Here is a 91,774-nt window from a genome sequence, read left to right as displayed (position 1 = left end):
CGGAGTCGAACCGAGGTCCACGGATTTGCAATCCGCTGCATAGCCACTCTGCCAAGGCGCCTCAATACCCTTTAAGGCTCTCGCTGATTTCTCTGCGTTCCTCTTGGGTACGGGATGCATTCTACGGATTCGAACTTGTTCGTCAACACTATTTTTAATTTTTTAAATCGTTTGTCTAATTTACAGCCAAAACGAACAAAAATCGTTATTTCTCATCACTCAATGATGCTAGTAACACTGAATTACCCCACAAACCTAGGCAACAGATCGTTCCATATCGAGGTAACATCGACCTTTCAAACTAGGATTATGCGCCTATCACTCATATCGCAAAGATTAATCTTCATTTTGTGAGCTTAACTGAATCGACGTTGAATATGAAAAAGCCCATCGGTGATGGGCTTTTTCATTAATGATGCTGTTTATCGAGCAAATCGTCTTTGGCCGCTAACAAATATTGCGCCATCGACCAGTAGGTTAATACGGTCGCGGCATACAATGCCACGTAGCCTAACCAAATCATCCAGTCATCGTAACGCCAAATGAGTACCCACAGTGCAAACATCTGACTAACGGTCTTGACTTTACCAACCCATGAAACAGCCACACTCGCGCGTTTGCCAATCTCAGCCATCCACTCACGCAGTGCAGAGATAATAATTTCTCGCGCTATCATGGTCACGGCGGGGATCGTTATCCAGATAGAATGGAAATGCTCAGTAATCAAAATCAGTGCCGTGGCTACTAACACTTTATCAGCGACTGGGTCAATAAACGCACCAAAGCGAGAAGTTTGCCCCAACTTCCTCGCCAACATGCCATCTAGCCAATCGGTAAAACCCGCGACCCAAAACACCATCGCGGCGGCGAAAGGAGACCAGCTGTAAGGTAGATAAAACACAACGACAAAAACTGGTATCAAGAATAGTCGCAACAAAGATAATATGTTGGGGATGTTTAAACGCATATTTTTTAAGGCTCTTTTGTTTGCGTATGGCTCGGTTGACTGCTTCCAAGCAGCGTCTTATGGTGCGGGATTTTTACTATTGTTTCAATGCTTGATAGATGTTTTCTGCCAAAGATTGACTGATTCCAGGTACTTTGGCGATTTCTTCAACACTCGCCCGCTTGAGCTCTTGTAGACCGCCCATATATTTAAGCAGTGTTTGACGACGTTTTGGCCCAACACCTTCAATACCTTCTAGTGCACTGGTTCTACGGGTTTTCCCGCGCTTGGCTCTGTGACCTGCAATCGCGTGATTGTGGCTTTCATCACGAATATGCTGCATAAGATGCAGGGCTGGCGCGTCACTGGGTAAGTTGAACTCATCCCCTTGTAGGGTAATCAATGTTTCCAAGCCTGGCTTACGTGTCACGCCTTTAGCGATACCAATCAAGACTGGGCGTTTTGGCCAGTCATTCCAGTAACGCGCGATAATCTCATGGGCGCGATTAAGCTGCCCTTTACCACCATCAATGAAAACGATGTCTGGGATTTTTTCAACATCTAACTGTTTTGAATAACGTCGCTCAAGCACCTGCCCCATTGCGGCGTAGTCATCCCCTCCGGTAATACCTGAGATATTGTAGCGACGATATTCTTGTTTAACCGGGCCTTCTTGATTAAACACTACACATGACGCAATCGTGCTCTCGCCCATGGTGTGTGAGATATCAAAACACTCCATACGTAGAATACTTTCTAAACCCAACAGTTGTCGAAGCTCTTTAAAACGCTGAGAAATGGTCATCTTGTGATTAATCTTGGTCGTGATGGCGGTCAGTGCATTGGTATTGGCCAACTTAAGATATCGCCCACGAGTCGCCGTTGGATTGACCTGAAATGTGACTCGGCGCCCTGCGATCTCAGACAACGCATCAGCTATAGGCTGCGTTTCATCGGTCAATTCTTGGTTTAAAATAATCCGAGTCGGAATCGTGCGCGCTTCGTTATGGCTCAAATAATACTGACTAAGGAAGCTATAAAACACTTCTTGCGATGTAGTATTACTCGGAATTTTAGGAAAATGACTACGACTCCCCAGCACTTTGCCCTGCCGTATCATCAGAATATGAATACACGCAATACCGTTCTCCTGAGCAAAACCGAGTACATCCATATCGTCCATCGAGTCTTCCGAGACAAACTGTTGCTCTTGAATACGGCGAATCGCGTGAATTTGATCGCGAAATTTGGCTGCTTGTTCAAAGTGCAGGTGTTGACTTGCCTGCTCCATCTTTTCGACCAGCGAAGCCAGCACTTGTTTGTCTTTACCTTGTAAAAACAGCCGTACATAACCCACCAACTCATCATAGTCGAAATCGGAAATAATCGTACTAACACAGGGGGCTGCACAACGGCCAATTTGGTACATCAAACAAGGACGGGTCCGGTTACTATAAACCGTATCTTCACACTGCCTTACTGGAAATATTTTCTGAATAAGGTGAAGCGTTTCACGCACAGCACCAGAATCAGGGTAAGGACCAAAGTACTCTCCCTTGCGCCTTTTCGCCCCTCGATGCATCGATAGTCTGGGGTGTTTGTGAGCGCTGATAAAGATATACGGGTATGATTTATCATCACGTAACAGCACATTGTACTTGGGTAAGTACTGTTTTATGTAGTTATGCTCTAAGATCAAAGCTTCTGTCTCGGTGTGCGTCACCGTGACATCAATTTTGGTAATATTGCTGACTAAGGCTCGCGTCTTCTCGCCGTCAACTTTGGCGCGAAAGTAACTCGAAAGACGCTTTTTTAGATCTTTAGCTTTACCGACATAGATCACCACAGCATCGGCGTTATACATACGATAAACGCCGGGCTGATTAGTGACGCTTCTTAAAAAAGAAACAGAATCAAATTGAGGCATGGTTATAAGTTTAATTACAAGATCATCTTTAAAGCGTTTCGGTATCTATCATGCCATGACGAATTGCAAGATGAGTCAGTTCTACATCACCACTAATATCGAGTTTGTTAAACAAACGATAACGATAACTGTTGACCGTCTTAGGGCTAAGACTAAGCTGCTCGGAGATGTCTGTCACCTTCTGACCTCTCGTAATCATCAACATAATTTGTAGTTCACGCTCGGACAGTTCAGCAAATGGATTGTCCGATGCCGAAGAGAATTGGCTTAAGGCCATCTGTTGGGCTATCTCGGGAGAGATATAGCGTTGTCCACTATTAACCAAACGAATAGCATTCACCATTTCATCTGGACCTGCGCCTTTAGTCAAATAGCCTGCGGCACCAGCTTGCATAACTTTGGTCGGAAATGGGTTTTCCGTATGAACCGTTAACACGATAATTTTAACATCTGGATTAAAACGCAGAATTTTCTTGGTCGCCTCTAAGCCACCAATACCTGGCATATTCATATCCATTAAAATGACATCTACGTGATGATTACGACACCATTTTACTGCTTCTTCACCGCTGTCAGCTTCCCCTGCTACGTTCATTCCACGGACGTCTTCAATAATACGTCGTATCCCTGTGCGAACCAGCTCGTGATCATCTACAAGGAAAACATTTATCAAACTTGTATCTCCACACTTTTTCATTCGCTCTGTACCCACAAATGTGGTCTACAGCATAGCTGCCTAGTATATCTATAATTTAAAATCGAGTTCATGTGAATATGTGCTGAAACGCAAACTTTAGCAAGCACTTCTTAGCAAAACTGCTGCCTGATACCATATTGATATATTAATCAATAGCTTAGACTAAGGTGGAAAAAGATTTTACTTTTCAGGTCGCGACACGTTATTCATAAGCGATGTCTTGAAAATGTCATCAATTTCTATTATACCTATTTCTGTGTAAATGAAAGATGTTGCACTTAAACGCCATCTAATTGGTGAAATATAATGCAAAAAGGATAGGTTATGAAAAAGCTCCTCGCAGTGGCAGCTCTTGCTACAACTCTACCGTTATCAACGGTAGCAATGGCTGACTCAGATATCGGTTGTGGACTCGGTACAATGATCTTTGACGGACAATCAGGCAAAGTGTTTAAAGTTCTAGGCGCAACAACCAACGGAACATCAGGCAACCAAACTTTTGGTATCACTTTTGGCACGCTTGGTTGTGATGGCAATGGCACCATCTCTTCATCTCAAAAGTTGGCACTCTTTATCGATGGCAATATGGATAATCTTGCTCGTGACATCGCAAAAGGCGAAGGTGAGACTCTGGCGACACTGTCAGAAGTTTGGGGAATTAATGAAGCAGACAAATCTGCTTTCAATACACTCGCTCAACAAAACTTCGCTGAAGTATTTCAGTCTGAGAATGTGACTTCAAACGAAGTGTTCACTAATCTAAACACATTAGTCGCAAACGACTCTGCATTAACGGCTTACGCAATTTAAGCCGCTGTAACGTAATGAAAAAGGTGTTCATGTGAACACCTTTTGTTTGATCTAATCACGTTTGAAAAGTTAAGCGCTTTATTAGGGTCTGTTGACCTTTCGAGCTAATTTTTGCGGCACGTTGTTGGAAATTGATACAAGACATCGGCTTTGACGTGTGGTTACTCTACATAAAAAGCCGATAACGCAGTAGAAATGAACCACAAAGGCTGCCCGAAGGGTTCGGCTAGAATTGTTTTATACTTTGTTAAGCCGTATTGACTAAGAATAACTAGGCGACATACTTCTTGCCGCGCCTAAAACGATTCTATCTCGAACAAAAGTTAACCGCGAAAGATAAACAGACCCTAGTCATAACGTTAGATTTAGAGTCTTTAACTATTCTTATGGATTGAATGCCTGCCCCAATGACGTTTTCCTCTTTTTACCGTACTTTCCTAGTCAGTGTGTTGACGATACCTTCAGCCTACGCCGAAACTAATTTCGATATAGATTCACTTGCCAAGGATCCTTATTGGTTAAAGCTTGGCCATTATTTACCATCGCCCATATTTGGTTCTAAGAGCCGTGTCGACACAGACCACTTTTTTTTATCGCCAAATGGTAAAACCTCACCCAAAGCAGAACTGACGGCGACCATTTCAGCCTTGTATAACCAAGACCATGAATTAGCAATGACAACGCAGTGCCAATATCCGGCAAGATTTACCTGGCTAGAGCAGCAGCAAGGGCGAACCGCCGAACTCGATTGTCCACAATTAGAAACCTGGCGTGATGTCCTCGATCCTGCAGGTATGACGTTGGTCTTTCCTACGGCATTTATGAACAATCCGTCATCTATGTTTGGTCATACTTTACTGCGCGTGGATGCAAAAGACCAAACTCGGCATAAGGAGCTCGTTGCCTTTGCAATTAATTTTGCCGCAGAGCCACAAACTAACGACAATGCTGCGCTGTTCGCATTAAAAGGATTAATGGGCAGTTACCCTGGTCGCTTTACTGTAATGCCTTACTATCGAAAAGTACGAGAATATAATGACATCGAGTCAAGAGATATATGGGAGTACAAACTAAATTTGACCGAGCAAGAGGTCAATCGTGTCTTGCTCCATTTATGGGAAATGCAACGCGCTGAGTTTGATTATTACTTTGTTGATGAAAACTGCTCTTACCAACTACTGGCATTGTTGGAATTAGCAAGAGATGATTTATCATTAATTGCAGACTTTCCTTTACACGCTATCCCATCCGATACCGTTGAAACCTTGGCAAATCATGGTTTACTCGACCAACCTCGCTATCGAGCTGCATTTGGTACCCGTTTACTTCACCAATCGGATAACATGGATACTCGCTTGTTTGAAGCTGCGAAGTTAGCCAAGCAAGGTAAATACCCATCTGCTGAACAATACAGCGACAAAGAACGTGCCGCTATTTTTGAATTCGCCTACGAGTGGCTCAACTATGAGTTATATGACCAAGGTTTAGAGCGTGATCCTACGGCTAAACAGCTCACTGACCTTCTGTATCAGCGCAGCAAAATTCGGGTAGAGTCCCCTTTCCCTCCCGTCGTAAAACCTGACATTTCGCCAGAACAAGGCCACGCTTCCGCAAGAGTGGGGGTTAGCTATCAATACAACAATCAGTTCTCAAATAAGGCAACACTTGAATGGCGCGCTGCCTATCACGATTTACTCGACTCTCAAGCTGGATTTATCCCAGGCGCGCAGATTAGCTTCTTAGATACCCAATTCAGTTTTGATCAACACGGCAGCAGTCGACTGGATAGGCTTTACTTGTTCGATGCTATGGCACTCGCCCCTTCAAATCGAGTTTTCGACAGTTGGGCATGGAATATTCGTACTGGTTATGATCGCAAACCGGACCAATATAAACTGGCAAGTCGTTGGTTTGGGCAAGGAGGATTTGGTAAAGCATGGGGTGATCCACGCGACCTGCATGCGTACAGTTTATTATCCGCAGAACTCAGCGGTGGAGCACTGACAGACTATGATGCCGTTCCTGGAGCAGGCATAGAAACAGGTGTGCTGTATCAGCTTGGTGACTCACATAGACTAGCCCTTCAAGGCCAATATTTAAGCCTTTTTAACACTGCGGCGAAACAAAATGCTGTCGCAACAGCAAGTTGGCACTGGGCAATCAACAGAAACTTCGCTATTCGCAGCCAGTTCTCCTACACACATTGGCTCGATGAAGAGGTCAGTGGCAAAATCACAGGATATTTATACTACTAGTCAGCAATATGTTAGACTCAAAAAGCGAAACACTGTGTTAGAGTTTCGCTTTTATTTTACAGTAACTAAATGAAAATTGACCAAGGCTTCTTACTTACTCGTCAAGCACGTGATGTTTCCGCCACCACTCAAATTGATTTATGGCTTATCACTGAGCAAGGGCCAACTCAACTGATCATTGAGGGAGAAAAACCGGTTTTTTTCATCGCACAAAGTGCCAAGACGCAAGCTCAGTCCATCGCTCAACAGCAAGGTATTGCTGCCACCTTTGTGGCACTCGAACTAAAAGACTTTGACGCAACGCCATTGACGGCGTGTTATACGACCTCAATTAGACAATCTCAATCGTTAAGCCAGCAACTCAAACAACACAATATTGTCGTTCTTGAAGATAACATTCGCTTGGCTGATCGCTTTTTGATGGAGCGTTTCATTAAGGGAAGCCTTGAGTTTACTGGCAACAAGCAAAATCATTCTGGCTATACGCGAATCACCCAGCCTAAATGCCGTAGTGGCGATTTCACCCCACAACTCAACGTTGTTTCGCTCGATATAGAGTGCTCAGAGAAAGGCGTGCTTTACTCGATTGGTCTCGATAGTCCAATGGACAGCCGCGTGATCATGATTGGTAGCCCACAACACGTCGACGATACTCCTGTCCAATGGGTCACCGATGAGAAAGCTCTCTTGCTGGCTCTCGTGGACTGGTTTTCTCAATTTGATCCAGATGTCATCATTGGCTGGAACGTCATTGATTTTGATTTCCGATTACTGCATAAACGTGCTGAGTGGAACCAAATCAAGCTGGCAATTGGCCGAGCAAAGCAAAACAGCTTCTTCCGTGCCTCGCAAACCACTCAGCAAGCATTTATCACCATCCCTGGTCGAGTGGTCATGGATGGTATCGATACGTTAAAAACGGCGACTTATCATTTTCGTAGTTGGTCTCTGGAGTCCGTCTCTCAGCATTTACTCGGGGAAGGAAAACAAATTCATAACGTACATGACCGCATGGACGAAATTAATCGTATGTATCGTCACGACAAGCCTGCACTAGCGAAATATAATCTGCAGGACTGCATATTGGTCAATCGAATTTTTGATCATACCCACTTACTCGAATTTGCTATCCAACGTTCTAAGCTTACCGGCGTCGAGCTCGATCGTATTGGCGGCTCAGTCGCCGCGTTCACTAACTTGTACTTACCACAGATTCATCGCGCAGGTTACGTTGCCCCTAACCTAGAACCAGAAAACTGGATAGCGAGCCCCGGCGGTTATGTAATGGATTCGATCCCGAATTTGTATGACTCCGTGTTAGTGCTCGATTTTAAAAGTCTTTACCCCTCAATCATTCGCAGTTTTTTAATTGATCCTATGGGCCTTATTGAAGGACTACAGCTAGAAGTTGGAAAAAAAGAGAACCAAGCAGTACCTGGCTTTCGTGGCGGTCAGTTCCATCGCCATCACCATTTCTTACCGCAGATGATCGAAAACTTATGGGCGGCAAGAGATGTGGCGAAGAACAACAACGAGAAGGCTTTCTCCCAAGCGATAAAGATCATCATGAATTCCTTTTATGGTGTGTTAGGCTCATCCGGCTGCCGTTTCTTTGATACACGTTTGGCATCGAGTATCACGATGCGAGGTCACGAAATCATGAAACAAACCAAGCAACTTATCGAGCAGCGCGGTTACCAAGTGATTTACGGCGACACTGATTCAACCTTTGTTTCTCTTGGCGGCGAATACTCACAACAACAAGCTGACGCGGTTGGCAATGAATTGGTCGACTATATCAACCATTGGTGGACGACTCATTTAGCCGACACGTACAGCCTTAAGTCGATATTAGAGATCGAGTATGAAACGCACTATAAGAAATTTTTAATGCCGACCATACGGGGCCAAGAGACGGGGTCAAAAAAACGTTATGCCGGCCTTATTGGTGAAGGCGCATCTGAACGGATCGTGTTTAAGGGCCTCGAAAGCGCTCGCACCGACTGGACACCGCTAGCGCAAGAGTTTCAACAAAAGCTCTATTCGATGATATTTCACGATCAAAACCCAAGTGATTATGTTCGCGAATTTGTTGAGCGGACAAAAACCGGCGAATTTGATCACAAGCTCATCTATCAAAAACGCTTACGTCGACGATTACATGAATATCAAAAGAACGTTCCACCGCAAGTGCGCGCCGCGCGTATGGCCGATGAAATCAATGCACAACTTGGACGACCACTACAATACCAAAATAAAGGACGCATTGAGTATGTCATCACGATCTCTGGACCAGAGCCGAGTAAATATCAAAAAAGTGCTATCAACTATCAGCATTACATCGACAAACAACTCAAACCCGTTGCCGAAGCGATCTTACCCTTTATCGGTATAGACTTTACAACCTTAACTGAACCACAACTCGGGCTGTTCTAATCCCCGGTATAAATTAAACACAAAATGAATATTAGCCGATTCTAAATTCTGTTTTTTTATATTGCTTAACTAACCAGTCACCAAATCCATCCAAAATTCCTATCACCGAGCGTTTGGCGACTAGCCGCCCTGACAACAAAATGACTAATCGGTCCACTTCGACTTTTTTGTCGGGGTAGTAGCGCAAAAAGACTTGGCCGCACTCGATAGGGTTTTCAAACCAACGTTTATCTTTGTACATCACTAGAGAATAACTGGCTCTGAGAAGCTTTTTAGCGATGATTTTTTGCGCTCTAATCTGATCTTCAGGCTTATCTGCTCGAGCAATTCGATTGCGATACACCGCGACCCAATCTTCCACATCCATATTCCATTGTTTAGCAATCTCCCAACTCGGCTCATAATCACCAAAACACTCAGAAAGATCTTCGCCATAGATACAAACCGCACAGTGGCGCAGTTGAAACCCCCATGAAAAAATACTGTCGAGACTCGCGACTTCACTGACCAAGGCTGTTTTGAAACTAACTTCGGTGACAAAAGGATACGCTTTTTGAAAACGCCAACGAATCGAGTTGAACAAGGTGGTTTTTATTTCGCTGAAATTACCTTGAGTTACCACGATCACATCTAGGTTCGATTGACCAGGTTGAGCCGTTTTACGCGCGACGCTGCCATACAAATATAAACTGTGTAGATTATCCCCTAACCCACTCACCATAAAGCTCACCAAGGCGTCAATCACTGGTTGGTACTGAGGTTGAAAGGCTTCGTTGGTGTCGATGGTGGATAGATGCATTTGATTGTTAAAAAATTAATCGGGAATACGTGCTTTTATGTTCGCTCAGCGCGATAGATCAATCAAGATATTCCTTCCGTTATTGTCTCGATATATACTACTCAGACTAACTCACATACGAAGGAAATTGTTCATGCCAAAGGCGAGTGAACTGAAAAAAGGTTTTGCGATTGAATCAAACGGCAAAACGCTACTAATCAAAGATATTGAAGTGACGACTCCTGGTGGCCGTGGCGGAGCAAAAATCTATAAGCTTCGTTGCACTGATTTAACAACTGGTGCGCGCGTTGATGAACGTTACAAATCTGACGATGTGGTCGACACCGTGGATATGTTTAAACGTGCATCAGCTTTCTCTTACGTTGATGGTGACGAATACATCTTTATGGATAATGAAGATTTCACACAATACACCTTCAAGCAAGATGAGATTTCCGACGATTTAATGTTCATAACGGAAGAGATTCAAGGCCTTCACATTATCTTGGTTGACGGCAAGGCTGTCGGTCTTGAGTTGCCTGCTTCTGTAGAGCTAGTGATTGAAGAGACGGATCCTTCGATTAAAGGGGCTTCAGCCTCTGCTCGTACCAAGCCTGCGCGTTTTGCAACGGGCCTGACTGTACAAGTTCCTGAGTATATTGCCACTGGTGATCGTGTCATTATCAATACCACAGAACGTAAATACATGAGCCGAGCATAAAGATGGCGGAATTGATCTCTTACGACGAAGCCATTGATATCGCTTACGATATCTTCTTGGAGATGGCACCGGACAACCTAGACCCTGCTGATGTTATTCTTTTCACCGCGCAGTTCGAAGAGCGTGGCGCTGCAGAGTTAGTCGAAACTGGTGATGATTGGCAACAACATGTGGGCTTCGAGGTCAACAAAGAGACCTATGCTGAAGTTCGTGTTGGCTTGGTCAACGAACAAGATGATGTCTTGGATGATGTTTTTGCACGCCTTCTGATTAGCCGCGACCCAGAGAATAAATTCTGCCACGCACTTTGGAAGCGTGATTAACCGTCAGAGTGCTAAATAGCAAAACGCCCCGCAATAGTTGGGGCGTTTAAATATCTCGCTGATTTACCCGTAAAGATAAACAGATGAACCATTTCGGTTAAGATACGTTAATCATTAATCTCAATATTCTCAACGCGAGCTTTCAATTTCTGACCTGGGCGAAAGGTCACAACGCGACGAGCGCTGATTGGAATGTCTTCACCGGTTTTGGGATTTCGACCTGGGCGTTCGTTTTTATCACGAAGGTCAAAGTTACCAAAACCAGACAGTTTTACCTGTTCGCCACTTTCTAGTGCTTTACGAATTTCTTCGAAAAACGCCTCAACCGTATCCTTGGCATCCCGTTTACTGTAACCAAGCTTTTCAAACAGGTTTTCAGCCAAATCGGCCTTTGTGAGCGCCATAAAACTTTCCTCAAAGCTGTGTTAAACATTGTCACCTCAAGGCGACACCCTAACTTTCGCTAAGCCAATCAACGACATATCGGCTTTACTTTGGAAAGTGTATGACAAGCTTATGATTTTCGCCAACTTTTTTATACAATGAGCACTATTTCATTATAAAAACAATAGGATAGCTCACCATGAAAACAGGATTTTAAGCGACTAATACAATAATGAAGCTTAAAAACCAGAGTTTTAGATTGCTAATGACAAAATGGTCGATACATTCCTCCAAAGAACAGTGATTATGCGAATAAGGCCTTGATGTGGAATAGAAAACTCAACTTACGCCTGACAACCCAATCACCATACAAAAAGTCTAAAGAATAGAAAATAGCCGGAGAAACTTCACTACTTCAATCTACCTACTAAAACTATCCTAGCCTCAAGTAAAAACTGAAAATGACGAAAATATGTGCATCACATCACTGATATAAATATTGACCTTATCAAAGTGATTTTTTTATAGAAATAGAGTTGCATAAAAACGGTTCTCCATGAATACTAACCAACTAAATTATAAAAACTTACTAACAACAGATGTATGGCTAGATTCAATAATTCAACCTCAGCTGAATATGAGGTCAAGGACGAGCAGTATGTTCTATTCGAGCAAATTGAAACCCTTTTTGGTGTAGACAGTAACCACTTTTTCAAACACGTGTTGAATGAACGTCTGTCTCAAGTTTGTGTGAAAAACACCTCACTTCGCTTTAAAAACATCGCAACACAACTGAAATCCCCTCATTATCTCGCCTGTGTTGACGACCCGTTAGTAACTGTACCTAGTCAATGGCACCACTTGGAAATAAGCGCTTTAAAGCTGTTCGACGATTGGGCACAAGCTTGGTGTGCTTTCAATATATGGCTAATTAAGAAGAAATATCAACAACAGCCTAACGCTTTACGGCTAAACGACACACCTGATTTTAGCCAAAATGAAGAGGATTACGTTGACGGCGTCATTGAAGAAATAGAGAACCATACAAACCTATATTATACTCTTCACTGTCAATACGCTCTGCAATTGCCTGATGCAGCGATGCTCATTAATCTCAGTACTTTTGTTTGGGAACAACATTGGTATGAGATGCTTTACGAAATAGACGTGTCTGCACGCGGGACTCATTTTGTACTTACACAAATCATTGGCAGCCTTCCATTGCCTGTGATTGTTTCAACCGCCAAAGTAAATCAGAACACTGACGCAAATAATTGGCTCTATTTCTCACCGTTCTTTCAAACCAATTGCTGGCGACTCATTAATCAAGATAGTGTAAAAAAGCGATTAATTGAGCTTAACCTCTTGTCTTCAGCAGCTTGTATACAGGATACTTCCTCTGTCAATTATGAAAATACTTTGTGGCAAAATATTATTGACCATGAAAAGTGCTGTGAGATCATCAGACTCACCGTCAGTGGCAAACAAAATCACAAAATATTCTACCTGTATTTATCGCAAAAAAGACTGATGGCGCAACTACAAACTCGCGGCTTCCAGATCGCTTTCGTTGTTATTGAACAACCACTTATGGTGCATTACTATCACAGCATACAAGAGTGTGCTTACTTACCATTAAGCTATAGCGAAACATCAGATTCAGGTTATTCAGCCTATAAAGGCCTTTGGTTTATCGACCAACTGAACAAAGCGCTATCTGAATGTAATTACCGAAGTTATAAAACAGGGGCAATTAATCAACTGAAGCGACATAGACAACATAGACAAGAGCTTAATTATGCTTAGTTACCTCGCGGAACAACTATTTTATCCTAAAGCAATCGTCTTGATCATAACCGCAATACTTGTCTTTGTCTGGGCGGGATACTTCTGCACGGCGTTGGCCAAAAAACAGGGGATTAATAGCTTACAGCAATACCGACATTATATTGCTTACACCTTAGGACTCTCTATTTGGATATTGAGTAATGCCTATTTCCATACTGGACTACTTGTTGAGTGGGGGGCAGAGGTCGGCGCAAAAATGGCGCTTGTGGCCAACTTGTCTGCACTGCTCGCGTTTAGCTCTGCGTATTATTTTTCTGTTAAGTTGAAAAGTCATTACACAAATAAACGTTCAAGTTTTTGGCAACACGCTATCGCCGGATCAACCATACTCTTCTGTGTCGCGATTAATTTTGTTCCTGATCTTATGATCCAAGGTGTAGTCATTAATGGCCCAAGTCAATTCACATTGGAATTTGGTGAATACACAAGGCCTTTTTTTATCGGACTCACGATATTGTTCGGTATGACTTTCATTAACCTTCTCTCAATTAAACAAAGTAGTAACCGCATTAGACGTACTCGAATCAACTACATGATTCTTGGAATGACCATTTTCATGGCGTCCACAGCCGTCATCCAGATGGGCTTTACCTACTTCTTCAATAATTTTTCGCTGACATGGTTACCGCCAGCTTTGTCGGTAAGCGAAATGCTGTTTATGGGTTATGCGATTTTAGCATCTCGCTTTTATAGCTTAAGGTACCTATGCCTTATTTCTCTGTCTCTGCTGATAACCGCCGCGGCTTATACCCTTGCTGTCGGACTGTTTGTCCCACTAAATTATATCAATACGACCGCGATAGTACTGACTATCATGGCGATTGGTATGTCTTGGCCCCATACATCCAAAATGGTCAGAACATGCCTAAGCTGTGCTCTATATGGATCAAGGGTATCTCCAACAGAAAAAATTGCTCAATTGGAAGATGAGTTCCAAAAATCCCCCAGCAAGGCCATCGAGTCTCTTGCAACGTACTTAGGGGTACCCAGTGATAAACTAAAGCTATTGGACGACTATCAAGGGGCGAACATATATCGCTCTTACTTTGAAAGCCACAGAACACCACTCGTTATTGACGAGCTAGAAGACGCCATCGAGCAAACGAGTAACCAAGAACTTTCTACTTTGCATAAAAACATGAACCAAATGGAATCTGCCTTAGTTCTGCCGATCTATGAAGGAAAGAACAAGTTATCTCATGTATTGGTTTCTAGTCACAAACAAGGCGGAGTTAACTTCTCATTCGAAGAACTCAAAGCCATGGAACGCGTACTCGAAAAGGTGCAGGTTCACATCAACTACGAGAGAAAAGTTCGCCAATCACAGGCATTGGCCAATTCGATCGCTCATGAGATGAGAAACCCTCTCGCGCAAGTTCAATTTGAATTTGAATCACTTCACCAAAAGCTGCTATCACCAAATAGCGCCGACAACTTGCTGCAGCACGTCAGTAAAGGCAAACAGGCCGTTAAACGTGGCCGCCAGCTGATTGATATTATTCTGCGAGAAGTAAATAGTTCATCTCTCGACCAAGAGCCGTCAGAAGCGACATCGATTGCTCACGCAATTAATCACGCGATCAATCAGTATGGTTTCGATAATGATGATGATCTTAAGCGTATATCCATATTGACTGAACAAGACTTCGTGGTGAAAATCAATGACACCCTATTCAACTTCGTTCTGTTTAACTTACTGCGTAACGCCATTTACTATTTTGATTCCTATCCAAACAGTAAAATAGAAATTTATACACAAAAAGGCCAGTACGAAAATCATGTTGTGTTCCGTGATTCAGGCCCAGGCATTCCTGAAAGCCTATTAAATCGAATATTCGATGATTTTTTCAGTCACAACAAAAGCGGTGGTAGTGGTTTAGGTTTAGGCTATTGCCAACGTGTTATGCATGCCTTTGGTGGCTCTATCAGTTGCGAGTCCGAGCCTAACAAGTATACCGAATTTACTTTGACGTTCCCTGCAACCAATATGACCTTGGACCAAGTCGCCCCGTTTGAACCCATCACTAATTCAACGTCAGTAAAGCGCACATCCATTAGACCGACTCCAGTGGTAGCGCAGCAAACAAGAGCAAACTTAGCCTCATCGCCGATCATATTGGTGGTTGATGATAAAGAGATTCAACGCGCTCTGGTTAAGCTCTATCTGGGGCAACTGGGCTATAGTGTAATATTGGCTAACAATGGTAAAGTGGCGATTGAAATCATTCATAACAACCCTATTGATCTCGTCTTTATGGATATCCAAATGCCTGTAATGGATGGTTTTGAAGCCGCAAGTATCATCAAACAAAACTACCCAACTATTCCTATTATCGCACTTTCTGGAGAATCAGCCGCGAGAGATATTCAAAGAATGAGCGAACTTATGGATGGGCGGTTGAGCAAACCAACCACCAAGCAAGCTTTGAATTCAATACTCGACTCAATCTTCACGCTAGAAGCTGATTAAAGTCAAAATCGTGGCATTTTGGGCCTCATTTTGCCACTAAAATTAAGAGTGTCGCCGAAAGAAAGCGTCCCCTGGAAAACTCTTTCTTTCGCAAAACATTGTATTTTAGATATTAAAAATAAAAGCCAGTTAAATGTCACAACGTCATTGTTAGAATGGCATCAAATATGCTGGTCATAACTATCAAACATTAGCGGCAAACTAACATATGGCCGCGGCATAAGAGGTACGTTATGGAAGTTCAACGCCACACCTATTACCGACTTATCCATCACGGTATTAAAAGCTTACTCGTCGAACGTGTCGGTCATTTCACTGAATTGGACTACCATCAATATCTAAATGGTATGACGGGAAAATCAAGCTGTTTTTCGATGAGCGACGAAGAGTTACAATTCACAATAGATAGCTTACGCGATGAAGGTTACCTAGAAGATTACCAGCGTATATTGAACTTTTCATCCAACTAACACGCCATTTAATATCAGTATGCCCTTTGTCAATACTTATGTTTTGGTTAGACTGAGGGCTGCTTTCATCAGATTGGCCTTACCCATGAAACAACTGCTCGACTTTATACCATTAATTATATTTTTCATATTATACAAAATACACGGTATCTATGCCGCGACTGGTGCCCTTATCGTTGCAACGACAATTCAACTCATCATCACGTATTGGATTTATAAAAAAGTCGAAAAAATGCAATTAGTTACTTTTATGATGGTAGCAATTTTTGGTGGCATGACCTTGTTCCTACACGACGATAACTTCATTAAATGGAAAGTGACCATCATTTATCTGGTCTTTGCTTTCGGTCTGGCTATCAGTCACCTGCTTGATAAATCTGTCTTTAAAAACATGCTTGGTAAAGAGTTAACCCTACCCGATTTCGTTTGGACCAAAGTAACCTGGGCTTGGGTTGTCTTCTTCACTCTATGTGCAGGGCTCAACGTCTATGTCGCTTTCGAACTTCCTCTTGATGTTTGGGTAAATTTCAAAGTATTTGGCTTACTTAGTGCGACCTTCGGTTGGACACTGGTCACAGGCGTGTATATCTACCAACATATGCCTAAGCAGGACAACGAGGCTAGTTCTAGCGATTAAACTCACTTTTTTGCTACAATCTCATTTTTTTAGCGGCCAACTTAGTCGCTGTATTCCTATCGCGGATGTCAATATGAACCAAGAAAAGCAAACCCCCAAAGGACAACTACTTCTACGAACCCTCGCCATGCCCGCAGATACCAATGCTAATGGCGATATTTTTGGTGGGTGGATCATGTCACAACTCGATCTCGCTGGTGGCATTCTGGCTAAAGAAATATCATCAGGCCGAATCGTGACTGTCTCTGTTTCAAGCATCACGTTTAAAAAACCTGTACGTGTTGGCGATGTGGTATGTTGTTACGGAGAATGTACTAAAATTGGTCGCACCTCGATGAGCATTGATCTCGAAGTGTGGGTAAAACCTGTCAAAGAAAACGGGCTAGAAGATCGTTATATGGTTTGCGATGCGACATTTAATTATGTCGCGATCGATAGCAAAGGTAGACCAAGGCCAATCTTGTAAGCTATACAACGATATTAATCTTTATCGTTCAACACTTTTAAAAAGCGCCGATTAGGTAAAGTAATCATAAAATCATTAGTATAAGGAAGTCAGTTATGTGGTACGTCATCTTTTCACAAGACGTAGAAAACTCTCTTGAAAAGCGTCTTAGTGTGCGCTCAGCTCATTTAGCTCGTTTGCAAAATCTGCAAAATGAAGGTCGCTTATTAACTGCGGGGCCTATGCCAGCTATTGATTCCGACACCCCTGGGGAAGCCGGTTTTACTGGATCAACGGTAATCGCCGAATTTGATTCACTGAAGCAAGCACAAGCATGGGCCGATGCAGACCCTTATATTGAAGCAGGTGTTTATCAAAGTGTTATCGTAAAACCATTTAAGAAAGTATTCTAATGATCACTTCCTCAGTCAAAACATCAGTACTATTAGCCATACTCGTCGCTCTTCTCACAGGGTGTTCATCGGCCGAGAGGGAGAAACAGCGTCACCTTGCAATGGTTGCAGAGAATCGTGCCAGTTTTCTCGCTTCAGAATTACCGATTGAAGCGGGACCACTATCCATCCTCAGAGCAACGGCTAAGCAAACCACGATCGAAATTATGATGGTATATAATCAGGAAGCTAAAGGGGCGAAACCAATCGCTCAAGTACTTAAAACAAGTATTCGTACTTACTGCGACAATCCTGAAACTAAGGAGAACCTTGATGTGGGTTTAAGTTATCGAATCAAGATACGTAATAGCCGCGGTCAACTGATGGCCGATGAGCACATTACGTCTCAACGATGTAGCCAACTTAATCAGTAATGAGAATTGGAGCCATTACAGCCATCAAGTGTTAATCCACGATACTGGCATAGCTTGTTCCTACCCTACTTACTAAGCCATAATGTCGACATGTAACTGCAAATAAAGAAAGCCTCTTATTTATAACTAGGGCCTGCTGACCTTTCGAGCTGATTTTTGCAGCACGTTGTGGGAAATTGATACAAGGCATCGGCTTTGACGTGTGGTTACTCTACATAAAAAGCCGATAACGCAGTAGAAATGAACTATAAAGGCTGCCCGAAAGGTTCGGCTAGAATCGTTTTATGCTTTGTTAAGCCGTATTGACTTAGCATACTAGGCTACATACTTCTTGCCGCGCCTAAAACGATTCTATCTCGAACAAAATTTAACCACGAAAGATAAACAGACCTTAGGCTTTATTACAAATCATTCTATGAATTTTTTATTGCACGGAGTCGCTCACGCCAACATCACAATTACCATTAAATCAAAACGATAGATTTCAAACTATTTTTACTGTGAATTTTTGTCACTGTGTTTTATGTCAAAACGCTCATTTTTCACTCAAAGCATATTGACGCCTGCCGGTTCAACTCCTAATTTTTCATATTATTGTCACAACTAGGAGGATCACTGCATGAAACGCGCAAGCAACTCGTACCGTCTACAAATGATTAAAGAAGTCGCCACTCACCAACAACGGCTCAAAGGCACGGATCAGATGGCGAGTTATATTCAACACCTTCTCGATGATCAACGGCACGATGCTAAAACCAACGAGTTTAATCACCGATTTTCTGGTTGTCACTTTGATGAACACGCTGGTGGTTGGGTCAGTGACCATTGGGGGCTTAAATAAGTTGATTAAAATCTATCGCGCTGAGAGGTTCTTGCTCAAGACGATACAGAATCTCTCTACGTTGATGCTCTGGTAGTTGATACCACTGATAACGCTCCTCTCTTGATCGACCGCAGCCAATACACATCCCCGAGCGATTCGTTTGACATACCCCAATGCAAGGGGTATCGCATGAACTTGGTATCGTCATAGTAAACCTACCAATAGAGTACACGACAGTTAAGCTATAGCTAATAGAGAGAAAAGTGTAAACCTTCTGATTTTAAAAAAGATCTTGTTGTGGGTTATCATCAAGGTTAGATGGTATGTTTTCAACACGCTGTTGTTTTATTTTACGTAAGTAGCGTTGTCGACAGAGTTTAATCACATGCAGTTGCTGTGTTGGGGTCATTGTTAGCCAGGTAAAGCGCTCTTCCCTTTTGCGCATGCAACCCTGACAATAACCTTTATCATCAACGCTGCAGACGCCAACACAGGGGCTAGGGACGGTGAAAAACTCTAATTGTTCCAAACAATTTCTCACTATAGGTTGAGGCGATAAAAACACTCTACGTCATATATAACTTCATGTTTATCAATAGGTTTTAATATGTGACCGAGACCAAACTATGACTTGGTATTGACAAAAATACACTTATATTCACTATACTGCTGTCACTGCGCCATCCATAGTGGTGTGTTTATCAATTTATTGGAGTTGACAATATGAAGCTTAGCCCAAAAATATTACTTGCCGCAATTAGCCTCCCTTGGGTTGTTACTGCGTGTACCTCGAACGGTGACAACACCCCTCAAATTACGGCACAGGACCTCCAACATCATAATTGGAAGCTAGTAAGTATTAATGGTAACCCGATTAAACCAACAGAAAATCAGACTGCGCCACGCTTAGAGATTGGCGAAAAAATGACCGCCAATGGCAATGCAGGTTGTAATAACTTCTTCGGTCAAGCGGAACTGAATGAAAATAAATTTCGCATCGAAAAAATGGGCATGACAATGAAGATGTGCGTCGGCGATCTGATGGATGTTGAGCAAGCTTTTTCACAAACACTGTCTAACTGGAGTGATATGTCACTGACCAAGGATAGCATGGTGCTTAAAAACGACATCCATACACTGACTTTTAAACTTAGCGACTGGAAAAACTGATCGTTATAAATCTCGTTTTGAAGCAGCCCAAGTGGCTGCTTTTTTGTATTCGTTCATCTCTGTGCAAACATCTCTACAACATTCCTCTCAAATCTATAATAAATCACTCTTTTTTAAGTCATAATGAATAGATAACTAAACTACCCCGGTCTAGTAACCTAACCGATATAAATAACTCAACTAACAGGGACGATTATGATAAGGCTAATCACGTTACTCTCCTCCGTTGCACTCTCCTTCTCTGCCATAGCAACAGAGAATTGGCAGCAAACGCTTAACGAAGCCAAAGGGCAAACTGTCTACTTTCACGCATGGGGAGGTAGTCAAGAAATCAATCGTTACATTCAATGGGCTGGTCAAGAGATTAAAGCCAACTATGGCGTTGAACTTAAACATGTAAAAGTCACCGATATCGCCGAAACAACCACTCGCTTAATTGCCGAAAAAGCCGCAGGAAAAAATCGCGGTGGTAGCGTTGATATGGTTTGGATTAATGGTGAAAACTTTAAATCAATGAAGGATAACCAACTATTGTTTGGCCCTTTCGTTGCAAACCTGCCTAGCTGGCAATATGTCGATAAATCATTACCTGTAGACGTCGATTTCACCGAGCCGACTCAAGGGCTAGAAGCACCATGGGGAGTAGGACAGTTAGTATTTATTCACGATAAGTTATCGCTCAATAACCCACCACGTTCGTTTTCTGAAATGCTCAGCTATGCCAAGGCGTACCCAAACCGTCTAAGCTACCCACGGCCTCCTGAGTTTCATGGCACCAGTTTTCTCAAAGCGCTCCTCATTGAACTAACGGACTATGACCAAGCACTTTCAGAACCCGTTGACCCCGAGCGCTTCCAACACGTGACGGAGCCTTTGTGGAACTACCTTAATCAGTTTCATACTGTCGCATGGCGTGGCGGTAAGCAGTTTCCAGCCGGTACATCAGAGTCAATACAACTGCTCGATGATGGTCAAATTGATCTCGCGCTCACTTTTAACCCTAACTCCGTCTACTCCGCACAAGCAAACGGAACACTGGCACCGAGCACTCAAGTCTACGCTATGGAACAAGGAGCATTGTCGAATATTCACTTCCTTGCCATACCATGGAATACCAACGCTGCCGCTGGTGCTCAAGTCGCGATTAACTTTTTACTCGGTCCTGAAGCCCAGTCACGTAAAGGTGACCTCAATATTTGGGGAGACCCATCAGTATTGAGTCGTCAATACTTAACGGGTTCGGCGAAAGAGACGCAGCAATTTAAGTCAATTGACGAACCGCACCCAAGCTGGCAAGCCGCTCTTGAGAAAGAGTGGTTGAAACGCTACGGAAGCTAGCCCATACCATGTTAAGAACGTTGTATTGGATTCTTATCGCCGTCTGCATCCTTCCGACCATCCCGGGATTACTCGGGGTGGTTGTCTCTGCGCTGGGTTACATTCCCCCGGTTGGCTTAAACCAATTCTCTTTTGACGGTTTTTATGCCGTATTCGATTGGCAAGGGGTAGAAAAGTCCATTGCTATAACAATATATACCACCCTAGTGAGTTGCTACCTTGCTTGTATGATCACATTCGCTGTCTTACAGGCGACTTGGCACAGCAAGTTTTGGCGCAAAGTAGAAGTGAGCTTGGCACCACTTCTCGCCATGCCACACGTCGCGTTTGCTATTGGATTTGCGTTTCTGTTTGCCCCTACAGGCATGGGGATTCGAACCCTTAGCCAATTGTTCGATTATGACCCAAATACTCAATCCGTTGAGCAGTTAGCATGGCTAGTGAAAGATCCCATTGGCGTTGGTTTGATCGTTATGCTCGCACTCAAGGAAGTGCCATTTTTGCTATTGATGAGTATTCCTATCTTAAACCAGTTAAATGTTGATAAATATGAGAAGCTGAGTCACTCATTGGGTTACAATAACACTCAAACTTGGTGGAAATGCATTTTCCCTCAATGGTTGGCTAAACTACGCTTCCCCCTCTTTGCTGTGATTGCTTATAGCCTCTCGGTAGTAGACGTTGCGTTAATTATTGGGCCAACAAATCCACCTACCTTTGCCGTTCTCGTTTGGCAGTGGTTTAACGATCCAGACCTCTCACTGCTGCCCCGTGCTGCCTCCGGCGCTGTGGTTTTGTTTCTGATAGCCTCAATATTGATTGGTTTTACTCGCTCGGTGGAGTGGTTTATAACCAAAAGATGGCGAAGTTGGCAAATCTCTGGTCGTGGCGGGATCGCCTTACCAGGCAAGAGTCTATTTAGTATCATTACGTTATTAACGTTACTCATGGCCCCGCTATTAATTATGTGGAGCTTTGCCCAACGTTGGCGTTTTCCAGATTTACTCCCAAGCCAATACAGTTTACGCTTTTGGCAATACGAATGGCTCAGTGTCGCAAGTACCGTACAGCAAAGCATGCTGATCGCGATGATGAGTGCCAGCATCGCGTTAATACTCGGACTGGTTGCTCATGAATACCACCTTCGTCACCGTTGGCGTATACCCAGCTATGTCATTGCTATCCCCATGTTAATTCCACAACTATCGGTTTTGTTTGGTATGCAAGTCGCGACCTTGTATGTCAGTAGTGGCAACTATTTATTTTGGGTTATTTGGTCGCATGTTTTCTTTGCCTTCCCATTTGTCTATTTATCGCTTGATGGGCCATGGCGAAGTTTTGATAATGGCTTAACTCGCGTGGCTTTAAGTTTGGGTAAATCTCCACTTCAAGTCTGGTTTAACATCAAATTACCACTGCTACTCCCTGCCGTTGCCTTTGCGTGGGTGGTTGGTATCAGTGTTAGTTTGGCACAATACCTCCCGACCCTAATGTTGGGCGCAGGACGCATCAGCACCATTACAACCGAAGCGGTTGCGTTATCAAGCGGTTTTGATCGACGTGTTACCGCCATTTACGCTCTGTGGCAAGCGTTGTTGCCTCTGCTGTTTTTCTCATTTGCGATTTTGCTTAGCCGTTTACAGGCCAAATATCGCCGATTGTCTATAAAAGGTTTACTGTCCAATGAGTCTGTGTCTCGAAAACCTCACCATTCATAAAATCAATGGTGACCCATTATTCCCTGCATTGAATATCACAGTGCCACCAGGAGAAATTGTGACCTTAATGGGGCCAAGTGGGTGCGGAAAATCAACCCTATTGGATACGATTGCAGGTCATCTGAGTGCGGAATTTCGCTATTCGGGCGCAATCACACTACACGACATCAAGCTAGATAGTGTTCCAGCACACAAACGTGAAGTAGGAATACTGTTTCAAGACGATTTACTTTTTCCACATTTATCGGTTTGGGAAAATCTCGCATTCGCTTTACCAGACTCAGTGAAAGGCGCCGAACGACAACAGCGGGCAACACAAGCACTCAACAACATTAATTTAACCAAGCTTGCTTACTCGTACCCCGAACAAATTTCAGGTGGCCAACGTGCGCGAATTGCATTAACACGCATGCTACTGGCAGAACCAAAGCTAGCTTTACTTGATGAGCCATACAGTAAATTGGACAAAGATCTCAGGGTTCAATTTCGAACTTGGGTCGTAGAACAGCTCAAACAAGCCAATATCCCAACGTTAATGGTTACTCACGATGAAACCGATGTTGCTTATGGTAGTCGCTGCTTAACGTGGCCATGGGAGAATAGCCATGCTTGATAGAGTGAGTGTTAAACTAATTCGTGCTCCCCTTGCTGTGAGTGCTAAAGGACTCAACCGTTTAGGAGCTACCGCCAACCAAACCACGCTGTTTGGTTTTGCACTCGGGGTATGCGCTTTTCCAGCCGTGGTCACGGAACACTATCTCGTCGCTTTGTTGTTTATCGTCTTAAACAGAATCTGTGATGGGCTGGATGGCGCTCTGGCCCGCATTCAAGGCATCACCGACGCAGGCGGATTTCTCGATATTTGCCTCGATTTCCTATTTTACTCTCTGATCCCGTTTGGTTTTGCTTTAGCTAATCCAGAGCAGAATGCGCTCGCGAGCGCGTTTTTAATTTTCTCTTTTATTGGCACAGGTTGTAGTTTCCTCGCGTTTGCAGTGATGGCAGGTAAACGCGGCATTGAAAACCCTGTGTATAAAAACAAGTCACTTTATTACATGAGCGGTCTGACAGAAGGGACTGAAACCATTGGTTGTTTTGTTTTTTTCTGCCTATTTCCACACCACTTTGCCCTCATCGCCTATCTGTTTGGCGCCGCGTGCTGGTTTACCACCTTCACCCGCATCTACTCAGGGTTTTATACTCTCAACCGTTAACACGGCAATATTTTCATTGTTTATTCTTTTACATGGGATGATGGCCGCTAGGGATAGTACTCAGTTAAGACCAAGCAAAATGATCAGAAAAACAGAAAGCGCCCTGAGGCGCTTTAATCATTTGAAACGCAACACCTTTAGCGCCGCTTCGTTGTCAATATCTGCAAACTCTGGCGGATTGTCTAAGCGTTCGACAAAACTCAGTTGAGGCGCTTCTTGTTGCATACTCTCAATCAAAAAGTCACTCGTCACCTGAGGCGAATTCACACATGCGATCACTTCCCCACCATCGCAAAGCAACTCAGGAAGGCGGCGCAGTATCCGTTTGTAATCCTTAGTTAAAGCGAAACTGCCTTTTTGAAACGAGGGTGGATCGATGATGATTAAATCATACGGCCCTAAACGCTTGATTTTGCCCCATGAACAGAAAATATCGTAAGCCAAAAACTTCACTTGGTTGAGGTTATGCTGGTTTAAATGATGATTGTCACGCCCTTTACTCAACGATGATCGCGCCATATCGACGTTGACGACCTGATCCGCACCACCGTCAATGGCGGCAACCGAAAAACCGCACGTGTAAGCAAATAGGTTCAAAACATTTTTTTGGCTCGCATTGACTTTGACCCAATCGCGTCCAAAGCGCATATCAAGAAACAAACCGAAGTTTTGATTACGACCAATATCAAGCTGGTACTTAAGCCCTGACTCTTCGACGACCGGACGATTGTCAAGCTCACCCCAGATAATTTCGGAGGGCGCACCTTGTGCATATCGGTGTTGTACAACAATCGCACGACCCTTTTTTTCCTGCCATAGACTGGATTGAGTCAGCAGATCAAGACCTTGTTTCAGCGCGGTAACGAATGTCTCGTCAACGCCTTTAAAGACACTGACGATTAATTGGCCTTGAATCCAATCACAGGTCAATTGCTCTAATCCTGCAAATCGGCGGCCACGGCCATGAAACAGACGGCGCACCTCATTAGGCGCAATGGCGAGTTGCTGAGTCAACTGTTGGAAAAAAAGTGGTAATTGTGACGCTTGCATTGCGTAGTCTGCGTCTATTTGTTTATCGTCGGCCATGATAACTCCCATGGTTTAAGCCAGGTTTCAATGCCCTGACTGGTAATTTCTTGATGCCATTTTTCGCCCAAATCAGCATAGTTGCGAGGATCGCAAACAAAACAGTACTCTTGTTGCTGATATTGAAAACGCAGCACGAAGGCGTGTAGGTAACCACGATCGGCAATATTTGACGGGTTGTAAGTCGGATCGCCTACAATCGCAGAGCCCACCGACTTCAGCGCAACTCGTATTTGATGAGTCTTGCCAGTATGGGGCTTGCATAAAAAAAGCCTCTCTCCCGGCTCGGATGCCAAAGAGAAAAACTGTGTCACAGCAGGATTGTCATGAGTGTTGATAAGCTTCCAAGCAGAGCGGCGAGAGCGTTGCATATCGCCACTCACTAGCCCTTGCTTTTTCTTTGGTTTTTTACTGCCGATCGCCAGATAAAATTTGGCGACCTGCCGCTTGGCAAACTGCTCGCTCAATTCTCGCGCTGCTTTGTTATTGCGACCAAGTAACACAATTCCCGAGGTCATTTTATCTAAGCGATGAATCAAATAAAGCTGCTGATCGCCGCTCTCTTTGGCGACTTCCTGCAGCAACATCGTTTCGCCATTATCTTTGTGTACTGAAACATTAGGATGTTTATTAATGACCAAAAAATCGTGGTGAATGTATAAAATATCAAACATTGGCATGGCTCCGTTTCGGAGGCAAGAGTATACCGTTTCTCACGCTGAAAACCAGTTCACGCTGAGGGCAACTCAGCAAAATAAATCTTACTCGCCCCCATAAAAAAGCCTCCAACGAAGGAGGCTTTCGGTAACATTTTACTTGGCGAATTATAGCTTCTTAGAGAAGATACCCGCTAAAGCGATAATGCCGATACCCAGTAACATGATTTCGCCTTTACCGCTGTCGAAACCAGACTTGATCCCCATAAAGGCAACAATTGCGATTGCCACAGGAATGACGTATTTAACTAGGCTGTACCATAGACCAAAGAGAGGGAAAGATACTTCACCATCGTTGGTCACTTCTTTCTCAAGCTCAGAGCGAGATAGACGCCAGCCAGCAAAGATACATACCAACATACCGCCAACCGCTAGGAAGATCTTATCCGTCAGTAGATCGAAGATATCAAACGCACCAGTACCAAATAAGGTAGGGCCAACACCGCCAAGCGAAAGAGAAGCAAACACACACAGTGATGCCATCACAGCGCTAGCACTGATAACCGCTGTCGAACGCTTGAGGCCTTTCTCATCAATTAAGTAAGAGACCACAACTTCCAACAGTGACACTGAAGAGGTCAACGCCGCGACTGTCAAACCGATGAAGAACATCAGTGCCAATAATAGGCCAATAACGCCCCCCATCTCAGCAAACAGTTGTGGAACCACTACGAAGACGAGACCTGGACCTGCCGCAGGCTCCATGCCAAATGCGAACATTGCAGGGAACATTGCCACACCAGCCAGAATAGCGACACCGGTATCCATTGCCGTCACCATACCCGTCGTTTGTACTAGGTTCTCTTTCTTCTTCAGGTAAGAACCGTAGGTCATCATACAACCCATACCAAGAGAGAGAGAGAAGAAGGCTTGGCCAAGCGCGGCTAGAACCACGTTGCTGTCAACTTTAGAGAAATCCGGCATGAATAGGAATTCTAAACCCGCCATCGCGCCCGGCAGCATCAAACCCTTGACTGATACCACGATCAAGATCAAGAACAGCAGTGGCATTAGGATCTTACCCGCTTTTTCGATACCGCCTGAAATGCCTTTCATAACGATAGCAATGTTAAGCATCAAGTAAATACCCATCCACATCAGTGGTTGAACAGGATCAGAGATAAAACCGCCAAAGCTATCACCAATCGCTTCAGGGGTACTTAATAAACCGCCACCCACTTTGAAGATATAAGCGAGAGCCCAACCACCTACCACTGGGTAAAAACCCATGATCAGTAGGCCACTGAGAACCCCCATCACACCAGTAAATGTCCAACGACGATCGGTCGATTTAAAGGCACCTACTGCTGATAGACCTGTCTTACGACCAATAGCGAACTCTGTCAACATCACGCTAAAGCCGATAAAAATTACAAAAATCAGGTAGATTGCAACGAACGCGCCGCCGCCACTCTCTCCTGCTGTGTACGGAAATTTCCATATATTGCCCAAACCAACAGCAGAACCTGCTGCAGCCATAACGAAGCCTAATTTAGACCCCCAGTTATCACGGGGCTGTGCACTTGTACTTGTAGCCACGGTTACTCCATTAAATCGTTTTTTAAGTTGTGTTTGCTTCTGTTAGGCGTCTAAAAAATGTTCGTATAATTATTTTTACACTTAATAGAATTATCAACGACGCTAACGTTATGGCAAGTAAACCAGTTTAGGAATAAAATTGAAAGTCCATTTAGTGCATTTTCCCACCACAAATGTAATTATTATGTTTAAATGCTGCTTTTTTGGTCTTTAACATTCAGCATGCACCACTATCTAGTTTACACTCCCGTAACATCATTGCTCTTTTTGCAGACAATTGCACTTACTGACCTTGTTCTTACAAATCATGCTTGTTCTCACCCTCTCTCGGTTCTAAGATTGAAGGGCATATTTTTACCTAGGTTACTGAATGGAAAAGTTTTATCACTTTCTCACACTGGCAAGCATTGTCTTTTACTGGATACTGGTCGCTGGGGTGACTATTCGTGTAGTGCTCAAACGTCGAGCTGTCAGTGTATCTTTAGCTTGGCTGATGATCATCTACATCATCCCAATCGTCGGTGTCGCTTGCTACTTTTTATTTGGTGAACTAAATCTTGGCCGAACTCGAGCAGAGCGCGCCAAACAGATGCTCGCACCATTTGCGGAATGGTTTTCCAACTTAAATGATTGCAACGCACACTCACCCGAAAGCTTTGGTCGGCATATATATCGCATTGATGAGCTGTGTAACAATCGTTTAGGTTTACCGGCTTTATCCGGTAATTCATTGTCACTGCAAAATTCGCCTGAGCAAATTCTCCATTCAATCATTCAAGATATCGAAAATGCTCAATCGAGTATTCGCATGGTATTTTATATTTGGCATCCTGGCGGCCTTGCAGATTCAGTGGCATCGGCCCTAATCCAAGCTACTAAAAGAGGTGTCAGCGTTAAGTTATTACTCGACTCCGCTGGTAGCCCGCGTTTTTTCCGCAGTGAATGGTACAAAATGATGCGCGGCGCGGGTATTGAAGTGGTACAAGCACTGCAAGTAAGTCCATTGCGTATTTTCCTGCGTAGGCTCGATCTGCGCCAACATCGAAAAATCATTGTTATTGATGAAGAAATTGCCTATACCGGCTCAATGAATATGGTTGATCCTGCCTACTTCAAGCAAAACTCAGGGGTAGGACAGTGGATTGATATCATGGTACGGATCACAGGACCGACAGTGAACGTACTCTCGGCCATTCACTGCTGGGATTGGGAGGTCGAGACAGGCTCGCGCACTTTTCCTAAATTGCCAGAGTGTCAGATTGAAACCAATCAACCTAAGCAGCCAGTACAGGTGGTTCCATCAGGGCCCGGAATGCCTGAGCACCTTATTTCTCAGGTATTGACCTTAGCGATCAATCAAGCCAACCACTCGGTACGTATCACGACACCGTACTTTGTACCAAGTGCTGACTTATTAGAAACCTTAAAGATGACCGCTCAGCGGGGAATCGAGGTTGAACTGATTATTCCGCACAAAAATGACTCCATGATGGTTCAATGGGCTTCGCGCGCTTTTTATAGTGAACTACTCACTGCAGGAGTGAAAATCTATGAATTCTATGGCGGCTTATTGCACACCAAATCGGTGGTTATCGACAAAGAATTTTGTCTAGTCGGCACGGTTAATATGGATATGCGTAGCCTATGGCTCAACTTTGAACTGACATTAGCGATTGACGATCAGGCATTTACCAAAGAAATGTATTGGCTGCAGCAAAGTTATATTGACCAAGCCCACTGTGTCGAGCTAGATCAATGGAAACAACGCACCATCTTTTCACGCTTCTTCGAGCGAGTCTTCTATCTATTTAATCCACTGCTGTGATCCTGCTTGCTATTGACGCGTTGCCATGTTTTAAATAAGGCAGCGCGTTATTAGATAAGGACTTCCAATGTCACAAAGTAAGCAAACTAAGTATGTCACCGCAGGTCGCGACAAAAAGTGGACCAACGGTGTGGTTAACCCCCCCGTACAAAGAGCCTCGACCGTGGTTTTCGATACCGTGGCAGAAAAGCATCACGCCACCATCAATCGTGCCAATAAAACGCTCTTTTATGGCCGCCGTGGCACCCATACTCATTTTGCCTTCCAAGACGCCATGACTGAAGTTGAAGGTGGCGCTGGCTGTGCCCTTTACCCTTGTGGTACTGCCGCTATTTCAAATGCTATTTTAGCCTTTGTTGAAAGTGGCGATCACGTATTGATGGTCGATACGTGTTATGAACCTACCCGTGATTTTTGCGAAATCATGCTGAAAAAAATCGGCGTGGAGACGACTTATTACGAACCAACGATCGGTGAAGGCATCCGCGAGCTGATTCAAGACAATACCAAAGTGCTGTTTCTTGAATCTCCGGGGTCAATTACCATGGAAGTTCAAGATGTTCCAACCTTAGCCAATATCGCTCATGAACATGACATTATCGTCATGCTAGACAACACTTGGGCGGCCGGCGTGAATTTTTCTCCATTCGATCACGGAGTCGATATCTCGATACAAGCAGCAACCAAATACATTGTCGGTCACTCTGATGTTATGCTTGGCACCGCGGTGGCAAGTGAACCTTATTGGGAGCAATTACGCGAGCAAAGTTATTTAATGGGTCAGTGCGTCTCACCAGACGACGCTTACCTTGGCTTGCGTGGTATTCGAACCCTCGATGTGCGCTTACGACAACATGCAGAAAGCAGTCTCAAGATCGCTCAATGGCTACAGAGCCGTCCAGAAGTTGACCACGTCCGTCACCCAGCTCTTGAAACGTGTCCCGGTCATGAGTTTTTCGTCCGTGATTTTACTGGTGGTAACGGCTTGTTTTCGTTCGTACTTAAAACCAGTTATCCGCGTGCAACTACCGCTTTGTTAGACAGCATGCAACATTTCAGTATGGGTTATTCTTGGGGAGGATTCGAGAGTTTGATTTTGGCTAACGAACCCAAAAGCTTCACAAGTCTTCGTACTGTCGCCAATCCACACTTTGATGGAACCCTCATTCGCTTACATATCGGCCTAGAAAACGTTGACGATCTGATCGCTGACCTCAAAACGGGCCTAGATCGGTACAATGCCGTGATGCTAGAAAAATCCGTTAGCGTTTAACAAAGCTTATAAATCATTAGCCTCGCCTCGCGAGGCTTTTATTGCCACAACCCGCACACCTCATCCACGTTCATGTGCATGTTCAATATTGCTGTTGAATTCTGACCCAAACTCATAATTTAACATTTTATTAACACTTACTATTTCTTACTCGCTCCATTTTTCTTCTAGTTTTTAACTCTCAACACGAGGTCTAACCAGAGGAACCTGCTTTGAAACTCACCTACTCATTGATACTTAGCTATACACTGCTTTTGACCCAGCCTTTTGTGGCGCTTCAGGCCCACGCTGGTAATTATACGCAAACCCAATACCCGATTGTGTTAGTTCATGGCTTATTTGGTTTTGATAAGCTCGCAGGAGTTGATTATTTCTATGGTATCCCTCATGCGCTCACCAAGGATGGAGCAACGGTCTATGTCGCTCAGGTGTCTGGAACCAACAGTAGCGAAGTGCGCGGCGAGCAACTGCTATCGCAAGTAGAAACAATACTCGCAGCCACCGGTGAGGAAAAAATCAACTTGATTGGTCATAGTCATGGTGGGCCGACAGCGCGTTATGTTGCCTCTGTCAGACCTGATCTCGTCGCGTCAGTAACAAGCATCGGCGGAGTGCATAAAGGCTCTAAGCTCGCCGACTTAGTGCGTACCAATGTTCGTGAAGGCTCTGGGCTAGAAGTGCTCGGTGTCAAACTTGCCGACGGACTCACTTCATTAATTAACCTGCTCTCTGGCGGCCAAGGCTTAGAACAAGATGCTTTGGCATCTCTTGATGCTCTGACCACTCAAGGCTCATTGGCGTTTAATCAACATTACCCTGAAGGTGTGCCAACCAGTACCTGTGGTGATGGCGATTGGCTCGCAAGTAATGGGGTTTATTATTACTCATGGACGGGAGCCGCTACGTTTACCAATTTACTTGATCCAACCGATGGCGCCATGACAGTGCTAGGATTGGCTTTTGATGAGCCTAATGATGGCCTAGTCGGCACATGCAGTACCCATTTAGGCAAGGTGATTCGCGATGACTATCGCATGAATCATCTTGATGAAATTAATGGTCTACTTGGCATTCACCACTTGTTTGAAACGGATCCGGTCACCTTGTATCGACAGCACGCTAATCGCTTAAAGCTGCAAGGCTTGTAGAGAGTTGAGGATGAAAAAGACCGCATTGGTTAGCCTAGTGATTGCGCTGAGTGTTTACTTCAGTGCGATCGCTTTCTTTACTGAAGAAACACTTATCTCAGACCCCATCACACTTGCCCCCTCTCAGCATGATATCGAACCCGATACCAGTTCTGAGAAAGCTTTTTATGACTACGCATTGTCAAGCCTTGGTGAACGCAATATTGAACAAATACAACAGCATGTCAGTCAACAAGCCAACAGCAATGACATGGTTTCCATTACACCCGAGCTATTTACGCTGTATTTAGACTATAAAAGTGCTTTGATGCAACTTGACCCATTGCCCTCTAACTCAATTAACGCGCTTGCACTTGAGCAGTTGGATATTGGTATCCTGACACTGCAACGCCAATTTTTTACTCCGCAACAAATAGCCTTATTGTTTGCCGATGAGAACCATTTACGCCAATTGGCGATTGAAAAAGCGTGGGCGGCTGAGAGCAGTTTGAGTAATGAACAGCAGCAGCAACTGCTAGAAGATAAGCTATTAACAATGCCCGACTACATTCAACGGGCCGAAAGCAATACTCAACTGTTAACTCAGTTAAGTCGTTTACCTGAACACAACATTCAACAGCGTTATACCACCAGCATCGAATTAGTCGGCCAACAAGGCGCTGAACGTTTAGCGGCTCTTGATAAACAGCGCGCAACATTCCAAACCGAGCTGACTCACTACCTGGCGATCAGGCAACAATTGCTAACCAGTGCATCAATCACGGATTCATCACTTCAAGTTCAGTTAAACGAGCTTAGACAGCAACACTTCGCCACTAAACAACTCAAGCGTGTGGAAGCATTGGAGCGACTTTACGACCAAGGTTTACTCGACACACCTTAAGATGACTTTTTAGGGCATATCACTAAATGGTCATCAACCATCCCGACAGCTTGCATAAAGGCGTAACAGATGGTTTCGCCGACAAACTTAAAGCCGTTTTTCTTAAGGAACTTGCTCATCGCCTTTGACTGCTCAGTTGAGGTCGGCAAATCACTCATCTTTGACCAATGATTGATCACAGGCTTATGATCAACAAACTGCCACAACGCCTTGTATGCACAAGTGTTGTCTTGGCTCATACTGACTCTCCTGAAAAAACGCCCCCGACAAAGTCAGAGGCGTAATCGTAGTAACTTGATTTAATTAGGCACTTTCACTTTGTGAAACAGACCATATAACACAGGTACGACAATAAGTGTCAGGACAGTAGCAAAGCCAAGACCAAACATGATTGTCACCGCCATCGGTTTAAAGAAGATATCGGGTAATAGTGGCACCATACCCAACACCGTCGTAATCGCCGCCATACAAACAGGTCGCACACGGCTGAGCGCAGCATCCACAACGGCTATATAAGGATCTTTGCCGGAGTGCATTTCTATTTCAATCTGATCGAGTAACACGATGCCGTTTTTAAGTAACATCCCCGATAAGCTTAAGAAACCCAACAGCGCCATAAAGCCAAATGGCGTATCTAAGACCAATAATCCCGTCGTCACACCAATAATCGCTAAAGGCACGGTAAGCCAGACAATGATTGGCTCTTTAACCGAATTAAACAGAAACACAGTTACTAGGAACATAAACAAGTAACCCATCGGCATGGTGGTAAACAGAGATTCTTGAGCGTCACTAGACGATTCATACTCTCCGCCCCACTCCAATGAATAACCTGGTGGAAGCTCTATCGCCTCTATCAATGGCATCAAGCGTTTTTGCAATGTCGCTGCAGTTTCTTCACCGAGAATATCCGGATCCGCCATAATAGTCAGTGCACGCTTACGGTTCTTGCGCACAATAATCGGGTCTTCCCAACGTAAGTCGTAACCTAAGGTAATTTGTTGCAGCGGAATGTATTCACTTAATACCGGGCTCCAGATCTTCATTCCTTCAATGTTACGAATATCAATTCGCTCATTTTCTGGCAATCGCGCCACAATCGGCATTAAAGTGGTGCCATCACGATAGACACCCACGGTTTTGCCCGAAAAAGACATGGCTAAGAACTCATCAACATCGGATTTAGTGATGCCGTAACGTCGAGCTTGGCTCTCGTTAAATTGAGGCTCTAAGATCTTAGTACGCTCGCGCCAGTCGTGACGAATATTGGTCGCGCCTGGGTCTGCATGCATTATATCTTCCACTTGGCGCGCAATACCACGTAGCACTGTAGGGTCCGAGCCTATGACTCGAGCTTCGATTTTTGCTCCACCACCTGGACCAAGTTCAATCTTTTTCAGCTTGTAATTTAACTCAGGAAAGCCCTGTTCTAGGTGCTGCCTGAAATCACTCATTAAACGATCCAATTGCTCATAATTGGTCACTCGGGTCGTGATTTCACCATAGGCGGCGTAGCTTTTCTCTGGCGCGTAAGTCAGCATAAAGCGTTGCAAGCCTTTGCCAGCCGTTGTGGTGATATGTTCAACGCCGTCTTGATCAGACAACCAAGACGCCAGCGCTTTAAGCTTGGTGTTGGTCGCGCGAATATCGGTTCCCTCAGGCAACCAGATATCCGTTTGAAAAATCGGCGTTGTTGACGAGGGGAAGAAAGACTGTTTGACTTGAGTAAAGCCACCAATACTGGCCGTTAAGCCTAAAACTAATACAATCACAGTCAGCCAAGCGCGCTTCATGCAAAACTCTAGGAAGTTCTTGTAGACAACAAAGATCATCCCGTTGTAAGGATCGCTCTCTTCACCCGTTTGCTTAAACTTTTGCCCTTTAAAGAAAATATCGGCAAAAAACGGGGTAAGCGAGATTGCGGTAAACCAGCTAAGCATTAACGAGATCAGCAGCACAGTAAATAAAGTGCCACAATATTCACCTGTCGCATCTTCAGACAGACCAATTGGCGCAAAGGCAGTCACCGCAATTACCGTTGCCCCCAAAAGCGGCCATTTGGTTTGCGTAACAATGTCGGTTGCCGCTTGCATCCTAGTACGGCCTTTCTGGGTGCCTATCAATATGCCTTCGACCACCACAATGGCATTGTCGACCAACATACCTAGCGCAATAACCAATGCGCCCAACGATATACGCTGCAAATCGATGGCAAAATACTTCATGAAAATGAAGGTACCCAACACGGTAAGTAGTAAGATAAGGCCGATCAATAGCCCAGAACGCAAGCCCATAAAAAACAGTAATACGATAATCACAATCGCTACCGCTTGAGCTAAGCTGACAACAAAGCCACTGACGGATTTGTCGACCTCTTTCGGCTGACTGTAGATTTCAGCAATATCGACACCCACTGGCTGCTGATACTTCAACTCGGCAAGACGTCGATCAAATCGCTTGCCGACTTCGACTACGTTCACGCCTTGCGCGAACGACACGCCTATATTCAAAGTCAACTTGCCATTGAAAGTGATGATGTTGCTCGGTACTTCAATGTAGCCACGCTTGATTTCTGCCACGTCTTTTAAATAGATCAGTCCCTGAGCACCACGCTCAGTAATGATTAAATCACCCAGTTTATCGACGCTTTGGAACTCGCCTGTTGGGTGGATACGTATGTACTCATCGCCAATTCGAATCGCTCCGGCACTCGATACTACGTTTTGTGTCGACAACAAATTAAACACCGTTTGCGGCGCAAGCCCTAAACTACTCAAGCGTTTCATCGAAACTTCAATGAACACTTGCTCTTGCTGCTGCCCAGAAACTGACACTTTACTGACGCCACCAACGAGTTCAAGTTCACGGCGCAAGTAATCCACATAATCGAGCAACTCTTTGTAGCTATAGCCCTGCCCCGTGACCGCCAGCAAAATACCGTACACATCGCCAAAATCATCAATAACTTGAGGCGAGTTGACTCCCGGAGGCAACTGACCTTTAAGGTCATTGACCTTCCTACGCAGCTCATCCCATATTTGGGGAAGATCATCTGGGCCGAAATTGTTTTTCATCGTAACGGTGATTTGCGACAGACCCCGACTTGAAATCGAGTTGACGTCATCGACATAGGTCAACTGTTGAATCGCTTTCTCTATGGGGTAAGTCACCTCTTCTTCTACCTGTTGAGGGGTCGCACCAGGATAAGAGGTGACCACCATCGCATCTTTGATAGTAAACGCTGGATCTTCTAGTTGCCCTAATCCAAAAAATGCCGCAGTACCACCAATCAAGAAAATCAGTGAAATCATCCAACTAATCACGCGATTGCGGATGAAATAAGCCGCTATGCCGGTAATATTGTCATCACTTTGAGGCGAATTGGCCTGTTGCTCACTCATTATCTGCCTCCTGGTTTACGATTTGCACTTTCATTCCTTCCCTTAGCGGTGAGATTCCGGCAATCACGATTTTCTGATCTGGCTTTAAGCCATCCAGTATCTGCACTACATTTTGACTCACATTGCCAGTCACGACTTTTCGTTTGGTCACCGTATTGTCGGGATTAACCAACCAAACAAACTTGTTTTCTCGCTCGATTGATGCACCGTCATCGTTAAAGAACGCCCCCACTGGCACTTGCACACCTTGCGTGAAATTGATGTCGGCTTGGCCACCTTTCGCTGTCACCTCGACCGCCATACCGTCCAGAATAAAGTCTTGTTCTGGCATTGGTAGTGACAGGGTGACAGTAAAAGTACCTGTCGCAGGGTCTGGTTCGGTGGTGTATTCCTTGACGCTAGCTGGGTACACGTTACCGCTTGGCACTTTTACCAAAGTCTCGAGAGCGTTCATCTCTTGATGGCTGGGCTGACTCGTGTATAAGCGATCGGGCAGTTGGATGAGTACTTCAACGTTCTCAATACTATGGATATTAACCACTCTCTGGCCAACTTGAATGTTTTCAAATTGATCAACGCTGACGCGAGAAATAATGCCATCGACTGGAGCATAAAGCTTAGTAAATGAGAGCCGTAACTTCGATAGTTCAAGTTCAGCAAGGGCAATTTGCCGATTAGCATCAATCTCATCAAATTGAGACTTGGCCAACAAACCTTTATTAACCAAAGGTTTAGAGCGCTTAAACTGACTATCTACGACACTAAAGCGCGCCGCGGCATTATCGACCTTAAGACGATAGTCAGTTGGGTCTATCTCTGCGATAAGAGTACCTTTAGTTAAGCGTTGACCTTCTTTCACATAGATATTGTTGATCTCTCCTGCGACACGAAAGCTGAGGTGTGAACGTTCGGCCGCATTCGCAACGGCAGGGAAGTAAAGCTTGTCTAACCTTTCTTCGCTGTTAGAAAGATCAACAACTTTGACCTTTGGCAAACCAAAGTCGATATAATCAGGCTCTCCACCACAAGCCACGATAAGCGCCACAGTCGAGAGCGCGCAGAGTTTAAACCATTGCTTCATTTTACAATCCTCGCTCTTTGACCCACTCTCGCACTTTGATTCCCGGCTCGATACCTTCAACGCCAGAAATAATAATTTGGTCACCCTCTTCTAAGCCGCGAGTCACCTCTCCTGCCTCATTTAGAGTTATCTGCGTTTTACTGACCATTCCTTGTAAATCAACACGCCAAACGTAATAAACACCATCTTGTTCCATTAATGCTGATGGCGGTATCTTAGTTGCTCCCGTTGATTCAACGGTCACATTGACCGTTCCTGCCATGCCAGGCAAGATCCCCACATCTCTCGGTCTTTCCATGATCATCGTCACTTTATAAGAGCCGGTCTTCGGATCAGCTTCTGTATCGACTTCTTGAAATAACAGCTCATATTGATGATTCGGAAAGGCATCAAACGTCATCATTGCGGTTAAGTTAACCCCGCGAGAAAAACGATTCAAAAGATGGTCAGGAAGCAAAAACATGATTTTCATCAATTGGTTGGTTTGAATGTTCATCACCCCTTGCTGGGCTGTGATGTACTCATAATTTTCCGCCGGCACTAACGATATCGTGCCATCATACGGCGCAACTAATTGGGTGTACTTTAGGTTCGCCTGAGCTTGCTCAAGCGTGGCTTTAGCGGAATTATGATTGGCTTTCGCTTGGTCAAAGTCTTGCTCTGACACAACTTGATCTGCGCGCAACTTTGTATAGCGTTGATATTGGACATCGGCTAAGCGAAATTGTGCTTTAGCTTGTTTGGCAAGCAGTGAGTACTCATCAGGATTGAGCTTTGCTAATACCTCTCCCTTTTGAACCTGTTGACCAGCCAGTACTTCAATAGACTGCATCTGGCCAGGCACGCGAAATGCCAAAATAACTTTATCTCCGGCTTCGGAATTCGCAGGAAAGCTGCGTTGAAATTGTGAATTGCCGAGAGAAACCGTAAACAGTTTGGCAGGACGCGAGTCAGGCTCAGGGACGGGAGGGCGTTCCTTGCCACAACCGCTCAGAGCGGCGCTTGTGACAAGCAACAAGGCCAGTTTATACATAGCGATTCATCCAATGGTAATGATTAGCTACAACATAGATGAATGGGCTCAGGAGTGCCACTAAACGTACGACAAATCAGTATGCAAATTAGTCATTTGCCCTTGTTCTGAGTGAGAAGTCGCATTTTTAGAACCAACGATTATAATGATTTAAATTCTCGGTCAACCTGAAACCTGTCCGAGGTCACGTACGCCTCTAGGTCACGGACTTGTTCCTCTAACTGATGCAAGTCTTTTTCTATCGTGTTAAGCAATGACTCTGGCGTTTGACCTTGCTGCCATGGTTTGTTCTTTAGTTTATGCTCTTGCTGCACTTTAATCGACTCAACATAATTAGCTGGTTGTTTTTCAATCATTAATGTCATCGCCGCATACGTCAACAAAACTAAAAAGCTGCCGCCAAGCAGAAATGCCGAGATGAACAAGATACGTACCAACCATACCTCTATCGCAAAATAGTTAGCTAACCCAGCGCAAACCCCGGAAATCTTGCCATTAATGGGGTCACGGTACAGCTCTGTTCTATTCATAGCGTCGCCTCCATGTCGGTGTTTCTGCATCTAAAATACGCTCTAAGGTATCGACTCGCTGTTGCATCTGTTCTGCTTTTTTCGATAAAGACTCTAACCGCTCTAGATCATCTTGCGACAGGCCTGTACTGACGTGCTTTTTACTTCGATAGTGCAAAAACACCCACAGCGGCGCGACGAAAATCATAAAGACGCTCAACGGAACGGCGATAAGAAATGAGGACATACTTGACTCCTTTAACAGACAGATAGCCATGCTCCCCGCAAGCTATCTGCCCAATTAAACTAACAAAAATTAGTGACCAACAACTGACCCAAATGGTTATTTTTTATCTTCCATTTGTTGTTTTAGTTTTGCTAGTTCTTTTTCAATTTCATCTTGTGCTTGTAAGTCAGCAAACTCTTGATCCAGTGACTTGGCATTGCCGCTTTGAGCATAAATATCGGCTTCCGCTTCCAATTCATCAATTTTACGCGAGTATTGCTCAAACTTCGCCATCGCTTCACTGGTACGAGAAGTATGCAAATGCTTTTGCACATCACGACGATTAGACGCACTTTGACTACGAATCGCTAAAGCTTGTTGCTTGGCACGAGTCTCGGTAATTTTGGTTTCTAACTTACCAATTTCTCCGGTCAACTTATCGATAGTCTCTTCAACTAACGTTTGTTCAGTGTGCAGCCCTTTGAGCATATCTTGTAGCTTTTGCTTCTCGATTAATGCCGAGCGAGCCAGATCTTCACGCTGCTTGGTTAGTGCTAATGTTGCTTTTTGCTGCCATTCATCAATCGCGTGTTCGATTGACTCAACTTTGCGCGCCAACTCTTTCTTGTCTGCAATCGCTTTTGCTGAATTGGTCCGCACCTCGACCAAGGTGTCTTCCATTTCCTGAATAATAAGACGAATCATTTTTTCAGGATCTTCGGCTTTGTCCAAGAGAGCACTGATGTTTGAATTTACGATATCTGCGAATCGAGAGAAAATACCCATAGTGAGACTCCTTTGTTGCTTCCCCGAGGGTGGACATTTCCGCCCTCATCAATTGAATCACTCCTAATTCATTTTCAAGTAGCGTGCCAATTTAAAAAAACATAAAAATCAGATATTTAAACAAAACCGCATTGCTTTTATGATTAATGTGTGATGAATTTGACCAAGGGCTGGTAAATTTCACCACGGAGTGCTTGATGCAACAAAATTTGATTGGCGAGTCACCGCTGTTTCTATCGGTGCTCGATAAAGTTTCAAAACTCGCCGCCATTGAACGACCGGTGCTAATTATTGGTGAAAGAGGAACTGGTAAGGAGTTGATCGCTCAACGTCTTCATTACCTATCTAAGCGTTGGGAACAACCGTTAATTTCTCTCAATTGCTCAAGCTTAAGTGAAGGCTTGATTGATTCTGAACTGTTTGGCCATGAACAAGGTTCATTCACTGGCTCAAAAGGTCGCCACAAAGGGCGTTTTGAACGTGCTGAAAACGGTACTCTGTTTCTCGATGAACTGGCCACAGCACCTTTATTGGTACAAGAAAAACTGCTGCGTGTGATTGAATATGGTCAATATGAACGAGTTGGTGGTCACCAACAACTCAGTGCCAATGTGCGCTTGGTCTGTGCAACCAATGCCGATTTACCTACCATGGCGCAACAAGGCGACTTTCGTGCCGATTTGCTCGATCGTTTAGCTTTTGATGTTATTCACCTTCCCCCGCTCAGACAACGTCGTGAAGACATCTTGTTACTGGCCGAGTACTACGCCATTAAAATGTGCCGTGAGCTTGGGTTCGATTACTTTGTCGGCTTTAGCCAACAGGCTGAGCAAGATCTACTCGATTACCCATGGCCGGGCAATATCCGCGAGCTGAAAAACTTGATTGAGCGTGCCGTTTACCAACATGGTGCGCAGCACATACCAATCGAACAGTTAGTCTTTGACCCATTTAAATCGAATTGGAGTGACGAACCATCGTCTTGCAATGACACGAAAATAGACGCTGAGATACGTTTTGATTTTCCTCTGGATTACAAACAGTGGCAGGAGCAGCAAGATCAACTCATACTTCAGCAAGCGTTAAAGCACAGTCAATACAATCAACGTAAAGCCGCCGAGCTTTTGGGATTAAGCTACCATCAATTCAGAGGAATGGTGCGCAAATATGACTTAACTAAACTGAATTGACGAGCAACAAGATAGACGAACCTATAAATTCTAGGGTTTTACTTTTGTTACCACTGTGTATTAGTGGTAAATTATTAACATCTTAAGGCATAATGGCCCGTTCATTTTTGCTTTGTCTCAGATAATTGTTCTTTCTATGAAAGCATTCATTCAGTTTACATTAAGTTTAGTCGGTTTCGCCCTAATCACCGGGTGTGGTGAAGCGCTCGACCACGATAAAATTCGCCAAAAGGGGTTTGTCTATTGTGGCCAAGGTAGCCCCACGACATTTAATCCTCAATTGGTTGACAGTGGCATCACCACAGAAACACTGAGCCCGCAGATTTTTAATACCTTGTTGACGCTCGATTCTGAGAATTATCAACCAGTTCCTAGCTTGGCTAGCGATTGGACGGTCAATACTCAAGGTACCGAGTACACTTTCACCCTTCGTGACCATGTCCAATTCCAAACTACGGCGTGGTTTACCCCATCACGACCAATGAACGCGTCTGATGTGGTATTTAGCTTTCGTCGCATTCTGGATAAGACCAACCCATTTCACCATGTTGGTAACGGACTTTACCCTTGGTTTAGCGGGGTCGACTTTCAGAACTTAGTGATTGATGTGGTAGCACTTTCAGACAACCAAGTGCGATTTATCCTCAGCCGACCAGATAACAGTTTTCTATCCAATATTGCTACCAGCCACGCGGTTATCCACTCTAAACAGTATGCCAATCAACTTGAGCTAAGAGATGATAAAGGCATGCTAGACAGCCACCCTGTTGGTACCGGTCCTTTCTACCTTGCTGAATATCAAGTTAACGATTTAATTCGTCTAAAGCGGCATGATGGGTATTGGAAACCGGCTCCAAAAATGAATCAAGTCGTGTTCGATATTTCTCAGCGCGGCACTGGAACGTTAGCCAAATTACTACGCAAAGAGTGTGACGTATTGAATTCTCCGCTTTCTAGCCAGTTACCTGTGATCAATCAAGACAGTGACATTGAACTGATGGCCAAACCCGCAATGAATATTTCGTTTGTTGCGGTGAATACTTCTCATCCGGCCCTCAGCGATGCCAGAGTGAGAAAAGCACTCAATTATGCCATTAATCGACACAATATTCTTGACTCTGTTTACTATGGTACGGGGACTCAAGCTTATTCCGTTCTCCCTCCATCCTCATGGGCTTACCAAAAGGATGTAGTACAAATTCGATATGATCGTAACTATGCTTTAGCCCTGTTGCGCGACGCAGGTTTCAGTCAAGGATTAGAGCTTAGTATGTTAGTTCCCCTTGAACCGAGAGCCTATAATCCGAGCCCACGTAAAACCGCGGAGCTCATCCAAGCGAATTTTGCCGATATTGGCATTACCTTAAATCTCATCACAGAAGAGCGCTTTGATCGAAGCGACCGTGATAATAATATCGATCTGTTTTTAACCGGCTGGATTGCAAACACTGGAGATCCTGACAATTTCCTTCGACCTTTACTTTCATGTGATTCCAACCGCGTCGGGTTAAACGTCTCTAGCTGGTGCAACCCTGATTTCGATTTTTTGCTCGACCTTGCACTAGAAGTCGATAAACAGCGCTATCGACTTAACTTATATAAGCAAGCACAAAATATATTAAATCAAGAGTTTCCGGTCATCCCACTCAGCCATGGCATGCAACTGCAAGCTCAGCACCGATCTTTAACTGGCTTCAAGGTCAGCCCTTTCAATGTGCAACCTTTTGATAATGTCGAGAGGGTCAAATAATGCTGTTTTATAGTCTACGGAGATTCAACCTATTTATTATCACACTATTGATTCTGACCATGGTTGGTTTCAGTATTTTACGCCTTGAACCAGACTCGCATTGGGCTGTGCAAGACTTTTGGAACGGTTGGTTCTCCTATTTAGGCGAACTGATGCAACTCAACTTTGGCGTCACAAAAAATGGTGTGCCTATTGTTGAAGAATTGAAGACCGTCTTTCCTGCCACACTTGAACTTTGCTTACTCGCCTTTGTTATTTCGCTACTTATTGGCATTCCAATCGGCACCTTAGCTGGCATGAAACAAGGTAAGTGGATTGACACTGCTATCTCATTCACTTCAATGTCGGGTTATTCTGCTCCCCTGTTTTGGATTGCGTTGTTAATGATTATGGTGTTTTCACTTCACTTTGAAGTGTTTCCAGTAGCAGGTCGTTACGACTTGTTGTACCAAATTGAACATGTGACAGGATTTGCTTTGATCGATGCCTTTTTTGCCAGTGGTGAATACCGCGCCCACGCCTTGCAAAGCGTGATTGAGCACTTAATTTTGCCCTGCATGGTTCTGGCTTTGGCCCCCACCACTCAAGTGATTGGTTTGATGCGCGCATCAGTCTCTGAGGTCATGGGGCAAAACTATATTCGTGCCGCGCGAATCAAAGGTTTATCGACGCATGAGATAGTGACTCAACACGTACTGCGTAACGCTATTCCACCTATTATTCCAAAGATCGGCGTACAGCTGTCAAGTATGTTAACGCTAGCAATCATTACTGAGTCGATTTTTAACTGGCCTGGTATTGGCCGTTGGTTACTCGATGCGCTCTCAAACCAAGATTATGTTGCTATCCAAGCTGGGGTGATTGTTGTTGCCTCATTGGTTCTCACTGCTAATATTTTGTCTGATTTGATTGGCGCTATGGTCAACCCGCTAGTAAGGAAAGAGTGGTATGCTAACCGATAACGTTTATCAAGAAGATCACATTCCGACTCAGTTAGAGCGTTTTTGGCGCAGTTACCGATCTAATAACCTGGCGATGTTCGGGCTTTGGTGTTTAATCCTCGTGGTGTTGTTAACCTTGGTTTCACCTTGGATTACACCGCATGATCCTCAGGCCCAGTCAAGTGAACTCTTGCTGCCACCCTCTTGGAATCCGCAAGGTACCGTCGAGTATTTCCTCGGCACTGACGATCTCGGACGAGATATCTTATCGCGTTTGATTGATGGCTCTCGCTTCACATTCGGCGCTGCGCTGATTGTCACTCTGATTGCCACTGTGATTGGTTGCGCAATTGGGGTTCTTGCCGGTATGACCAAGGGCTTACTTTCTAGTACCCTCAACCACTTACTTGATACGGTAATGTCCATTCCATCGCTGCTCCTTGCGATCATCTTTGTCGCTTTTCTTGGCTTTGGCGAATTTAATATTTTGTTGGCTATCTGTTTAGCCTTAATTCCACGCTTTATTCGTTCCATTTATATCGCCATTCATGCCGAAGTCGAGAAAGACTACATCATGGCGGCGCGCCTCGATGGAGCGAACGATATTTATCTGCTGTGGCACTCGATTATTCCTAACATATTGGTGGTGATTGCCTCTGAAATCACCCTTGCACTCTCTATCGCCATTCTCGACATTACCGCACTCGGTTTTCTGGGTTTAGGCGCACAAGCTTCTAGCACGGAGTGGGGGGCAATCCTTGGTGGCTCTGTAGAGCTTATTTATCTCGCCCCTTGGACTGTAACTCTACCTGGTTTGGCAATTATGTTTACCGTTGTAGTCATCAACCTCGTTGGCGAAGGGGTTCGCCAAGCACTTAATGCGGGGACCGAATAATGCCGCTATTAGATATTCGCCATTTAACGATTGAAATTGAGACACCGCAAGGCATGATGAAGGCGGTCGATCGTATGAGTTTAACCCTCAACGAGGGCGAAATTCGTGGTCTGGTGGGTGAATCTGGCTCAGGTAAAAGTTTGGTAGCAAAAGCGATTGTCGGAGTATGTAAAGACAATTGGAAAGTGACTGCCGATCGGATGCGATTGGGCAATATCGACTTACTCCAATTGACGCCAAAAGAGCGCCGACGGGTAATCGCCCGTGACATCGCCATGATTTTTCAAGAACCATCCACCTGTTTAGATCCGTCCGATGAAGTGGGTAAGCAGCTTATTGAATCAATCCCTACCCGCTCTTTTGATGGCAAGTGGTGGCAGCGATTCAAATGGCGCAAAAAGCAAGCCGCCGCTCTGCTGCATAAAGTCGGCATTAAAAACCATCAACAAATCATGAGTAGTTATCCTTACGAACTGACTGATGGGGAATGCCAAAAGATCATGATTGCTATGGCGATTGCGACCAAGCCAAAGTTATTGATTGCTGATGAACCAACCAATGACCTTGACCCAATTACACAATCACAGATCTTACGTCTGTTGAGCCGAATGAATCAGGTCCATAACACCTCGATTTTGCTTATCGGTCATGACTTGAATACCATTACACAATGGGCAACGCGGATTACCGTGATGTATTGTGGCCAGTCGGTTGAATCGGCTGATACCCAAAAGATTCTGACCAAACCTAAACACCCTTATACCTTCGCGCTACTCAAAGCGATGCCAGATTTTAATCAATGGATACCACACAAAGAGAAACTGCACTCATTACCGGGGTCCATTCCCCCACTGCAGCACTTACCCATTGGCTGTCGTCTTGGTCCACGCTGTCCTTATGCGCAGCGTCAATGTGTCGAAATACCGCTAACCAGACGAATTAAAAACCATAAATTTGCCTGCCACTTCCCTCTCAACACGGAGAAGAAACAAGCATGAGTGCGCTATTAGAAGTCAACGATCTCTCTAAGTCTTTTGTGACTCGACCTGGGCTATTGCGCAAGAAAGTCCACCAAGCCGTCAAACCGGTCAGCTTCAGCTTAGAAGCTGGACAAACCATTGGCTTTATTGGTCAAAATGGTTCGGGGAAATCCACACTAGCGCGAATGCTCGCTGGGGTTGTAGAGCCAACCTCTGGCGAAATACGTGTTAATGGCGAACGTTTAGAACATCGCGACTATGAAACGCGCTGCAAGCTTATTCGGATGATTTTCCAAGACCCCAACACGTCATTGAACCCGCGTATTCAAATTGGCCAAATTCTTGATGGGCCTCTGAAACGAAATACCAGTATGCCTCCTCAAGCGCGCATTAAACGCATCAAAGAGACACTACTACGTGTTGGACTTCTACCTGAGCATGCCTACTTTTATCCGCAAATGTTAGCAACAGGACAAAAGCAGCGCGTTTGTTTGGCCCGCGCTCTGATTTTGCAACCCTCAATCATTGTGGCCGATGAAGCGCTTAATGGTCTTGATATGGCAATGCGTTCACAAATCATCAACCTGTTTTTAGAGCTTCAAGAAGAGATGGGGCTATCGTTTGTTTATGTCTCTCAGCACATTGGTATCATCAAACACATCACCGATAAAGTGATGGTGATGCACGAAGGTGATGTAGTAGAGAGCGGTGAAACTCATCAAGTTCTCACCTATCCTCAGCACCCAATCACTCAACGCTTGGTGGAAAGTCATTTTAATAAACTGGCCCGTTTCAGGTGATCGCAATGTGGCAGACAAGATTGGTTGGGTTTATCTCACTCTTGGCCGCCATCAATGCGTATGGTGATGGAAATCAAAAGACTTGGCTTGACCCTCAGTTTATCGAGACTGCTTTTATCAAGGTTGCACTGCGCAATGAATACTCTTCCGGCCAAAAACCTTTGGTTAAGTGGCGACAACCAATAAAAGTATGGGTTGAACATAAGGTTGGCGATCAAGCGCTACATGATCAACTCACTAACGCTCATATCCGTCATTTAGAACAAATCACTGGCCATTTGATACGTCGCGTCACTTCACCCGACCAAGCAAACGTCACTTGGATTTACACTCGTGAATCGAACTGGCGCCAAGATATTAAAACGCAGTTTGGTGCCTCGGCTCTTAAGCATGTCCATGGGGCGATCTGTAAAGCGGGCTATCAAGTCTCTGGCGACGGGGCTATTTTTCAAGCGGCGGTGATCATTCCCGTCGATCAAGCTCGGGAGCACGGTAAACTGCTCGCGTGTATTGTCGAAGAGATCACTCAAGTGCTTGGCCTCCCGAATGACTCTGAGTACGCTTACCCTTCCATCTTCAACGACGAAACCGCCGAAGATTTGCTCTCTCCGCTAGATGTTGTGTTGCTCAAACTTTTGTACGAGCCGCAACTCAAACCGGGGATGAATGAACAACAAGTGAGAGACGTTATCCGCCCATTAATACAGCGCTATAAAAAAGACGGCACTTTAAATAGTGCCGTCTCGATATCCACCAGCGGTGAACTGTTTCAACTGATCGGGTATTAACCTTTAAGCACCGCGCTTTCTTAGCTCAGATTCAAACTCATCTGGATAGAGCACCATGCCCTCTTCGTTGTCATTTGGAAACACAACAACTGCCAGTTCATCATCTTCCAAGCCACACGTCCAGCGGCTAAACCATTTTGCTGTCGAAATAGACTCAGCCGTGCAATGCTCCCACTCTCCGGTTGCCCATTGCAGAGCGAATTCTTGATGTGGCCATACAGGAACACAATCTTCATCTTCGGTATTCAGCATCACGCTGCCATGCTCATCGGTTAAAATCCATACCTTGCGCTGCTGCGCAATCTCTTTAATACAGAAGTTAAAACGTTCTTCTGGACGCATTTTATCGACCGACTCGATTTGCTCTTTCGTTAGTGGTTGTGACATAAGAACCCCCTAAATAAAACGCCCACGGTATAACCATGGGCGTTTAAAAATATCCATTGAAAACGACTTACGCCAGTTCAGCTTGTAGCCAAGGCCAGCCTTGTTTCTTACGGCTGAGTGTGTTTTCCATCATTAGCACGCCATCTTTCTCGTGCTTAACCAATTTGTCAGCCCACTCACCTTTGTAGAGTAGACGAGTTTGCGCCGTGGTGATATCGGTAAGCATTACCGCTGCAAACGCAAGACCTTGTTCAGCGCAGCGACGCTCAAGATCCGCTTCTAGCGCTTCGATCATGCCATCAACTTGTTCAAGTGTCGCTAGCTCTACCTGGCCGACAACAACGTCACGACCATTGAATAGATAGCCTTTTAAGTCTTTCTCCACTAACTCAGCAGCAGACAAGCCTTCGATGTTAGTTTTAGCAATCAGGAGATCTTTAATGAAAGTATCAAGATCAGTGACACCTGCGATTTCAGCCAGTTCAGCAACAGCATCTTTATCTTTTTGAGTACACGTTGGTGAAGCAAAACCAACGGTATCAGATAGGATTGCAGACATCATAAGCTTCGCGATTTGCGGTTTGATCTCATGGCCTTCGATTTTGAACATGTTGAATAACACTGTATTAGTACAGCCTACAGGCCAGATCCAAGCTTCCATTGGGTTAACTGTCATCACATCCCCAAGACGGTGATGGTCAACAATACCAAGAATTTCAGCATCCGCCACATCATCAGGAGCCTGGGCTAAATCTGAGTAGTCAACCAACCAGATTTTTTCACCCGCAACTGAAGTACGTAACTCAGGTACTTGTGCGTCAGCGACTTCAAGAATATGTTGAGTTTCACGGTTAATTTCACCTTGGCGAATCGGCTTTGCTTCCACACCACGCGCAGTTAGTAGCTCAGTTGCAACCAGTGCACTACAGATACTATCGCTATCAGGGTTCTTGTGACCTACAACTAGAATCATCTTTTTTCCTATCTGACTTTATTTCTACCCAACTTGGGCAATTACTCACAAAGTTAATATTTTACCCTTTTTTAGCCATTTGTCATCGGCTGCCAAAGAAAATTTCGGTATAAGCCCAACCTTATAACTCAACAAGCCCGAGTTATTGTTGAAAATAATTCTCATTACCATATAATGATAATGATTCCCATTTGCAATGGTGCGCATTATGAACAGTACCACGCCCCAGTTCGAACGCCTAGTTTGGCTGAATTTCGCTCAATTTAGATTGACCTATAAACGCTTGCTGCTACCTATCAGTCTAATAGTATTACTACTCGCTGAAGCGACACGAGAGATAGTGTTAACGTCACTATCCGATGCTTTTTGGGCAGTTGCAAGTTATGTGGCCTTAACTCTGGCACTCTACCACTACCTGTCACGCTTCTTTAGCGGGCAACATTACCTGGTGACTATGTATCATCGTTCTCGCCACTATCAAGTGATGTTTGCCGCGCTACTTGGGGCGCTTCCTGGTTGTGGCGGCGCGATCATTGTGACAACGCAGTTTGTCAGTGGTCGGGTCGGTTTTGGCGCTTTGGTAGCAGTGTTGACTTCAACCATGGGTGATGCAGCATTTCTTTTACTCGCGAGTCAGCCTGATATTGGTATCTTGGTTATTGCCATTGGGATTGTGGTCGGTTGCCTTAGTGGTTGGGCTATCAATGCAATACACAAAGACGACTTTTTAAGGCCAGCACAGACTCACCAGTCCTTCCGAGCGCGATGCTGTCGTAATCGAGATCGCCATATCGAGCAAACGGCGATAAATCTACAAGGCACCTTTTGGAAGTGGCTGCTTGTGCCCACGACGCTTATCGCTAGCGTCAATACTTTCCAAGTTGATGTAAACCAATTGCTCACATTACCACAGCAAAGTATCGAATGGCTTGGCGCTATATTGATTATTATCAGTATGCTACTTTGGTCTGTGACAAAAGAAATTAATGACTATGAGTCGACGGTAGCAGAAGACCATAAAACGACGGCATCCCATCCAATGCAAAAGGCTGCCCAAGACACCAATTTTGTTACCGCTTGGGTCATCGTTGCGTTTATTGCATTTGAACTGATCACTTTCACCGCAAATATTGATGTAAGCACAACGCTAGCAAACTGCGGAGCTTGGATGCCGCTGATGGGGCTTGCGATTGGCCTCCTGCCAGGATGTGGACCGCAAATATTGGTCACTAGTCTTTATCTCTCAGGCGTTGCCCCCCTTTCAGCACAACTCGCCAATGCCATTTCAAACGATGGAGACGCACTGTTTCCTGCTATTGCTTTAGCCCCTAAAGCGGCGCTAGTCGCGAGTTTATACTCAGCCCTGCCCGCACTTTTAGTCGGTTATAGCTACTACTTCTTATTTGAACGATGAGAGTCAAAGACAACAAAAAGCGCCCTTTTAGAGGGCGCAAATGAGGAGGGAGTGGCTAAAAATCGTGTTACGCGACTTTTTTCGTTGTAGATTTATCATTGGTTTTTGTTGTTTTTCTATCTGCAAAGAACTCTTCATGCAGAGCAAAAATCGCTTGCTGATACTCTTTATCACTGACAACAAACTGAACATTGACATTACGCATTGATGAGTGCAGCGCAACCGGTGTAATCTCCTGATTCAGTAAGGCAAACACCCCTTGAGCCAGCGCCTTATTGGTATCAATTTGCGCTCCGATGGCTGAAATCAATGCCACCATTCGACCTTTGATTTCTGCATTTGGGTACTTTTTCTCAGCCTTGTACAGCACTTTATTGAGGTTCTCGCTACTGCCACCCAAGTAATAAGTGATAGAGTTAGCGTTCATCTCTTTACCAATCAGACTGACGTTCGCATCAGAAATAATTTCCATCAGATCGTAGCTCACGTTATCAACGTTACCGACCATACCCTGGTCGAATAAATGCAGCGCGAACACTTTTTCTTTACCAGCGATAATCTCAATTTTGTCGGCACTCGACTGGTAATCATTTGAGATTAACGTACCCGAATGATCCGGCTCAAAGGTATTTTTAATCTGCAGCTCAATATTTTTATCACGCAGGCCTGCAGCTGCATTAGGGTGAATAGCCTCCATCCCCAAGTTGGCGAGCTGATCGGCAACATCATAATTGGTTTGACCAATAGGCAGAACTTTCTCTGGGCCAACCACGCGGGGGTCAGCCGAGCTTAGATGATATTCTTTGTGAATAATCGCCAAGTCAGCCCCCGTAATAGCGGCAATGCGGCTAAAAGTAATTTCACTATAGCCTCGGTCATAAGTTGACATCAAGCCTTCGGAGCATGACGCATATCCAGTCACAATCGGGAGTTCTTTGGTCACGTCAATGTCAGAAAATGCATCTCGAATACTCTCATCTAAATTCTTTGGCGTGGTGGTGGTCCACCCTGACAAATCAACAAATCGTGCATTTAGACCAATATTTTTCAGTTTCAACACAGTGTTAAACGCACTGTGTGCTTCACCGATCGAGGCTAAAAACTCTCGGATTTGCGGCAGGTAATGACGCAACGAGAACTGGCCATATTCACATGTTTCAAGAATATTGGAGATACAGTTTTTCGCTTCAGCGATACGCGAGCGAATAAACTTATCGGCGCGATGACGGCTCATCGGGTCAGCAAACATATGTTCATTAGTTAATAACATTCGTTGCTCTAAATAGGACAGCGCTTCTTGCCAACGGTCATCGCGTTTTGCGATCAGTTGATACACTCCAGGCTTACTGGTTTTTTTACACTCAAGGAGTGAATCGGTCATACCGCCGTAAGCCGACACGACGAAGACTCGGTTATATCGTTTCTCAGGGGCGGGACGCAGAATAATATTATCGAGAACAGCATCAAATGCTGTCATTGAAGTACCGCCGATTTTCTCTACGGTATAAGTCATATAAGAACCTTTTGGGTTTCTAAATGTGGGTTTATGGCAAATGAGTGGGGCAATTAGCCCCACTGAATTTCAGCTAGGCATTTAAACTAGTCGATGAGTGGATAAACACCATTGTCATCGTGCACTTCCTGCCCCGTGATAGGCGGATTGAATACACACGCCATAACCATTGGGGTATCTTTGTAGGCACGCAGGTAGTGTTCATCATGTTGATCTAAGATATACAGAGTACCCGGTTTAATTGGGTATGTTTCACCACCAACGATTTCAATTTCACCTTCACCACTCACGCAATAAACGGATTCAAGGTGATTTTTATAGTGTATGTGCGTTTGGGTATTTTCATAAATCGTCGTGATATGAAATGAAAAACCCATGTTGTCATCTTTAAGCAACATGCGAACACTTTCCCATGTCTCGGCGACGACTCTACGCTCACTGTTACGACACTCGTCTAATGTTCTGACTATCATCTGTTATCCTTACTCTATGATGCTTTTTTGATGTGCTTAGCGGCAACTTGACCGACTGACTTTTCAAAGATTGCCAGACCATCTTCCAGCTCTGATTCCGTGATGGTAAGTGGACAGAAGAACTTCACAACTTCGTCATTCGGCCCTGCCGTTTCAATCACCATGCCATTGTTAAAACAGGCGGTTGTGATTTCATCCGAGATATCGCCATCATGACATTCAACGCCAATCATCATCCCGCGGCCTTTTTGCTGTAAAAACAGTTCAGGGTAGCGTTTGATGTTTCGTTGAATCACGTCACTGACCTTATCGGCACACAATCCGATATGAGATTCGAATTGGTCATCAGCCCAATAGGTCTCTAACGCCTTGGCCGCCGTGACAAAAGCGTGGTTGTTACCGCGGAATGTCCCGTTATGCTCACCAGGCTTCCATTTATCAAGCTCTGGCTTAAGTAAAACCACTGCCATTGGTAAACCGTAACCACCTATTGACTTCGAAAGTGTGACGAGATCAGGCGTGATACCTGCAGGTTCGAAACTGAAGAAGGTACCTGTACGGCCACAACCTGCCTGAATATCATCAACAATCATTAAAATATCATGCTGATCACAGATTTTCCGTAGTCGTTGCAACCATTGATTAGAAGCCGCATTTAATCCACCTTCGCCTTGAACGGTTTCGAGTAGAACAGCAGCAGGTTTGTCGATACCAGAAGAATTGTCATCTAGCATGGTTTCAAACAATTTTAAGCCGTCGATATCGGCATAGCCTTCAAATGGAATTCGGGTGACATTGTTTAGACTGACTCCCGCCCCCTGACGGTGGTGTTGGTTACCTGTTGCGGCTAAAGCGCCAGCAGTGCAACCATGGAATCCATTAGTGAAAGCAACAATAGATTCTCGACCTTTCACTTTACGTGCCAGTTTAAGTGCCGCTTCGACAGCATTGGTTCCTGTCGGGCCAGTAAACTGGACTATATAGTCAAGGTCACGTGGCGCCAGAATGTAGTTCTTAAGCGCAGTCAGAAAGCCAGCTTTTGCTTGCGAGTGCATATCTAATCCATGGGTGATCCCATCCATTTCGATATAATCGAGCAAAGCGAGTTTTAATACAGGGTTATTGTGGCCGTAGTTCAGTGAACCAGCACCAGCTAGGAAATCAAGATAGCGTTCACCTTGTTCTGTCTCAAGCCAGCAGCCTTTGGCTTTATTAAAGACCACTGGAAAACTGTTTGAATAAGAGCGAACTTTTGATTCCTGCTTTTTAAAAATATCCATGATGATACCGTTTCTAACTCCTGATTATTGATTTTGGTTTAGTGGGATACGATACAAATATTCACTATCGTGCTTCCCTTTGAAATGTTGATGTTCATCGAGAAATTTACTTACTTCGCCATCGAGGCCTTGTTGTTGTTCGAGCTTGTTAAATAGCGCCCAAGATGCCTGGTTGTCTTTAGTAATGGTGGTTTCTATCGCCGTTATATGGCTTAAGTTATTGCGTTCAAGCAACGATGACAGCATGGTAAATGCCAGCCCTTGGCCACGAAAATCACGTCCGATAGCCACTTGCCAAACAAAGAGCGTTTCAGGTTGTTGAGGTTTTAAATAAGCGGAAATAAATCCAGCAACCTGCCCCTCTTTTTTAGCGATAACACAGGTATTACTAAAGTGAGTTGACTGAAGAAAGTTACAGTACGAAGAATTGACATCTAACGGCGGGCAATCCGCAATTAATTGTGCAACGCCATCGCCATCTTCAGCACAAGGCTGAGAGAGTTCACACTCTGATTGAAGCGTATCCTGTATCTCAGGGTAGATAACCCAAGGTGCTGAAGAAATCATATATAAAAACATTTCCTTTGAACTCTAAGCAATTCTTGTATTTAATATCCGCTAAACTCCACTTAAAAATCAAATTCAATTCGGTTACATAGGCAAAAAATGTGACGATACTCACATAAAATACGCAAATATTGCTTAGTGGCCTAAATATATCGTTACTGTGAATTCAGACATGCTACAGTTAGCGCCCGCGCGTTTCTGGCGAGCTTAATTGTCAAGATAACGTATTAAACCGATAACAGATTTGTTAAAGTTTATCTTGAACAAACAAATAGATATATGGACGCGGATATGCGATTTTGGATAACTTTCACCTCTTTGCTGTGGGCTGTTTTCAGTACACCGAGTTTGGCTGAGCAAACAGCCTATTCAGATTCGGAACTACTCGACCGACCCTTAATGGAACGCTACATTCTTGATGAGTTAAAAGCGCTGCGCCAAGACCAGCAAGACTTAGAGCGTAGACTAATCGTGCAAATTACCGACCGAGAACTTAGCGTCGCTGATAAGTCGCTCAATTATGCTAACGTAACCGTGACTTATTTCTTCTACATCATTGCAGGTGTTGCTTCACTGATTGCTTTAGTCGGTTGGCAGTCATTACGTGAATTCAAAAACAACACCACAGAGATGGCCGATAAACGTCTTGACTCAATCGCAACTGTGTATGAAAAGAAATTTGGTGCTCTTGAAAGAGATCTGAAACGCAAGACACATATTATTAGTGAAAACAATAAAGAAATAGAAAAAATCAATGAGATCCACAACCTGTGGCTGAGGGCGCAAAGTATGCCTACCCCAGAGCAGAGAATGGATGTTTTTGATGAGATTTTAAGCATTAGGCCAGGTGATCTTGAAGCTTTGACCTATAAGGCTGATGCGGCAATGGAAATTAGAGAATATCACTGGGCGCTCAGCTTATGTAACCGTGTTTTGGAGCTTGATACCAGCAATGGTCCGGCGCTTTATCAACGAGCTTGTGCCTATTCACGTCTTGGCGTTGAAGAGCAAGCGATTGAAGATCTGGAAAAAGCGATGGAAGCTAGCCCGTCGATTAGCGATCTCATTGATACAGAGCCCGACCTAGAAGGTCTGCACGGTAATCCACGATTTGATGCCTTGATTCCAGTTCATAATGAGTAGCATTGACTCCATTAAAAAAGCCCATTTAACAATGGGCTTTTTCGTCATTCAAACTCATCAATGAGGGTTATTTATGGCGCTCTTTGAGTTTGTTCACCACATCATTCATCGACAAACCTTGGTCTTGTAATAACACCATTAAATGGTAAATCAAGTCAGCAGATTCACAGACTAACTCCGCTTTATCACCCGACGTCGCCGCAAGCGCGACTTCAACACCTTCTTCACCCACTTTCTGCGAAATACGCTTGGTGCCACGAGCATAAAGACTGGCGGTATATGAGGAGTCTGGATCGGCACTCTTGCGGGCAGCCAATAGCTGCTCAAGCTGATGAAGCCACACCATTTGTGACTCTTGTTGAGCATCACCATCCCAACAGCTGGTGCTACCTGTATGGCAAGTAGGACCAATGGGATTCACTTTCACCAACAACGTATCGTTATCACAATCAAGTGACATATTCACCAGTTGCAATACGTTACCCGAGGTTTCTCCTTTAGTCCAAAGGCGTTGTTTAGTCCGAGAAAAAAACGTCACTTGACCTGTTTCCCCTGTTTTCGACAACGCGTCTTTATTCATATACCCCATCATCAGCACTTGGCTTGACTGGTAATCTTGTACAATGGCAGGAACCTGACCATCCACCTTGACCCAATCGATTCGCTCGGATAGCACACTTACTTCGGCGGCTTTTAAACTCATAGTCGCACCTCAATCCCTTGCTGTTTTAAATACTGTTTTAGCTCACCAATATTGATGACTTGTTTATGAAACACCGACGCTGCTAATGCACCATCAACATTGGCTCGCTGGTAAGCCTCGGTAAAATGCTCCATCGCTCCTGCACCACCAGACGCGATGAGCGGCACGTGGCACACCTCTCGAACCATATTGAGTTGCTGAATATCGTAGCCGTTACGAACGCCATCTTGGTTCATCATGTTTAACACGATTTCTCCAGCACCACGTTTTTGCACTTCCTTAACCCAATCACATGTTTCCCATTGAGTTGCTTTGGTTCGTTGTTCGTCGCCAGTAAACTGATACACCTGATATTTACTCGTTTCTTTATCATAGTAAGAGTCGATACCAACAACGATACATTGAACGCCAAATTTGTCGGCTAGATCGGTAATCAATTGCGGATTCGCTAGTGCTGGCGAATTAATCGAAACCTTATCCGCACCAAACTCTAGAATACGCGCTGCGTCTTGTGCTGATTTAATGCCACCAGCCACACAGAACGGGATATCAATGACCTCTGCAACGCGCGCAACCCAGCTTTTATCAACAACACGACCATCACTGGATGCCGTGATGTCGTAAAAAACCAACTCATCTGCGCCTTCCTCAGCATAACGCTGGGCCAAAGGAACAATGTCACCGATAATTTCATGGTTACGAAACTGAACGCCCTTCACCACTTGCCCATCACGGACATCAAGACACGGAACTATTCGCTTTGCCAACATGCAAATGCCTCCTGTGCAGTGAACTTACCATCAAGTAACGCGCGACCAACGATCACCCCTGCAACACCGCTGCCTTTCAAGGCTTCGATATCAGCGAGCGAACCAATGCCACCGGAAGATTGAAACTCAACTTGTGGGTACTGTTTACATAGGTCAACGTAAAGTTCTACGTTTGAACCTTCTAACGTGCCATCACGAGAAATATCAGTACAAAGTACGTGGGTTAAACCCACCGTGAGGAAATTGTCGATCAGTGCTTCAATCGTAATGCCTGAATCTTCTTGCCAGCCAGAAATAGCAACGTTACGAGTACCATTTTGGTCAATATTAATGTCCAGCGCTAAAACAATCTTGTCTGCGCCGTACTTTTCCATCCAACTTTTAACAAGCTCGGGTTGTTTTACCGCAGTAGAGCCGACCACAACACGCTGAGCTCCTGCTTCTAACAGATCAACCACATCTTGCTCTGTACGCACTCCGCCACCAATTTGGATGTTGGCTGGCGTACTCGCTAAAAGCGTTGCAATAAGATCCAGCTGTCGCGCTGATGTATCTTTTGCGCCGGTTAAATCAACCAAATGCAGCCAATTTGCTCCCGCTTGGTGATACAAATTAAATTGTTCTGCCGGGTCAACTTTATATTCTGTTACTTGGCCATAATCACCTTGATAAAGGCGGACCACCTGTCCTTCAATTAAATCGAGAGCTGGAATAATCACATTAAATCCCTTTTATAATTCTAAGAAGTTTTGCATCAGCTTCGCGCCCGCTTTTGAAGAACGCTCGGGGTGAAATTGCACACCGTAGTAGTTGCCACTTTGCAAGGCTGCCGTGAATGGTTGGCCATACTCACACTGAGCAATGGTATAACGACCAACAGGCATGGCAAAACTGTGGACAAAGTAGAAATACTCACCCTGTTCAATGTCCTTGAAAAGTGGATTGCCTTCTTTAGCCGAGACCGTATTCCACCCCATATGTGGCAGCGGTAAACCTCCAGTTTGCAATCGCTTTACTTCACCATCACACAAACCTAAGCAATCAACTTGCTCATCCGCTTTCTGACCTTTTTCTTGCGACACTTTGCCAAGCAATTGCATACCTAAGCAAATACCAAGTAACGGTTTTTCGACTTGTTTAACGAGCTCAATGAGATCACGTTCTGCAAGATTTTTCATCGCCTCGCTGGCAGTACCAACGCCGGGCAGGAACAGTTTGTCAGCGCCGAGTACCACTTGCGGCTGTTTTGAAATGGTGACTTGATAGCCTAAACGTTGGATAGCAAATTTGACCGAAGAAACGTTGGCACAACCAGTATCAATAATTACAATTTTTTGCTCTGTCATAGTTCCGCCCCGCTACAGCACGCCTTTACTGCTTGGCAACTCAGTGCCTTCCACTTTGATTGCCTGACGCAATGTCCGACCAAACGCTTTAAACAAACTTTCAATAATGTGGTGGTCGTTGTCACCAGCAGACGATAAGTGCAAAGTACAAGCCAATGTATCGGTCAGAGAGCGGAAAAAGTGCACGACCATCTCTGTTGACAAGTCGCCGACTTGCTCACGACTGAACTTAGCATCAAATTTCAGATAAGGACGGCCTGATAAATCAAGCGCACATTGAGCCAAACACTCATCCATAGGCAAACTGAAACCAAAACGACCAATACCGCGTTTATCACCCAGCGCTTGTTTTAAAGCTTGACCAAGCGCCAAAGCAGTATCTTCAATAGTGTGGTGATCATCGATATGCAAATCGCCTTCGACCTGGCAAACCATTTGAAAGCCGCCGTGAGTCGCAATTTGGTCTAACATATGATCAAAGAAGCCTAGGCCTGTAGAAATCTTATTGCCGCCTTGCTCATCTAAATTAACCTTGACGCGTATGTCGGTCTCTTTAGTGGTTCGCACCACTTCAGCAATACGCGCTGTTACGGTCAAATCCTTGAGGATTTGTGGCCAATTCATCGTATCAGGGTGATACTGTATACCACGAATCGCCATATTTTCGGCCAACTGCAGATCCGTGACACGGTCACCGATAACCACTGAATGCTGAAAATCAACTTTACCGCCTTGCAGATACTCTTTGACCATGCCTAGCTTGGGTTTACGACAGGCACAGTTATCTTGTTCAAAGTGTGGACAAATAAGAACGTCATCAAATTTAACTCCCTGCGACTCGAAGATCTCCATCATCATATTATGCGGTGCATCGAAGTCTTGTTGTGGGTAGCTGTCTGTTCCTAGACCATCTTGGTTGGTAACCATAACCAGGCGATAACCCGCATCTTGTAGAGCTAAAAGGCATGGAATGACCAATGGCTCTAATGTGAGTTTATCTAAGCGATCGACTTGAAAATCAACTGGTGGCTCGACAATCAACGTGCCATCACGATCAATAAATAAGATTTTTTGTTGTTTACTCACTCGAACTTCCTTATTTCAAATTGGTTAGCACTGAGAAACATCGTCAGTGCCAAAGATTCTTTTTAGCTGTAATAATTTCTAATGAAGCCGAGTGTTTTCTCACACTCGTCTCGGCTGCCAACGCTGATCCGAACGCAATCTTCAATAGGCGAATTACGCAGAATAATCCCTTGCTCCCACGCCGCTTTAAACAAAGCATCGCCATCAGGAAATTTAACCAATAGGTAGTTACCCCACCCTTCAAAAACTTGCAAGCCAGGGATCATCATCAGCCCAACTTGTAAGTAAGCGCGATTGGCATTGAGATCCAATACTTGAAATTTCGTACGGGCTAAACCGGCCTCAGACAGGGCTTGAATGGCAATCTCCGCCACAGGAACAGGCACAGGATATGGCGCAATAACCTTCAACAAGACGTTTATCAGTTGTTGATTTGCTAAAGTAAATCCACAACGCAACCCTGCAAGCGCGAACGCTTTCGACAACGTGCGTAAAATGGCAAGATTTGGATACTGTGCGAGTAAATTAACTGTTGATGCCTCAGGGCAGAAGTCGATATAGGCTTCGTCCATTACGACGATGGCGCGATTTTTGGTCATTTCAAGCAAAGAGACAATGTCTTCGCGCTTTACCAAGTTCCCCGTTGGGTTATTCGGAGAACAGACAAAAACCAGTTTTACATCATCGAGATTCGATTCGATACTGGCGAGATCCAGTTGCCAATCGGCCGTTAATGGTATGGTTTTACGTTCAACACCGAACGTTTCAGCGCTGATGGCATACATGCCATAGGTGGGAGGACAGTAGAGAATCGCATCTTGGCCTGGCTCACAAAACGCTCGGATCAGCAGTTCGATCCCTTCATCAGCGCCTCGAGAAGTTAAAGTCTGCTCAGGCAATACTCCTGCATAAGCCGCATAGGCTTCGATCAGCGCTTTAGGTTGGCACTCGCTGTAACGATTTAAACGCGCAAAATCGGTTTTATATTCATTCGCAAAAGGCGATTCATTGGCATTGAGCCACACATCACCACTACCACCAATGCGGCGTGCAGAAAGGTAAGGTGTCAACTGTTGTACTTGTTTGCGTGCTAGCTTTTCCATCTCATTCAATCCTTACGCATTCTCTTGGGCGGCAAGTTTCTCAATGCGGATCGTCACGGCTCGTTTGTGCGCATCAAGCCCTTCCGCTTCTGCCATCGTCACTACCGTAGAGGCAAGGTTTTTCAGCCCTTGTTGCGTCAGCTCTTGCACCGTCATCCGTTTAGAGAAATCCGCTAACCCTAAGCTTGAGTAAGTGCGCGTATAACCATAGGTAGGCAGTACGTGGTTGGTACCTGATGCGTAATCACCCGCAGATTCTGGCGACCAATCACCGAGGAAAATCGACCCGGCATTATCGAGAAGAGGTAGTAGTTCACGCGGGTTTTTGGTCTGGACAATCAGGTGCTCAGGGCCATAGTAGTTTGAGATCGCTACCGACTGAGTGATAGACTCCGCGATAATAATCAGACTTGAGGCCAAGGCTTGCTGGGCAATATCTGCGCGCGAAAGTAGTTTCAGCTGACGTTGAACCGCATCGGTCACCTGATCAGCAATAATTGGTGATGGCGTGACTAACACCACTTGCGAGTCTGGCCCGTGTTCGGCTTGGCTGAGTAAATCGGCTGCAATAAAGTCCGCATCGGCGGTTTCATCGGCAAGCACTAGAACTTCAGAAGGCCCCGCCGGCATATCAATCGCAGCGCCGCGAAAATCGTTACTGACCTGACGTTTTGCTTCTGTGACGTACGCATTACCAGGGCCATAAATTTTATCGACTTTCGCCACGGTTTCGGTCCCGTAGGCCATAGACGCAATGGCTTGAGCCCCGCCAACATTATACACTTCATCAATGCCGCACAGTTTTGCGACATAGAGAATTTCATCAGCAATCGGTGGCGGTGAACACAACACTACTTTGCGACATCCAGCAATTTTCGCCGGAACCCCAAGCATCAATACGGTTGATGGCAGTGGAGCACTTCCCCCAGGGATATAGAGGCCAACTTTCTGAATCGCACGAGTTACTTGTTCGCACATCACGCCCGGTTGAGTCTCGACCTTGATCGGCTGTGGTTTTTGCGCCTTGTGGAACTTAGCAATATTGTCATACGCTTGTTCAAGCGCTTGCTTCATCTTGGTGGATAAACGCAAACACGCTTCGTCTATCTCGGTACTTGAAACTCGAATCGATTGCGGCCTTACGCCATCAAATTTTTCAGTTAACGCAAGCAACGCCGAGTCGCCATCTTGACGAACTTGACCCATCAAATCGGCCACTGCCGCCGTAATATTTGCGCCTTGCATGATTGCTGGACGCTCAAGGATCGACGCTTGCTGCGATTCACTTAATGATTGCCAAACTACCGTTCTCATCGCAGTTACCCCATCATTTTTTCAATTGGTAGGACTAGAATCGAACTCGCCCCTAGCTCTTTTAACTGTTCCATGGTTTCCCAAAATAAATTTTCGGTACTGACAAGATGAATGGCGACTTTTTCTTGCTCACTCGACAAAGGCAAAACGGTTGGGTCTTCCGCACCCGGCAGCAGTGCTTTAATTTGTTCAAGCTTGCTCACTGGCGCGTGTAACATGATGTATTTAGATTCTTTTGCCTGCTGAACGCCTTGCATGCGAGTAAGTAGTTTTTCAATCAACGCGGTCTTGTCTGCATCAAACTCACCCAGTCGCTGGATTAGCGTGGCTTTTGATTCAAAAATCACTTCGGCTTCTTTGAGACCGTTAGCTTCCAAAGTTGCACCGGTAGAGACTAAGTCTGCAATCGCATCCGCTAGGCCGGCTCGCGGCGCCACTTCGACAGAGCCCGTCAACATACAAGTCGAAAATTGCACGCCTTGTTTATCCATGTAGGCTTTTAGTAATTGTGGATAGGTCGTGGCAATTCGCTTACCAGCCAAATCTTGAGGGCCCTGGTACTCTTCATCTTTATCCAATGCGATGGAGAGTCGGCAACCACCAAAATCTAAACGGCGCAGTGAAACATATTCGCTTGGCTCTCCAAGCGCTTTACGATCAAGGCGAACTTCTTCTAGCTCGTTCTCACCAATGAACCCCAAGTCAACCACACCATCCATAATCAGACCCGGAATGTCGTCATCTCGCACTAATAGCAGATCGATGGGCATGTTCTCAGCGTGGACGACCAAACGCTCACCCATTACATTGAACTTCACACCACACTGTTTAAGCAGAGCTTGGCTCTCTTTACTTAGGCGGCCTTTCTTTTGGATGGCGATTCTTAAGCGTTGTGTCTGCATAACTTTATCCCTGTGCAAATTTTTCAAATATGTAATTTTTAAACTGTAAAACTAAAAAACCCTCGGAAGAATGTATCTCCCGAGGGTTCTAAATCTTGTCATTTGCGATTTTAGCCTCCGGGAGTTTCCTATCTCCCGGGTATGCGCGCATCTCCCGAAAGACTAGATTGGGTGATGATGGTGATGAATGTTCATTCCGATTGGGCGCATAGTTAATAAGCTCTTCAGTTTCGCTTGGTTGATATCCACACTAACTAAGGCGGACATTTTTTTCAACTATTTATTTAAACTTTTTGCCTTTTGTATATAACAAATAAAAAGGGAGCTTACGCTCCCTTTTTACACGACTGAATGACAATAGATTAGGCGTCGCTACACACCGCCATTTTTGATTTAGAGAGCACCGAAAGCAGTACACAAACCGCAATAAAGCACACCGTTGCAGCCGCAAAAGAGATCGCGACTGAAGCCGTCATACCCAAGGTAATGAAGCCAATACACGATACAACCGCGACCGACAAAGCATAAGGTAGCTGAGTGGCAACGTGATCGATGTGATTACAACGCGCCCCCGTTGACGACAAAATGGTGGTATCTGAAATTGGTGAACAGTGATCACCAAATACCGAACCGGCAAGCACCGCACTCAACATTGGCAGCATCAGAGCCAAATCAGTTGCGCCCGCCATGTCGCCAGCGATAGGAAGCATAATCCCAAATGTTCCCCATGAAGTACCGGTCGAGAACGCCATCAAACCGGACAATAAGAACAAGATCACCGGTAACCAGTGTGGGTTAATATTCCCCTGAACGAGTGATGATAGGTATTTACCCGTGTTCATGTCACCAATAACCGAACCGATTGTCCATGCGAAGACAAGAATTAAAATCGCACCGAACATAGATTTTGCACCAATCCACAACGTGCGTGTGATCTCGTTTGTGGCAATTCCTTGTTTGATCACCGTAAATAGTGCAACCGCCAAGCCAACTAAACCACCGTAGATCAGTGACATACCAACATCAGTATTTTCAAACGCGCCGAGTAGATCAAATTGATGACCATCTACGGCCAATGCTTGACCACCGGTGTAAAGCATTGAAGCGATAGTCGCGACAATAAGAAAAACAATCGGTAACACTAGGTCTGAAACTTTACCGCCTTCGCTCTCAACAATATCAAGCTCTTCATTAAGTTCATGAGCTTGTTGGTCATCATCAGCTTGTTCTTTGGCAAAGCCATGACCGCGCGAAGCGGCGATCTCATGGTCGCGCATTTTACCAATATCTAGCCCAAACCATGCCACAGCAAAGACCATCAATAGAGCAAAAATGGCGTAGAAGTTCATCGGGATCAATCGAACATACGCGCCAAGTGCAGAGTACTCAGTGATACCGTGAGAAACTAAGATACCACCGATGATCGTCATGATGTATGCACCCCAGCTTGATGCTGGCATGATCACACACATAGGCGCTGCAGTAGAATCGAGAATATACGCGAGTTTAGCTCGTGATACATAAAAACGGTCAGTGACCGGACGAGAGATCGCCCCCACCGCTAAACTGTTAAAATAATCATCGACGAAGATAAACACGCCAAGAAACGCAGCCAAAAGCTTTGAACCTCGCTTACTTTTAACGCGAGTTTGTGCCCATTCGGCAAAGGCACGAGTACCGCCTGACAATGTCAATAAAGCGGTCATCATACCAAGCAGAATAAGGAAGCCGACAATACTCATGTTCCAAGTGTTAATACCACCGTCTTCAATAAAAACACTCGAAACGGTCGTGCCAACGTAGCCAGCAGCATTAGTTAGCGAGTAGTCGTTGAGCAAAGCCGCGCCCAGTGCGATACCAACACCAAGTGAAACCAGCACGCGGCGAGTAATGATAGCTAAACTCAAAGCCACAAGTGGTGGCAAAAGAGATAAAGGAGATGATGCAAAATCAATTAAATTCATGATCTTCAAAAACCAGTAATAAATGGTTAGAGATCTACTGCAGACTAATTGCAGGAAGTGATTTCCAAACAATTAAGTTGAAATAAGCGGTAGGTAAGCGAATGCTTTACCCAGCCCTACAGTAGCGCTCCATAGTTTAACAAATTATAGACTATGGCAGTGTTACCCCTTTCGAGTGTAACCCCAGCAAGCACCTTTGATAGGGATACTCACTTCGGCGAAATAACCTTTCCTGCTTGTTCATTGGCATCACCCCAACAAACATTACTTATTTATTCCGCGCCTCTACCGCGAGTGATGAAGTTTTAAACTACTGTAAAAGCAACTTAACAATAATTTAACCATCATATCGCATTAGGTTGCGTTCATTGTACTTAACTCAGCACTCGATTCAACAGATTATTCCAAGTTTTATTGTTAATTTTATGATTCAATCGTTTAATCCGTGACTGAATATCTTTTGAATACTCATCCAGTTCAATAACAGCTCCTACCTTCAAATGAGTGACTAAATTCACTATTTTTAATGCTATGATCTCCATCGCAATAACAGAGGTATAAGTTAAATCTTACAATATATGCTAGGCTACTCATATAATGCTATTTATAATATAGGTTACACATTTCTATGAAGCGGATGGAATGCAATTACCTATTTTCTAGCTTAACGACGAACTTTGCATGGAATATAGTCGTTGTGTGTTTATCTTTCTTCAACAAACATGATTATTTTGTGTAAATTTATCTCTATTGGATTGTATTATTAAAAATAGAGGTTTATGATTCCTCCATCGACAACTTATATATGAAGAGATGAATAAATGTCGGAACTAACAAAAACACTATTAAATATTCGTAGCCTACGTGCATTTGCTCGTGACCTGACTCTAGAGCAGCTTGAAGAAGCACTTGATAAATTAACGACTGTGGTTGCTGAGCGTAAAGAAGCTGAAGAAGCTGAGCGCGCCGCTGCCGCTGAGCAAGAAGCGAAACTGGCTGCCATCGCAGAGCAAATTTCTAAAGATGGAATTGATGTAGAAGCGCTAATTTCTGCTCTGGCTGGAGAGTCAAAAACCAAAAGCAAGGCAAAAACAAAACGCGCTCCTCGCCCAGCTAAATATAAATATGTGGATGCTTCAGGTGCAGAAAAAACATGGACAGGTCAAGGCCGTACGCCATCATCAATCCAAGAGCAATTAGACGCAGGTAAGTCACTCGACGATTTCCTAATCTAACTGTTTTTATTGTTTAAAAAGCGCCTAAATGGCGCTTTTTTTGTGACTAGAATAAAAAGACCTCATAAGTACGAGGTCTAAATAAATTTCCAATCATCATGAGCCTCTAAACAATAATATTAACTCCCGTTCAGAGGTCCCCCATTTAACGCTCCCAGTATGCCTCTTCCAGGCTATCTTCACGCTCTGGCAGCCCTTTTGAAAGACGTGGGGAATGCTGTACCAAAACCTCATAGCTTGCGCGATTTGAATACTTACATACTTGAGAAAAAGATGAATAAGTCAGGTATGAATGGGTATGTTTACTCGAATTGGGTACATTTTCTTTATGGTATTTATTAGCGGCCATGTCATGCAATAAGGCAGAGAGTGCCGCATCGCCAGCACCATTCGTGTTTTTAATTTTCTCAGGCCCCCCCATATAAGGTGAAATATGTGAGTAAACTTTAATGGCATTATCACATAATGCTTTCGATGCAGGGCGACTAAATTCGTAACGGTTAAATTCTGCGATACTACCTGGCAAAAGTGGTAATGAGGTTTCACGTTTTGCCGCCTCTTCCGTATAGCCCGCCATAAATAACCCCAGTGGCCCGGCAGTACATAATACTAAATCTACCCAATCTAGTGCTTTGTCAGAGGCAACTAATGGATCAGATTCTCCAGTTAACGCCTCCGCTTCATCCTCATTCATGGCAACGACACTGACGTGATCGCGTAAAAATGCCTGCCAAAACTCAGGGTCATCTTGAATAACAAATTTTGTGCCTAGGGTTAGCACCACTGGGACATGATACTGCTTGGCGTACTCAATTGCTTTCATTGTCGCCTCGGGCATTGGATCGCCTGCTTTGCAACGTACCAAGTAAGCGGTCAAGACAAGCGCTGAAGCATTTTTGAAAATTTTCTCTGGAATACTGTCTGGGTGGAGTTGGTTCATTTGACCTTCGCTAATCGCAAAAGTACGTTCACCATCTTCAGTAATCAGAGCAAAGCAGCGTCCAATCGCACCATTAACACCTTGTAAATAGTTCAGATCCATACGGCTAGATGTGTTACATAAATAACGGTAACCATAACTGCCAATCTTGATGTCTTGGCTCATTACTCCCAGTAGGGTCGAACGGTCATCAGCAAGAACCGAATAATTATGAAGTGTATTGCCTATAGTGCCACCCGCATATTCATTAGTAATTAGAGCGTACTCTTTTAACTCGGTATAAAGCGCTTCTGCTGTTTCATCATCGATAACTAATGAGTGTCCCTTACTCAGATTGTATTTCTCGATTAACTTACTACTCACCTTAGCTTCAATATCAACCAAGGTTTGGTCAATACCAATAATATGTGTTCGTGACATCTTCTTGCTATCTTGCGCTTGAGTAACCAGTGGATCACGAGCATGAACCGGAAAGTAGTGTTTGGATTTGCGTTGACCAGGAAATTTCATATTGCTGATTCTGAATAAGGGATGAAAGGATGCCGGATTCTACATCGCCGTTTTCGGTGCGGCAATATAAGGAATTATAGCAAACGTTTGCTGCGTTAATTTATTATCCTCGGTTCAAGGCTTCACCGTGGTTGATCCAATATGCAAAAATGAGTCTACCGAGAGTAAACTCATAATAATCGGCAAATAAGGCCCTTACTCACCTTCCATAAAGCTTAAGTCCGGCAAACGGTCTAAGTTGTCACTGTAGCGTTTTAAGTTGAACTTACCGTCATTTTTTGACACATCAAATATTTCAATCGCCACAGCACAAGCCATCATAGCCACTGCATCTTGTTTTGAATTCCCCGTCATCATTAGGCGCATCAAGGTCTCTTTAACCTTAACCGGATTGCCATCTTCAAGTTGATTCTCAATCACTTCGATCAATTGAGCTTCTTCGATTATCGAGTTCTCATCACTCATTGTATTTACCTTGCCTATCTTGAATTTTGCTTACTATGCCATATATACAAACTCTATAGACAATAAAGCGTGATTTTGTCGTGTTACTTGGTCAAACAATAGCCGTTAGCGAAATGTGAGGATGATCTCGGATCTGTCCCCTCGTTATGCTTTCTGATAGAATTTGCGTCCGGTTAATTTAAGTGGTGTTTAGTAATGTCTGACAACTGTACTGATAACAGTCAAAAGAAAGTCATCGTGGGTATGTCCGGTGGTGTTGATTCATCCGTTTCGGCTTACCTTCTTAAACAACAAGGCTATCAAGTCGAAGGGTTGTTTATGAAGAACTGGGAAGAAGATGACAACGAAGAATACTGTACAGCAGCAGAAGATCTTGCCGATGCTCAAGCGGTTTGTGACAAGCTAGGCATTCACCTTCATACCATTAACTTTGCCGCAGAATACTGGGACAACGTATTTGAGTACTTCCTTGCAGAATATAAAGCAGGTCGTACACCGAACCCTGATATTTTGTGCAATAAGGAGATCAAATTTAAAGCTTTCTTGGAGTTCGCAGACGAAGTTCTCGATGCAGATTACATTGCGATGGGTCACTATGTACGCCGTTCATTTCCACAAAATGGCGAAAAACCGCAAATGCTACGCGGCGTTGATGGCAACAAAGACCAAAGCTATTTCTTATACACGCTTAGCAGCGAACAAATTGGCCGTAGCTTGTTCCCAGTCGGAGAGCTTGAGAAGCCTGAAGTGCGCCGCATTGCTGAAGAACAAGATTTGGTCACGGCCAAGAAGAAAGACTCGACTGGTATCTGCTTTATTGGTGAACGTAAGTTTACCGACTTTCTTTCGCGCTACCTACCCGCTCAACCAGGTAAGATCGAAACCCCTGAAGGCAAAGTTATCGGTGAACACCAAGGCTTGATGTACCACACTTTAGGCCAGCGTAAAGGCCTACACATTGGCGGACAAAAAGGCGGTGGCGGTCACGAAGACCCTTGGTACGTTGCAGAGAAAGACTTAACACGCAACGTGTTAATTGCTGTACAAGGCGCTGACCACCCGCTACTGAAGTCACAGGGGCTGCTTGCATCTCAGTTGCATTGGGTAGATCGCGAAGTAATTAAACAACCGTTACAATGCAGTGTAAAAACGCGCTACCGTCAGACAGATATCCCATGTACTATCATCCCAATTGACGATGAAAACATTAAAGTTATCTTTGACCAGCCGCAAGTTGCCGTAACACCCGGACAATCCGCTGTCTTCTATCAAGGCGAAGTGTGTCTAGGTGGCGGTATCATTGAAGCGCGCATTTAAGTAACCATCAGGAGTAGAACTACGTGGCTAACACACTTTATGACCGTACTATCGCCTTTGCTGGAATCTGCCAAGCGGTTGCCTTAGTGCAACAAGTCGCCAAAAACGGTCACTGTGACTCTGACGCGTTTAAAACTTCATTAAAAGCGATCTTGAACACCAACCCTCCTAATACCGTTGGTGTTTATGGCCGAGAATCAGATTTAAAACTCGGCCTAGAATGCTTAGTGAAAGGGATCGACAGCACCCCAAGTGGCAGTGAGATTACTCGCTATATCATTAGCTTACTGGCATTGGAGCGTAAACTGCAAAGCCGCAATGACGCAATGTCGCAGCTTGGTGATCGCCTGCAAATGCTTGAACGCCAACTGGAACACTTTGAGTTGCTTGATGAGCAAATGATCAGCAACTTAGCCAGCGTTTATCTTGATGTGATAAGCCCAGTAGGCCCAAGAATTCAAGTCACTGGCACCCCTTCAGTGTTGCAGCAAACCTCAAGCCAACACAAGGTTCGTGCTTTACTGCTATCAGGCATTCGCAGTGCTGTGCTATGGCGACAGGTCGGTGGGAAACGTCGTCATCTCATTTTTGGTCGTAAGAAAATGGTAGAACAGGCACAGATCCTGTTAGCTCGCATGTAAACTTTATAAAAATCAGCTCGTGATAACTCTCGAGCTGATTTTTTTGCACAACATCAAATTCGCGCAAACGTTTGCGCGATATTCGTGACAATTGCCGTAGTTATTGGTATAAAGCTCACGAAATTTAGAAACCCAATTCAGGAGAACATCATGGAACTGTCAGCATTGACTGCTGTTTCACCAGTAGACGGCCGTTACGGAAGCAAGACAATGGCGTTACGCGAGATTTTCAGTGAGTACGGTCTATTAAAGTACCGTACTATCGTTGAAGTTCGTTGGTTACAAAAGCTTGCTGCTACTGCTGAAATCGCTGAAGTACCCGCATTCAGCGCACAAGCAAGCCAATTCCTAGACGACCTGGCTGCCAACTTTTCTGAGGAAGACGCGCGTCGTATCAAAGAGATCGAGCGCACCACCAACCACGATGTGAAAGCGGTTGAGTATTTCTTAAAAGAAAAAGTAGCTGACGTTCCTGAGCTGCATGCCGTCAATGAGTTCTTCCACTTTGCATGTACTTCTGAAGATATTAACAATACCTCGCACGCTCTGATGTTAAAAGAAGCGCGTGAGACAGTAATTCTTCCAGAAATTCGTACTCTAATTGACGCGATTAAAGCTCTTGCTGTTGAGTACCGTGACATCCCACTGCTCTCGCGCACTCATGGTCAGCCAGCATCTCCATCAACGATGGGTAAAGAGATGGCTAACGTGGCGTACCGTATGGAGCGTCAATACAAGCAGATCGAAAATGTTGAGATTCTAGCTAAGATCAATGGTGCTGTGGGTAACTACAATGCTCACCTTTCTGCCTACCCTGAGCTAGACTGGCACCAGTTCAGTGAAGAGTTTATTACTCAATCTCTTGGCGTTAATTGGAACCCTTACACCACTCAAATCGAACCTCACGATTACATCGCAGAGCTGTTCGATGCGGTTGCACGTTTCAACACCATCTTGATTGACTTTGACCGTGACGTTTGGGGTTACATTGCTTTAGGTCACTTCAAACAAAAGACCATTGCTGGTGAAATTGGCTCGTCAACCATGCCACACAAGGTCAACCCTATCGACTTTGAAAACTCTGAAGGTAACTTAGGTCTTGCCAACGCTGTCTTTGGCCACCTTGCGCAAAAGCTACCCATTTCTCGCTGGCAACGTGACCTAACGGACTCAACGGTTCTTCGTAACCTAGGTGTGGGTGTTGGCTACGCGGTAATTGCTTATACTTCAACCTTAAAAGGGATCAGCAAGCTTGAAGTGAACCGTGAAGCGCTTCTTGCCGAGCTAGACAAAAACTGGGAAGTACTTGCTGAACCAGTGCAAACGGTCATGCGTCGCTATGGTATTGAAAAGCCATACGAGAAACTCAAAGAGCTAACTCGTGGTAAGCGTGTTGATGGGGAAGCTATGCGTGTCTTCATTGACGGCCTTGAGCTGCCTGAGCATGAGAAAGCTCGTCTAAAAGAAATGACGCCAGCAAACTACATTGGCCAAGCCATCGAGCTAACCGATAAGCTGTAAAAAAGCTTAAAACCTAGAATGAGGTTGACGTGAAATCGTCAACCTTTTTTTGTGCCTTGCCATCATCACGACAAAACTCAATCACCTCATTGCTTTTGAAAAAACAGCGTAATACGTCCAACTTCTAAGCCAAACTTCTTAATTTTGGTTAAATTAAAAATATGCTGTTCGTCTTGACGATAGAGCCAGTCATCAAAGGTGACCACCACCGATGAGTCTTCCATCTTTAGCTCAAAATCATACTGCCATTGCAACGCGTTACCGACTTCTCGTCCCTTCGCGACACCAATGATGTCGTCAGCCTGGCCTTCATATTGACCATCACCCAATCGCTTTATGGTCCATATACGTTGGCTTTTTTCTCCATCATCAAAAATAAAATCCTCGACAAGCGTAAGGGTATTGCCTTCAATTGTACCAACAATGTCTACTTCAAAACGACGGGTTTGCTGATGGGTATAGTCTTGCACCATCCCCCAAGCAGTCGATGTTCCTTGAAAATACTCAAATAAATCAAAACGAGGCTGGGTTTGATGATAATCATCAATATCTGCCGAACAACCTAGTAAGCCAGTCATCATAGCGACTGAAACGAGTAAGTATGACATCCACTTTTTCATTGATTGTTTCCTATTAAGCTTGCTCGTAAACTCGGGTACTGCGTTTGTGGGGAAAGCCAAATAGCCACGAACGCATCGTTAAGAGATTCATCAGCGATCTGGCCAATAAGCTGCGAACTTGATTGTGGCCCAGCATAATAGAACTGCCCCTGCTGACCATCCGTCACATAAGTCAGATTAGTGCCTTGAGTTATGTTGGGGAAAATTGCCGTCAACTCCTCGATCCACTGCTTAGTTTGCAGCGGATCAAAGCCCAACTTTTGCCACTGCTCTCGGGTTGCTTCCAATAGCTGCTTTTGACTAATGTCTCGTTGATAAGTAATCGATAGAGCAAGAGGATGTGGTGTTATATCTGAGCTGAGTTGATATTGACCGTCAGGGGTTAAAAGCTGTGACTGATAAATATCAAAGAACAGCATTGATAATTGTGCCTGACCAACTTCAGGCCATGAGCGCCAGTCAGTTTTAGTCGATAAAACGCCAGAAGCGAGTGCACTATTCATCCACACCAAACACGTTGCTATGAGTATCACGATTCTCATGACCTAACACCTTCATTATCACATAGACCACTGCGAACCATTGCATAAACAGTATCGCAATCATGTAAGGTAAAGGCAGACCAAAAGTCACAGCGCCAAGGTTCGCCCCTGCAATATAGCTCAATGCTCCGCCAACACCTCCCACTAGTGATACGAGATAAAGTGGATAGCGGGTCAAAATAGGCTGTAAATAAAACGCATACCAAACAAAGATTCCCCATAATCCAACTAACCAGAGAGGAAAACTTGTTGCACCAAACTCAAATAGCCCTACTGACAAATTAAGGTAGTCGAGGATGATACCCAGTAACACCACAAAGGCCGGTTTGAGCAGGGAAAAACCGGCGTACAGGTAGCTGATAACGATAGTGATAATTACTAGACTCAAGGTTAGCCACTGCAAATTGTCATTACCAATGACGGCCAATAACCAAATGATTTGAAACCAAGTTGATACCAATAACAGTCGCTTCATCGACACTGGAGTCTTTTCCTTATGGTCGCTCAAAAGTCATGTGAACGGTACTGATTGAACGCGCTTTAAAGCCGCCCTCACAGTAACAAAAGTAATAGTTCCACATTCTGACAAAACGCTGATCAAAACCTAATTGCGCCACCCTCTCGTGCTGTTGATTGAACCGGATATACCACTGTTTTAACGTTTGAGCATAATCTTGGCCTATATCGAATAGATCACGCATCACCAGGTCACTGTGCTTAGTCGTAGCTTGGGCCACCGCCGTAATTGAGGGTAAAAAACCGCCAGGAAAAATGTACTTTTGAATAAAATCGACATTGTTACTGTAGTAATCGTAACGCTGATCAGCGATGGTAATGGCCTGAATCGCCATCAAGCCACCACTTTTAAGCAATGACTGGCACTTCTGAATATAAGAAGTTAAGTACTGCTTACCCACGGCTTCTATCATTTCTATTGAAACCAACTTATCAAAACGTCCCTCTAGCAGGCGATAGTCTTGCTTGAGTAAGGTAATTTGCTCGCTTAAACCTTTGCGCTCAATTTGCGCTTTGGCATATTGATATTGCTGCTCTGATATTGTGGTTGTCGTGACCTGACAGCCATAGTTCTCGGCCATATAAATCGCCATGGCTCCCCAGCCAGTGCCTATTTCGATAACGTGATCATCTTTTGTCAGCTTTAACTGTTGGCAAAGTCGCTCCATTTTGTTGACTTGGGCTTGCTCTAACGAATCATTTGGATTGGTAAACACTGCCGATGAATACAACATTTTTTCATCGAGGAACGTTTGGTAGAGTTCATTGCTTAGATCATAATGCGCTTCGATATTTTTTGCCGAGTTAACCAGTGTATTACGGTTAAGCCAATGGGTAACTTGATGCATCAGCTTCGACAGCAAGCTTGAACGGCTCTCAATCGAATCTAAAGCTGAGAGGTTAAGCGCCATTAGCTCCATAAGCTTGGTTAAATCTGGGCTTTCCCACCAACCATCCATGTACGCTTCACCGGCAGCGATACTACCGCCTTTGAGTAAACGAGCGTAAAAAGCGGGATTCTTGACTTCAATGATCGCGCTTGGCTGACCATCTTGAGGCTTACCGAAGTTTTCACTTACTCCCTGACTGGCATCATCGACGAAATTCTCGATAACCGTTAGAGAGCCCACCTGCAATTTGCAAAGGCATGAGAATGCAATATTCCTAGCGGTCTTTTGTACTGATGTCAGTTGACGGGGAAACGGTAAAGTTTGCGAGTTTATCATCTCCAAAGCTCCTTGTTATTGTTCTGATTCGTGCTTTTCTGAGCCTTTACTCGTACCTGGTTGGTATTTAGGGTGCGAGTAAAATGGGGCTTTCTTAATCCAAAGTTTTAGTGCATGCCAGTAGATACCGATGGTTACTTTTACTGCCATAATGGGTGTTGCGATCAACTGCGTTAGTAATACTTTCGAGTTAAAGGGGTGTTTACTCATTTTAAGCGTAGCATCGAACTCTTTAATGCTTCGGTGGCATTCTAAATGTATCGATAATCGCTGCTTAAGCGGCTTTAATTTCCACTGATATTGTTGGTCAATTGGATTGAACGGCGAAACATGAAAGGCCTTTTGATGGCGCCATGTCGACTCATCATTGGCATTGAGTAAATAGTAATGTCGTTGGTTCCAAGGCGTATTACTGACTTCAGCCAGTAAATAGCGCCACTGATTGTTGTCGTCGTACACATAATAGAAATTAACGGGACTGAAATAGATACCGAAATAACGCAGGTGAATAACCGCTTCAACCCGACCGGTTAATCGCTCTCCTGACAAATCAAAGACTTTTTCAAACACCGCGCTTTTTAAGCTGCCGTCACCGAGGTAGTCGCTACGCTTAAATCGAGCCCAATGCCACCAGCGACGGCCAAACCCCCACACTTGCTGTTCGAGTAAGTCAATTTCATCGAGATCCAAACATGGCATAAATAACCCATACTCTAATGCGTGCTCAACAGGCGTAAAGCGTCTGTGTCGCACGTTACCGATCAATAATCGGCTATGGGTTTGCTGTGACATGTTAAGCCGCTCCCTGCGTATTAAGCTCACTTTGCACCAGTTCAATACCGCGCACGACATCTAACGCACTGCGTACACCGTCTTCATGAAAACCGTTATACCAGTAAGCGCCGCAGAACCAAGTTCGTGACATACCATTAATTTCATCGCGTCTTGCTTGTGCTTCGATGGATTCGCGATTAAACACAGGATGGTGGTAGACAAAACTACGCAGCACTTTATCGGCATTAACCTGTTCGCGACTGTTCAAGGACACGCAGAAGGTTTGTGGTGCGTCGATGTGTTGCAATATATTCATATTATAGGTCAAGGTTGGCGCGCGCGATTGCTCGTCATCGCTTCCTTCAAGCCAATAGTTCCATGCCGCCCACGCCGCTTTACGTTTAGGTAGCAAGCTGTCGTCGGTGTGGAGGATTACCTCGTTCGCTTGGTAAGCCAAATTGCCGAGGATTTGCTGCTCTATTACCCCTGCATCGGTTAACAATTGTTTAGCTTGGTCGCTGTGACAGGCAAAGATCACTTGATCAAAGCGTTCAGACTGACCATTAACATGCAGTGTTACCCCCGCAGCATCACGAACCACGGCTTCCACGGCACTGTTGAGGCGGATACGCTCAGAGAAACCTTGAGTTAACGGTTTAATGTACTCTCTTGAGCCTCCTTTAATCACATACCACTGTGGACGATTGGTGACGTCAAGCAGCCCATGATTGAGAAAGAAGCGAGCAAAGAATGGCAGCGGAAAAGCGCGCATGTCTGCCAACGTTGAAGACCAGATCGCCGCGCCCATTGGCAAAATGTAGTTATCGCAGAAAAAGGCACTAAAACCGTGTTCTTGCAAGAAGTCGCCGAGTGTTTTCTCGCCTTGCTGTTTGTGATTGGCGATCTCTTTAACCATGCGGTTAAAGCGTAATATCTCGAAAATAAATGCGTAAAACTTGGGGTTTATCCAGTTGCGTTTCTGTGCAAACAATGTACTGATGGTATGTCCATTGTACTCAAGGCCGTTAGCATCATTACGAACGCTAAAACTCATTTGACTCGGAATGCCTTCTACCCCAATTTCGTTCATCAAGGCAATAAAATTAGGATAGGTTCTGTCATTGTAGACAATGAAGCCCGTATCAACGGCGTATTGGGTGCCATCAAGGTCAATATCAACAGTGGCAGTATGTCCACCGATGTAGTTATTGGCTTCAAACAGAGTAACGTCGTGCTGCTTATGCAAATAATAGCCACACGTCAAGCCAGAAATTCCTGTTCCTATAATTGCTATTTTCATCGAATAAATCCTAACCTTGAGCGAGTAATTTTGTCGTTAGTGCATTTTGCCAGCGGTAAGGTAAAGCACCAATCAAACGCAGAATAAGTGTAAATCGTTTGGGAAAGTAGATATGCGATTTCCCTTTAGCTAACCCTGTGCGAATGGCTTGTGAGGCCTGTTCGGTTGTGATGAGCATCGGCATCTCGAAGGTGTTTTTTTCCGTAAGCGGTGTTTGCACAAAACCGGGAAAGATAATCGACACATTAATACCACGCGGTTTCAAATCAACTTGCAACGCACGCGCTAAATAGCTAACCGCGGCTTTTGATGCACCGTAAGCTTCCGCTCGAGGCAAGGCCACTTCACTGGCTATCGACCCCACAATGGCTAAGCGATGTCCTTTCTTAAACTGATCTTGGCACGCTGAAATGGCATTGGTTAAGCCGAGCACATTGATGTCCATGACACGTTTGAACAGCGCCGCGTCAATTTGCCCATCATCGATATACTCGCAATCGCCTGCATTGAATATCCATAAATCTGGTACGTTTTCCAGTGCGCTCAGCGCCTGCTTTGACTGCTCTACATCCGTCAAATCAAACGCTAACGCGCTTACACAGGCGTACTTTTGAGTGAGTTCATTGAGCGCATCGGTGTTGCGGCCGCAGGCAATAACGTGTGTGCCCTGTTTGGCGTAATCTTCGGCTAACTGCCGACCGATCCCAGAGGTTGCCCCAGTGATGAGTACGCTATTCATTGCCCTAGCCTTTGTTTGATTGTCTTGATCACCGAACCAAGAACCGGTAAATGTTCATATAACATTTCGCCAAGGTCGAAGTAGTCACGGTGGTAAATGACTCGGCCTTGATAAAACTTTAAATGACTGACGCCATTAACTTTGATCACCGCCCCTTTCGACAGCTTGGGATGCTCCAACGCCATCTGCCAAGTAATAAAACCGTTGTCGCCACTTTGCTGATGCTCAATCACATCAAAGTCACAGCGCTTGACGTTGGTGTATAAAGCGTCGAAGTAACGCTCTAATGCATGCCAACCTTCTAAACGATGTGCTGCATCTTCAAACACCACCTCTTGGTGATAAACATCTGATAATAAATGCAGGTTCGATTTGTTAAGCTGCTGATAAACTTGACTCACTGTTTGAACATCCATTCACGCCCTCCTCACAAAGTTGTACAGGCATTTTTTTTGTACAACGAATAAACCATAGATGACTTTTTAAAGTTGTACAAATCTTTTTTTGTATAACTTTTGTGACTTATGTACGTTGAGAACTTTAAAACAGATCAAAAAAGGCTTGGTTATAAACCAAGCCTTTTCAATATATTAGACGATAAGATTACGAATTGCGTAGTGCGTTAATACGTTTGTCTAATGGTGGATGGCTCATCAGTAGTTCAGTCATTGAGCGCTTACCATTGATACCAAATGCCATCATCGATCCCTCAAGTTGAGATTCATGACTCATTTTCAAACGCTCAAGTGCCGCAATCATCTTATGCTTACCAACCAATTGTGCCGCGCCTGCATCGGCATGAAACTCACGATGACGGCTATACCACATCGTGATGAAACTTGCTAAGAAACCAAAAACGAGCTCGAGCACCATACTGACGCCAAAATAGACCATCATGTTGCTACCGCCTTCTTCTTCGTTATCGTTAGAGGCCACAATATTGGCGATAAAACGAGATAAGAAGATGACAAAGGTATTTACGACCCCTTGCATGAGCGTCATGGTGACCATATCACCATTAGCAATATGGCTCACTTCATGGGCCAATACCGCTTCTGCCTCGTCTCGGGTCATGTTGTGCAGTAATCCCGTCGAGACAGCTACCAACGAGTCATCACGCTTGGCACCAGTGGCGAAAGCGTTGATATCCGCCGAGTCATAAATCGCGACCGTTGGCATGCCAATCCCGACTTGCTCTGACTGACGACGAACCGTATGCAATAGCCAATGTTCGGTTTCATTGCGTGGGCTCTCAATCACTCTTGCACCCACAGAGCGCAACGCCATGCCCTTAGACATCATTAACGAGATGAACGAGCCACCAAAACCAAACACCGCTGCCATCACAAGTAACCCAGACAAACTGCCCGGCTGCATACCTGTCATTGCGTATACAATATTTAGGACAACACTCAGTACCAGCACAACCGCTAGGTTTGTTGCCAAAAATAACATAACTCGCTTCATTTACTTTTTCTCCAAATACGCAAGTATTTAACTGCCCAAGCAGGATCGCTTAGGTTTGATGTTGCTTTATAGATATAGTTTATTCCCTTTATTTACAAGGTTAAGTAGTAAATTGAAACATTTGTTTTCTAGTTAGTTAGATAAGATGTGTTTCTTTTACCTATAAGTACCCATTAATCTTCATCCGCATTGGTTAAACTTAAACCAATTTTCGTTAGACTTTGGTCGTATTGCCAGTCACACCAAAGCTGTTAGATTTGGTCTAGTTGAGAAATTCCAAGGGATAAGGAACAAAATCATGGTTGAAACTAACGACTATCAAATGGCAATTGATCTGTTGCGTTGTCATCTCGGCATTTCTGAAGAGGAAGCGAAGCAACAACTTGGTATTTCTGCCGACAATACAACTCAACAGCGTATAGCAGAAACTCAACAAGCGTTAATGGGATTAAGTCACGAGCGATAGGCCACCTCAACACAAAAAAAGGGCTGCCAGATTGGCAGCCCTTTGCATATCTAATAAACAGGATTATCTGATCAGTGGTGTTACATCAATGTATTTTGCCAAATCCTTGCGCTTAACACTTGGTACATAAGGAATCTCGCCAATTTTTGGCGCATCAATCTTATGCGCTAACATAGCGATGATTTCCGCGTAGTGCTCTGTGCCTGGATTGATTCGGTTTGCCACCCACCCAACCACAGACAACCCATCGGCTTTGATGGCATCTAACGTTAATAGCGCGTGACTTAAACAACCGAGCTTTATTCCCACCACTAACACCACTGGCAGTTGTTCTTGTTGCACCCAGCTTGATAAACAATCGGTGTCAGAGACAGGTACACGCCATCCCCCTGCTCCCTCGACCAACACAATGTCTGAATTACGTTTATGCTGAGCCAATTTGTCACTCAGTCGCGTGTAGTCAATGCTGATACCTTCACGCTTAGCAGCAATATGAGGTGAAGCTGGCAGCTCTAGTGCGTATGGATTGATATCATCGTAGTCGACGTCAATGGTCGCCACATTTTGCAAGTAAAGCGCATCAGAGTTGCGAAATCCCAGCTCTGTTTTATCACTTCCTGCCGCAACAGGTTTATAACCAATTGTGCGCAATCCTTGCTGAGCTAAAGCATGAAGAATCGCCTTTGAAGCGACTGTTTTTCCAACATCGGTATCCGTACCCGCAATAAAAAATGCATCTATCATAGATGTATAACCCCTAAACAAACCTGATATGTTGCAGGTAGAAGACCTTGACGGTTGCGAAAAACTTGGTACTCACGTTCAACACCCAACAATGAATGTCGACGGGTTAACCCTTGTGTGCGACCATGAACATAGGTTGCACCTATGCCTTTTAGATCGCGCATCAATGCAAACGCTGAGTTGTACCAAACGGTAATAGTGGGCAAGTCTAGTTGATGGGAAGTACACCCAGATTGCGCTAACGCAACTTTTATCTGATTGATAGAGGCAAAGTTGTTGACGTGTTGATGTGAATCAATTTTTCCCCAGGCCTGTTTGAGTTCACATAGTGAGCCCTCAAGCAAAGTAGAAATGTACGCTTGTCCCCCAGGTTTTGTTACCCTGAAAACTTCCCGCAATGGCAGCGACAGATCCTCACACCATTGCAGGGCAAGACTGGAAAAGACCAAGTCAACACTATTATCAATCAATGGTAAAGATTCCGCATCTGCTTGTAGATAGCTCACGCCATCATCACCACAACGCTGCTGTGCGCTCACCAACATTTGCCCAGACAAATCACAACAGATAACATTAGCGCCGCGTTTAAGCAGCTCTTGCGAAAAATATCCCGTTCCACAACCCAAATCGATGACCGTCTTATTACTCAAGTCGACGGGTAAATGCTCAAGTAGACGCTCGCCAACATCGCGTTGAAAAGCAGCATGTTGGTCATACGTTTTTGCAGCACGACTAAAGGCTTCTGCAATTGGGGTTTTATCGCTGTGCGGTGACAACTCAATTGATAGCGCCGTTTCCATTAGTCACTCTCCTTACCAATGCGCTTTAGCTGCTCAGTTAACAGCAAGATATCTTGTTGGTTATGCGCGGCGGTTATCGTCACCCTTAAGCGCGCACCACCCTTAGCGACCGTGGGGGGGCGAATCGCACTTACCCAAAGCCCCTTTTGCTTGAGTTTCGCTGCACATTGAACCGCGCTATCGGCATCACCAATAATAAAAGGTTTGATCGCGGTTGGCGTATAACGATATCCGGCAACATTGGCGAGTTGCTGATCGTAATAATGCGACAGCTCTAGTAACTTTTCTCGCCGCCAATCTTGCTGTTGTATCATGAGAGCCGCGGTGTGTAGGGCATAAGCTTGAGCCGGTGGCATTGCCGTTGAATAGACATGATGCCGTGCAAACTGAGTTAAAAAGTCTCCCACAGGCTTGCTACACATTATCGCAGCTCCAGACAGCCCAAAAGCTTTACCAAAAGTAACGATTAAGATATCGGGCTTTATTCCAGCTTGAGCACAGCTACCAGCACCTTCTTTTCCCAACACACCAATGCCGTGTGCATCATCAACTGCAAGCCAAGAGTGTGGTTGAGTGGCAAGAGAAATGTCAGCTAAGGGAGCAAGGTCACCATCCATGCTAAACACCCCCTCAGTCACCACCAAGGCGTTAGGTTTCAGTAACTGTTTAAGGTGCTCAACATCATTATGACCAAAGCGCCGCATTGTCGCAGGCGACAGCACCCCAGCTTCAAGCAAAGAGGCATGATTGAGCTTATCTTGCAGTAACAAGTCGTGTTTTTCTAACAGTGTGAATAGTAGTGCTTGATTGGCCGAAAACCCTGAGCAAAATAAAACCGCGCGCTCAAAACCCAACCACTGACACAGTGTTTCTTCTAGTGCTTGATGAGCGGTGCAAAACCCCGTCACCAATGGAGAAGCTCCGCTGCCATTACCAAATCTTTCTAGCCCTTGCTGCCAAGCTTGAGTTAACTGCTTATCGCTTGCCAAACCGAGGTAATCGTTATTGGAAAAATTGATGTATTCTCGATTAGCTTGTGACAATTGGCGTGAGTTACCGCCCTCTACACAGCCGATCTTGCGCTCTAGCCCTTGATGTTGCCTTTGAGATAATGCGCGATCTATTCGTTGATTAAGCGCCGACATCGTAGAACAAATCATCCTTAGTTGGCCTTGACGCTACGCGCTCAACAACACGTTCAAGCAACTCGTTTTCTTCTATCTCATCGGGTTTTTGCGATACCGACTGACGATTAATACCGAGTTTGTTAAATAGCTGCAAATCTTTGTCCTCAGAAGGATTAGGCGTGGTTAAGAGCTTGCAACCATAAAACACCGAATTGGCCCCCGCCATAAAACACAGTGTTTGCATTTGCTCATTCATCTGTTCACGGCCAGCAGAAAGGCGCACTGCTGACTTAGGCATCATAATGCGGGCAATCGCAATCAAACGTATAAAATCGAACGGCTCAACATCCTCGACCTTTTCTAATGGTGTGCCTTTCACTTTCACTAACATGTTGATCGGCACACTTTCAGGGTGAGTGGGCAAGTTCGCCAGCTCTACCAATAGCCCAGCGCGATCGCTGCTGCTTTCACCCATACCAATTATTCCACCAGAGCACACTTTCATACCAGCATCACGTACGTGAGATAAGGTATCAAGCCTATCTTGGTAGGTTCGAGTGGTAATAATATTGCCGTAAAATTCAGGTGAGGTATCCAGGTTATGGTTGTAGTAGTCTAACCCAGCTTGTGAGAGATCTTGCGCTTGCTGCGGCGTTAGCATACCGAGCGTCATACAGGTTTCGAGGCCCATCTGTTTGACCCCTTTGATCATTTCGGTCAGATGTGGCATGTCTCGCTGTTTAGGATTTTTCCACGCGGCGCCCATACAAAAACGCGTTGATCCTGCTTGCTTCGCTTTTTGTGCGGCATCCAGAACCCGCTCAACCTCCATCAGACGCTCTTTCTCAATATCTGTGGTATATCGTGCGCTTTGAGGACAATACTTGCAATCTTCCGGACACGCGCCGGTTTTTATCGACAATAAGGTACTGACTTGTACGTGATTATGCTGCTGATAATGACGATGAACTTGCTGCGCTTCAAAAAGCAGATCCATAAAAGGCTTGTCCATAAGCGCTCGAACTTGCTCAACGGTCCAGTTGTGACGAACTTCCACTTGTCTTCCTTTGATTATTGTTAGTTTGACTGCTTGGCTAGTCTACCGCCGAGATGTAAACTGTCAACAAATCAAAAACACCAATATTGACAAATGGTTATTAATTAACCGTAAGTAATTTAGGATTTATTATGGATCTCGACTTCGATCGCCGTCATATCTGGCATCCTTATACTTCGACCTTAACACCTCTGACCTGCTACCCAGTCACTTCAGCCCAAGGTGTTTTTCTTAAGTTAGAGGATGGCAGAGAACTGATAGACGGCATGTCGTCATGGTGGTCAGCAATTCATGGCTACAATCACCCACACTTAAACCAAGCCGCGCATCAACAAATAGACGCTATGTCTCATGTGATGTTCGGCGGTATGACTCACCAACCTGCGATTGATCTATGCAAAAAACTCCTCGCATTAGCGCCTGACAATTTGCAACACGTCTTTTTGGCAGACTCTGGCTCTGTCGCCGTCGAAGTAAGCTTGAAAATGGCTTTGCAATATTGGCATGCAAAAGGTGAGTCTCGGTCTAAGTTTCTGACCCTGCGAGATGGCTATCACGGTGACACCTTTGCTGCAATGTCGGTCACCGATCCCGACAACTCAATGCATTCACTGTACAAAGGTTTCTTACCGGAACACATTTTTGCTCGCTCTCCCCAAACGGGTTTTTGGCAAGAGTGGAACGAGAGGGATATTGAGGACTTCAAGCATAAGATAACAGAGCATCATCGCGATATTGCGGCTGTCATTCTAGAACCGATTGTTCAAGGAGCCGGAGGAATGAGGATCTATCACCCTCAATTTCTACAACGTGTGCGTCAGCTTTGTGATGAATTTAACGTATTGTTGATCCTTGACGAAATCGCTACAGGATTTGGCCGCACAGGTAAGATGTTTGCCTGTGAGCATGCGGCTATTGAGCCCGACATCCTGTGTGTGGGCAAAGCATTGACCGGTGGTTACATGACTCTCTCTGCTACGCTCACCTCATCAAATGTTGCCAATACCGTCTGCGGAGGCGAAGCAGGCTGTTTTATGCACGGCCCAACATTTATGGGAAATCCACTGGCCTGCGCTGTAGCGACAGCCAGCATGGAACTACTAGAGCGAAATGAATGGCAGCAGCAGACAAAGCAAATTGAGCGACTCTTTTCTGATTTACTGCCTAAGTTAAAACAACACGATTTAGTTGCAGATGTACGCTGGCTTGGAGCTATTGGAGTCATCGAGACCAAGCGACCTGTTAACATGGAAGCCATCCAAGCGCACTTTGTTGACCAAGGTGTTTGGATTCGACCTTTTGCCAAGTTGATCTATATGATGCCGCCGTATATCAGTGAGCCGGAGCATATTGAGAAGTTAGTCGATGCTGTAGAGCTGGCTTTGAAAAATCCACACCTCTTTCAGTAATCGACGCAAGCGCATCCGAAACAGGTACTGCCTCGTCATTCTACACGGTGAGGCGGGAGTCTAATTACAATACTCATAAAACCAGATTCCGTATAGCTCGTTCCTCACTTACGGAATGACGGCTCAATCTTAGCCATGCACCGTTCCGTCATTGTGAACAGCGAGGCACGAGCGTGATTCAGAATCTAGGTTTACTCCAAAGCAAAAACAGCCTCGTTAGTTATCCCAACGAGGCTGTCACATGATGTCTACTTAGATGAATATTTACTCTTGATCAATCATCCAACGACGAAACGCTTTGCGCTCTTCATCACTGGCCTTAGCGTACCAAAGCTTCAACTGAGTTACTGAATCTCCCTTAATGGAGACTTTCCCTTGATGATCCACTTCGACCAATAGCTCGTTAAGATTCTTACTCTCACCTTCGTCAAAAATAATACCGTTGGCTTGATTATATTTTGCCACTAACTCTTCCATATTTGAGTACGCTGCAAAACCATCACCTTCCAGCACTGTGGCCACCAAAGGCTTTACTTCATCGTTACTGTAAACGGCTTGCCACTGTGCTCCAGACGCAAAATAGCTCGATGCTTGGCTTTGCGCAGATAAGCGTGTATCTAAGCCAATCGTCATATCCCGCCCGTTTACAGTTAATTCAAACACATAAGGACGAGAGGTGTAAATAACCTCTTTACTTCCACGTTTCACTTCATCTTCAAAACGCATAACTAATTGATGTGTACCATCTGCAAGTTCAATACTTTGCTGAGGTGACCAACGATCAAAATTAACAGCATGACCATCAACGACCATAAACTCAACCCCTCTTTCAGAGGTGATAGTGGCCGCCTGTGCGACACCAAAGCTGACGATAAAACCTAGTATAAGAGTTGTCAATTTAAACTGATTCATTTTTCTTTCTTATCCTTAAATGACTAAATAAAATAGAAAAAGCCGCCCTAAGGCGGCTTTTTAGTTAATACTAAAAGCAATAATGCAATCGATATTCTCGATTAGAACTTAACTTCCATACCAGCTAGGTAAGCAGTATCAAAATCAATTTCTTTGCCTTCGAAGTCTTCACCGTTAGCTACTGCTACTTCTAGGTAACCTTTTACATTGCTATGGAATTTATGAGTAAGATTAGCATATACAGTGTCTTGATTATATTTAGCTGCTGTACCAGTTAGATCGCCTTCGTAGCGAGTGTAACCTAATGCAAACACGTTTTTACCCATAGTGTAATCTGTAGAAAGAGCGATGATGTCAACAGTCAACTCATCAGCGTTAGCAATGTTAGATTCTTTGTACTCGACTTGACCGTAAGATGCAGCAAAGCTAAACGCATCCCATTTGTAATCAGCTTCTAGGTTAAAGCCATTGATATCAAGCTGAAGAGTAGACTTATCAAATGCATCGTTAATGTCTTCTGCATCAACGTCTTTGCCTTCGTAAGCGTACAAACGAACATCTAGATCATCGTTTACTCGGTAACCAATACGGCCATCGAAAATTGTATCGGCGTCGCCTTGACCTGTTGTAACATCATAATCGTTGTTTTCACCGTTCGACTCTAGTAACGCAGAAACACCCGCGTACAAAGAACCGTTGTCGAATTCGTATTTAGCAACTTGCTCGCCTTCGTAAACAACGAAGTCTAGGCCTTCACCGCCAAATTCGAGATCTTTGGTGTTACCAGCGTTATCAGCAACAAGTAGCTGACGGCCGAAAGTAACAGTACCGTACTTCTCGCTAGCAAAACCGACATAAAGCTCGTCGTTTTTAGTGTTGCCATCTTCAAATTTGAATGCGATACCACCGACAGCATTTACTGAATCAGTAATCGCGACGGTTGTGTTGAAGGCCAGGTCGCCGTCATCATGACGAAATGCAGCTTCAGAATTATCTGCTAGTTTGCTGATGTATTGAATTTCCATCGCACCTGATGCATCTACTTTTACACCGTTTGCATCATATAGGTTGATGCTTGCAGATGCTGAACCAGCAGCCATGATAGCTGGAACTGCGATTGCTAATAGAGTCTTTTTCATAATAATCCACTGCCTTTTCTATAGATTGGGAAATCCTTATCCGGTTCCCTTTGTTTTTGATGATAACTCTTACTTCTTGTGAGTAAGATGTCATCGCCACTAAATTCGGTGTCTAGATTGCAAAAGATTATCCTGCGTGTCAAATATTCTAAAATCACAACATAAAAAAAAGTAAAAACAATTAAAAACAGACACTTACATCATTACATGTACAAAATACGACCAACTTCATACCAGTCTACACCTTATTCAACCAAATGCGGTGCAACTCAAAAATAGAACAAACCACCAAAAAATGATGTTTAAACCTATAAATTCAATATATTTGAACGGTAAAGCGGCGTCAGTGGCGTGATATATTTTTTAGATTTAGAATTAATTGTAAGTGTCTGAAGGTTCAGTTTTTTTGTGAACAAGATCTACCTTTGGCAATAAAGGATTCTATTTCGTGAACTAAGTAGTGTTTAGCAAACTGTGCTATGATGCCGCACTCGTTATTTAGGTCACCGTATGATTACCAGTAAAGCCCAGCAAGCCATTCGTGCTAGTTATCAAAACCTTCAATTTCAGCTCGATAACTTTGTACCTCGTCGAGCTCAGAATTACCTTGTTGCAGAGATAGCCAAAACATTATGCGGGGAGTATCACAAATCAACCCGTATGATCGTTGCCGAAGCCGGCACCGGAATTGGTAAGTCTATCTCTTACTTAATGGCAACGATTCCTGTTGCCGTGCTCAGCAAACGTAAAGTCGTCATTTCAACCGCGACGGTCGCTTTGCAAGAGCAGTTGATCAATAAAGATTTACCTCTATATAGACGGTTGACTGACTTTGAGTTCTCTTTTTTGCTTGCCAAAGGTCGCCAGCGTTATTGCTGCGCTGAGAAGCTGGCGTCAGCCAGTGGCGTTGACGGTGGTCAGCTCGCTATGTTTGAAAGCAAACCGAAAAAGAAGGATATCGAACAGCTCGAAACCCTGTACAAATCGCTTGCACAGGGCAAGTGGGATGGTGACCGCGACGCTTGGCCAAAACCGATAAAAGATGAAATTTGGCAGATGATTGTGAGCGACAAACATAGCTGCAATAACAGCCTACCTGCGCACCGTGATTGTCCGTTCCAAAAAGCGCGCAGCGAAATCGATAAAGCTGACGTGATTATTGCGAATCACAGTTTGGTGATGGCCGATGCCGATTTAGGTGGGGGCGTGATTTTGCCTGAACCAGAAAACACCTTCTATATATTTGACGAAGCACATCATCTTCCACATGTTGCGCGCGACCACTCGTCAGCCTCTGCTAGCCTCAAAGGTGCGGCCAGTTGGCTTGAACGACTCAACCAGTCGGTGAGTAAATTTGCCAATATGGCCGAGGAAAAACGCGTCGCGAGATTTCGCAATGAATTACAAGATTCGGTGCAGCAACTGATTCCTTCGTTATCTCAACTCGCCACACGCTTTGATCCCACTCATTTCAACGACAATATCTATCGATTTGAAAATGGCGAACTGCCGAGTTGGCTTGACGAAGAGGCAAAAGATCTCAAAAAGTTAACCAGTAAAGGCGCTCAAGCGGTGGCGAAAGTGGCTGATCTTATTGCCGAGCGAGTAAAAGATGGCGAATTATCGAACCGACTTGCAGAACCGGCGCTCGCCGAGTTGGGATTTTATATTCAGCGTATGGATAACCTTGCGCAGGTTTGGCGATTAATGGCAGAGCCCATGCGCGAAAAAGGTGCCCCACTGGCACGTTGGTTGGAAGTTAGCTCTGAACGAGAGGGGGATTGCACCGTCAACGTTTCGCCATTAGAAGTCGGTTGGCAACTCGATCAACAACTGTGGAGCCGCTGTGTTGGCGCTGTCCTTACCTCTGCAACTTTACGCGCCTTAAACTCATTTCGCTTTTTCTGTCGCCAAGCTGGTATCAGTGAAAAAGCGGATGACGGTGTGCGCTTCTTAGCCCTTGCCTCACCGTTCGATTATGCCGCTCAAGCAGAGTTACACCTGCCCAAAACTAAGTGTGAACCCCAAATGCCCCAGTTCACTGATTATCTTATTGAGGCGTTGCCTGATCTAATCGAAGATAAGAAAGCCAACTTAGTCTTATTCGCTTCCTATTGGCAGATGAATCAAGTCGCGCAAGCCTTGTCGAATCTTATGCAAACAAAAGGTTGGACACTTCAAGTACAGGGACAACAATCTCGCTCAGAAATACTAAAAAAACATAAAACCTTGGTTCAATGTCAAAAGACTAGCGTACTTTTCGGTACTGGGAGTTTTTCAGAGGGGTTAGATCTGCCGGGAGAGCTGCTCGAAAACTTAATCATTACTAAGATCCCTTTCGCGGTTCCGACCTCCCCTGTAGAACAAGCTCATGCAGAGTATATCGAAAGTCGCGGTGGTAACCCGTTTATGCAAATCAGCGTACCGGAAGCGAGCAAAAAGTTAATCCAGTCGGTAGGTCGCTTGCTGCGTAAGGAACGGGATTCTGGTAAAGTCATTATTCTCGACCGTCGCTTAGTGACCAAACGTTATGGCAGCGCTTTACTTGACTCTCTGCCACCTTTTAAACGCGTGATTGAATAACACTCCGAAGACATAAGTAGAAGAATGAAATATGGAATTATTTGAGCCAAGCGTACTGGCGGTATTGGCACTGGTGGCGTTTGCTGCAGGCTTTATCGATGCGGTTGCTGGCGGAGGAGGCATGCTCACTGTCCCAGCACTGCTATCGTTAGGTTTGCCACCGCACATTGCCCTTGGCACCAATAAACTTGCGGCTACTTTTGCCTCATCAACGGCCGCTCTCACTTATTACCGAAAACGACTGTTTAAACCACGATGCTGGAAGCGCGCCTTTGCTTCCACCTTGACTGGCGCGATTTTAGGTACCCTAGCGGTCGATTTAATGGCAACGGAATGGCTTGAAAAAATATTGCCATTGGTTATCTTGGCGGCCGCTATTTATACTATTTGGCACAAAACGCCAAATACGACCGATAACGCCACCCCTCAACCGTGTCCGACCCTCAATAAGAAGCAATATATCCAAGGTTTGTCGCTGGGATTTTATGATGGCGTGGCTGGGCCTGGCACTGGTGCATTCTGGACGGTCAGTTCTATGGCGCTTTATCGGCTCAATATTTTGCTCGCATCAGGCTTAGCAAAAGCAATGAATTTTACCAGCAATTTCACATCGCTAGTGACCTTTGCGCTACTCGGCCATATCGACTGGGTACTTGGTTTAACCATGGGTGTGTGTTTAATGGCCGGCGCCTTTGTCGGTGCTCATTCAGCAATACGATTCGGCGCGACATTTATTCGACCGGTTTTTGTTACTGTTGTGAGTATTCTTGCCGTCAAGCTTGCCTATGAAGCTTGGTTTGTTTCACTGTAAAGAGAGTCTCTGCAATGAGTAATATTCGTCAACTACAAACGACATTAGAACGACTCGCTATTGACGCTGCTGCCCTTGATCGTCAGCGCGGTGAACACCATCTTCCGCTGTTTGATGAACGATTGTTTCATTCGAAAGCCAAACTATTGGTTCCCTGTGTTAAAGAAACACAAGCCACCTTAAGCAGTATTGTGCGTGAAGAAGACGCAAAAAAACTGACACCTATGCGCGCTGAATATTTGACGGAACGGTTACTTGCTCAAGTGTCTGCCATCCAGCGCGAGCTTGCGACAACAAACATTCGTAAGCACGAGCCCAAACACAAAAGCTATTTTCTAAAGCCGATCAATGAACTGTATCAACAACTGTCCCAGCATCAAGAATGGGAACGTCGACTATTAGAAATGGTCAGGGATAAAGAACTGGCGATGCAGTACGCGCCTCCCTTCCAGCAACAAGAAGCGCAGCAATCGTTACTTGCCACCGAGCAAAGACTCAAACGTTGCCAAGAATCCAAATTAAAGATTGAAAAGCAGATCACTTATCGAGAAAGGAATCAGCCATGACGACAAATAATACTGGCTTAGAAAATGCCCCGACGGAAATAAAGCTCGCGGTTGATCTTATCTACTTACTAGAAAGTAATGACGTTGACCCGCAGGTCGCGTTGGCCGCAATAAAAATTGTCAGCGCGGATCTGGAAGAGAAACTGATACAGCAAACAAATAAATCTTAATAAAAAGGAATCTATATGAAAGTCATCTCTTTCAATATTAATGGCCTACGTGCTCGCCTTCACCAACTTCAAGCTATTATCGATAAGCACCAGCCTGATGTGATTGGTTTACAAGAAATCAAAGTTCATGATGAAGCCTTTCCTCTCGACGCTGTCGAAGCGATGGGTTACAAGGTTTACTTTCATGGTCAAAAAGCGCATTACGGCGTTGCTATGCTGTGTAAACAAGAGCCTATCTCTGTTCAAAAAGGCTTCCCGAGCGATAACGATGAGCATCAGAAGCGTATGATTATGGTGACGTTGCAAAATGAGAAGGGTGAAAAAGTCACGGTTTTAAACGGGTATTTTCCACAAGGTGATAACATCAATCACGAGACAAAATATCCTTATAAGCGCCAATTCTATAAAGATTTGATGGCTTACCTGAACGAGTACCACAGCAACGACGAGCAACTGATCGTGATGGGAGACATCAACATTAGCCCACTCGACCGCGATATTGGTATTGGCGAACCAAACCGCAAGCGTTGGCTCAAAACAGGCAAATGTTCATTCCAACCAGAAGAACGTCAATGGCTAAAAACGCTACTAGATTGGGGGTTGGTCGATACCTTCCGCCACATTCACCCCGAAGCAAGTGAGCGCTATTCGTGGTTTGATTATCGTTCACGTGGCTTTGATGACAATCGCGGCCTGCGTATCGATGTCGTGCTGGCAACACCATCACTGGCAGAAAAATGCATTGAATCGGATATTGACTATGAGTTACGCGGGATTGAAAAACCGTCAGATCACGCCCCTATATGGTCAACGTTTAACTAAACATGGTCAACGTTTAACTAAACGACAACGATCGATTGTCATTGTTATACATAAAAAATCCGGTGTCAGTGCACCGGATTTTTAGACTTCGTCATCAATTAGATGGTAATAAAGTCGTGTTCAATTGCAGGATTAATATCAGCATCGTAATCGACGCCTTCAACACCAAAACCAAATAACTTCAGGAATTCTTCTTTGTACTCAACGTAGTCGGTGAGTTCTTTTAAGTTTTCCGTCGTGATTTGTGGCCATAGTTCACGACAATATTGCTGAATATCATCACGCAGTTCCCAATCATCAAGGCGCAGGCGATTGTGATCATCCACCTCAGGTACACTGCCATCTTCTTTATATAGACGCTGACTGAACATACGGAAGATCTGCTCCATACACCCTTCGTGTACCCCTTCTTCGCGCATCTTCTTGAAGACCATCGCAATGTAAAGTGGCATAACAGGAATCGCAGAGCTTGCTTGAGTCACAACCGACTTCAGTACGGCAACATTTGCGCTGCCACCTTTAGCGGCTAACTGCTCGTTTAGCGCTGATGCGGCGCGGTCCAAGTCCATTTTGGCACGACCCAGTGCGCCGTCCCAGTAGATTGGCCACGTCAACTCAGTACCGATGTAGCTGTACGCCACGGTTTTACAACCGTCTGCAAGAACACCCGCTGCAGAGAGTGTGTTGATCCACAGTTCCCAATCTTCGCCGCCCATGACGGTGATGGTATCTTTGATCTCTTCTTCTGTTGCAGGTTCAACACTTGCTTCAATAATGACATCTTTATTGGTATCAACCGCTGTCGATGTGTAAGTTTCACCAATCGGTTTTAGCGCAGAACGCACTAGCTCGCCTGTTTCTGGCATTTTACGTACTGGAGATGCCAGCGAGTAAACCACCATATCAATCTGGCCAAGATCTTGTTTGATCAGATCAATGGTCTTTTGCTTGGCTTCATTTGAAAACGCATCGCCATTTAAGCTTTTTGCATACAAGCCTTCTTCACGAGCCAGTTTTTCAAATGCCACTGAATTGTAAAAGCCTGCCGTGCCGGGCTTTTTCTCTGTGCCTTCTTTTTCAAAGAAAACACCGATAGTTGAAGCACCACCGCCAAATGCAGCCGCGATACGAGAAGATAGACCGTAACCACTTGATGCGCCAACCACTAGCACACGTTTTGGTGCATTCTTGATTGGACCGTGCGCTTTAGTGTAAGCGATTTGTTCTTTTACGTTAGCTTCACAACCCACTGGATGCGTTGTGGTACAGATAAATCCACGAATTCTAGGTTTGATGATCATATTCAACTTCCTTTAAAAAACCCCGCTAGG

The 91,774-nt window shown here is 44.7% G+C and carries 92 protein-coding genes, 1 riboswitch and 1 other annotated feature; of the genes, 42 read left to right on the top strand and 50 right to left on the bottom strand.

The features are described from left to right. Nucleotides 1-409: 409 nt before the first annotated feature. From pgsA to uvrY, 3 genes are all read right to left on the bottom strand, one after another. The gene (pgsA, locus tag CDZ87_RS08125) at nucleotides 410-967 is read right to left on the bottom strand and encodes a CDP-diacylglycerol--glycerol-3-phosphate 3-phosphatidyltransferase (protein ID WP_100753089.1); all 558 of its coding nucleotides are present in this window, start codon (nucleotides 965-967) and stop codon (nucleotides 410-412) included. Nucleotides 968-1,043: 76 nt separating this feature from the next. Then, nucleotides 1,044-2,873 carry an excinuclease ABC subunit UvrC gene (uvrC, locus tag CDZ87_RS08120; RefSeq protein ID WP_100753088.1) on the bottom strand — a complete coding sequence of 610 codons (1,830 nt, stop codon included), beginning with the start codon at nucleotides 2,871-2,873 and terminating at the stop codon, nucleotides 1,044-1,046. Between the two features lie 28 nt (nucleotides 2,874-2,901). Continuing rightward, nucleotides 2,902-3,546 (bottom strand): UvrY/SirA/GacA family response regulator transcription factor, encoded by a 645-nt coding sequence (gene uvrY, locus CDZ87_RS08115; protein ID WP_100753091.1) that lies wholly within the window; start codon nucleotides 3,544-3,546, stop codon nucleotides 2,902-2,904. A gap of 348 nt (nucleotides 3,547-3,894) precedes the next feature. On the opposite strand from uvrY, the gene CDZ87_RS08110 reads away from it, so the two are divergent. The 3 genes from CDZ87_RS08110 (at nucleotide 3,895) to CDZ87_RS08100 (ending at nucleotide 9,071) form a co-directional block, all read left to right on the top strand. Further along, nucleotides 3,895-4,380 carry a DUF3015 domain-containing protein gene (locus tag CDZ87_RS08110; RefSeq protein ID WP_100753087.1) on the top strand — a complete coding sequence of 162 codons (486 nt, stop codon included), beginning with the start codon at nucleotides 3,895-3,897 and terminating at the stop codon, nucleotides 4,378-4,380. Nucleotides 4,381-4,775: 395 nt separating this feature from the next. Further along, nucleotides 4,776-6,635, top strand: coding sequence for an Lnb N-terminal periplasmic domain-containing protein (locus CDZ87_RS08105; protein ID WP_100753086.1), 1,860 nt, complete (start codon nucleotides 4,776-4,778; stop codon nucleotides 6,633-6,635). A 69-nt stretch (nucleotides 6,636-6,704) separates the two neighbouring features. Further along, a complete protein-coding gene (locus tag CDZ87_RS08100; RefSeq protein ID WP_100753085.1) occupies nucleotides 6,705-9,071 on the top strand; it encodes a DNA polymerase II in 2,367 nt (788 codons plus the stop codon). A gap of 31 nt (nucleotides 9,072-9,102) precedes the next feature. On the opposite strand, the gene CDZ87_RS08095 is transcribed toward CDZ87_RS08100, so the two are convergent. Then, complete coding sequence (locus CDZ87_RS08095) at nucleotides 9,103-9,870, bottom strand: nucleotidyltransferase domain-containing protein (RefSeq protein WP_100753084.1); 768 nt, start codon at nucleotides 9,868-9,870, stop codon at nucleotides 9,103-9,105. 133 nt (nucleotides 9,871-10,003) lie between these two features. Here CDZ87_RS08095 and yeiP point away from each other — a divergent pair, with 133 nt between their 5' ends. After that, nucleotides 10,004-10,570 (top strand): elongation factor P-like protein YeiP, encoded by a 567-nt coding sequence (yeiP, locus tag CDZ87_RS08090; protein ID WP_100753083.1) that lies wholly within the window; start codon nucleotides 10,004-10,006, stop codon nucleotides 10,568-10,570. A 2-nt stretch (nucleotides 10,571-10,572) separates the two neighbouring features. Beyond that, nucleotides 10,573-10,893: an HI1450 family dsDNA-mimic protein gene (locus CDZ87_RS08085; RefSeq protein ID WP_100753082.1), complete on the top strand. Its 321-nt coding sequence runs from the start codon at nucleotides 10,573-10,575 to the stop codon at nucleotides 10,891-10,893. A 107-nt stretch (nucleotides 10,894-11,000) separates the two neighbouring features. Here the strand turns inward: CDZ87_RS08085 and ihfA are convergent, their stop codons facing one another. Beyond that, nucleotides 11,001-11,297, bottom strand: coding sequence for an integration host factor subunit alpha (gene ihfA, locus CDZ87_RS08080; RefSeq protein WP_038174442.1), 297 nt, complete (start codon nucleotides 11,295-11,297; stop codon nucleotides 11,001-11,003). A 583-nt stretch (nucleotides 11,298-11,880) separates the two neighbouring features. Here ihfA and CDZ87_RS08075 point away from each other — a divergent pair. The 8 genes from CDZ87_RS08075 (at nucleotide 11,881) to CDZ87_RS08035 (ending at nucleotide 18,814) form a co-directional block, all read left to right on the top strand. Beyond that, complete coding sequence (locus CDZ87_RS08075) at nucleotides 11,881-13,083, top strand: acyl-homoserine-lactone synthase (protein ID WP_100753081.1); 1,203 nt, start codon at nucleotides 11,881-11,883, stop codon at nucleotides 13,081-13,083. Beyond that, nucleotides 13,076-15,595 carry a hybrid sensor histidine kinase/response regulator gene (locus CDZ87_RS08070; protein WP_100753080.1) on the top strand — a complete coding sequence of 840 codons (2,520 nt, stop codon included), beginning with the start codon at nucleotides 13,076-13,078 and terminating at the stop codon, nucleotides 15,593-15,595. The genes CDZ87_RS08075 and CDZ87_RS08070 overlap by 8 nt, the downstream gene beginning before the upstream one ends. A gap of 233 nt (nucleotides 15,596-15,828) precedes the next feature. Beyond that, nucleotides 15,829-16,065: a hypothetical protein gene (locus CDZ87_RS08065; RefSeq protein ID WP_100753079.1), complete on the top strand. Its 237-nt coding sequence runs from the start codon at nucleotides 15,829-15,831 to the stop codon at nucleotides 16,063-16,065. 85 nt (nucleotides 16,066-16,150) lie between these two features. After that, on the top strand, nucleotides 16,151-16,702 hold the full coding sequence (locus CDZ87_RS08060; protein ID WP_100753078.1) for a septation protein A: 552 nt from the start codon (nucleotides 16,151-16,153) through the stop codon (nucleotides 16,700-16,702). 73 nt (nucleotides 16,703-16,775) lie between these two features. After that, nucleotides 16,776-17,168 carry an acyl-CoA thioester hydrolase YciA gene (yciA, locus tag CDZ87_RS08055; protein WP_100753077.1) on the top strand — a complete coding sequence of 131 codons (393 nt, stop codon included), beginning with the start codon at nucleotides 16,776-16,778 and terminating at the stop codon, nucleotides 17,166-17,168. Between the two features lie 95 nt (nucleotides 17,169-17,263). Further along, nucleotides 17,264-17,560 (top strand): YciI family protein, encoded by a 297-nt coding sequence (locus tag CDZ87_RS08050; protein WP_100753076.1) that lies wholly within the window; start codon nucleotides 17,264-17,266, stop codon nucleotides 17,558-17,560. After that, nucleotides 17,560-17,973, top strand: coding sequence for a GspS/AspS pilotin family protein (locus CDZ87_RS08045; RefSeq protein ID WP_100753075.1), 414 nt, complete (start codon nucleotides 17,560-17,562; stop codon nucleotides 17,971-17,973). Before CDZ87_RS08050 ends, CDZ87_RS08045 begins: the two co-directional genes overlap by 1 nt. Nucleotides 17,974-18,592: 619 nt before the next feature. Further along, nucleotides 18,593-18,814: a hypothetical protein gene (locus CDZ87_RS08035; RefSeq protein WP_100753074.1), complete on the top strand. Its 222-nt coding sequence runs from the start codon at nucleotides 18,593-18,595 to the stop codon at nucleotides 18,812-18,814. Here the strand turns inward: CDZ87_RS08035 and CDZ87_RS08030 are convergent. Next, nucleotides 18,807-19,004, bottom strand: coding sequence for a DUF1289 domain-containing protein (locus CDZ87_RS08030; protein ID WP_100753073.1), 198 nt, complete (start codon nucleotides 19,002-19,004; stop codon nucleotides 18,807-18,809). The two genes, CDZ87_RS08035 and CDZ87_RS08030, sit on opposite strands and share 8 nt — an antisense overlap. A 72-nt stretch (nucleotides 19,005-19,076) precedes the next feature. After that, entirely contained in the window at nucleotides 19,077-19,325 is a 249-nt protein-coding gene (locus tag CDZ87_RS08025) for a DUF1289 domain-containing protein (protein ID WP_100753072.1), read from the bottom strand. Nucleotides 19,326-19,519: 194 nt separating this feature from the next. Between CDZ87_RS08025 and CDZ87_RS08020 the strand changes: the two genes are divergently transcribed. The 5 genes from CDZ87_RS08020 to CDZ87_RS08000 all read left to right on the top strand — a co-directional run bounded on the left by CDZ87_RS08020 (nucleotide 19,520) and on the right by CDZ87_RS08000 (nucleotide 24,236). Then, a complete protein-coding gene (locus tag CDZ87_RS08020; RefSeq protein ID WP_100753071.1) occupies nucleotides 19,520-19,966 on the top strand; it encodes an META domain-containing protein in 447 nt (148 codons plus the stop codon). A 195-nt stretch (nucleotides 19,967-20,161) separates the two neighbouring features. Next, a complete protein-coding gene (locus tag CDZ87_RS08015; RefSeq protein WP_172953564.1) occupies nucleotides 20,162-21,304 on the top strand; it encodes an ABC transporter substrate-binding protein in 1,143 nt (380 codons plus the stop codon). An 8-nt stretch (nucleotides 21,305-21,312) separates the two neighbouring features. Further along, nucleotides 21,313-23,022: an ABC transporter permease gene (locus tag CDZ87_RS08010; RefSeq protein ID WP_100753069.1), complete on the top strand. Its 1,710-nt coding sequence runs from the start codon at nucleotides 21,313-21,315 to the stop codon at nucleotides 23,020-23,022. Then, a complete protein-coding gene (locus tag CDZ87_RS08005; RefSeq protein ID WP_100753068.1) occupies nucleotides 22,988-23,635 on the top strand; it encodes an ATP-binding cassette domain-containing protein in 648 nt (215 codons plus the stop codon). The genes CDZ87_RS08010 and CDZ87_RS08005 overlap by 35 nt, the downstream gene beginning before the upstream one ends. Beyond that, complete coding sequence (locus tag CDZ87_RS08000; RefSeq protein WP_100753067.1) at nucleotides 23,628-24,236, top strand: CDP-alcohol phosphatidyltransferase family protein; 609 nt, start codon at nucleotides 23,628-23,630, stop codon at nucleotides 24,234-24,236. The genes CDZ87_RS08005 and CDZ87_RS08000 overlap by 8 nt, the downstream gene beginning before the upstream one ends. A gap of 117 nt (nucleotides 24,237-24,353) precedes the next feature. On the opposite strand, the gene CDZ87_RS07995 is transcribed toward CDZ87_RS08000, so the two are convergent. The 3 genes from CDZ87_RS07995 to CDZ87_RS07985 form a co-directional block, all read right to left on the bottom strand. Next, nucleotides 24,354-25,286 (bottom strand): class I SAM-dependent methyltransferase, encoded by a 933-nt coding sequence (locus CDZ87_RS07995; protein ID WP_100753066.1) that lies wholly within the window; start codon nucleotides 25,284-25,286, stop codon nucleotides 24,354-24,356. A 14-nt stretch (nucleotides 25,287-25,300) separates the two neighbouring features. Next, nucleotides 25,301-25,996 (bottom strand): TIGR01621 family pseudouridine synthase, encoded by a 696-nt coding sequence (locus tag CDZ87_RS07990; protein WP_100753065.1) that lies wholly within the window; start codon nucleotides 25,994-25,996, stop codon nucleotides 25,301-25,303. Between the two features lie 150 nt (nucleotides 25,997-26,146). Beyond that, nucleotides 26,147-27,577, bottom strand: a complete 1,431-nt coding sequence (locus CDZ87_RS07985; protein ID WP_100753064.1) for a sodium-dependent transporter — start codon at nucleotides 27,575-27,577, stop codon at nucleotides 26,147-26,149. A gap of 370 nt (nucleotides 27,578-27,947) precedes the next feature. Here CDZ87_RS07985 and cls point away from each other — a divergent pair, with 370 nt between their 5' ends. The 4 genes from cls (at nucleotide 27,948) to CDZ87_RS07965 (ending at nucleotide 32,706) form a co-directional block, all read left to right on the top strand. Beyond that, complete coding sequence (gene cls / locus CDZ87_RS07980; RefSeq protein ID WP_100753063.1) at nucleotides 27,948-29,402, top strand: cardiolipin synthase; 1,455 nt, start codon at nucleotides 27,948-27,950, stop codon at nucleotides 29,400-29,402. 67 nt (nucleotides 29,403-29,469) lie between these two features. Then, nucleotides 29,470-30,675, top strand: coding sequence for a cystathionine beta-lyase (locus tag CDZ87_RS07975; RefSeq protein ID WP_100753062.1), 1,206 nt, complete (start codon nucleotides 29,470-29,472; stop codon nucleotides 30,673-30,675). A gap of 212 nt (nucleotides 30,676-30,887) precedes the next feature. Then, nucleotides 30,888-31,823, top strand: a complete 936-nt coding sequence (locus tag CDZ87_RS07970) for a lipase family alpha/beta hydrolase (RefSeq protein ID WP_100753061.1) — start codon at nucleotides 30,888-30,890, stop codon at nucleotides 31,821-31,823. A gap of 10 nt (nucleotides 31,824-31,833) precedes the next feature. Then, nucleotides 31,834-32,706: a lipase secretion chaperone gene (locus tag CDZ87_RS07965; protein ID WP_100753060.1), complete on the top strand. Its 873-nt coding sequence runs from the start codon at nucleotides 31,834-31,836 to the stop codon at nucleotides 32,704-32,706. Here the strand turns inward: CDZ87_RS07965 and CDZ87_RS07960 are convergent. From CDZ87_RS07960 to pspA, 7 genes are all read right to left on the bottom strand, one after another. Continuing rightward, nucleotides 32,703-32,945, bottom strand: a complete 243-nt coding sequence (locus CDZ87_RS07960; RefSeq protein WP_281251957.1) for a DNA-3-methyladenine glycosylase I — start codon at nucleotides 32,943-32,945, stop codon at nucleotides 32,703-32,705. The two genes, CDZ87_RS07965 and CDZ87_RS07960, sit on opposite strands and share 4 nt — an antisense overlap. Nucleotides 32,946-33,005: 60 nt before the next feature. Beyond that, a complete protein-coding gene (locus tag CDZ87_RS07955) occupies nucleotides 33,006-36,107 on the bottom strand; it encodes an efflux RND transporter permease subunit (protein ID WP_100753059.1) in 3,102 nt (1,033 codons plus the stop codon). Next, nucleotides 36,100-37,188: an efflux RND transporter periplasmic adaptor subunit gene (locus CDZ87_RS07950; RefSeq protein WP_100753058.1), complete on the bottom strand. Its 1,089-nt coding sequence runs from the start codon at nucleotides 37,186-37,188 to the stop codon at nucleotides 36,100-36,102. The genes CDZ87_RS07955 and CDZ87_RS07950 overlap by 8 nt, the downstream gene beginning before the upstream one ends. A gap of 1 nt (nucleotide 37,189) precedes the next feature. Beyond that, the gene (locus tag CDZ87_RS07945; protein ID WP_100753057.1) at nucleotides 37,190-38,221 is read right to left on the bottom strand and encodes an efflux RND transporter periplasmic adaptor subunit; all 1,032 of its coding nucleotides are present in this window, start codon (nucleotides 38,219-38,221) and stop codon (nucleotides 37,190-37,192) included. Nucleotides 38,222-38,361: 140 nt separating this feature from the next. After that, the gene (gene pspC, locus CDZ87_RS07940) at nucleotides 38,362-38,751 is read right to left on the bottom strand and encodes an envelope stress response membrane protein PspC (protein WP_100753056.1); all 390 of its coding nucleotides are present in this window, start codon (nucleotides 38,749-38,751) and stop codon (nucleotides 38,362-38,364) included. Then, nucleotides 38,744-38,977, bottom strand: coding sequence for an envelope stress response membrane protein PspB (gene pspB, locus CDZ87_RS07935; protein ID WP_100753055.1), 234 nt, complete (start codon nucleotides 38,975-38,977; stop codon nucleotides 38,744-38,746). Before pspB ends, pspC begins: the two co-directional genes overlap by 8 nt. A 96-nt stretch (nucleotides 38,978-39,073) precedes the next feature. Continuing rightward, nucleotides 39,074-39,742: a phage shock protein PspA gene (gene pspA, locus CDZ87_RS07930; protein WP_100753054.1), complete on the bottom strand. Its 669-nt coding sequence runs from the start codon at nucleotides 39,740-39,742 to the stop codon at nucleotides 39,074-39,076. A gap of 197 nt (nucleotides 39,743-39,939) precedes the next feature. On the opposite strand from pspA, the gene pspF reads away from it, so the two are divergent. The 7 genes from pspF to CDZ87_RS07895 all read left to right on the top strand — a co-directional run bounded on the left by pspF (nucleotide 39,940) and on the right by CDZ87_RS07895 (nucleotide 47,086). After that, a complete protein-coding gene (gene pspF / locus CDZ87_RS07925; protein WP_100753053.1) occupies nucleotides 39,940-40,932 on the top strand; it encodes a phage shock protein operon transcriptional activator in 993 nt (330 codons plus the stop codon). A 136-nt stretch (nucleotides 40,933-41,068) separates the two neighbouring features. Continuing rightward, nucleotides 41,069-42,682 carry an ABC transporter substrate-binding protein gene (locus tag CDZ87_RS07920; RefSeq protein WP_100753052.1) on the top strand — a complete coding sequence of 538 codons (1,614 nt, stop codon included), beginning with the start codon at nucleotides 41,069-41,071 and terminating at the stop codon, nucleotides 42,680-42,682. Continuing rightward, complete coding sequence (locus CDZ87_RS07915; RefSeq protein ID WP_100753051.1) at nucleotides 42,682-43,644, top strand: ABC transporter permease; 963 nt, start codon at nucleotides 42,682-42,684, stop codon at nucleotides 43,642-43,644. Before CDZ87_RS07920 ends, CDZ87_RS07915 begins: the two co-directional genes overlap by 1 nt. Next, nucleotides 43,631-44,518 (top strand): ABC transporter permease subunit, encoded by an 888-nt coding sequence (locus tag CDZ87_RS07910; protein ID WP_100753050.1) that lies wholly within the window; start codon nucleotides 43,631-43,633, stop codon nucleotides 44,516-44,518. Before CDZ87_RS07915 ends, CDZ87_RS07910 begins: the two co-directional genes overlap by 14 nt. Next, entirely contained in the window at nucleotides 44,518-45,516 is a 999-nt protein-coding gene (locus tag CDZ87_RS07905) for a peptide ABC transporter ATP-binding protein (RefSeq protein ID WP_100753049.1), read from the top strand. The genes CDZ87_RS07910 and CDZ87_RS07905 overlap by 1 nt, the downstream gene beginning before the upstream one ends. Beyond that, a complete protein-coding gene (locus tag CDZ87_RS07900; RefSeq protein ID WP_100753048.1) occupies nucleotides 45,513-46,298 on the top strand; it encodes a peptide ABC transporter ATP-binding protein in 786 nt (261 codons plus the stop codon). The genes CDZ87_RS07905 and CDZ87_RS07900 overlap by 4 nt, the downstream gene beginning before the upstream one ends. 5 nt (nucleotides 46,299-46,303) lie before the next feature. Beyond that, complete coding sequence (locus CDZ87_RS07895; protein WP_100753047.1) at nucleotides 46,304-47,086, top strand: DUF2927 domain-containing protein; 783 nt, start codon at nucleotides 46,304-46,306, stop codon at nucleotides 47,084-47,086. 3 nt (nucleotides 47,087-47,089) lie between these two features. Here CDZ87_RS07895 and CDZ87_RS07890 read toward each other — a convergent pair whose 3' ends face one another. Together CDZ87_RS07890 and CDZ87_RS07885 are read right to left on the bottom strand one after the other, a co-directional pair. Then, complete coding sequence (locus CDZ87_RS07890) at nucleotides 47,090-47,473, bottom strand: DUF2750 domain-containing protein (RefSeq protein ID WP_100753046.1); 384 nt, start codon at nucleotides 47,471-47,473, stop codon at nucleotides 47,090-47,092. 67 nt (nucleotides 47,474-47,540) lie between these two features. Beyond that, the gene (locus CDZ87_RS07885; protein ID WP_100753045.1) at nucleotides 47,541-48,446 is read right to left on the bottom strand and encodes a manganese-dependent inorganic pyrophosphatase; all 906 of its coding nucleotides are present in this window, start codon (nucleotides 48,444-48,446) and stop codon (nucleotides 47,541-47,543) included. Between the two features lie 208 nt (nucleotides 48,447-48,654). Between CDZ87_RS07885 and CDZ87_RS07880 the strand changes: the two genes are divergently transcribed. Then, the gene (locus CDZ87_RS07880; RefSeq protein WP_100753044.1) at nucleotides 48,655-49,860 is read left to right on the top strand and encodes a putative manganese transporter; all 1,206 of its coding nucleotides are present in this window, start codon (nucleotides 48,655-48,657) and stop codon (nucleotides 49,858-49,860) included. Between the two features lie 67 nt (nucleotides 49,861-49,927). Here CDZ87_RS07880 and CDZ87_RS07875 read toward each other — a convergent pair whose 3' ends face one another. The 4 genes from CDZ87_RS07875 to ectA form a co-directional block, all read right to left on the bottom strand. Continuing rightward, nucleotides 49,928-51,373: an aspartate kinase gene (locus tag CDZ87_RS07875; RefSeq protein ID WP_100753043.1), complete on the bottom strand. Its 1,446-nt coding sequence runs from the start codon at nucleotides 51,371-51,373 to the stop codon at nucleotides 49,928-49,930. An 86-nt stretch (nucleotides 51,374-51,459) separates the two neighbouring features. Then, complete coding sequence (locus tag CDZ87_RS07870; protein ID WP_100753042.1) at nucleotides 51,460-51,846, bottom strand: ectoine synthase; 387 nt, start codon at nucleotides 51,844-51,846, stop codon at nucleotides 51,460-51,462. Between the two features lie 14 nt (nucleotides 51,847-51,860). Beyond that, the gene (ectB, locus tag CDZ87_RS07865; RefSeq protein WP_100753041.1) at nucleotides 51,861-53,126 is read right to left on the bottom strand and encodes a diaminobutyrate--2-oxoglutarate transaminase; all 1,266 of its coding nucleotides are present in this window, start codon (nucleotides 53,124-53,126) and stop codon (nucleotides 51,861-51,863) included. A gap of 24 nt (nucleotides 53,127-53,150) precedes the next feature. Next, nucleotides 53,151-53,693, bottom strand: a complete 543-nt coding sequence (gene ectA, locus CDZ87_RS07860) for a diaminobutyrate acetyltransferase (protein WP_245834672.1) — start codon at nucleotides 53,691-53,693, stop codon at nucleotides 53,151-53,153. Nucleotides 53,694-53,984: 291 nt separating this feature from the next. Between ectA and CDZ87_RS07855 the strand changes: the two genes are divergently transcribed. Further along, entirely contained in the window at nucleotides 53,985-54,836 is an 852-nt protein-coding gene (locus CDZ87_RS07855; protein WP_100753039.1) for a tetratricopeptide repeat protein, read from the top strand. 67 nt (nucleotides 54,837-54,903) lie between these two features. On the opposite strand, the gene hisIE is transcribed toward CDZ87_RS07855, so the two are convergent. From hisIE to CDZ87_RS07810, 9 genes are all read right to left on the bottom strand, one after another. Continuing rightward, nucleotides 54,904-55,539, bottom strand: coding sequence for a bifunctional phosphoribosyl-AMP cyclohydrolase/phosphoribosyl-ATP diphosphatase HisIE (gene hisIE, locus CDZ87_RS07850; protein WP_100753038.1), 636 nt, complete (start codon nucleotides 55,537-55,539; stop codon nucleotides 54,904-54,906). Next, on the bottom strand, nucleotides 55,536-56,309 hold the full coding sequence (gene hisF / locus CDZ87_RS07845; protein ID WP_100753037.1) for an imidazole glycerol phosphate synthase subunit HisF: 774 nt from the start codon (nucleotides 56,307-56,309) through the stop codon (nucleotides 55,536-55,538). The genes hisIE and hisF overlap by 4 nt, the downstream gene beginning before the upstream one ends. Then, nucleotides 56,291-57,028, bottom strand: a complete 738-nt coding sequence (hisA, locus tag CDZ87_RS07840) for a 1-(5-phosphoribosyl)-5-[(5-phosphoribosylamino)methylideneamino]imidazole-4-carboxamide isomerase (protein ID WP_100753036.1) — start codon at nucleotides 57,026-57,028, stop codon at nucleotides 56,291-56,293. The genes hisF and hisA overlap by 19 nt, the downstream gene beginning before the upstream one ends. Before the next feature lie 12 nt (nucleotides 57,029-57,040). Then, a complete protein-coding gene (gene hisH, locus CDZ87_RS07835) occupies nucleotides 57,041-57,655 on the bottom strand; it encodes an imidazole glycerol phosphate synthase subunit HisH (RefSeq protein WP_100753035.1) in 615 nt (204 codons plus the stop codon). A gap of 12 nt (nucleotides 57,656-57,667) precedes the next feature. Then, entirely contained in the window at nucleotides 57,668-58,741 is a 1,074-nt protein-coding gene (gene hisB / locus CDZ87_RS07830; protein WP_100753034.1) for a bifunctional histidinol-phosphatase/imidazoleglycerol-phosphate dehydratase HisB, read from the bottom strand. Between the two features lie 62 nt (nucleotides 58,742-58,803). Then, complete coding sequence (hisC, locus tag CDZ87_RS07825; protein WP_100753033.1) at nucleotides 58,804-59,844, bottom strand: histidinol-phosphate transaminase; 1,041 nt, start codon at nucleotides 59,842-59,844, stop codon at nucleotides 58,804-58,806. Between the two features lie 12 nt (nucleotides 59,845-59,856). Further along, nucleotides 59,857-61,158 carry a histidinol dehydrogenase gene (gene hisD, locus CDZ87_RS07820; protein ID WP_100753032.1) on the bottom strand — a complete coding sequence of 434 codons (1,302 nt, stop codon included), beginning with the start codon at nucleotides 61,156-61,158 and terminating at the stop codon, nucleotides 59,857-59,859. A 5-nt stretch (nucleotides 61,159-61,163) separates the two neighbouring features. Continuing rightward, nucleotides 61,164-62,060: an ATP phosphoribosyltransferase gene (gene hisG / locus CDZ87_RS07815; protein ID WP_100753031.1), complete on the bottom strand. Its 897-nt coding sequence runs from the start codon at nucleotides 62,058-62,060 to the stop codon at nucleotides 61,164-61,166. Nucleotides 62,061-62,110: 50 nt separating this feature from the next. Next, nucleotides 62,111-62,247: a sequence feature (His leader region), on the bottom strand. Between the two features lie 175 nt (nucleotides 62,248-62,422). Further along, the gene (locus CDZ87_RS07810) at nucleotides 62,423-64,024 is read right to left on the bottom strand and encodes a Na+/H+ antiporter NhaC family protein (protein WP_100753030.1); all 1,602 of its coding nucleotides are present in this window, start codon (nucleotides 64,022-64,024) and stop codon (nucleotides 62,423-62,425) included. A 114-nt stretch (nucleotides 64,025-64,138) separates the two neighbouring features. Beyond that, nucleotides 64,139-64,320, bottom strand: a riboswitch (Lysine riboswitch). Between the two features lie 525 nt (nucleotides 64,321-64,845). On the opposite strand from CDZ87_RS07810, the gene CDZ87_RS07805 reads away from it, so the two are divergent. After that, nucleotides 64,846-65,259 carry an H-NS family histone-like protein gene (locus tag CDZ87_RS07805; protein WP_100753029.1) on the top strand — a complete coding sequence of 138 codons (414 nt, stop codon included), beginning with the start codon at nucleotides 64,846-64,848 and terminating at the stop codon, nucleotides 65,257-65,259. A gap of 145 nt (nucleotides 65,260-65,404) precedes the next feature. On the opposite strand, the gene CDZ87_RS07800 is transcribed toward CDZ87_RS07805, so the two are convergent. Both CDZ87_RS07800 and CDZ87_RS07795 read right to left on the bottom strand, forming a co-directional pair. Then, entirely contained in the window at nucleotides 65,405-66,709 is a 1,305-nt protein-coding gene (locus tag CDZ87_RS07800) for an inosine/guanosine kinase (RefSeq protein WP_100753028.1), read from the bottom strand. A gap of 195 nt (nucleotides 66,710-66,904) precedes the next feature. Continuing rightward, on the bottom strand, nucleotides 66,905-67,174 hold the full coding sequence (locus tag CDZ87_RS07795; protein ID WP_100753027.1) for a hypothetical protein: 270 nt from the start codon (nucleotides 67,172-67,174) through the stop codon (nucleotides 66,905-66,907). A 195-nt stretch (nucleotides 67,175-67,369) separates the two neighbouring features. On the opposite strand from CDZ87_RS07795, the gene mnmA reads away from it, so the two are divergent. The 3 genes from mnmA (at nucleotide 67,370) to purB (ending at nucleotide 70,653) form a co-directional block, all read left to right on the top strand. Next, the gene (mnmA, locus tag CDZ87_RS07790; RefSeq protein WP_100753026.1) at nucleotides 67,370-68,491 is read left to right on the top strand and encodes a tRNA 2-thiouridine(34) synthase MnmA; all 1,122 of its coding nucleotides are present in this window, start codon (nucleotides 67,370-67,372) and stop codon (nucleotides 68,489-68,491) included. Nucleotides 68,492-68,514: 23 nt separating this feature from the next. Continuing rightward, nucleotides 68,515-69,132, top strand: coding sequence for a high frequency lysogenization protein HflD (gene hflD, locus CDZ87_RS07785; RefSeq protein ID WP_100753025.1), 618 nt, complete (start codon nucleotides 68,515-68,517; stop codon nucleotides 69,130-69,132). A 150-nt stretch (nucleotides 69,133-69,282) separates the two neighbouring features. Beyond that, on the top strand, nucleotides 69,283-70,653 hold the full coding sequence (gene purB, locus CDZ87_RS07780; protein WP_100753024.1) for an adenylosuccinate lyase: 1,371 nt from the start codon (nucleotides 69,283-69,285) through the stop codon (nucleotides 70,651-70,653). 86 nt (nucleotides 70,654-70,739) lie between these two features. Here purB and CDZ87_RS07775 read toward each other — a convergent pair whose 3' ends face one another. The 9 genes from CDZ87_RS07775 to htpX all read right to left on the bottom strand — a co-directional run bounded on the left by CDZ87_RS07775 (nucleotide 70,740) and on the right by htpX (nucleotide 77,837). Further along, nucleotides 70,740-71,273, bottom strand: a complete 534-nt coding sequence (locus tag CDZ87_RS07775; protein ID WP_100753023.1) for a DUF3833 domain-containing protein — start codon at nucleotides 71,271-71,273, stop codon at nucleotides 70,740-70,742. Beyond that, nucleotides 71,270-71,815 carry a chalcone isomerase family protein gene (locus CDZ87_RS07770; protein WP_100753022.1) on the bottom strand — a complete coding sequence of 182 codons (546 nt, stop codon included), beginning with the start codon at nucleotides 71,813-71,815 and terminating at the stop codon, nucleotides 71,270-71,272. Before CDZ87_RS07770 ends, CDZ87_RS07775 begins: the two co-directional genes overlap by 4 nt. Beyond that, nucleotides 71,769-72,290 carry a DUF2878 domain-containing protein gene (locus CDZ87_RS07765; protein ID WP_100753021.1) on the bottom strand — a complete coding sequence of 174 codons (522 nt, stop codon included), beginning with the start codon at nucleotides 72,288-72,290 and terminating at the stop codon, nucleotides 71,769-71,771. The genes CDZ87_RS07770 and CDZ87_RS07765 overlap by 47 nt, the downstream gene beginning before the upstream one ends. A 19-nt stretch (nucleotides 72,291-72,309) precedes the next feature. Continuing rightward, on the bottom strand, nucleotides 72,310-73,557 hold the full coding sequence (locus tag CDZ87_RS07760; protein WP_100753020.1) for an SAM-dependent methyltransferase: 1,248 nt from the start codon (nucleotides 73,555-73,557) through the stop codon (nucleotides 72,310-72,312). Nucleotides 73,558-73,572: 15 nt separating this feature from the next. Beyond that, on the bottom strand, nucleotides 73,573-74,349 hold the full coding sequence (locus CDZ87_RS07755; RefSeq protein WP_100753019.1) for a DUF1365 domain-containing protein: 777 nt from the start codon (nucleotides 74,347-74,349) through the stop codon (nucleotides 73,573-73,575). A 1-nt stretch (nucleotide 74,350) separates the two neighbouring features. Continuing rightward, entirely contained in the window at nucleotides 74,351-75,631 is a 1,281-nt protein-coding gene (locus CDZ87_RS07750; protein WP_100753018.1) for an NAD(P)/FAD-dependent oxidoreductase, read from the bottom strand. A 10-nt stretch (nucleotides 75,632-75,641) separates the two neighbouring features. Then, on the bottom strand, nucleotides 75,642-76,370 hold the full coding sequence (locus CDZ87_RS07745) for an SDR family oxidoreductase (RefSeq protein WP_100753017.1): 729 nt from the start codon (nucleotides 76,368-76,370) through the stop codon (nucleotides 75,642-75,644). After that, nucleotides 76,367-76,786, bottom strand: coding sequence for a nuclear transport factor 2 family protein (locus tag CDZ87_RS07740; RefSeq protein WP_100753016.1), 420 nt, complete (start codon nucleotides 76,784-76,786; stop codon nucleotides 76,367-76,369). The genes CDZ87_RS07745 and CDZ87_RS07740 overlap by 4 nt, the downstream gene beginning before the upstream one ends. 187 nt (nucleotides 76,787-76,973) lie before the next feature. Continuing rightward, nucleotides 76,974-77,837, bottom strand: coding sequence for a protease HtpX (gene htpX, locus CDZ87_RS07735; protein WP_038174524.1), 864 nt, complete (start codon nucleotides 77,835-77,837; stop codon nucleotides 76,974-76,976). A gap of 298 nt (nucleotides 77,838-78,135) precedes the next feature. On the opposite strand from htpX, the gene CDZ87_RS07730 reads away from it, so the two are divergent. Beyond that, nucleotides 78,136-78,303: a hypothetical protein gene (locus tag CDZ87_RS07730; RefSeq protein ID WP_100753015.1), complete on the top strand. Its 168-nt coding sequence runs from the start codon at nucleotides 78,136-78,138 to the stop codon at nucleotides 78,301-78,303. Between the two features lie 63 nt (nucleotides 78,304-78,366). Here CDZ87_RS07730 and bioD read toward each other — a convergent pair whose 3' ends face one another. The 4 genes from bioD to bioB are packed head-to-tail and all read right to left on the bottom strand — an operon-like array spanning nucleotide 78,367 to nucleotide 82,031. After that, entirely contained in the window at nucleotides 78,367-79,047 is a 681-nt protein-coding gene (gene bioD, locus CDZ87_RS07725) for a dethiobiotin synthase (RefSeq protein ID WP_100753014.1), read from the bottom strand. After that, nucleotides 79,044-79,847 (bottom strand): malonyl-ACP O-methyltransferase BioC, encoded by an 804-nt coding sequence (bioC, locus tag CDZ87_RS07720; protein ID WP_100753013.1) that lies wholly within the window; start codon nucleotides 79,845-79,847, stop codon nucleotides 79,044-79,046. The genes bioD and bioC overlap by 4 nt, the downstream gene beginning before the upstream one ends. Continuing rightward, the gene (bioF, locus tag CDZ87_RS07715) at nucleotides 79,847-80,992 is read right to left on the bottom strand and encodes an 8-amino-7-oxononanoate synthase (protein WP_100753012.1); all 1,146 of its coding nucleotides are present in this window, start codon (nucleotides 80,990-80,992) and stop codon (nucleotides 79,847-79,849) included. Before bioF ends, bioC begins: the two co-directional genes overlap by 1 nt. Continuing rightward, nucleotides 80,979-82,031, bottom strand: a complete 1,053-nt coding sequence (gene bioB, locus CDZ87_RS07710; protein ID WP_100753011.1) for a biotin synthase BioB — start codon at nucleotides 82,029-82,031, stop codon at nucleotides 80,979-80,981. Before bioB ends, bioF begins: the two co-directional genes overlap by 14 nt. 131 nt (nucleotides 82,032-82,162) lie before the next feature. On the opposite strand from bioB, the gene bioA reads away from it, so the two are divergent. Next, nucleotides 82,163-83,440, top strand: coding sequence for an adenosylmethionine--8-amino-7-oxononanoate transaminase (gene bioA / locus CDZ87_RS07705; RefSeq protein ID WP_100753010.1), 1,278 nt, complete (start codon nucleotides 82,163-82,165; stop codon nucleotides 83,438-83,440). 264 nt (nucleotides 83,441-83,704) lie between these two features. On the opposite strand, the gene CDZ87_RS07700 is transcribed toward bioA, so the two are convergent. Then, on the bottom strand, nucleotides 83,705-84,352 hold the full coding sequence (locus CDZ87_RS07700) for a YccT family protein (RefSeq protein WP_100753009.1): 648 nt from the start codon (nucleotides 84,350-84,352) through the stop codon (nucleotides 83,705-83,707). 101 nt (nucleotides 84,353-84,453) lie between these two features. Next, nucleotides 84,454-85,491, bottom strand: a complete 1,038-nt coding sequence (locus CDZ87_RS07695; RefSeq protein ID WP_100753008.1) for a porin — start codon at nucleotides 85,489-85,491, stop codon at nucleotides 84,454-84,456. 510 nt (nucleotides 85,492-86,001) lie between these two features. Here CDZ87_RS07695 and dinG point away from each other — a divergent pair. From dinG to xthA, 5 genes are read left to right on the top strand one after another with little or no spacing between them, the layout of a single operon-like run. Then, nucleotides 86,002-88,074, top strand: coding sequence for an ATP-dependent DNA helicase DinG (dinG, locus tag CDZ87_RS07690; protein ID WP_100753007.1), 2,073 nt, complete (start codon nucleotides 86,002-86,004; stop codon nucleotides 88,072-88,074). Nucleotides 88,075-88,105: 31 nt separating this feature from the next. Then, nucleotides 88,106-88,885 (top strand): sulfite exporter TauE/SafE family protein, encoded by a 780-nt coding sequence (locus tag CDZ87_RS07685; protein ID WP_100753006.1) that lies wholly within the window; start codon nucleotides 88,106-88,108, stop codon nucleotides 88,883-88,885. Between the two features lie 14 nt (nucleotides 88,886-88,899). Beyond that, nucleotides 88,900-89,451 (top strand): primosomal replication protein, encoded by a 552-nt coding sequence (locus tag CDZ87_RS07680; RefSeq protein ID WP_100753005.1) that lies wholly within the window; start codon nucleotides 88,900-88,902, stop codon nucleotides 89,449-89,451. Further along, nucleotides 89,448-89,621, top strand: coding sequence for a pleiotropic regulatory protein RsmS (rsmS, locus tag CDZ87_RS07675; protein ID WP_100753004.1), 174 nt, complete (start codon nucleotides 89,448-89,450; stop codon nucleotides 89,619-89,621). The genes CDZ87_RS07680 and rsmS overlap by 4 nt, the downstream gene beginning before the upstream one ends. Before the next feature lie 15 nt (nucleotides 89,622-89,636). Further along, nucleotides 89,637-90,443 carry an exodeoxyribonuclease III gene (gene xthA, locus CDZ87_RS07670; protein ID WP_100753003.1) on the top strand — a complete coding sequence of 269 codons (807 nt, stop codon included), beginning with the start codon at nucleotides 89,637-89,639 and terminating at the stop codon, nucleotides 90,441-90,443. Nucleotides 90,444-90,541: 98 nt separating this feature from the next. Here xthA and fabV read toward each other — a convergent pair whose 3' ends face one another. Continuing rightward, on the bottom strand, nucleotides 90,542-91,744 hold the full coding sequence (gene fabV / locus CDZ87_RS07665; protein ID WP_100753002.1) for an enoyl-ACP reductase FabV: 1,203 nt from the start codon (nucleotides 91,742-91,744) through the stop codon (nucleotides 90,542-90,544). Between the last annotated feature and the right edge of the window lie 30 nt (nucleotides 91,745-91,774).

This window comes from Vibrio salilacus (assembly GCF_002811245.1).
Classification (GTDB): domain Bacteria; phylum Pseudomonadota; class Gammaproteobacteria; order Enterobacterales; family Vibrionaceae; genus Vibrio; species Vibrio salilacus.
The sequence above is the reverse complement of the archived record's forward strand: the minus strand, read 5'-3'. Positions and strand labels throughout refer to the sequence as shown.

Excerpts from the sequence above, each read along its gene's own strand:
- pgsA (WP_100753089.1), bottom strand. The coding sequence starts at position 967 with ATGCGTTTAAACATCCCCAACATATTATCTTTGTTGCGACTATTCTTG.
- uvrC (WP_100753088.1), bottom strand. The coding sequence starts at position 2,873 with ATGCCTCAATTTGATTCTGTTTCTTTTTTAAGAAGCGTCACTAATCAG.
- CDZ87_RS08110 (WP_100753087.1), top strand. The coding sequence starts at position 3,895 with ATGAAAAAGCTCCTCGCAGTGGCAGCTCTTGCTACAACTCTACCGTTA.
- CDZ87_RS08105 (WP_100753086.1), top strand. The coding sequence starts at position 4,776 with ATGCCTGCCCCAATGACGTTTTCCTCTTTTTACCGTACTTTCCTAGTC.
- CDZ87_RS08100 (WP_100753085.1), top strand. The coding sequence starts at position 6,705 with ATGAAAATTGACCAAGGCTTCTTACTTACTCGTCAAGCACGTGATGTT.
- CDZ87_RS08095 (WP_100753084.1), bottom strand. The coding sequence starts at position 9,870 with ATGCATCTATCCACCATCGACACCAACGAAGCCTTTCAACCTCAGTAC.
- yeiP (WP_100753083.1), top strand. The coding sequence starts at position 10,004 with ATGCCAAAGGCGAGTGAACTGAAAAAAGGTTTTGCGATTGAATCAAAC.
- CDZ87_RS08085 (WP_100753082.1), top strand. The coding sequence starts at position 10,573 with ATGGCGGAATTGATCTCTTACGACGAAGCCATTGATATCGCTTACGAT.
- ihfA (WP_038174442.1), bottom strand. The coding sequence starts at position 11,297 with ATGGCGCTCACAAAGGCCGATTTGGCTGAAAACCTGTTTGAAAAGCTT.
- CDZ87_RS08075 (WP_100753081.1), top strand. The coding sequence starts at position 11,881 with ATGGCTAGATTCAATAATTCAACCTCAGCTGAATATGAGGTCAAGGAC.
- CDZ87_RS08070 (WP_100753080.1), top strand. The coding sequence starts at position 13,076 with ATGCTTAGTTACCTCGCGGAACAACTATTTTATCCTAAAGCAATCGTC.
- CDZ87_RS08065 (WP_100753079.1), top strand. The coding sequence starts at position 15,829 with ATGGAAGTTCAACGCCACACCTATTACCGACTTATCCATCACGGTATT.
- CDZ87_RS08060 (WP_100753078.1), top strand. The coding sequence starts at position 16,151 with ATGAAACAACTGCTCGACTTTATACCATTAATTATATTTTTCATATTA.
- yciA (WP_100753077.1), top strand. The coding sequence starts at position 16,776 with ATGAACCAAGAAAAGCAAACCCCCAAAGGACAACTACTTCTACGAACC.
- CDZ87_RS08050 (WP_100753076.1), top strand. The coding sequence starts at position 17,264 with ATGTGGTACGTCATCTTTTCACAAGACGTAGAAAACTCTCTTGAAAAG.
- CDZ87_RS08045 (WP_100753075.1), top strand. The coding sequence starts at position 17,560 with ATGATCACTTCCTCAGTCAAAACATCAGTACTATTAGCCATACTCGTC.
- CDZ87_RS08035 (WP_100753074.1), top strand. The coding sequence starts at position 18,593 with ATGAAACGCGCAAGCAACTCGTACCGTCTACAAATGATTAAAGAAGTC.
- CDZ87_RS08030 (WP_100753073.1), bottom strand. The coding sequence starts at position 19,004 with ATGACGATACCAAGTTCATGCGATACCCCTTGCATTGGGGTATGTCAA.
- CDZ87_RS08020 (WP_100753071.1), top strand. The coding sequence starts at position 19,520 with ATGAAGCTTAGCCCAAAAATATTACTTGCCGCAATTAGCCTCCCTTGG.
- CDZ87_RS08015 (WP_172953564.1), top strand. The coding sequence starts at position 20,162 with ATGATAAGGCTAATCACGTTACTCTCCTCCGTTGCACTCTCCTTCTCT.
- CDZ87_RS08010 (WP_100753069.1), top strand. The coding sequence starts at position 21,313 with ATGTTAAGAACGTTGTATTGGATTCTTATCGCCGTCTGCATCCTTCCG.
- CDZ87_RS08005 (WP_100753068.1), top strand. The coding sequence starts at position 22,988 with ATGAGTCTGTGTCTCGAAAACCTCACCATTCATAAAATCAATGGTGAC.
- CDZ87_RS08000 (WP_100753067.1), top strand. The coding sequence starts at position 23,628 with ATGCTTGATAGAGTGAGTGTTAAACTAATTCGTGCTCCCCTTGCTGTG.
- CDZ87_RS07995 (WP_100753066.1), bottom strand. The coding sequence starts at position 25,286 with ATGCAAGCGTCACAATTACCACTTTTTTTCCAACAGTTGACTCAGCAA.
- CDZ87_RS07990 (WP_100753065.1), bottom strand. The coding sequence starts at position 25,996 with ATGTTTGATATTTTATACATTCACCACGATTTTTTGGTCATTAATAAA.
- cls (WP_100753063.1), top strand. The coding sequence starts at position 27,948 with ATGGAAAAGTTTTATCACTTTCTCACACTGGCAAGCATTGTCTTTTAC.
- CDZ87_RS07975 (WP_100753062.1), top strand. The coding sequence starts at position 29,470 with ATGTCACAAAGTAAGCAAACTAAGTATGTCACCGCAGGTCGCGACAAA.
- CDZ87_RS07965 (WP_100753060.1), top strand. The coding sequence starts at position 31,834 with ATGAAAAAGACCGCATTGGTTAGCCTAGTGATTGCGCTGAGTGTTTAC.
- CDZ87_RS07960 (WP_281251957.1), bottom strand. The coding sequence starts at position 32,945 with ATGAGCCAAGACAACACTTGTGCATACAAGGCGTTGTGGCAGTTTGTT.
- CDZ87_RS07955 (WP_100753059.1), bottom strand. The coding sequence starts at position 36,107 with ATGAGTGAGCAACAGGCCAATTCGCCTCAAAGTGATGACAATATTACC.
- CDZ87_RS07950 (WP_100753058.1), bottom strand. The coding sequence starts at position 37,188 with ATGAAGCAATGGTTTAAACTCTGCGCGCTCTCGACTGTGGCGCTTATC.
- CDZ87_RS07945 (WP_100753057.1), bottom strand. The coding sequence starts at position 38,221 with ATGTATAAACTGGCCTTGTTGCTTGTCACAAGCGCCGCTCTGAGCGGT.
- pspC (WP_100753056.1), bottom strand. The coding sequence starts at position 38,751 with ATGAATAGAACAGAGCTGTACCGTGACCCCATTAATGGCAAGATTTCC.
- pspB (WP_100753055.1), bottom strand. The coding sequence starts at position 38,977 with ATGTCCTCATTTCTTATCGCCGTTCCGTTGAGCGTCTTTATGATTTTC.
- pspA (WP_100753054.1), bottom strand. The coding sequence starts at position 39,742 with ATGGGTATTTTCTCTCGATTCGCAGATATCGTAAATTCAAACATCAGT.
- pspF (WP_100753053.1), top strand. The coding sequence starts at position 39,940 with ATGCAACAAAATTTGATTGGCGAGTCACCGCTGTTTCTATCGGTGCTC.
- CDZ87_RS07920 (WP_100753052.1), top strand. The coding sequence starts at position 41,069 with ATGAAAGCATTCATTCAGTTTACATTAAGTTTAGTCGGTTTCGCCCTA.
- CDZ87_RS07915 (WP_100753051.1), top strand. The coding sequence starts at position 42,682 with ATGCTGTTTTATAGTCTACGGAGATTCAACCTATTTATTATCACACTA.
- CDZ87_RS07910 (WP_100753050.1), top strand. The coding sequence starts at position 43,631 with ATGCTAACCGATAACGTTTATCAAGAAGATCACATTCCGACTCAGTTA.
- CDZ87_RS07905 (WP_100753049.1), top strand. The coding sequence starts at position 44,518 with ATGCCGCTATTAGATATTCGCCATTTAACGATTGAAATTGAGACACCG.
- CDZ87_RS07900 (WP_100753048.1), top strand. The coding sequence starts at position 45,513 with ATGAGTGCGCTATTAGAAGTCAACGATCTCTCTAAGTCTTTTGTGACT.
- CDZ87_RS07895 (WP_100753047.1), top strand. The coding sequence starts at position 46,304 with ATGTGGCAGACAAGATTGGTTGGGTTTATCTCACTCTTGGCCGCCATC.
- CDZ87_RS07890 (WP_100753046.1), bottom strand. The coding sequence starts at position 47,473 with ATGTCACAACCACTAACGAAAGAGCAAATCGAGTCGGTCGATAAAATG.
- CDZ87_RS07885 (WP_100753045.1), bottom strand. The coding sequence starts at position 48,446 with ATGATTCTAGTTGTAGGTCACAAGAACCCTGATAGCGATAGTATCTGT.
- CDZ87_RS07880 (WP_100753044.1), top strand. The coding sequence starts at position 48,655 with ATGAACAGTACCACGCCCCAGTTCGAACGCCTAGTTTGGCTGAATTTC.
- CDZ87_RS07875 (WP_100753043.1), bottom strand. The coding sequence starts at position 51,373 with ATGACTTATACCGTAGAGAAAATCGGCGGTACTTCAATGACAGCATTT.
- CDZ87_RS07870 (WP_100753042.1), bottom strand. The coding sequence starts at position 51,846 with ATGATAGTCAGAACATTAGACGAGTGTCGTAACAGTGAGCGTAGAGTC.
- ectB (WP_100753041.1), bottom strand. The coding sequence starts at position 53,126 with ATGGATATTTTTAAAAAGCAGGAATCAAAAGTTCGCTCTTATTCAAAC.
- ectA (WP_245834672.1), bottom strand. The coding sequence starts at position 53,693 with ATGATTTCTTCAGCACCTTGGGTTATCTACCCTGAGATACAGGATACG.
- CDZ87_RS07855 (WP_100753039.1), top strand. The coding sequence starts at position 53,985 with ATGCGATTTTGGATAACTTTCACCTCTTTGCTGTGGGCTGTTTTCAGT.
- hisIE (WP_100753038.1), bottom strand. The coding sequence starts at position 55,539 with ATGAGTTTAAAAGCCGCCGAAGTAAGTGTGCTATCCGAGCGAATCGAT.
- hisF (WP_100753037.1), bottom strand. The coding sequence starts at position 56,309 with ATGTTGGCAAAGCGAATAGTTCCGTGTCTTGATGTCCGTGATGGGCAA.
- hisH (WP_100753035.1), bottom strand. The coding sequence starts at position 57,655 with ATGACAGAGCAAAAAATTGTAATTATTGATACTGGTTGTGCCAACGTT.
- hisC (WP_100753033.1), bottom strand. The coding sequence starts at position 59,844 with ATGGAAAAGCTAGCACGCAAACAAGTACAACAGTTGACACCTTACCTT.
- hisD (WP_100753032.1), bottom strand. The coding sequence starts at position 61,158 with ATGAGAACGGTAGTTTGGCAATCATTAAGTGAATCGCAGCAAGCGTCG.
- hisG (WP_100753031.1), bottom strand. The coding sequence starts at position 62,060 with ATGCAGACACAACGCTTAAGAATCGCCATCCAAAAGAAAGGCCGCCTA.
- CDZ87_RS07810 (WP_100753030.1), bottom strand. The coding sequence starts at position 64,024 with ATGAATTTAATTGATTTTGCATCATCTCCTTTATCTCTTTTGCCACCA.
- CDZ87_RS07805 (WP_100753029.1), top strand. The coding sequence starts at position 64,846 with ATGTCGGAACTAACAAAAACACTATTAAATATTCGTAGCCTACGTGCA.
- CDZ87_RS07800 (WP_100753028.1), bottom strand. The coding sequence starts at position 66,709 with ATGAAATTTCCTGGTCAACGCAAATCCAAACACTACTTTCCGGTTCAT.
- CDZ87_RS07795 (WP_100753027.1), bottom strand. The coding sequence starts at position 67,174 with ATGAGTGATGAGAACTCGATAATCGAAGAAGCTCAATTGATCGAAGTG.
- mnmA (WP_100753026.1), top strand. The coding sequence starts at position 67,370 with ATGTCTGACAACTGTACTGATAACAGTCAAAAGAAAGTCATCGTGGGT.
- purB (WP_100753024.1), top strand. The coding sequence starts at position 69,283 with ATGGAACTGTCAGCATTGACTGCTGTTTCACCAGTAGACGGCCGTTAC.
- CDZ87_RS07775 (WP_100753023.1), bottom strand. The coding sequence starts at position 71,273 with ATGAAAAAGTGGATGTCATACTTACTCGTTTCAGTCGCTATGATGACT.
- CDZ87_RS07770 (WP_100753022.1), bottom strand. The coding sequence starts at position 71,815 with ATGAGAATCGTGATACTCATAGCAACGTGTTTGGTGTGGATGAATAGT.
- CDZ87_RS07765 (WP_100753021.1), bottom strand. The coding sequence starts at position 72,290 with ATGAAGCGACTGTTATTGGTATCAACTTGGTTTCAAATCATTTGGTTA.
- CDZ87_RS07760 (WP_100753020.1), bottom strand. The coding sequence starts at position 73,557 with ATGATAAACTCGCAAACTTTACCGTTTCCCCGTCAACTGACATCAGTA.
- CDZ87_RS07755 (WP_100753019.1), bottom strand. The coding sequence starts at position 74,349 with ATGTCACAGCAAACCCATAGCCGATTATTGATCGGTAACGTGCGACAC.
- CDZ87_RS07750 (WP_100753018.1), bottom strand. The coding sequence starts at position 75,631 with ATGAAAATAGCAATTATAGGAACAGGAATTTCTGGCTTGACGTGTGGC.
- CDZ87_RS07745 (WP_100753017.1), bottom strand. The coding sequence starts at position 76,370 with ATGAATAGCGTACTCATCACTGGGGCAACCTCTGGGATCGGTCGGCAG.
- CDZ87_RS07740 (WP_100753016.1), bottom strand. The coding sequence starts at position 76,786 with ATGGATGTTCAAACAGTGAGTCAAGTTTATCAGCAGCTTAACAAATCG.
- htpX (WP_038174524.1), bottom strand. The coding sequence starts at position 77,837 with ATGAAGCGAGTTATGTTATTTTTGGCAACAAACCTAGCGGTTGTGCTG.
- CDZ87_RS07730 (WP_100753015.1), top strand. The coding sequence starts at position 78,136 with ATGGTTGAAACTAACGACTATCAAATGGCAATTGATCTGTTGCGTTGT.
- bioD (WP_100753014.1), bottom strand. The coding sequence starts at position 79,047 with ATGATAGATGCATTTTTTATTGCGGGTACGGATACCGATGTTGGAAAA.
- bioC (WP_100753013.1), bottom strand. The coding sequence starts at position 79,847 with ATGGAAACGGCGCTATCAATTGAGTTGTCACCGCACAGCGATAAAACC.
- bioF (WP_100753012.1), bottom strand. The coding sequence starts at position 80,992 with ATGTCGGCGCTTAATCAACGAATAGATCGCGCATTATCTCAAAGGCAA.
- bioA (WP_100753010.1), top strand. The coding sequence starts at position 82,163 with ATGGATCTCGACTTCGATCGCCGTCATATCTGGCATCCTTATACTTCG.
- CDZ87_RS07700 (WP_100753009.1), bottom strand. The coding sequence starts at position 84,352 with ATGAATCAGTTTAAATTGACAACTCTTATACTAGGTTTTATCGTCAGC.
- CDZ87_RS07695 (WP_100753008.1), bottom strand. The coding sequence starts at position 85,491 with ATGAAAAAGACTCTATTAGCAATCGCAGTTCCAGCTATCATGGCTGCT.
- dinG (WP_100753007.1), top strand. The coding sequence starts at position 86,002 with ATGATTACCAGTAAAGCCCAGCAAGCCATTCGTGCTAGTTATCAAAAC.
- CDZ87_RS07685 (WP_100753006.1), top strand. The coding sequence starts at position 88,106 with ATGGAATTATTTGAGCCAAGCGTACTGGCGGTATTGGCACTGGTGGCG.
- CDZ87_RS07680 (WP_100753005.1), top strand. The coding sequence starts at position 88,900 with ATGAGTAATATTCGTCAACTACAAACGACATTAGAACGACTCGCTATT.
- rsmS (WP_100753004.1), top strand. The coding sequence starts at position 89,448 with ATGACGACAAATAATACTGGCTTAGAAAATGCCCCGACGGAAATAAAG.
- xthA (WP_100753003.1), top strand. The coding sequence starts at position 89,637 with ATGAAAGTCATCTCTTTCAATATTAATGGCCTACGTGCTCGCCTTCAC.
- fabV (WP_100753002.1), bottom strand. The coding sequence starts at position 91,744 with ATGATCATCAAACCTAGAATTCGTGGATTTATCTGTACCACAACGCAT.